The following is a 112281-nucleotide window of genomic DNA, read 5'->3' on the forward strand; positions in this document are numbered from 1 at the left end:
GTTCGATGTATGGGCCCGGCTGCAAGTCGTGAGCCCGCACCTTCATCTATCGGGGAACAGCCACCTCCTGCGCTATCGCTGATCGAGGTAACTCGCTCCCGCCATTACCCCATGTTCGGTAACGCCGGAGCGTGGTTGCGGCCGGGTGGTAGCGATAGGACAAATTTATGTCCGGCGAAGGCAGCGCAACTACCGCTAACGCGCCTGCTGCAAAGATAGCAGCCACTGCCAAAGATCGACGTTTGGATATCATAATCCGCCCCCCGTTGCCCTGACCGAACTTGATAGAGGCTCGATGGCTACCGCAGCTACGGCGCCGACGACCTGCGGATCGTCAGGCTGATCAGCGAGGCTCGTGCGCTCGGCTTCACGCTGGGCGACGTCGAACAGTTCATGAGCCGCCCGTCGGCCGAACGGCGCGACAAACGGAGGCTGTTACCGGTGCTGGAAGCGAGGCTTGCACTTCTCGATCAGCACGAGGTTGCCATTCAGGAGCAGCGCGCGGCGGTCATTGCCTTCATGGATCGTAGTGGACGGGCCGACCCCATCACGGACGATGGTTGATCGCCCCAGCGCGTCGATCAGGGCGGTCACGTCGTCGGTGGGCCGATGCGAAGAGAGGCTGATGCGCAAGGCCATTCCACTGGGGCGTCCCGAACCAGCCGGCGGTGGAGTCCTACTTCCACCCTAGTCCCGGACATTCCCGAAATCCGATCCTTTTCGGGAAAGGCTGCAAGCCGCCTTACCGTTCCATCACGGAAAGCAGATCGTCGACGGTGCCGGTTGCGAAGGCGGTATACTCGTCGCCGATCGCGTAGGGCAGGAGGATGCGGCGCTTGTGAAGCAGCGCGCCGCAACTGTAGGTTACGTTGGGGACATAGCCGCCGCGCTGCTCGTTCGACGGGAACAGTAGCGGCGAGGGAGTCCGGCCGAGCACCTTCGCGGGGTTCTCCTTGTCGAGCAGGCAGGCACCGACACAATAGCCGCGCACCATGCCGACGCCGTGGGTGAACACCAGCCAGCCCTCGTCGATCTCGATCGGCGAGCCGCAATTACCGATCTGGACGAACTCCCAGGGGTATTTCGGGCCTAAGATCCGCATGCCCTCGTCCCAGGTATAGAGGTCGTCGGAATAGAGGAGCCAGAGGTTCACGCTGTCCTGCCGCCCGATCATCGCGAAGCGTCCGTCGAGGCGGCGCGGGAACAGTGCCATGCCCTTGTAGCCCGCGAACGCGCCGGCCAGCGCCCGCATCTCGAAGCTCTGCTGGTTGATGCCGCGCAGCATCTCGCACCGCGCGACGTTGCCGTCGAACGCGGTGTAGGTGCCGATCACGCTTTCCACGCCGTCGTGATCGGTGAAGCGGGTCAGCCGGAGATCTTCGACCCCGTGCCGCTGGCTCGGCAGGATCGGGAAGATCACCGTTTCCGACACGTCCTCGCTGTCGTCCGCGCGCATCCTGACCCAGCCTTCGTTGTCGCTGTCGATCCGCGGCGGGACACCCTGCGAACTCGCCGGGTCGACGACGAGCCCGGTGCCCGCATCCCAGGTGCCGGTACGGAACGTCACCGACGAGATGTGCCCCTCGCCGACGCCGCGCAACGAGAGGAGGAAGCGGATAGTGTCGTCGTCAGGATCCTGGTCGGGAAGAGTGACGATGCTCGGATTGAACAGCGCCGCGGATTCAAAGGCGTATTCCTGGCTGAAATAGGCGCCGAGCAGCAACCGATCGCGCTCGTCCGCGACCTCGACGCCCAGCTCGCCCTTGACCTCCTCGAAGCGGCGCAGGAATACGCCGTCAACGTTGCGGTGCCGCTCCTTCATTGCGGCCTGGAGCAGTTTGAGCATCCGGTCGCGCGTCGCCGTATCGAGTTCCATGACCCGCCTTGCGACGTCCTGGCTCCGGGTCGGCTTGCGGTCGAAGGCGGACGGATAGCCGAAGCTGAAGGGGCGGATAACGGTGCGCGACGGATCGGGCTTCAACTCGACATCGAGCTTGGTGAACACATCGGCCGCTAGCATCCAGCTTTCTCCATTTTGGAAGCGTTACAACGTCTTGAGTTGCCAACTGGAGGCTTGGCAAGCCCGATCGTCCAGAAGGTCGGCATTGGCGTCAGGTTGTCGTCGAAGCGCGCCCGACTGCGGCCACCACTCACGGTACTGCAACGACGGCAATCGTCGTCCCAGCGTCTACGATCAAGCCAAGACATGCATCGATCGAACGTCCCTTTGGTTTGGATCGGGCGGGCTCCTCCACCTACCAAGGCGCGACGACTGGGCATGCGGGAATCGCGTTGCGCCGTGCGGTTGGCCTTGGCGACGCTCGACGGTGTCCCGGCGGCCGAGCTCGCCGCCTTCATCGGCTCACTCAGTTTCCGCGACCGCGGCCGGACGGTGTGGGTCGACGCGCTGCGTGGGCGGATCTGCAGCCCGGCGGCGTCCGCGGTCGACGCGCGAGCAGGTCATCGCGTACGGCTTCCTCTGCGCATTCGGCCACACCCTGCCGGACGGATCCGCACACTGAGCGGGGCGGGCCAGCGGGGCTTCGAGGGTCGCGAGCTGCGCGACCCCAGCCGGCCGGCACCGGTGACCCGTGCCTGCGGTGCCGTAAGCCCTCCCCGTCGGCGGGAGCCGGCAACCGGATGGACGCGCCGTGCTAGGCGCGGTCTTCCGATTTGAGTCCGTACGCGGTGTGAACCGATCGCTGGCAACCCATAAGTTGAGGCCTTACCTTCTCTGATCAACAGGCGAGGGGCTGAAGCCCAGCAAAGTAAGGAAAGGAAGACGAAGGGCGCTTGGTTGCTTGCTCAATCGAAAAGTCTAGACAGCTACTCAGGTGTTGGCGTGGCTCGATTGGAGAATGTGTCGTACTCTGGGAAGATCAGTCGACTTTACAACTTGTTGCGTCGGTACACCGACGACGCGAACACGGTACCATCTCGAAGCAGGCGGTGGCCAATGCCTGCCAATTGAACGGTATCGACATTCGACTCGGCAGGTTGGCCTCCATGTGATTAAGGACGCGGGACGCATCGACGTCACCAATGATGGCTTGCCGTTGCCCCGAGAGGCTCACTTGCCGGGGAATGGGCCGCTAAGTCATTGAAACGATGGTGCACCCGACTGGATTCGAACCAGTGGCCTCTGCCTTCGGAGGGCAGCGCTCTATCCAGCTGAGCTACGGGTGCCTGGGATGACCGCCTAGCAAAGCGCGCGGGCGGGCGCCAGCCGTTTTACGAGCGGGGCTTGCCGGCTTTTGCCGCAGGCGGCGGGGTCTTGGGCTTGTATGCGCACAGGTCGGCGACGATGCAGCGCCAGCATTCGGGCGTGCGCGCCTTGCAGACATAGCGGCCGTGCAGGATCAGCCAGTGATGCGCGTGCAGGCGGAACGGCTGAGGAGTCGCCTTGTCGAGTTTCAGTTCGACCGCCAGCGGCGTCTTGCCGCGCGCCAGGCCGGTGCGGTTGCCGACGCGGAAGATATGCGTGTCGACCGCGAACGTCTCCTGCCCGAAGGCGACGTTCATTACCACATTGGCGGTCTTGCGACCCACCCCCGGCAGGCGTTCGAGCGCCTCGCGGCTTGGCGGAACCTCGCCGCCGAAGTCGTCGATCAGCATCTGCGACAGCGCGATGACGTTCTTCGCCTTGGTGTTGAACAGCCCGATCGTGCGGATATGCGCCTTCAGCCCGTCGAGCCCGAGCGCGAGCATCTTGGCCGGAGTGTCGACCTCCGCGAACAGCGCGCGCGTCGCCTTGTTGACGCCGATATCGGTCGCCTGCGCCGACAGCGCGACCGCGACGACCAGCGTGTATGGATTGACGAATTCGAGCTCGGTCTCCGGATGCGGGTCGGCCTCGGCCAGCCGCGCGTAGAAATCGACGACGTCGGCCTTCTTCACAGCCCCAGCACGTCGCCCATTCGGTAGCGCCCGGCCGGCTGGCTCGCGAGCCACACCGCCGCGCGTACCGCACCGCGGGCGAAGATCGAGCGATCGTCGCCGCGGTGGTTGAGCTCGATGCGTTCGCCTTCGCCCGCGAAGATCACGCTGTGATCGCCGATCACCGATCCGCCGCGCAGGCTCGCAAAGCCAATCGTGCCTTCGCTGCGGCGGCCGATCAGCCCGGCGCGGCTGTCGACCCGCAGTTCGGCAAGCGATGATCCACGCCCTTGGGCAGCGGCTTCGCCCAGCAACAGCGCGGTGCCCGAGGGCGCGTCGACCTTGTGACGGTGGTGCATCTCGACGATCTCGACGTCCCAGTCAGGGCCGAGCCGTGCGGCGGCTTCGCGCACGAGGATGCCGAGCAGCGTCACGCCGAGCGAGGTGTTGCCGGTCTGCAGCACCGCGATGTCCACCGCAGCCTCGTCGATCAACGACTGGTGGCGCGGCGACAGGCCGGTGGTGCCGATGACGATCGCGGTCCCGGCCGCACGCGCCGCGGCCAGGTGGGCTTCGAGCGCGCTGGGGGTCGAGAAGTCGACAAGCACGTCGGCGCTGTGCGCGAGCGGTGCGGGATCGTCGCCCGCGTCGACCCCGCCGGCACGCTGCGCCCCCGCTGCCTCGATCGCCTCGGTAATGGCGCGGCCCATACGGCCTGCGCTGCCATAGATGCCGATCGCGGTCATGCGTCGCCCTGCGGTGGGAACGGTCGATATGTCTGAGTTGGCATGGCCGCTTCATCGCACAAATCGGGGGGCAGGGGACAGGAGATTTTCGAGGCCATTGCGACGGTGGCGGGTCAGGGCTAGGCGATCGGGCAATGCACGAATCCTATCTGAACCGGTCGGATTCGACACGTCGCCGCCGGATCGTCGCGTTCGCGCTTACCGTGCTCGCGCATATCCTGATCATCCTGGTGCTGTTGAATCTGCCGCCGAGCCTAACGCCGCGGGTGATCGAGCGGACGTTGAGCACCTTCTCGGTCACGCCCCCGCCGCCGCCGAAGGTCGCGCAGGCGATCACCGACAAGCCGACTCCCAAAAAAACCGGCGGGTCGCAGGCGAGTGCCAAGAATCCCGTGCCCAAGGCGCCTGCGTCCCCCGCTGCTCAGGCACCGGTGGCACTGACCGGACTGCTGCCGGGCGGCATGGAGTTGTTCAACGCCGCCGATATCGGCAAGCTGCCGCAGCATCCCGAAGACCGTGAGACCGGCGGCGCGGGAGATGGCGCGGGCAAGGGCAAGGACAGCGGATCGGTCTATGGCCCGGGCGAGGGGCCCGGCGGCGAGCGGCTCTACGATGTCGACTGGGTCAAGCGCCCGACCGATGCCGAGCTGTCGCCGTTCCTGCCCGCCACCGTACCGCCCGGCAGCTGGGCGATCATCGCCTGCCGGATGGTGGAGAATTACCGGGTCGAGAATTGCCGGTCGCTCGGCGAATCGCCGCCGGGGGCGGGGTTGGCGCGCGGACTGAGGCTGGCATCGTGGCAGTTCCGGGTGTTTCCGCCGCGGGTTGGCGCCAAGAAGATCATCGGCGGATGGGTGCGGATCCGGATGGACTTTACGCGGAGTGCGGCGCGGTAGGTTACGGTGTGGGGGCGAACAACTGGCGCACCAGATCGAGATCGTCGGGCTTGTCGACATCGACCGCGGCCAGCCCGAACGGGCTTGCGACCGCGGCGGCGTCGAGCCCGGCGAGGCGGCCAAGATGCGCGACGGCCTGCACCAGCGTCAGCCGCCCGAACAGGTAGCGCAGCAGCGTGCCGGCCCCCAGTCGCCGAACGATCCGCCAAGGCCGTTTGCGGTCCGTCTCGACCTGCGCCCACAGGTCGAGCGCGGCGACCGAGTGGGGCGTGGTGAACTGGAACAGGTTGCAGCCCGACCATGCCCCGTCGGCGAAGCGCAGATAGGTACGCCGCGTGCCGGGCGCGGCCGCCTCGATCGCATCCTGCCGTGCCAGCAGTGCGGCGACGTCGGCGCCGTGCGGCGTATCGGCACGAAACCGGGTAACCCAATCGGGCTCTAGCAACGCATGGTCGGCGGTGGTGACGAGCAGGGGCGTGCCTAGCGCCTCGATCCCTTGGCGCACGCTGAGGCTGGGCCCCGCGGCGGCGTCGAGCACGCGCAGTCCGAGCGATCGTGCGTGCGCGGCGACCGCGTCGTCCGATACCGATACCGCGATCTCGCTAGCGCCGGCTTCGGTCAGCGCGTGGGCGACGCGCGTTAGCAGGGTCTGCCCGTCGAGCAGGATCAGCGCCTTGTGCGCGACGCCGGCATAGGCCGCGACCGGATCGACGCCGCCGCGCGAGCCGGCGAGGATCAAGGACTTGAACCCGGTCATGCCTGGCGTCGCGCGCGATAGAGCCGCCAGAACACGCCCGGCGCGGCGAGCAGGGGGTGCGCCTCGCGCCACGGCGTCAGCGGCACGGGGATGCCGGTATGCCGCTCGATCTTCCACGCGCCATACTTCGCGGCGCCGTCGAAGGTGAAGGCGGCGCGAACCAGCCGGGCGATGTTGATCGGTTTGCCCATCCGGCGTCGTGCGGCCCAGGCCTTGAGCAGCGACTGCCGGCGCGCCGGGGGCAGGTCCGGACGCAGGACGCCTGCATCCTCCCCATAGGGAATGCCGGCGGCGGTCCAGGCGAGCGGTAGCAGGGTCGTGTAGCGGTCGGGGTCGAACGCCAGGATCTGCGCCTCGCGGCCGCTCTTCTCGACACGGAACTCGGCGGCGTAGGTCTGGCGGAACAACGCGCGCCAGAAATCGCGAGCCATACCCGCGTTGGGGCCAAGCGCCGCCGCAAACCGCGCCGCGGACATCGCCGCATTGGCCACCGCATCAGCAACTTCAGCAGCGATCGCATCGTCCCGCACCCATACCAAGGCGGAGGGCTGCACGAACCGCGTCCAGATCGTCGTGTCGAGCGTCCGCGCCGCGGCGGCATCGGCGAAGGTCGCAAGCCGCATCGTCGCGATTTTCGCGCGCAGGCGGTCAGGATGGTGATCGAACTCACGGTAGCTGACGGTGGGCCAAAGCCCGCGTTCGCGCGGGCCCGCGGTCAGCACGTAGAAGTCGAGCACGCCTTCGCTGGAGCCGGTGCGCAGGTTCGATCCGTAGAACAACACCGCGACTGTGCCATCGGCCTGGGCCAGTTCGCGCGCGACCGCGCGGACTGCATCGGTCGTCGGTGCCTGCAGCTGGTGCCGGACGACGTCGTCCAGCCGGCTCACGGGACGACGAAGCGGATCGCTGGCCCTTGCCGAACGGTCAGGTCGCCGCCCGGATAGACTTCACCGTCGAGGATGAAGTCGGCAGCCATACGCAGGTCGAACGACGGGGTGTCGATCCGGTGGTAGCCGGCACGGTCGAGCCAGGCGGGGGAGGCGCCGCCGATGACGAAAGGCGCGGCCAAGGCAAGACGCCGTGGCGGTGCGTCGACGAGCAGCGTCTTCATCCCGTCGCGCGGCGTGCCGAACGGCCGCACGCCGACCGGCATGCGGACCATGGTCGATGCGAGCAGGATGTAGCGCGCGCGATCGGTGTCCGCGTTCGCGCCGGCGTTGCTGCCCGCGGCGTAGCGGACATGCATCCGCTCGCCGCGGCGCCATTCGCTCGACGCACGCCCGACCAGGGTCTGCAGGATCCCCCAGCCGGTCGCGAGCGCAACCGCGACGCCCTTGAACGCGCCGGCATGATGCGTGCGCTGCGCCAGTGCCGTCGCGCTGACGAACGCCCCCGCGCCGAACAGGAAGCCGCACAGCGGCGCGGCGCCGGCGCGCGACACCTCGATGGGGCTGCGCGTCACCACGCCGCCGTCGCGTGCGGCATTCAGCGCGCGGCCCAATGACCAGTCGTCGGGAATGCCGAGATCGAGCGCGAGCGCGTTGGTCTTGCCCGATGGTACGATCGCGACCTTGGGCCAGACGCTCTTCCAGATCGTCGCGCCGCAGGTCAGCACGTCGCGGATCGTGCCGTCGCCGCCGTCGATGACCAATAATTCGATGTTCAACCGCGCGAAGTCGGTCAGCACTTCGGCGAGTTCGGCCTGGGTACGGGGCGTCGCGGCCAGAACGGTGCCCGACACGAACGGCCGAGTCGCCTCGACGCTGCTCCGATTGCGGTGGCTCTTGGGATTGCAGATGATCCCGGTGCGGATGCGCGAGGCAGCCGAGCGCGCTTCGCCAAACGCGCTGCCCGGCACCCGCGAGGGCTGGGCAAATGCGGCGTCATGAAACGCCTGGAAGTTGGAAACAGCGTTGCGCACAGGGTTCGCTACTCGTACGTGCGCGTTACCGCTACACTTTTATGGCAATTTCTTTGCGGATTTACGGCTAGCGCCCGTAGCGCATCTTCATTCGCACGACACGGCCATTGGCCGGCAACTGAAATCGTGTCGCGGCGAACGATGGCAGCCCGACCGCGGTCGGGGCGTCATTGGAGAAGCCATAGCCTTCCTTGGGCAGGAACAGCGTCCGGTTGAACTTATGATCGCCGTTCTCGTCATGGTATTGCGCGATCGCGTAATAGCCTGGCGCAAGCCAGAAACACGCGCGCGGGTCGGTCGCCGAGACCCGGGCGCGCGTGAGCTTGCCGCCCTTCGACAGGAAGCGGCCTTTGTCGTCCGGGTAGATGGTGAAGGCGACTTCTCCGGTGCGGTTTTGCAGCGTGGTCGCCTCGACCGCCAGCTTCACCGCGCCGTTGCGCGGCGTGCCGACGCAGGTCTGCGCCACGGCCACGCCGGGCGACAGGATCAAGGCGCCGGCAAGCAGCGTTCGCGCAAAGTTCGAATAGGGCATGCGGTCGCATAGCCCGATCGTCCTGAACGCAGGATGAGCGTAAGTCAGCGCGCGATCACGCCTGGCAGTCGGATCATGAGCATCACCCCCGCACTGATCGAACCGATTAGCACCGCGAGGGCCATACCGAGCGAACTGAAGACCGGGATCAGGAACCAGGCGGCGACCGCGATGATCGCGACGCTGACGCCCCGCGCGACGAACACGTCGTGCGCGCCGCGGCCGTTGGCGGTCATCACGGTTTCCAGCCCGACGATCGTCAGTTCGACGCAGCCTGCCGCCGACAGTGCGATGAGCACCGGATACCCGGCTCCGAAGCCGGGCCCGCCGATCGTTTCGAGCGCCTGTCGGCCGATCGCGACGACCACCGCCATGATGATCAAGCTGCCGAGCGCGCTGCCCAGTGCCATCCGGCGGATCAGGCGCATGATGCTGTTGCGCTCGACCATCCGCACGACTTCGGCGAAGGCGGCGCGCGAGAGCATCTGCGACAGTTTGGCGAGCGCCTGTGCCAGCTGCGCGGTCAGGCGGAAGATACCGGCCGACGAGGTGCCGACGAACGCGCCGATCACCAGCAGCGGGACCTGCTTGCTCGACAAATTGAGCGTCGAATTGGCGTTGATGCTGAGCGCGAACCGAACGACGCCCGGATTTTCGGCCACGACGCGCCGCCAGTCGAACCAGCCGCGTGTGGCGAACAGCCGCCAGTCGCCGCCGCGGATGACCAGCGCCCAATAGGTCAGCGCGGTGGCGAGTTCGGCGAGGCCCCAGGCGAACAGGAACCCCTGTACGGTCGGGTGGAACCACATCACCAGCGCGGCGCCGACGAAGCGCATCACCGGCGTCACGCTGTCGGCGATCGCGGCGGACGAGAATCGATCGCGCAGCCGCAGTACGCCGGTGGGCGTTGATCGGATCGTCAGCAGCTGGATGACCGTGAAGATCAGCGTCGCGCGCAGCAGCGTCGGGCCGATCCCGAACGCCTCTCCCCAGAGTTCGAGGATCGTCACCGCCAGCACGACGCCGACCAGCGCGCTGGCCAGGTCCAGCGCGGCGCAGGCCCGGAACAGCCGACCCAGCCGGGCCATGTCACCTTCGGCATGCGCCTCGATCCCGTAGCGGACGATGATCTGCCAGGTCTGGAACGCGACGAGGGTCGCGAGCGCCTGCGATGCGCCCGAGATCAGTGCGAACCGGCCGAAATCCTTCACCCCCAGCCCGCGCGTCGCAAAGCCGATATAGAAGAGCGATAGGATGGCGACCACGCCGCGGCTGGCGAGCAGCCAGCCGAGATTGCGCGCGACCGCGCCCATGGCGCCCTGCAGGCGGAACCTGCGCCAGGGCGCGGGCTCGCGGAAACGGGCCAACAGGCGGGCGGCGATGCTCATCGTGTGGCTGCCCCTAGTCGCCTGTCGTGCGTCAGGCCAGCCAGCTCGTGATCGTCGCGCCGCGCGCGCGTGCCGCAATCGCCTGGATCAGGCGGACGACGTGGGCGATCAGCGAGATCACGGTCCAGACCGCAACGCCGATGATCCCCCAGTCGGGACGCGCGATGACGAGGCAGGCGAACAGGATGACCATGTTCGGGTTGCGCCGCGCGGTAATCAGCCGGAACCAGCTGTCGAACCGTTCCCAGACATGGATGTGCATCCCGAACCGGACGATGAACGCGCCTTCGATCAGCCGCTGCGCGACATAGCCGAACGCCATCGCGCCGATCACCCACCAGAAGGTCGTGTCGTCGAGCGGCCGGCCATAGGGCGCGCAGCCCGCCGCCCAGGCCCACCACCAGAAGGGCGGGTGGACCAGGTCGACGCCGTGGTCCCAGGCGTTGCCGAGCTTCGACGCGGTGATCGTGCAGCGCGCGAGCTTCCCGTCGACGGTGTCGAGTACCATGAAGACCAGCCCGGTCGCGAGCCCGGTCCAGAACCAGCCATGCCAGAACGCGATCGTCGCGACGATGCACAGCACCGAGCCGAGCGCGGTCACTTGGTTGGGGGTAATCCCGGCGCGCGCGCACAGCCGGGTGATGGCGAGCGCCCATTCGGGCCAGAGATACTTGGTGAGGAGGTCGGTGACGCCCTTGTACGCGCCGACATAGCTCGCGCGTTCGATCCCGGGGACTGCGGCGGGAACGAGGCGTTCGGCGAAGGGCTTTTCGCGTTTGCGTAGTGCTTCGTTAAGGATGCCTTCGTCGGCTTCGGCGGCGATCACGGTCAAGCCCGCCGAGATCGGCAGCCCGCTTTCGTCCTGCATCGCCCGAATGACTGTTTCGCGGGCCGCGTTGCTGCCGACATGCGCCAGTACCGGAACGCCGCCCCGGGTGACGACGGTATCGGGCCGCGTCTTCAGATGCGCGGTCCAGACCGGATCGAACGCGAACGCCATGTTGGCGAGGATCGCGGGCCCGCCGGTGTCGGCGCCGGTGTCGGCGGGCGCAAACCCCTGGGACGCTGCGATACGGCGCGTGCGCTCGGCATTGGTCATGCCCCAGAGCAGGGTGGGGTTGGTGCCGATGGGTACGATGGCGAGGGTTGCGTCCATTCAGTGCCGATAGCCGATTATGCGGTGATTGCGAGGTTCATTCCCGTGACGTGGCGCCCCGGGCCTGTTCCTGCTGTACCGAATCTTCCGTTCGTCCTGAGTGGCGACCGAGTAGCCCGCAGGGCGCATCGAGGGCGTATCGAAGGACAGGTGGTCGCGCGGAACCTGTGCTTCGATACGGGCCCTTGATTCGGCTTTGCCTACTCGGTCTCTACTCAGCACGAACGGGGAAAAGTCAGAAAGTTGTAGTCTAGCGGTCCAGCGCCGCCAGCACCTGCGCGGCCGCCCGCGCTGGTGCGCCGCCGCCGATGTCGCCGAGCGCGTCCGCGACGAAGCGCGTCTGGAATGCCGTGAACCCTGCGTGCGCGAGGGGCGCGCGGTCGAGTGCGGGGATCAGCGCGTCGAGTGACTCCACGACCTCTCCGGCGCCCCACATCGCGTAGGATTCGTCGCCCCGCCAATCCGCCCCCAGCGCGTTGAGGAACACGCACGGGCGCGGGCGGATCATATATTCGACCACCTGGCTCGATGTGTCGCCCAGATAGAGATCCGCCGCTGCGGTGTAGCTGCCGTCGACCATCGCGAAACTGTCGAGATCGACATGCACGCCCGGCCGCCCCGCCAGCCCCGCTGCGAACGTCCGGACTTCGGACGCACGCTCCACCAGCCGCTGGTGCGGCGCGAAGATCAAATTGTAGCGCCCGTCGGCCAGCACGCGCTCGACCACCTGCGGTCCCCAGCGCCACCAGGACGAGCGATGCGCCTGCCAGTGCGGGGTGTAGAGGATGACGGATTTCGTATCGGCGAACAGTTGCGCCGCGGGGGTGCGTTGCCGAAATGCGGCTTTCACATAGCCGGTGGTGACGACGCGGTCGGGTTTGTCGCCGCCGGCGATCAGCGCGCGGCGATCGCGTTCGGCGGCGACCAAGGTCCGCCACCCTGCGCGGCGCCGCCAATGCCCGCGCGCCATCATCGACCCCGCGCCGTGGAAGGTATCGATGAACCGCGTCTTCAGCGGCAGCACTGCCGGCAGCCACAGGCTGGTCTGTTCGGCGCATACGACGACAGGGGTGCGCGCGAGATACGGCAGCAGGCGAGCCAGCATCGGCAGCTTTGCGGGCAATTCCGGGTTGCGTCCTTCGGCATCGTCGACGGCCCGGAACCCGGGTGCCCTGAGGATGCGGACGTTCGGCAGATCCGCGGTCCAGCGCCCGAGCAACGCTTCGTGCATTGACGTGCTGACCCAGAGCTCGATCGGCAGCGCCGGATCGGCTGCCGCCACCGCCTCGACGATCGGGTAGAGGTGCGGGATCAGCAGAGTCTCGCCGAGGAACAGGAAGGCGATTTTTCGCTGCATCACGCGGGGTCGCCGTGCTGGTTGCGCTGCCACTGGTCGATGTCTTCGGGCCGATCGACCTCCTGCCAGCGCGCGCCGGGCGCGATCCGCACCGCCGTGACGCCGGGTCCCTCGGCGACGCGGCGCACGACCGCGTGGTGATAGGATTGGATACCGCTCTCTTCGCCGATCACGGCGCGCAGCGCGTCGGCATAGGCGCTGCCGCCGGTCGACACGATCAGCCCGAGCGAGCGGTCGGTGGCCACATGGCCGGGGATCTGCTTGCCGACCGCGACCACGCGGTCGTCGTCGGTTTCGACCAGCATGTCGTCCAGCCCCGGCTGCGACAGCTGCTCGACGACCAGCTTCACGCCCGTGCCCGGGCTGTCGATCGCGAGACGCAGGATCGAGGTTTCGAACAGCGTATCGCCGTTCATCAGCGCGAATGGCGCTTCGAGCGCGCCGAGCGCCGCCCAGACACTGCCGATGCTGTTCGCGGCCGCCCAGAACGGATTGAAAACGAGCTCGGTCGGCAGCGCATCGTCGCGCGCCATGAGATGCGCGGCGACTTGATCGATCCGATAGCCGCCGACGATCACCGCGCCGTCGAACCCCGCCGCCGCCACCGCGTCGAGCTGATGGTCGAGGATCGCGCGCCCGCCGACCGCGACCAGGCATTTCGGCGTGGTCAGCGTCAGCGGCAACAGGCGCGAGCCGTGCCCGGCCGCAAGGATGATCGCCTTCATGTGCGCGCCCCTAATGGCGAACTGTGGCAGGAAAAAGCGTCAGCGTCGCGTCGCCGCGACGTCGGCGGGCGACCAGCCGCCACCCATCGCCTGATACAGCGTGACATAGGCGTTCAGGCGGTCGGCGCGCGCCTGCACCAGCGACAGTTCGGCGTTGAGCAGGCCGCGCTGCGCGTCGAGCTGGTCGATATAGGCCGAATAGCCCGCACGGTAGCGGTTCGAGGCGTTGCGCAGCGCCCCCGCCAGTGCGTCGCGCTGCCCGGCGAGCGCGACCGCCTGCTCGCCCGATCGTTGCACGCCCGCTAGGCTGTCGTCGACCTCGCGGAACGCCTGCAGCGCGGCGCGGCGATAGGCGAAGGCGGCCTGGTCGCGGCGGGCGGTCGCGACATCGGTCTGCGCGCGCAGCCGTCCGCCGTCGAAGATCGGGCTGAGGATGCTCGCGCCGACCGAGAACACGCCGATCGGGTTGGCGAGCGCGGTCGACAGCGCGACTCCCGCCGACCCGGTGAGCGCGACATTGGGCAGCATCGCTGCGCGCGCGCTGTCGAGATTGCGGTCGGTGGCGACCAATGTCTGTTCGGCCTGGAAGATGTCCGGGCGGCGGCGGAGCAGGTCGGCGGGTAGGCCCTCGGGGATCGCGGGCGTCGCGAGCCGGTCTAGCGGCACGCCGCGCGGGATCGCGCCGGGATTGTCCCCGAGCAACAGGCTGAGGGCATTCTCCTGGCGGCTGATCGCGAGCTGGGCGGCGGGAACGAGCTGTTCGGTCGCGCCATATTCGGCCTCGGACTGGCGGAGCTCGAGGTTCGAGGTGTAGCCGGTCTCGGCGCGGCGGCGGGCGATGCGGAGGCCTTCCGCGCGCGCCGCGAGCGTTTCGCGCGCTACCGACAGGCGCAAATCGAGCGCGCGCAGCGTGATATAGCCGGTCGCAATGCTGCTCGCGATGGCCAGCCGCACGGTGTCGCGCGCGGCCTCGCTGGCCAATAGCTGCGCCTGCGCGGCGCGGTTGGCTTGGCGCAGGCGGCCGAACAGGTCGAGATCGTAGCTGATCGAGATTCCGGGCTGCGCGCCGATCGCATCGGACGGCGTGCCGAGCGGGCTGACGGTCTGGCCCGTGGTGCCGGGTAGCGAGCCGCCGAGCGATGGCGTCCGTTGCGCGCGCGCCAGCCGCTCGGTCGCGCGGGCCTCGTCGATCCGCGCCGCGGCCGAGCCGAGATCAGGGTTGTTGGCGAGCCCGCGGGCGACGAGGTCGGTCAGGACGGGATCACCGAACGCGCTCCACCAGTCCGCGCGGATCGCGCCGCCGGCGGGGAGCGCGGTGCGCCAGGCGGGCGGGGGGGCGACGGCGGTCGCGGCGGGGGCGGACGGGCGGGGACCGATACAGCCGGCCAGGGTGAGCGCAAGCGTCAGGCCGGCGAGCGGCACCCTGCGCAAACTCCCCCCCGGCGAAGGCCGGGGTCCAATCGGGAAGGCCGTTGTGGCGACGGCCGGTCCTTCGTCACGCCGGTCCCCCAACTGGGCCCCGGCCTCCGCCGGGGTGGTGGAGGGAGCAGGGATGCGCTTGAACCGCACGCGCCCCATCACCGGGCCCCCGGCCCGCCGGCGGTATCGACCCGCGCCTGCACCGACATCCCCGGGCGCAGCCGCTGCGCGAGCGGCTGGCCGGGATCCACCCGGATCCGCACCGCGATGCGCTGCGGCACCTTGGTGAAGTTGCCCGTCGCATTGTCGGCTTTGAGTACCGCGAATTCCGATCCCGCGGCGGGCGAGATTTGTTCGACCCGGCCCGTCAGTCGCGCGTTCGCGAGGCCGTCGACGGTGAACGAAGCCGGCTGGCCGACCGCCATCCGCGCGGTCTGCGCTTCCTTGAAATTGGCGATCACCCAGGTTTCGGGCGGCACCAGGAACATCAACTGCGAGCCCGCGGTGACATATTGCCCTAACCGCACGCCGACTTCGCTGAGGCGACCGCCCTCGGGGGCACGCACGACGGTGTTCGCCAGATCGATCCGTGCCAGTTCTCGCGCGGCTTCCGCGCCCGAGACGCCGGCCTGCTGCCCGCCGCGGCCGACCTGGACCGTACGAATGTCCTGCCGCGCGATCTCGCGAGCGGCCTTGGCCTGCTGGACCTGAGCCTGGGCCTGGCGCAACGCGGCCAGCGTCTGATCGCGCTCACGCAGCGACACCGATCCGTCGGTGACGAGGTCGTTGACACGGTTCATGTCGGCCTGCGCCCGCATCAGCTGGGCGCTGGCATTGGCGACGGCGGCATCCTGCGCGGCGAGGCTGGCGGCGCGCGACAGCGCGGTCTGCCGGCTGTTGGCCAGCGTGGCTTCCTGCGCGCCGATCTGCGCCTGCGCCTGCTCGACGCGCTGGCGGTAGATGCGGTCATCGATCAGCACCAGAGGCTGTCCGGCGGTCACGTCGGCAAAGTCGCGCACGAAGACCTTGGTGACATACCCGCTGACCTGCGGACTGATCACGGTGGTGCGGCCGCGGACATAGGCGTTGTCGGTCGATTCAGTGGCGGTCGTGAACGGCGGCAGGCGCCACGCCGCCAGCACCGCGCAGATTCCCGCGATCGCTAACAGCAGTATGACGATCGTCGCGGTCGCGCTGGGCCGCTGGGGTTTCCAGCCCGACCCGGCGGGCGCGGCCGGCGGGCTGCCGGCCGCGATCTCGGCAGCGCGCGCTTCGGTGACGGGCGCCGGTTCGGAGGGCGCTTCAGGCCCGCGCGGGTCGGTCATGCCGCGGCACTCGCCCGGGTCGCAGCCCGTGCACGGTAGGCGCGGAGTGCCAGCAGGCCGAACAGATAGACGGTGGTTATCGCCGCGAGGATCGCGACCAGCCGGAAGGTGTCGTTATAGGCCAGGATGTTCGCCTCTCGAGTTGCGGTCTGCCCCAAAATCGCTGCTCCCTCCGCAGAGCGCAACCCGGCATCGCCGATCACGCGCGCGACCGCCGCGCCGCCGGCCTGGATACGCTGCGCGACGATCGGGTCGGTGGCGACGATATCCTGAACGATCGCCGCGCTATGCGCCTTTTCACGGATCGTTTGATAGGTGCCGAGCACCGCGGTGCCGGCCAGCCCGCCGACCGAATTGACGATCCCGAACAGCGCGAAGAAGCTGATGATGTGCCCGCTGCCCGCTTTCAGCGCGCGCGTCATGCCGAACAACAGTGCAGGGCCCAGGAAGAAGGTGCCCGAAAACGCGATCATCGCCTGGGTCCAGTACATCTGCGGTGCGCGGGTCAGGTTGGTCGCGTGCGAATCGAGATAGGCCGCAACCGCGACGATGCCGATCGCCAGCATCACCGGATGAGTCAGCCGTTCGGGATCGAGCGTGACCGCGCTCAGCACCACGCCTGCGACCGATGCCAGGAAGATGATCGTGAAGAAGATGATGAGCTGGTCGTTGTTCTGGCCGAGCACGGTCAGCAGCCCAACCGAGGCGAAGGTCTGTTCCGACAGCACGATGCGCGCCATGATCGTGACGACCGTGAAGCGGACGATGTCCGCGCCGCCCAGCCAACGGGTGTTGATCAGCGGATTCGCGCGGTGGTGTTCAATCCAGAACGCTGCGGCGAGAATGGGGATCGCGGCGACCAGCGCCCACCCCAGCCACGCGCTCTGGGTCCACCAGACATAGCGCCCCTCGCCGAGCACCGCGGTGATCAGCCCCATGCCGACCGCGAACAGCACGAAGGTCACGAAGTCGAGTCGCTCGAACACCTTGATACGGGTCGTCGGCGGCAGCCGCAGATACGCCACCGCCGCCAAGCTGAGCAGCGCCATGCCGAGTTCGAACAGGTACAAGGTCCGCCACTGCGACATCGCCAGCAGATCGGGCGAGAACAGCCGAGCAAGCGGCGTCGCGCATTGCGGCACGCCGATGCCGATGACGATGCCCTTCAATCGCCACTTCGCCGGGAGACCCTGCATGACGTAATAGAGCCCGAGGCTCGACAAGGCCGCGCCCGCCATCCCGCTCGCGCCGCGGACCAGGATCGCCGACCAGAAGCCGTGCACGAATAGGTGTGCCAGCGTGAACAGCATGTAGAGCGCCAGAAAGATCAGCGCGAACGGCCGAAGCCCGAATTGCTGCCGGAACTTGATCAAGAGCAGGTTGATCGACACGTTGGTCATCACATAGACGGTCGGCAGCCAGGCGATCTCGGCCGGGTCGAGCGCAAGCGCGCCCTGTAGCGTCGTGGTGTTCGCCGAGATCAGCGCGTTGCCCAGCCCGCCGGTTAGCCCGAGCAGCACGCCGATCGCGGCATAGGCCACCTGGCGCCTGACCGGATGGTCGGGGTTGCCGGGCGATCCGGGGATCACCGGCAGTTCGTGCGCGGCGAACTGCCAGTCTTCCTCGCTCAGGAATGTACGCAGGCGGGTGGCGATCATCCCGCTCTATACGCACCAAGCGGCGGAAGGGTCACTCGCCGGGCGGGTCTTATGCTGCACTGCGGCGGAACATTTCGGATGCGAACCGGTTGCAGGTCGATGCGCCGCCTTTTCCGCTCCCTCCACGTGCCGTCCGACTGGGCCTGGATCGAGAGCGTCATCGCCGTCTCCGTCGCGGTGCTGGTCGCGCTGATCGCGCATTGGCTGACGATGCGGATTGCTGGGCATGCACAGCGGCGCAGCACCGCGAAGACCGACGGGCTCGTCCTCGCGCGCATCCGTCGGCCGTTGCGGGCGGTGTTCGTTTCGATCGCGGTCAGCTTCGTCGCGCGCTTTCTGCCGATGGACGGCGACGTGCAGGACATGTGGCACCAGGTGCTCGGCTTCGTCGTGCCCGCGTTGCTCGGCTGGCTCGCGGTCGCGGCGTTGCGCGCGTTCCAGGACATCGTCGAGATCCGCGCCGACATCACCGTCGAGGACAATCTGCGCGCGCGCCGCAAACGCACGCGTGCTGCGATCCTCGGGCGGATCGGGACGTTCTTCATCATCTTCATCAGCGTCTGCCTGATGCTGTTGAGCGTTCCCGGCATCCGCACGATCGGCGTGACGCTGATGGCATCCGCGGGGATCGCCGGTCTGGTCGTCGGCGCCGCCGCGCAGCCGGCGCTGAAGAACGTCATCGCCGGCATCCAGATGGCCTTCACCGAACCGATCCGCCTCGACGATGTCGTGATCGTCGCGGGCGAATGGGGGCGGGTGGAGCAGATCCACCTGACCTTCGTCGTCATCAAGATCTGGGACGAGCGCCGCCTGGTCGTGCCCGTGTCGAAGTTCCTCGAGGAAAGTTTCCAGAACTGGACGCGCGAGACGAGCCAGTTGCTGGGGTCGGTGTTCTGGTACCTCGATCCGGTCGCGGACATCCCGCGCTTCCGGGCGAAGCTGGCCGACGTCGTCACCGCCAATCCGCGGTGGGACAAGCGCTTCTTCAACGTCCAGGTGACTGACATGAAGGCCGACGCGATCGAGGTGAGGGCGCTGATGACCGCGAAGGATGCGACGGTCGCGTTCGACCTGCGCTGCGACGTGCGCGAGGCTATGTTGGCGTTCATCCGCGACGAAATGCCCGAAGCGATGCCGCGCGGGCGCCTGCTGATGGCGCCCGATCCGGTGTCCGCAGGGCGTATAAGCGGGCAGGGTGCCGGCGGAACCGATCAGCAGGCCGCGACGCCGTTCGCGTGAACCGCGATGGCGCGCGGCGCCGCATCGGGCCGCCCTTCATAAATCCGGCCAACGCCGTTATGCCGCACGCATCCTCCCTGTCGAAGGCGCCGCATGACCGTCATCACCGAAGCCGACCTGATTGAAAGCGTCGCCGACGCGCTCCAGTTCATCAGCTACTATCACCCGATGGACTATATCCGCGCGCTGGGCGTTGCGTACGAGGCCGAGCAGAGCCCCGCCGCCAAGGACGCGATCGCGCAGATCCTCACCAACAGCCGGATGTGCGCGGAGGGCCATCGTCCAATCTGCCAGGATACCGGCATCGTCACGATCTTCGTCAAATGGGGCCAGGATTGCCGCCTGGAGTCGACCCGTTCCTTGCAAGAGGTGATCGATGAGGGCGTGCGAAAGGCGTATCTCAACCCCGAGAACAAGCTGCGCGCCTCGATCCTCGCCGATCCCGCCTTCACGCGCCGCAACACCAAGGACAACACGCCGAGCGTGATGCATGTCGAAATGGTGCCCGGCAACACCGTCTCGATCGACGTCGCGGCCAAGGGCGGCGGCAGCGAGAACAAGTCGAAGTTCAAGATGATGAACCCGAGCGACTCGATCGTCGACTGGGTGCTCGAGATGATTCCGCAGATGGGCGCCGGCTGGTGCCCGCCCGGCATGCTCGGCATCGGCATCGGCGGCACCGCGGAAAAGTCGATGCTGCTCGCCAAGGAAAGCCTGATGGGCGCGATCGACATGGCGCAGCTGAAGGCGCGCGGGCCGAGGAACGACATCGAGGCGCTACGGATCGAGATCTACGACAAGGTCAACGCGCTCGGCATTGGCGCGCAGGGGCTGGGTGGGCTCTCGACCATCCTCGACGTGAAGATCTTCGACTGGCCGACGCACGCCGCGTCGAAGCCCGTTGCGATGATCCCGAACTGTGCCGCAACGCGCCACGCGCATTTCACGCTCGACGGTTCCGGCCCGGTCTACCTCGAAGCGCCGAAGCTGGAGGAATGGCCTGACGTCAACTGGACGCCCGACAAGGCTGCGATCCGCGTCGATCTCGACACGCTGACGCCCGAGGTCGTGCAGACCTGGAAGCATGGCGACCGCCTGCTGCTCAACGGCAAGATGCTCACCGGGCGCGACGCCGCGCACAAGCGGATCGCCGACATGCTTGCCAAGGGCGAGGAACTGCCCGTCGATTTCCGCGGTCGCGTGATCTATTATGTGGGGCCAGTCGATCCGGTCGGCGAAGAGGTGGTGGGGCCCGCTGGCCCCACCACCGCGACGCGGATGGACAAGTTCACGCGGATGATGCTCGACCAGGGCCTGCTCGCGATGGTCGGCAAGGCAGAACGCGGCGCCGACGCGACCAAGGCGATCGCGGAAGCGAAATCCGCCTATCTGATGGCGGTCGGCGGTGCTGCCTATCTGGTCGCGCGCGCGATCAAGGGGAGCAAGGTCGTCGGCTTCGCGGACCTGGGGATGGAGGCGATCTACGAGTTCGAGGTCGCGGATTTCCCGGTGACGGTCGCGGTTGATGCGGCGGGGGAGAATGTCCACCAGCTCGCCCCGCTGGTATGGCGCGAGAAGATCGCGCGCGAGGGGTTGCTGGTCGGGGCGTAAAGCCGATCCCCGTCACCCTAGCGAAGGCTGGGGTCTCTCGCGGCTGCTGCTGCGTGCTTACCTCGGGAGATCCCAGCCTTCGCTGGGATGACGAGTTTGATTGAAAGGCGGCAAGGGACAAGCAGCGCAACTACCGTGCCGCCAACGCCCACCGCAGCACGGTTCCCGCGCCGATCGCCCCCGCGCGCAACGCCACCTTCTCGCGCAGCGGCACGCGCAACCCGTGCATCGTCCGCGCCCAGTCCGGCAACAGGTCGACCCCTGACTGCAACAGGATCTGCTGCAACGGCCGCGACGCCAGGTTCGGCGCGGGTTGCTCCAGCAATACCCGCGCAACGTCGCGCGTCCGGTCGTCCACGGCGAGCGCGCGCCGCATTGGACGCAAATAGGCTTCGACCGCGGCACGGCTCTCGGGCACGTCGGTCGCGCCGAGCCGGCGCGCGATGTCAGCCATCTCGACCAGATACTGGTCCTGCCGCGCGCCCGAGAAGCCGGGGTCGCGGTACCGGACATAGGCTGCGAGGAAACTGCGCGCCTCGGCGACATGCACCCAGGTCAACAGTCTTGGATCGTCCGCACTGTATGGCGTACCGTCGGGCAGGATACCGCGGACGAACCCGTGAACGTGCCGAACCCGCGCGATCATCGCCTCGGCGGTGTCGGTCGATCCGTAAGTGGTCGCGGTGATAAACCGCGCGGTGCGCTTGAGCCGGCCCGCCATGTCGTCGCGGAACCCCGAATGGTCCCAGACGCCGGCCAGCACCGCGGGGTGCAGCATCTGCAGCAACAGCGCGGAAATCCCGCCGATCATCATCGCGGTGAAGTCGCCATGGACCTGCCAGCTGGCGGAGTGCGGCCCGAACAGCCCGTCGTCGCCGGCAGGGCGCGTCAGGTCGACCGCGGCGGCCTCGTCGGATCCCATCACGGTCCGGATCTGATCTCGAATGGCGTCGCGCAGCATGACGCCTGATTTGGGGTGCGACGTACCGCGCACCACCCCGCGCGAAAAATAAGCCATAAATGAAAAGAGGTTGCCGGGGCGCATCCCTGCGACCCGACAACCTCCAGACATGGTCAGCGGCCGGAGAGCTCCAGCCCAGAGGACCATGCGTACCGCGTTGCCTGTGAATCACGCCGTTGACTGGGGGAGGATACCCCCCGGCGCGACATTTCGGCGTTTAGCGGTGCGTCCCCCGAACGAACCGAACCGAACTCACTGCTGAACCATGAGACATCGGATCACCTCCTTTCGCTTGTTGAAACAACGCGGCCAAGCCCGACCGCAACCGCAATGTGTGCGGCGCCGCGGTGCGATACAAGTCTTGTTTTCGAAAAGCTTTTGCGCGAATCTCGCCCGCTGTTCATTCGCGGCCGAACGCCTTGCGCAGCTCGTCCTTGGCATCCTCCAGCACCGCCTTCTGCTTCGCGTCGAGCCCGTGCCCGGCGCGGTTGATGTAGAAGGTCAGCATCGACATCGCCGACTGGAACGGCGTGCCCTTGCGGCGATGGCTCTGCTCGGCCGAGTGTTTGAGCGACGCGGCGATCGCCTTGGGGTCATGTTGTGCGAAGACCCCGTCGTCGAGGTCCATCGCATCGGAATGCTCGGTCACGTCCTGCGACCATTTCTCGTCCTTATGCTCGGTCATCGTGCGGCTCCTGGCTGTGATCAACAGCCAACGCAGCAGCGTGTCGAACTATACCCGGCAATCCTCGGTCACGCGTCCGATCTCCGCCCAGGCGGGCACGACCAGCGTCGGCCGGCCGCCGTGCGCGATGACGAAGCGGCCGCGGCTGAACGCCATCGCCTCGAGGATCGGGTCGCTGACCGCGAGCGCGGCCGCGACATAGGCGGGGGTGGCGCCGGTCGGCTGCACGGTCAGTGCGCGCGTCGTGCTCGAGGTGCGGATCGTCAGCGGCGTCGGTGTTGCGCCGGCGCGCGACAGATAGATCTGCCGTGCGGACAGGTCGCAGCGCAGCGTCAGCGCGGCAATGCTGCCGGCGGGCCCGAACATCGCGATCGATCCGCGCGGGTCGCGGCGATAGGTCCAGGTGCCGGGACTGTAGGGCAGGTCGCGCCAGTCGGCGGCGACCGGCGCCGGCGCGGGGGGCTGGACGGGCTGCGGTAGCGCGCGGGGCGGCGGTGGTGCGCTGGGACGCGGGGCGACGCAGCCGCCGATGATGGCCAACAGGGCGAGGGGGGCGAGTACGCGCATGCCGCATGCTATGGCGGATGCGTCGAGTGCGCTCAACCCGCGGTAGCCGCGTCGTTTGGGGGAACCGTCGCACTCTGCTACCGGTTCAACGTCGCGAACGCTTTGGAGAATGCCCGTGTCCGATACCCCCGCCACCCCGACCCAGCTGCTCGTGCAGGCCAACATCTCGGGCACGATGAAGGTCGAGAGCCGCGATGGCGATTCAGTCGGTTCGGTCCATGCGTTCATGGTCCACAAGGGTACGGGCCGGGTCACGCACGCGGTGCTGAGCCTCGGCGGCTTCTTGGGCATGGGCAAGAGCTTCTACCCGCTGCCGTTCGCGCTGCTCCAGTTCGACGCGGTTCGCGACCTGTACATGGTCACGATCGACAAGCGCGTGCTGGAAGGCGGCCCGAGCTGGGCGAACCACGCGCCGGTGTTCGATCAGGCCTATGCCGACCGTGTCGCGAGCTATTATGGGTCGGGTAGCGAGAATCTGACGGTCGGTTAGGCCGCGCGCTTGGTAACGCGATTGAGTTCGTCGGCCCTAGCGAGCCAAGCTTCTTCCAAATCATAGTCATTCTGTAGACCGAGGAAGAAGCCCTCGCTCATCCCGAGATAGCGGGCGAGCCTGATGTCCGTATCCGCATTTATCGCTCCACGTGCCTCCAGCAGTTCGTTGATTCGGTCGATCGACAGGCCGGTACCAACGGACACGTCAGCGGTCGAGATTTCAGTGCCAATCAGAAAATCTTCGCGCAGAATGTCGCCGGGATGGACGTTGTCCAGCCGATCTTCACCCGCGATGATAGTCCTCGATCCGGACATCGTCCGCGCCTCCGTCACTCCAGCGGAAAGTGATCCGCCACTGGTCGTTGATGCGGACACTATATGTCCCTTTGCGGTTACCCTTCAACTCCTCGAACTGATTACCGCGGGGTTCTCGCAGTTCGCCGGGTTTAGAGATGCGGTTCACCTGACGAAGCTTTCGCAGGGCCGTCTGCTGGATGTCTGAAGGCAGCTTTTGGCTTCGCTAACCATGTCAAATGCGTTCGGTTTCTGGATCGTAGAAACTGTGTATCACGACGCGCTCCGTTCAATAGCGCGTCCTATGGATCGCAGAATTGGATCAATGTCACCCGGAAAATCTCGATAAAATTCCGCGTGACAACACAGTTACCTCGACCGCGATCCCCCCATCCGCATCTTCTGACTCTTCCCGTAGCGCGTCTTGCGCGTCCCCGGCTTGCCCTCGTTGCTGCGGCCCATCATTGGCGCCTTCTGCTCGTCGACGGGCAGGCCCAGTTCCTCGCTCTCCAGCTGGCGGATCTCGTCACGCAAACGCCCCGCGGTCTCGAATTCGAGGTCGCTGGCGGCTTTGCGCATCTGTTTTTCGAGGTCTTCAATATAGGCGCGCAGATTGTGGCCGACCATGTGCGGGCGGTCCTCGTCGATCGGGATCGTGACCTGGTCGCCGCTCGCGACGTGCGCGATGATGTCGCCGATGTTGCGCTTGATCGTGGTCGGCGTGATGCCGTGTTCGGTGTTGTACGCGACCTGCTTCTCGCGGCGCCTGCCGGTCTCGTTCATCGCGCGCTCCATCGAGCCGGTGATGCGGTCGGCATAGAGGATCACGCGCCCGTCGACGTTGCGCGCGGCACGGCCGATCGTCTGGATCAGCGAGGTTTCGCTGCGCAGGAAGCCTTCCTTGTCCGCATCGAGGATCGCGACCAGCCCGCACTCCGGGATATCGAGACCCTCGCGCAGCAGGTTGATGCCGATCAGCACGTCGTACACTCCGAGCCGCAGGTCGCGGATCAGCTCGATACGCTCCAGCGTCTCGACGTCGCTGTGCATGTAGCGGACCTTGATCCCCGCCTCGTGCATATATTCGGTGAGATCCTCGGCCATCCGTTTGGTGAGCGTGGTCACCAGCGTGCGATACCCCGCTTCGGTCGTCTTGCGCGCCTCGACGATCAGGTCCTGGACCTGTTCCTCGACCGGCTTGATCTCGACGGGCGGGTCGATCAGCCCGGTCGGGCGGATGACCTGTTCGGCGAAGACGCCGCCAGTCTGCTCCATCTCCCACGATCCCGGCGTCGCCGAGACATAGGTGGTCTGTGGGCGCATCGCGTCCCATTCGTTGAAGCGCAATGGCCGGTTGTCGATCGCGCTCGGCAGGCGGAAGCCATATTCGGCGAGCGTCAGTTTGCGCCGGTGATCGCCGCGCGACATGCCGTTGATCTGGCCGATCGTGACGTGGCTCTCGTCGACGAACAGCAACGCATTGTCGGGAAGGTATTCGAACAGTGTGGGCGGCGGCTCGCCCGGCATGCGGCCGGTCAGGAAGCGGCTATAATTCTCGATCCCCGCGCAACTGCCGGTCGCGGCGATCATCTCCAGATCGAAATTGGTGCGCTGCTCGAGCCGCTGCGCCTCCAGCAGCTTGCCCTCGATCATCAGTTCCTTCAGCCGCTCGGTGAGCTCGTGCTTGATCGCCTCACCCGCCTGTTTCAGCGTCGGCCCCGGCGTCACATAATGCGAATTCGCATAGATGCGGATCGAGTTGAGGCTGGCGATCTTGCTGCCGGTCAGCGGATCGAACTCGGTGATCTCCTCGATATCGTCGCCAAAGAAAGACACCCGCCACGCGCTGTCCTCGTAATGCGACGGGAAGATTTCGAGCGTGTCGCCCTTCACGCGGAAATTGCCGCGTTGGAACGCGGCGTCGTTGCGCTTGTATTGCAGCGCGACGAGCTTCCGGACGATCTCGCGCTGGTCGACGGTCGTGCCCTTCTTCAGGTCGAAGATCATCGCCGAATAGGTCTCGACCGATCCGATGCCGTACAGGCACGACACTGAGGCGACGATGATCACGTCGTCGCGCTCTAGCAATGCACGTGTCGCCGAATGGCGCATCCGGTCGATCGACTCGTTGGTCGAGCTTTCCTTCTCGATGTACGTGTCCGACCGCGCGACATAGGCCTCGGGCTGGTAATAGTCGTAGTAGGAAACGAAATATTCGACCGCGTTGTTCGGAAAGAACGACTTCATCTCGCCGTACAACTGCGCCGCCAGGATCTTGTTGGGCGCGAGGATGAGCGCGGGGCGCTGAACCGCCTCGATCACCTTGGCGACGGTGAACGTCTTGCCCGAGCCGGTGACGCCCAGCAGCACCTGATCCTTTTCAGCGTCGTTAACGCCCGCGACGAGTTCAGCAATCGCACCAGGCTGGTCGCCGCTCGGGGTGTATTCGCTGACGAGTTCGAACCGCTTGCCGCCTTCCACCTTGTCGGGGCGTGCGGAGGGGCGATGGGGGACGAAGGTCTCGCCGGTTTCGGGCTCGGCGAGGCTGGTGCGAATCTGGATGGCCATAGCGCTGGAATATGGGTGGAGTGGAACGAAGGCGCAACGCGTGGCGAACGATCGAAACTGTACGCTTGGCGGAGAACGCGATCATCGATAGCGTAAACCTATAAAAACGAAGGGGACCCTATGCGCCGTCTGATGCTCGCGATGCTGTTCGCCACCGCAGTGCCCGTGGCGGCAAAGACGGTGCCGGTCGAGGAACGCTCGATCGATCAGCTCCAGGCGGACATGGCCGCGGGAAAAGCGTCGAGCGTGGACCTGACCCGCGCCTATCTGGCGCGGATCGCCGCTATGGATCGCAAGGGACCAAGCTTGCGCAGCGTGATCGCGCTCAACCCCGATGCGCTGGCGCAGGCCAAGGCACTCGATGTTGAGCGCAAGGCCGGGCGGGTGCGCGGGCCGCTTCACGGCGTGCCGGTGCTGATCAAGGACAATATCGAGACGTTGGACGCGATGCCGACGACCGCGGGCAGCTTGGCGCTGAAATCCAATATCACCCGCCGCGACGCGCCGGTTGTGGCGCAACTCCGTGCGGCGGGTGCGGTGATCCTCGGTAAGACCAACCTCAGCGAATGGGCGAACATCCGCTCGACCCGGTCGATGAGCGGGTGGAGCGCGGTCGGCGGGCTGGTCCGCAACCCCTATGCGCTCGATCGTACCGCGTGCGGATCTTCGAGCGGGTCGGGCGCGGCGATCGCGGCAAGCTTCGCCGCTGCGGCGGTTGGGACCGAGACCGACGGCTCGGTCGTCTGCCCGGCGTCGATCAACGGGCTGGTCGGGCTGAAGCCGTCGATCGGGCTCGTCAGCCGCACGCATGTCGTGCCGATCAGCCACAGTCAGGACACGCCTGGGCCAATGGCGCGCAGCGTCCGCGACGTCGCGACGATGCTGTCGGCGATGGTCGGCGCCGATCCGGCGGATGCGGCGACCGCGGGGGCGGTGAAGCGCGACTACACCGCCGGCCTGTCGGCGAGCGCGCTGTCCGGCCTGCGGATCGGCGTGATCCGGCCGGAGATGACCGCGGACGTCGCCGCGCGCTACCAGGTGGCGCTCGACACGCTGAAGGCGGCGGGCGCGGTTCTGGTCGAGGTCAAGCAGCCCAAGCTCGAGGGCATCGGCGAGGCCGAACTTCTGGTACTACAGACCGAGCTCAAGGCCGATCTCGACACCTATCTCCGGAGCAGCCCTGCGCCGATCGCGACACGGACGCTCGATCAGGTGATCGCGTTCAACACCGCCAATGCGACGACCGAAATGCCGTTCTTCGCGCAGGAAACCTTCGAGGCAGCCGCGAAGACCAAGGGGCTTGGTGACCCGGCGTATCTGGCCGCGCGGGCGAAGTCGCTGCGACTGGCAGGCGCCGAGGGGATCGACGCGATGCTCAGGGCGGCGGGGGCGAGCGTGCTGGTCGAGCCGACCTATGGTCCGGCGTGGCTCAGCGAACCGGTGTATGGCGACCAATATGGCGGTCCGAGTTCGAGCGAATTGCCGGCGATCGCGGGCTATCCGAACCTCACCGTGCCGATGGGGCTGGTGCGCGGGCTGCCGGTCGGGCTGTCGTTCATCGCGACCAAGTTCGGCGAGGGCGTCGTGCTGGGCGCGGGCTATGCGTACGAGCAGCGGGCAAAGGCGCGCGTGGCGCCGCGGTATCTGCCGACTGCGGACGTCGGCCCAGGAGTTGACGCGGTGCGGTAAGCCAACCAACCCCGACCGTCACCCCAGCCTTCGCTGGGATGACGAATAGGCGCAGCCGGCGTTACACCGCCGGCGTCCGCCTCGCAAAATTCCACTGCCATAGCATCAGCAACGGCACGACCACCGTCTCCATCCCCAAGCCCAGTACATGCCCCTTCGACGGCACCCCCACCGCCAGTAGCGACACCAACCGCGACAGGCCGCCGACGACGATCAAACCGCCGAGCAATCGAAACCGCGAACCTTTGCGTTCGATATCCGGAATGCAGCTAACGAACCCGAGGCCGGTGGCAAAGAAGATCCCCGAGATATAGCGGAAATGGCTATCCAGATCGCGCGGCACGTCCGTCAGATGGCCGAACGGCGCGGGGCCGTGCAGCACGCCTTGGCCGCCGACGATCAGCGGCAAGAGGCAGGCCACCGCGATCACCGCCTGCAACAGACGCTTCTCCGCGATAGTGCTTGTCGGCGTCACTTCATCTTCTCCAGCAGTTCCGGGCGGATCCGGAATGCGCGCAGCGAGATGCGCACCTCGACCATGAACGCGACCAATGCGGCGATCAGCAGCAGCATCGCGCCGATGAACGCGATCGCGACGTAGCGGCCGAGGTGCAGCTTGGCCAAGCTGCCGACGAACAGCAACGCGATCAGCAGGCAGGTCATGATCGCGCTGGTCACCGACAGGAACAGCGCGGCGTTGATGATCGTCATCCGCCGGTCGAGCAGCCGCAACTCGCTGACATGACGGTCGTGCTCGGGCCCCGAACTGCTCGGATGAAGCTGTTCGAGTTGTCGCGCGCGGTCGATCACGCGCGAGAGGCGGCCGGCGAGGACGTTGAGCAACTGGCCGATGCCCGCCAGCATGAATACCGGCGCCAGCGACAGCTGGATGGTCTGCGCGATCGATGAGATGGCCGGGATTTGAAGCATGTAATCCATCATGTCGCCAAACGCCGCGCGAAGGAAGTCAGGCGCGCGACGGATCTGCAGCCACGACTTGGTAACCCGGCATAGGCTATGCAGCGGGCGTGACGAAACCCATGCTCCTCGCCGACTTCGTGCGCCTGCCGCCGGCGATCCAGGCCGAGGTCGTCGTCGGCCTGTCCGCGGCGATCGACACCGTCGCGGCCAGCGCGTCGGCAAGCCATGCCTTCCTGCGCTATGGCTGGTACGCCGCCGCGCTCGCCGCTTATGGCGGGCAGGCGCGGACGCTGGTGGTGAGCGAGGACGACGCCCCCGTGCTGGCGATGCCGTTCGTGCCCATGGGACCGTCCTGGCTAGGCATGGCGACGGTGCCGGGCTGCTACTGGCCGTTCCGCAGCTTCGGGCTGGTGCTGGGGACGAGCGACGCCGCGCTGAAGCGCGCGCTCGCGACGCTCGGGACCCAGGTGAACGGCATCCGCATCGGCCCCGTCTATGACGGCGATCCGGCGGTGACGCCGCTGATCGCGGCGGCGCGCGCGAGCGGCTGGATCGCGGTCGATCGGTATATCGGCGAAAGCTGGTCGCTCGATCTCGCACCCATCGTCGACGGCCAGCCCTGGCCGCGCAACTCGACGCTGCGCAAGAACCGCTTCCACGAAAAGCATCTGGCCGAACACGGCGCTCCCGATTGGCGCTTCCTGCGCGGGGCCGACTGGCCCGCCGGGTTCGAGGCATTGGCCGCGATCGAGGACAAGAGCTGGATCGCGTCGGCCACCGACCGCAGCGACATGAAGTTCACGCAGAGCGGCCACATCGCCTTTTGGCAGGCCGCGGTCGCCGATCCCGTGCTGGCCGACATGTTCCGCGCCGCATTGCTCAGCGTCGGCGGCGCGCCGGCGGCCTTTTCGTTCGACATTGACACCGGCGCAATGCTCTACGCGATCGCGAACAGCTACGACCCCGCCTATGCGAAGCATTCCCCCGGTAAGCTGCTCTATTGGCGCAACCTGGTCGCGGCGATGGGCCGCGGCGTGGGTCGCGTCGATTGGGGTGCGGGCGACAGCGGCTACAAGCAGGTCATCGGCGCGCGCGAGGACGCGATGATCCGCGACTGGCTATTGTTCCGCCCCGGCCTACCCGCGGTCGCCGCACGCGTGTTCGGCGGGCTGTGGCGCCGCAGCGGGCATCAGCGCCGCACCTAGCGGAACAGGGTGCACGGCGATCAGCGCTGCTTCTTCGTCGTGGTCGCGGTGAAATCGGCATCCTTGTTCGCCACCCAGTCGACGAACTTGCGCACGGCGGGGTTGGCCAGCAGCCCCTCGACGTCCAGCCCGTGGCGCTGCAGTTCCGAATTGGTGAAATTGGCCGTCAGCGTCTGCTGACAGATCGGGTGCATGGGCACGACGTCACGGCCGCCACGACTTTTGGGCACGGGGTGGTGCCACACCATGATCTTGCCGACAGGCCGTCCGCACAGCCAGCAACGCACCACCTCGGCCGGCGGTTCGTCGTCGCGCTCCTGGTCTTCGTACGGGCCGTGTTTCGAATGCTTGCGGGCCATGGGTCGAACTTCCCCGATCGTGCCGGCGTCCCGGTCGTGAGCGTTTCAAGGCGGATCTGCAGGCGATGCGTGCCGGGTTCAGATCCGCAGGTAGCGGAAGTACCACACCTCATGCCCGTGCCGGCGCGCTTTCCGCTCGTAGCGCGTCTCTGGCCAGTCGTCGGGGCGCACCAGAAAGTCCTGCGGGGTCTTGGCCTGCCAGGCGAAATCGCGGCGCGCGTTCATCACCATCATCGCCCAGCGGCAATAGGTCGGGTCGTCGGTGCCCAGTCGGAATTCGGCACCGGGTTGCAGCTTGGCGGCGATCGCGTCGAGCGGGCCGTGGTTGACCATCCGCCGCTTGGCGTGGCGCGCCTTGGGCCAGGGATCGGGATGCAGCAGATAGACGCGCGACAGGCTTGCATCGGGCATCCGCTCGATCACCTCAAGCGCGTCGCCCATGTGCAGCCGGACATTGTTCAGCCCGCCGTCGCGGATATGGCCGAGCGCGCCGACCACGCCGTTGAGGAACGGCTCGCACCCGATGAAACCGGTGTCGGGATGCGCCGCAGCCTGTCCGGCCAGATGTTCGCCCGCGCCGAACCCGATCTCGAGTTGCAGCGGCCGGTCATCGCCGAACAGCGTCTGCGCATCCAGCGCGCCGGTCTCGGGCACCGACAGGTCGGCGAGCGTCGTTTCGACGAGGGCGGATTGGCCGGCGCGCAGCTTGTGGCCCTGGCGACGGCCATAGAGGCGGCGAATGGTGGCGGGATCGTTCATCGCCGGGCGCCTTAACGGCAACCCGCGACGGAGCAAAGCGCCCTGCCGTCCGTTGCAAGGCCTGATGGCCGATCAATCCACTCCAAGCCCACCCAAAGACGATGTCGATGCGCTCAAGTCCGCCGACGCCAAGACGCTGCATCAGGCGGTGCGCGAGGCGGGCGAGGACGAGCTCGACCGGCCGACGAGCTCATTGTTCTTTTCCGGCCTTGCCGCCGGGCTGGCGATATCGAGCTCGCTGATCGCGGAAGGCGCGCTTCACGCCGCTCTGCCCGATGCGTCATGGCGCGAGGTGGTGGTGGCGATCGGCTATCCGATCGGGTTCCTGATCGTCATTCTCGGCCGGATGCAGCTGTTCACCGAAAGCACGATCAGCGCGATGCTGCCGCTGATCACCAAACCGTCGGGCCGGGCGCTGCGACGCACGCTGCGGCTGTGGGGCGTGGTGATCGCGGCCAACCTGATCGGCACCGCGATCGCCGCCGGTGCGATCGCCGCGGGGCTGCTGGGCGGCAACGCATTGCGCGCGGCGATGCTGGACGTGTCGATGGCGCTGACCGAACATTCGGCTGGGGGCACGCTGGTCAACGCGATCCCCGCGGGGTTCCTGATCGCGATTCTCGCCTGGTCGCTGCCCAATGCGCGCAGCCAAGCGTTCCAGGTGATCTTCGCGATCGCCTATGTCGTGGCGATCGGCGGGTTCAGCCATTCGATCGTCGGATCGGCCGAAGCGTTCCTGCTATTGTTCGCCGGCAAGATCGGACTGGCCCAGGCCGTCGGGGGGATCGTGTTGCCGGCGATCGTCGGCAATTTGGTAGGCGGCGCCGGCGTGTTCGCGCTGCTGGCGCATGCCCAGGTCCGCGGCGAAATGAAGGAAGGCCAGGAATGACCACGGGAAAGACGACGGCGAAGCAGGCCGTGAAGACGGTCGTCGACGCGGACGAACGCGCCACGCACAAGGCCGCCCGCCATCGCGACGCGCCGCTGATCAAGGCTGGTGGCCTGCTAGCCGAGCTCGGCGATCAACCGCAAATGATCGCCACGTCGGTGGGCACCGCGCTGGTCGGGTTGGCGATGAAGCGCTCGGATCTGGTCCGCGGCGGCCTGCGCATGTTGACGGCGCATATCGTCGCGACCGCAGTCAAGAACGCCATTAAGCACTCGGTCGACCGGGCGCGGCCCGAAAAGGCGATCGACGACGGCGAGACCGTATTCGCACCGGGCGAAAGCCGCGACCACGACCTGACCTCGTTCCCGTCGGGTCACACCGCGGGCGCGGTCGCCGTCGCCCGCGCGGTTTCGCGCGATGTCGACGGCGCCGCGGTCCCAGCGGCGCTGATCGCCACCGGCATCGCCGCCGCGCAGCCGCTCAACGGCAAGCATTACCTGACCGATCTGGTCGCTGGCGCCGCGGTGGGATGGGTTGCGGAAGCTCTGGTCAGCACGGTGTTCGACCGCGTTGCGCCGCCGATCGAGGACGCTGCGCAAACCGTCGGAGTCGGCCCGACCCAGGCTTCAACGTCGGAGTGCGTGGCATGAAAAGTCGAGAGATTCTAGGCTGGGGGGCGCTCGGATTGGGTCTCGCGACCGCGGTAACGGGAGGGCTGGGCTTGTACGAACGGAACCTCGAACAGCCTGTCTATTCGGTGATCGAGCAGGACGGCGCGTTCGAACTACGTGACTACGCCGCGGTGCTCGTCGCGGAAACCGCCGTCACGGGCCAGCGAAGCTCCGCACTCAGCGCCGGGTTCAACCGGCTGGCAGGCTATATCTTCGGCAACAAACAGGAAAAGATCGCGATGACCGCGCCGGTGTTTTCGGACGGCGCGAACGGCGTTTGGCGGACCCGCTTCGTCATGCCCGGACGTTTCACCGCCGCGACGCTGCCCGACATGCCGGACGGGGTCACCGCCGCCGAGCTCCCCGCGCGCCGTATGGCAGCGCTCCGCTTCAGCGGCTTGGGTGGCGACGCGAAGCTTGCCGAACAGGAGGCACGCCTGCGCACGTGGCTGACCGGGCGGGGCCTGGACGCGACCGGTGATGCGGTGGTCGCCTTCTACAACTCGCCGTTCGTGGCCCCGCCGTTTCGACGCAATGAGGTGATGATTATGGTGAAGTGACGGCGTCAGTCACGCATCAGAGACCTCGTTGGATCGCGTGGATAGTTAAGCGAATTGTTAAACCGATCGGCGTTCCCAGATCATCTGGCAGCAAAAGGCCCCCACCGGACGTCCGGCGGGGGCTCTTGTATCATAGCAATCTAGCCGAAGACCAGGCCACCGCGGCCTTCAGCTTGTCGATCAGGTCGGTCTTTTCCCAAGTGAAGAAATCACCTTCAGGCTCGCGACCGAAATGGCCGTACGCTGCCGACTTCTTGTAGATCGGGGCGTTGAGCTTCAGGTGCTCGCGGATGCCCTTCGGCGTCAGGCGGACCAGCTTGGGGAGGACCGCCTCGAGTGCGGATTCCTCGACGGTGCCGGTGCCGTGCAGGTCGACATAGACCGACAGCGGCTCGGCGATGCCGATCGCGTAGCTCAGCTGGATCGTGCAGCGGCGCGCGAGGCCGGCGGCGACGACGTTCTTGGCGAGGTAGCGCGCGACATAGGCCGCCGAACGGTCGACCTTGGTCGGATCCTTGCCGCTGAACGCGCCGCCGCCATGCGGGGCGGCACCGCCGTACGTGTCGACGATGATCTTACGGCCGGTGACGCCGGCGTCGCCATCGGGACCGCCGATCTCGAACGCGCCGGTTGGATTGATGTAGATCGCGGTGTCATCCGAGATGAAGCCCGCGGGCAGCACGTCGTTGAACACGCCCATGACATAGTCGCGCAGCACGGCGTATTTCGCCGGATCGGGGTTCTGGCCCTTTTCGGAATAGCCCGGTGCGTGCTGAGTCGAAACCACCAGCGCGGTTGCGCGAACCGGCTTCTCGTCCTCATATTCCAGCGTGACCTGGCTCTTGGCGTCGGGCTCGAGGAACGGCGCGGCGCCCGAATGGCGGTCGGCGGCCATCCGCTCGAGGATCTTGTGGCTGTAGTAGAGCGTGGCCGGCATCAAACCGGGGGTCTCGTCGGTCGCATAGCCGAACATGATGCCCTGATCGCCGGCGCCCTCGTCCTTGTTGCCGCTCTCGTCGACGCCCATCGCGATCTCCGCGGACTGGCCGTGGAGGTTGTTGTGGAACGCGAACGTCTCCCAGTGGAAGCCGGTCTGGGCGTAGCCGATGTCCTTGACCGTCTGCCGCACCGCCGACTCGATCTCGTCGAGCACGCCGGGCGCCCACTCGCCATCCTCATAGATGCCCTTGCCGCGAATTTCACCGGCCAGGACGACGAGCTGCGTGGTGGTCAGCGTCTCGCAGGCGATGCGCGCCTGCGGGTCCTTGGCGAGGAACAGATCGACGATGGTGTCGGAAATCTGGTCGGCGACCTTGTCGGGATGGCCTTCGGAAACCGATTCGGAGGTGAAGAGAAAGGACTTGCGCATAGGACCTCGCGGCTAGGGCTCCGGCCCGGCCAGCGGGTTCGGAGCGACATATAAGGAAAGCTTTATATGATCTCTAGCGCTGCCGACGGCGCAGGGCAACGGCCATCGCGAGCAGCAGCCCGGCGACGATCGCGGCCATCGCGTTGCCGACGCGGCTGAACAGCGTGGGAACGAGCGCGGGGGGGATGGGCAGTTCTACCGCGCCAGCGGTTTCGTGCGGCACGGTCGCGAGCAGGCGGCCGTCGGCGGCGATGATCGCGGAAATGCCGGTGGGGGTCGCGCGGACGATCGGCAACCCTTCCTCGATCGCGCGCATCCGCGCCTGCGCCAGATGCTGCGGTGGCCCCCAGCTGCCGAACCAGGCGTCGTTCGACGGGTTGAACAACAGCCGCGGACGGTGCGCGCGGTCGACCACCTGGCCCGAAAAGATGATCTCGTAGCAAATCTGCATCCCGATCGTGCCAAAGCCGGGCAGTACGAGGTTGCCGGCGCCTGCGCCCGAGGTGAAGTCGATGTCGCCGGGGACGAGTCGCGCGAGGCCGAGCGGCTTCAGCAGCCACGGCATCGGGAGATACTCGCCGTAGGGCACAAGGTGCGCCTTGTCGTAGCGGCCGCGCAGCCGCGCCTGCGCGTCGAGCGCGAACACCGAGTTGGCCGCGCCCGAAATCCGGTCCTCGCGGTCGAATTCCAGCGCGGTGCCGCCGGTCAGCAGGATGTCGTTCGGCCCCAGCAGTCGTGCGATGCGGCGGCGCAGGTAGAGCGGGCTCGACCATTCATAGGCGTAGAAGGGGTAGCCGTCCTCGAGATAGTCGCGGACGACGCCTTCGGGCCAGACGATCAGGCGCGGCTGGGGGCCGGGCTTGCCGGAAATCTTCTCCAGTGCGGAGAGGACGCGTTCGCCGTCGGAGTCGCTGCGGTCCTCCTGGCCGATATCGGGCTGCACGACGCGGACCAGCGGGGTGCCGGGCGCGGCGGCGGGTGCGTCGGTCCACAGCGCCGACAGCGCGGAGAGCCCGAGCACGGGAAAGACGATCGCGGAGAGCGCGAAGCGGCGGCGGACGACCAACAGGAGCGCACCGGCGGCAAGGATCGTGACGCCGGACAGCGCGTAGGTGCCGACCCAGGCGGAGAGTCGCGCGACGCCGATCACGGGGAGCCAGGCGACGCTCAGCGGATCCCAGGCGTAGCCGGTGAACAGCGTCGCGCGCAGCCATTCGGTTGCGATCCAGGCCGCGGCGAAGACGAGGACGAAGGCCGGGTCGAGATCGCCCCGGCGCGCGATCCGCCAGGCGAGCGTCGCGGCGAGCATCGGGAAGATGGCCAAGTACAGCGCCAGCCCGACCGCGGCGAAATAGCCGAGCACCGGCGGCATCGCATCCTGGAAGTCGAAGGCGTGCTGGAACCAGTTGTTGTTGACGGTGAAATGGCCGAGCCCGAACAGCCACCCGCGCGCTGCGGCGCCGCGCCAGCTTGGGGCCGCGTGGACCAGGCCGATCCACGCGGCGAAGGCGGCGAGCGTCAGCGGCCACAGATCGAGCGGCGCGAAACCGGTCGCGGCGATCGCGCCGAGGAGGACGCTGGCTAGGGCTGGGCCGACGGCGGGGGAGGCGAGCAGGGAGCGGGTCACGGGGGTGCTATGGGGATGGGAAGGGATTCGGGCAATGTTAGTGGCTCTCCCAGGCGCCGTTCGTCATCCCAGCGAAGGCTGGGATCTCCCGGTTCGGGCCGCGGTGCTTTCCACGGGGAGACCCCAGCCTTCGCTGGGGTGACGGAATGGGGATAACGGCGGGGGAGGGGAGTGACGCCCCCCACCCTTCACGGTATCACCACCTCATGACCCTGCGCCCGTTCCATCTCGCCTTTCCCGTCCACGATCTCGCCGCGGCGCGTGCATTTTATTGCGGCACGCTGGGGTGCGCCGAGGGGCGCAGCAGCGAGGCGTGGATCGACTTCGACCTGTTCGGGCATCAGATCGTCGCGCATCTCGATCCGTCGGCGAAGGCGGTCGTGGTTTCGAACCCGGTCGATGGGCACAGCGTCCCGGTGCCGCATTTCGGCGTCGTGCTGACGATGTCCGACTGGGAGATGCTGTCCGAACGCGTTGCCGCGGCGGGCGTGACGTTCGGCATTGCGCCGCATATCCGCTTCAAGGGGCAGGTCGGCGAGCAGGCGACGATGTTCTTTTGCGACCCCTCCGGCAACGCTCTCGAGTTCAAGGCGTTTGCTGACGACGCGCAGATTTTCGCGCAGTAAGGATTCTTATGGCCAACCCGATCTCACTCGATATCCCGCACAGCCTCGGCAAGCAGGCGGTCCGCCAGCGGCTTGAAGGCGGCGTCGGCCAGATCGCGTCGAAGATTCCCGGCGGCGGGCATGTCGATCACCGCTGGGAGGGTGACACAATGCATTTCTCCGTCCAGGCGATGGGGCAGACGATCGCGAGCACCGCGACGGTGTTCGAGGACAAGGTCCACGCGGTTGTCGACCTGCCCGGCATCCTCGGGCTGTTCGCGAGCAAGATCAAGGGCGCGATCGAGCGCGAAGCGCCGAAGTTGTTGAAATAGCCCGTTTCAAATACCCTCGTCACCCCGGGCTCTACCCGGGGTCCCGCTTATTTTTTCGACCGGACAAAAAGCGGGACCCCGGGTCAAGCCCGGGGTGACGGGCCTTGAGGCGGGACTACCGCGCGCTGACGCGCCAGATGCGGTTGCCGACGTCGTCGGCGACCAGCAGCGCACCGGTCTTGTCGGTGATCACGCCCACCGGCCGCCCCTGCGCCTTGCCGTCCTTGTCGAGGAAGCCGCCCAGCACGTCGACGGGCTTGGTGTTCGGGGTCGGGAAACCGCTGGCGGCGAACGGGATGTAGACGACCTTGTAGCCCGACACCGGCTTTCGGTTCCACGAACCATGCTCGCCGACGAAAGCGCCGTTGGCGAAGCGCGCGCCCAGCTTAGCGTCGGCCGAGAAGGTCAGGCCCAACGCGGCCACATGGGGTCCGAGCGCGTAGTCGGGACGCTTCGAATATTCCTGAAGCGCCGGGTTCTTGGGCTCAACGCGGGCATCGGGGTAGCCGCCCCAATAATACCAGGGCCAGCCGAAATGATCGCCGAACTCGATCTGCGTCAGGTAATCGGGCGCGAGATCGGAGCCGAGCTGGTCGCGTTCGTTGACGACGGTCCAGAGCTGCTTCGACGTCGGGTTAATCGCCATGCCGTTGGGGTTGCGAAGGCCGGCGGCGTAGATCCGCCAGTTCTTGTCGGCAGGCCAGACTTGCAGAATGTTGGCGCGATACTTTTCGGCCTCCATGCCGTTCTCGGCGATGTTCGATGACGAACCCACCGAGACGTACAGCGTCTTGCCGTCCGCTGCGGTGATGACGTTGCGCGCCCAATGGTTGCCGCCGGGGTTGAGCTTGATGACGAGCTCGGGCTTGGCGGTGATCTTCGTTGCGCCTTCGGTATAGGGCACACGGACCAGCGCGTCGGTGTTGGCGATATAGAGCTGACCGTCGAGCAGCGTCATCCCGAACGGCGAGTTGAGCCCGGTCATGAACGCGGTCTTGGTCTCTGCAGTGCCGTCGCCGTCGGCGTCGCGGAGCAGCGTGATGCGGTTGGCGGACGGCGAGCCGGCGCCCGCGCGGCCCATCAGGATCTTCATCACGAAGCCGGTGATCCCGCCACCCTCGCGCGGCGGCGAGTTGGTCTCGGCGACCAGCACGTCGCCGTTGGGCAAGCGGTACATCCAGCGGGGGTGATCGAGGCCGATGGCAAACGGCTGCACCTTCAGCCCGGCGGCGGGGGTTGGAGCGGCGTTGCCCTGCCAGCCGACCACCTTGGCGACATCGACGGTCGGGATGGACTGGATGCGCGGGGCGCTGATGTCGGGGCGCTTGCCGGTGACGGCGTCGAGCGGCAGCTGCGCCGTGTCGGGCCAGGCGAGGTACGTGACGCCCGCGGCGATCACGAGCAGGATCAAGCCGAGGACGATGAGGATGTGTTTGCGCATCGTATTGAGATAGGGCCCTGCGTGGCGGCGCGGAAGGGCTTATTCTTATGCTGTTCTCCCGCGAAAGCGGGAGCCCAGGGTTGCACGCGCTGCTGCCCGTGGCCCTGGGCTCCTGCCTTCGCAGGAGCACGGTGGCTTACGCGACCGCGGGCGTGCCGCGAACGTGACCCGAGGACAGGTCGAAGCGATCGGCGTTCATCACCTTGGTCCAGGCCCAGACGAAGTCCTTGACGAACTTCGGGCCGGCGTCGGCCGAGGCATAGACCTCCGCCAGTGCGCGGAGCTGCGAGTTCGCGCCGAACACCAGATCGGTGCGCGAGGCGGTCCACTTCTGCTCACCGGTCTCGCGCAACGTGCCGAGATATTCCTCGTCGCTCTCGTCGCTGAGCTGCTTCCACGCGGTCTGCATGTCGAGCAGATTGACGAAGAAGTCGTTGGTCAGCTGACCCTTGCGATCGGTGAACACGCCGTGATTCTCGGCCTTGGGGTGGTTCGCGCCGAGCACGCGAAGCCCGCCGACGAGAACCGCCATTTCCGGGCTGCTGAGCCCGAGCAGCTGCGCACGGTCGACCAGCAATTCTTCGGTCGGGACGCTGAACTTGACCGAGAGATAGTTGCGGAAGCCGTCGGCCTGCGGTTCGAGCACGTCGAAGCTCGCGGCATCGGTATGCTCGGCCGAGGCGTCGGTGCGACCGGGTTCGAACGGCACTTCGATTTCGGTGCCGGCCGCCCTGGCCGCCGCCTCGATCCCGACCGAACCGCCGAGCACGATCAGGTCCGCGATCGAGACCTTTTTCGCGCCCTTGCCGTCGAAGTCCGCCTTGATGGCTTCGTACGCCGACAGCACCTTGGCGAGCTGCTCGGGCTGGTTGACCTCCCAGTCCTTCTGCGGCGCAAGACGGATGCGCCCGCCATTGGCACCGCCGCGGTGATCCGACTGGCGATAGGTCGAGGCCGAAGCCCACGCAGTCGTGACCAGTTCCGCGATCGTCAGGCCAGACGCAGTGATCGCCTGCTTGAGCGCGGGCACATCGCTCGCGTCGATCTGCGGATAGTCGGCGGCGGGGATCGGATCCTGCCAGATCAAATCCTCGCTGGGCACCTCCGGCCCGAGATACCGGACGCGGGGACCCATGTCGCGGTGGGTCAGCTTGAACCACGCGCGGGCGAAGGCATCGGCGAATGCGGCTGGATCCTGCTGGAACCGGCGGCTGATCTCGAGATACTTCGGATCCTTCTTCAGCGCCATGTCCGCGGTGGTCATCATCGTGGGGACGCGCTTGCCCGCCGTGTGCGCCGCCGGGGCGAGCGTCTCGTCAGGGTTGCCGACCGGCTGCCACTGGTGCGCGCCGGCGGGGCTCTTCACGAGTTCGTACTCGTGGTCGAGCAGCATGTCCCAATAGGTGTTGTCCCAGGTGATCGGCGTCGGCGTCCATGCGCCCTCGATACCGCTGGTGATCGTCTCGTCGCCCATGCCGGTGCCGTGCGTCGACACCCAGCCAAGCCCCTGCGTAGCGATGTCCGCGCCTTCGGGTTCGACACCGACGAGCTTCGGATCACCCGCACCGTGCGCCTTGCCGAAGGTGTGGCCGCCAGCGGTCAGCGCGACGGTTTCCTCGTCGTTCATGCCCATCCGTGCGAACGTCTCGCGCATGTCGCGCGCCGAGCCGAGGGGGTTCGGGCAGCCGCCGGGACCTTCCGGATTGACGTAGATGAGCCCCATCTGGATCGCGGCGAGCGGATTTTCGAGCGCGCGGCCCGATTCTTCCTCGATCCGGGTGTCGCCGAGCCATTCCTGCTCGGTGCCCCAGTAAATGTCCTTCATCGGCTCGAACACGTCCTGACGACCGCCGCCGAAGCCGAAGGTCGGGCCGCCCATCGATTCGATCGCGACGTTGCCCGCCATGATGAAGAGATCGGCCCAGCTGAGCTTCTGGCCGTATTTGGACTTGATCGGCCACAACAGGCGACGCGCCTTGTCGAGGTTGCCGTTGTCGGGCCACGAGTTCAGCGGCGCGAACCGCTGAGAGCCCGACGACGAACCGCCGCGGCCGTCCCCGGTGCGATAGGTGCCGGCGCTGTGCCACGCCATACGGATGAAGAACGGGCCGTAATGTCCGTAGTCCGCCGGCCACCAGGGCTGGCTGTCGGTCATCAGCGCGGTGAGATCGGCCTTTACGGCGGCGTAATCGAGGCTGTTGAAGGCCGCGGCATAGTCGAAGTCGTCACCCATCGGGTTGCCCGACAGGCCGTTCTGCTGGAGAATTTCGAGACTGAGCTGGTTCGGCCACCAATCGCGGTTGGTGCGGCCGAGGAGCGATCGAAGCGCTGCGGGTTCCTTGTTCGGATCGCTCAGCGGGCTGCCTTCAGTGATTGCGTCCATGATCCTGTCTCCTGTTGGTCGTTCGCTGGTTGTCGTTGTGGGCCATCTTTCGTGACCTAGGAAACGACTTAATATTGTCGATGTAAGCGAGCCACTCGATCAGGCGTCCACATCCTCCGGTTCTGGACGAGGCGGATGGAGCCGTAGCCGGTTGACCCGGCGTTCGTCGGCATCGGTGACTTCGAGCTTCCAGCCGCTGGGGTGGTCGACGCATTCGCCGACCTGCGGGACGTGCCCGGCCAGCAGCGCGGCGAGACCGCCCAGCGTGTCGATGTCGCCGTCCACCTCGGCCAGGCGCGGGTCGATGAGTTCGGCGGCATCCTCCAGCTCGGCGCGCGCGTCGGCGTCCCAAGCGCCGCCGTCGAGCGGGGTCAGCAGCACCTGCGGCGCTTCGTCATGCTCGTCCTCGACCTCGCCGACGATCTCCTCGATCAAGTCCTCGAAGGTGACGAGGCCTTCGGTACCCGAATATTCGTCGAGCACGATGGTCAGGTGGACATGCTTCTGGCGCATGTCGGCCAGCAGATCGAGCGCGCCGCGCGACATGGGGGCGTAGAGCGGCTCGCGGATCAGACCGGCGATCGAAGCGGGGTGCTCGGCGCCGGTCGCCAGGATGTTGAAGACGTCCTTGATGTGCACCATCCCGATGATCGTATCGAGATTGTCGCGATAGACCGGCAGGCGGCTGTGCCCGGCATCGGCGAACAGCGCGACGAGATTGGCGAAGCTGGTACCTTCCTCGACCGCGACGATGTCCGCGCGGGGCACGCCGACGTCGCCCGCATCGCGCTCGCTGAAGTGGAGCAGGTTGCGGACCATCTGCCGTTCGAGCGGGGTGAGGTCACCCTTCGCATCGGGGGCGGGGTCGCCTTCGTGGCGGTCGATCGCGTCTTCAAGCTGGTCGCGCAACGATTCGTCCTGCGCGCCGAAGATCAGGCTCTTCAGCCCGCGCCAGATACTGTCGTTACTGTCGCCGGGCGCGGCGTTGGGGGCTTCGGCCATTGCGGTCGTTCAGTCCTCGCGAATGAGATACGGGTCGTGCAGACCGAGCGCGTGGAGCGCGTCGCGTTCGATCTGCTCCATGCCGTCGGCTTCGTCGTCGTCAATATGGTCGTATCCTAGCAGATGCAGCACGCCGTGCACCACCAGATGTGTGGCGTGATCCTCGACGGAGATGCCGCGTTCGGCCGCTTCGGCAACGCAGACGCCGTGGGCGAGGACGATGTCGCCGAGCAGGACTTCGCCGTCGTCCGAATTCTGGCTGATAGTCTCGAGCAGGTCGGCCTGAACCATCGGAAAGCTGAGGACGTTGGTCGGCTTGTCCTTCTGGCGATATTGCTTGTTGAGCGTGTGGACCTCGTCGTCAGAGGTCAGGCGGATCGAGATTTCCACCGTCGATGGCAGCGTCAGCAGCTGGCCGTGCGGTGTGCGTTCGAGTGCGGCGGTCGCGGCGCGGAGCGCGAGCGCGTCCCAGTCGGTGGTGTCTGACCAGGGCGGGTCGAAGGACAGTTCGATGGCGAGCATGGGGTTCCTTCAGGCCAGGTCGGTCAGGGCGAAATCGTCGCCCTTGTAGAGAAGTTCCGCGCCGTTGGTCCTGGCACAGGCGTAGGCGAAGCAATCGCCCATGTTGAGGCGGGCTGGGTGGCGGCCTTTCCCGTAACGTGCTGCCGCGATGACCGCTTCGCGGCCTTCGCTTTCGCCGATGGGGACGAGGCGAAGGCCGGCTTCGTATACAAAGCTTGCGACTGCGTCCGCGGCCTCCTGGAGACTGATGCCTCGTAACCGGGCAATAGCTTGTGCGGCTTCCCACGCGCCGACGGCGCAATAGCAACGGTCATTGTGCGATTCGATGATATCGGCGAACACGTCGGCCTCCGGTTCGCCGTACACGATCGCGACGATGGCGGATGCGTCGACGAGAATGGTCAATCGTCTTCTTCGTCGTTCAGCGAATCGTAGAACGCCTTGTCCGCTTCGAGTCCGGTCGGCTCGCCCAGTGGATGCGCCTCACGCCAGGCGCGGAGCCGTTCGCGCATAGGCACTACCGCAGCAGCCGGGGACAATTCCGCTTTGCGCTTCCGCAGAAGATCGCGGACGACTTCGGTTTTCGTGACGCCGAGTCGGGCCGCGAGTTCGGTTGCGAGCTCGGCGGTTTCATTGTCCTTGATATAGAGAGATGCCATTATCGGTCTCCGGGGATATCCCGAATATAATCCGGGATATCCTTCGCATCAAGACTCATTGCCTTCATACGCTTCGACGATCCGGCCGACGATCGGATGTCGGACCACGTCGCCCGCGGTGAAGCGGCAGATCGAGAGCGCCTCGACACCCTCCAGCCGGACCACCGCGTCGGCCAGGCCCGAGGCGCCGACGCCGCCGGGGATGTCGACCTGTTTCGGATCGCCGCAGATTACCATGCGGCTGTTCTCGCCGAAGCGGGTCAGGAACATCTTCATCTGCGCCGGCGTCGTATTCTGCGCCTCGTCGAGGATGATGAACGCATCCGCCAGCGTGCGGCCGCGCATGAAGGCGATCGGGGCGATCTCGATCTCGCCGCTGGCGATGCGGCGTTCGACCTGCTCGGCGGGCAGGCAGTCGTTGAGCGCGTCGTACAGCGGGCGGAGATAGGGATCGACCTTCTCCTTCATGTCGCCGGGCAGGAAGCCCAGTTTCTCGCCGGCTTCCACCGCAGGGCGCGAGAGGATCAGGCGCTGGATGCTGCCGGTGATGAGCTGCTGCACCGCCTGTGCGACGGCGATATAGGTCTTGCCGGTGCCCGCCGGTCCTAGCGCGAAGATGATGTCGTTGTTGACCAGCTCGCGCATGTAATGGGCCTGCGCTGGGGTGCGCGGGACGATCGTCTTTTTCCGCGTGCGGATCATGATCGGCGGGGCGCCACCGCCACCGGCGTCGGCGCGGATGATGCCGGTGAGCGTCGGTTCGGCGGCCATTGCGATCGAGGCGTCGACGAGGCCGGTGTCGATATCCTCGCCGCGCTGGATGCGGGCATAGAGATCGTGGAGCACGTCGCGCGCCATCGCGACCTGTTCGGCGGTGCCCTCCAGGCCGATCTTGTTGCCGCGGGCGGTGATGTAGACCCCGAGACGGTTTTCAAGCGCGACCAGATTCTGGTCGTACTGGCCGAAGAGACGGGAGAGCGCCTGCGGCTTGTCGAACAGAAGTTCGATGCGGCTGCGTTCACCGGGCTGGGCGGGGACGGGCTTGCGGCTCATGCGGTCCTTTCAGGACAGGGGAAAGCGCGAATGTTGTGAATGTTGAGACGATAACGCGGTTTCGGCACTGGAGATGAGGGGTGCGGAGGGCGCGTTCAACCGGTGCCGACCGGCGGGGCCAAAAAGGGTTGAGTCGCGCGGGCGCAGCTGCATCGGGAGTGAGTTTGGCAGGTTGGGCGGGTGTAGGACAGCTTCTTTTTTCGAAGCATCCGTCCCCGCGTCACCCCGTCCGCCTATTACCCTGCACCCCGTCACCCCGGCCCTGAGCCGGGGTCCCGCTTCTTCTTCGTCGCCGAGGTAGCGGGACCCCGGGTCAAGCCCGGGGTGACGAAAGGTTGGGGTAACGGCGTGACGGGTGACGGCGTGTTGGTCAGGCCGCCGCGCGCATTGCCAGCACGCCGGCCAGGCTGTTCGGATCCGCCCGGACCAGATCGACCGAGACCAGGTCGCCGATCGCCGCGTCGGTGATCAGATGCACCGATTGCAGCCAGGGCGACTTGCCGATCAGCTGGCCGGGCAGTTTGCCCGGGCGTTCGAGCAGCACGTCGCAGGTGCGGCCGACGCTGTTCGCGTTGAACGCCTGCTGGTCGCGGTTGAGCGCGGCCTGGAGGCGCTGGAGGCGGTCGTCCATCACCGCTTCCGTAATCTCGTCGGGCATGGCTGCGGCAGGCGTGCCCGGGCGTGCGCTGTATTTGAAGCTGTACGCCTGCGCATAGCCGACCGCATCGACCAGGCTCAGCGTGTCGGCGAAGTCGGCTTCGGTCTCGCCGGGGAAGCCGACGATGAAATCGCCCGACAGCGCGATGTCGGGGCGGACCGCGCGGAACCGGTCGAGCAGGCGCAGATAGTCGTCGCGGCCGTGGCTGCGGTTCATCGCCTTCAGGATGCGCGTGCTGCCGGATTGGACGGGCAGATGGAGGAACGGCATCAGGCTCTCGACGTCGCCGTGCGCGTCGATCAGGCCCTGGCGCATGTCGTTAGGGTGGCTGGTGGTGTAGCGGATGCGCGCGAGGCCGGGGATGCGGTCGAGCGCGCGGATCAGGTCATGGAGACCGCGTCCGTCGTCGTCCCAAGCGTTGACGTTCTGGCCGAGCAGCGTGATCTCGCGCGCGCCGGCATCGACCAGCGCCTTCGCCTCGTCGACGATCGCCGCGAACGGGCGGCTGACCTCGGCGCCGCGGGTGTAGGGGACGACGCAATAGGTGCAGAATTTGTCGCAGCCTTCCTGCACGGTCAGGAACGCCGACGGCGCGACTTTCCGCCGGGCCGGGAGCGCGCCGAATTTGGACAGGATCGGCATGTCGGTGTCGAGCGACGGCGTGCCCGCGGCGGCGCTGGCCACGAGCGCGGGGAGGTTGTGATAGGCCTGCGGGCCCACCACGACGTCGACCTTGGCGCGCGTGAAAATCTCGGGACCTTCGGCCTGCGCCACGCAGCCGGCGACCGCGATCATCGGGGTGCGGCCATGCTTTCGCCCCGCGTCCTTCCGCAGCCGGCCGATGTCCGAATAGACCTTTTCCGTGGCGCGTTCGCGGATGTGGCACGTGTTCAGCACGACGAGATCGGCATCGGCGGCATCGACTTGAGTCAGGCCGTCGGCGGCCATCAGTTCGGCCATGCGCTCGCCGTCATAGACGTTCATCTGGCAGCCGAAGGATTTGACGTGGAAGGTTTTGGGGGAGGACATGGGCGGCTCCTTACCAAATCCTCCCCTGCAAGGGGAGGTGCCATCGCGTAGCGATGACGGAGGGGGCCCTCCGCGAACGTAGCGTATGACGCACGCCCCCTCCACCAGCCTCGCTGGTCCCCCTCCCCGTGCCGGGGAGGATCTAGATCGACTCGATCCGGCGTCTCGCTTCGGCGGCGATGGCTTTGCGGCTGCCATAGTCTTCGGGGGCGAAGGCGTCGCAGAAGTGCAGCGTGGCCTGGAAAGTGCCTTTGCGCTTCAGCACCCGCGCCGCGTGATCCTTGCCGTGTTCGTCGCCGACCCAGGCGAGTTCGGTAGTCGCCGCGCCATAGTCGATCCGCACCGGCTGGACGCGGACTCCCGGCGGGGGTGGGTCCAGCGCAGCGAGGAGCGAAGCCTTGAACGGCGCGAGGACTATGCCGTCACCGGTGGTGCCCTCGGGAAACAGTGTCACCGGTCGGTCGGCGGCGAGCGTGTCGCGAATCTGCGCGATCTGGTCGGTGACGCCGAGCCGGTCGCCGCGGTGCACGAAGATCGTGTGGTTCAGGCGGCACAGCCAGCCGACCAGCGGCACGGTCTGGAGTTCCGATTTCGCGATGAACGCGGTGCCGGTCGCGCCCGACAGCAGCAGGATGTCGATCCAGCTGAGATGATTCGAAATCAGGACGACATCGTGGGTGAGCGGCGTACCGACGATCCGCGGCCGGGCGCCGACGATGCGCGCGACGAGGCCGAGGAAGCGGGGCGGCCAAGGCGAGCGGCGGCGGAACAGGCGCCAGATGCCGTGGAGGGGGAGCGCGATCGTCAGCGCCGCGATCAGCGCGGTGAGGCGGAGAGCGAAACGAAAACCGCCCACTCTACGTCACCCCAGCGAAGGCTGGGGTCTTCCGGTTCGGGCCGCATCGCTTCTTAACGGGGAGACCCCAGCCTTCGCTGGGGCGACGAGACCGGCGGGGTTGCAAAGCAGCGTCAGTCCTTACGGAGCAGGCTGACGCCGTACAATTCCATGCGGTGGTCGACCAGGCGGAAGCCCAATTTCTCGGCGATCGCCTTTTGCAGCTGCTCGAGCTCGGGATCGACGAATTCGATCACCTTGCCGCTCTCGACGTCGATCAGATGATCGTGGTGCGCCTCGGGTGCGGGTTCGTAGCGCGCGCGGCCGTCGCCGAAATCGTGGCGGTCGAGGATACCGGCCTCCTCGAACAGGCGGACGGTGCGATAGACGGTGGCGATCGAGATGCCGCGATCGATGGCGCTGGCGCGCTCGTACACCTTCTCGACATCGGGATGGTCCTCGGCTTCCGAAAGGACGCGCGCGATGACGCGGCGCTGCTCGGTGATGCGCAGCCCCTTCTGGTTGCAGAGCGCTTCGAGGTCGATTTTACGTGGCATGCCATGAGTTCCCTAATCGCCAAGTCCCCTACGCCCGAAGCGCTGTTGCGAAAAGGGATAGCGACTCGCAATAAGCCGATAACGTTGCGATCAGGGGATAAGTTTCCGCAAGTAGGTGTGCGCGTCGTGCGCTTCGCCGGTGCGGCTGCGATAATAGGCGCGGCGCTCGCCGACCTTCGCGAAGCCGTGGCCGGTGTAGAGTCGAACCGCGTCGTTGCTCGCGCGAACCTCCAGATGCAGCGTGGCGATGCCGGCGGCGCTGCACTCCGCCTCGACCGCGCGGAGCAGCGCGGCGCCGACGCCGCGGCGGCGGAACGCGGGCGCGACCGCGAGCAGAAGCAGTTCGGCTTCGTCGGCGACGCTGCGCGTCATCGCGAACCCCGCGGGGTCCTCGTCGACCATCGCCAGCGTCAGGCGGACGCCGGGCATCGCGAGCACGCCGATGCACTGGCTGCGCGTCCACGCTTCGCCGAAGCGCGGGTCGAACGCGGTCTGCATCAGCGCGTCGACGATCGTGATGTCGCGGGCGTCGCCGCTGCGCAGCAGGATCGTGCGGGTCGCCATCAGCGCGGGGTCTGCGGTTTGGCGTCGGGGGCGCGGCCGTAGATCGGGCGGGCGGGGAGGGTGGTCAGCGCGGGCGCCAACAGGATCGCGTCGGCGGCGTCGGGCAGCGCCTCGGTCAGGTCGAGCGATCCGTCGAGCGCGGCGAGCCAGCGGATGCCGTTGCCGACCGCGTGCAGGCCGCCGAGCGCCGCGAGCGCGGCGTCGGGCTTCAGCGACGCCAGATCGGCGTGCGGCGAGAGGTCGGCGGTGAAGGCCTGCATGAAGACCTCGCCATGCCCCCCTTCCATCACCACCGCAACGTCATCGGATGGACGCGCGGCGAAGGCGGCGGCGGCGACCAGCGACAGCGAGGAGAAGCCGGCGACCGAGGCGCCCCAGCCCAGCGCGAGCCCGCGCGCAGCCGCGATGCCGACGCGGACGCCGGTGAAGCTGCCCGGGCCGCAGTCGACCAGGATATGCGCGGCGCGGCCGCCGTCGGGAAGTGCGGCGATCATCGGGATCAGGCGCTCGGCATGGCCGCGGCCGACGACCTCGTGCGCGCGTGCGACAACGGTGCCCGATTCGATTAGGGCCACCGAGCAGGCGGCGGTGGCGGTTTCGATGACGAGCGTACGCATGGAGGTTTCCGTCACAGTAAAATCTGTCGACCGCAATGCTTCACGAACCAAACCATCGCTCGCCCCGCCAGCAATCCATTACCCCGCCAATCCGCCACCCCAGCGAAGGCTGGGGTCTCCAGGTTCGGGGCACACCGCTTCCCAACGGGGAGACCCCAGCCTTCGCTGGGGTGACGATGGGGGCGGGGGCGTCTTAGGTTGCGGCACTCGCGCGCGGCAACGAAGGACGGGCGATCAGACGATCGTGTTGAACTTGTCGAACGCCGGACGCGGCAGGCGCGGGTGGATGCTCGCAGGATCGCCGTGGCCGAGCGTCGCAATGAAGTTCGTCCGCACCGCCGGCGTATCGGAAAAGAACGCCGCGTCGACCAGTCCGGCGTCGAACCCCGACATCGGGCCGGTATCGAGCCCCAGCATCCGCGCGGCGATGATGAAATAGGCGCCCTGCAGGCTCGAATTGCGGAACGCCGAGGCGGCGCGCAGCTCGGCGTTGCCGTCGAACCACGCCTTCGCGTCGACGTGCGGGAACAGCTCGGGCAGGTGCTCGTGGAAATTGGTGTCCATCCCGATGATCACCGACACCGGCGCACCCAGCACCTTGGCCTTGTTGGTGTCGCTGCACGCGGCGGCGAGCGTCTGCTTGGCGTCGTCGCTCTTCACCCAGACCAGCCGCGCGGGCAGCTGGTTGGCGGAGGTCGGACCGAATTTCATCAGGTCCCAGATCGCGTGGAGCTCGGCATCCGCGACGGGCTGGTCGGTGTAATGGTAATAGCTGCGGGCGGTGCGGAAGACGGTGTCGAGCGCGGTGTCGTCGAGGATCATCAGACGGCCCTCACTTCGGTGACTTCGGGGACGTAGTATTTGAGCAGCTGTTCGATCCCGTTCTTGAGCGTCGCGCTCGACGACGGGCAGCCGGCGCAGGCGCCCTGCAGCTGCAGGAACACCTTGCCCTTGTCGAAGCCGCGATAGACGATGTCGCCGCCGTCGTTCGCGACCGCGGGGCGGACACGCGTCTCGATCAGCTCGCGGATCTGCGCGACGATGTCGGCGTCGGCGGGGTCGTCGGTCAGGACCTCGTCGCTGGGCACCGAGAAACCGGCGGCGGCGGGGCGGAACAACGGCATGCCCGCCGAGAAATGATCGAGCAGGATCGCGAGGATATCGGGTTTCAGGTCCGACCACGCCACGCCGGGTGCAGCAGTGACGGACACGAAGTCGCGGCCGAAGAACACGCCGGTGACGTCGCCCATGCGGAAGATCGCGTCGGCGAGCGAGCTCGCCTCGGCCTCTTCGGGGGTCGCGAAGTCGCGGGTCCCGGACTCCATGACGGTGCGTCCCGGCAGGAACTTCAGCGTCTGGGGATTGGGGGTGGGTTCTGTCTCGATCAGCATGGGGGACATGTGGCGCGGGGGGGCGCGGGGATCAAGCGCGGATGGGGAAACGGTTTCTTTCCCCCGACCACGTTTCCTGCGTTCGCAGGAACACCATATGTCAACCGTCCACGCGCCCGAGGCCGGCATTCCACCGCCCGATGTTGCGCACCGTATCCTGCACGAACGCCGAGCGCCGGACGACGCCGAGGAACAGTTCGGCGATCCACTTGCCGGGATTGCGGAGTGGCCGGGCGAACTGGATCAGCAGGACGACGCGGGTGCCGTCGGTGTCGTTCCAGACCTCGTGGTCATAGGTGTCGTCGAACACCAGAGTCTCGCCTTCGGCCCAGCGCACCACGCGACCGTCGAGGCGCATGCGGACATCACCGTCGCGCGGCACGATCAGCCCGAGATGACAGGTGATCAGCCCCTTGGTGACGCCGCGATGCGCGGGGATGTGCGTGCCGGGCGCGAGGATCGAGAAGAACGCGCTGGTGAGGCCCGGGATCTGCGCGACCAGCGCCGCGGTGCGCGGGCAGCGCGCGAGGTTGTCGGCGATCGGATAGCCGTAACCCCATAGGAAGAAAGAGCGCCATTTTCCGACTTCGGCAATCGACCGGTGGTCGGGCGAGATCGTCGCCAAGCTGGGCGAGGCGTCGCCGTCGAGCGCGACCAAGACCGCCTCGTCGCGGATCGCCCGCCACCCGTCGCGCAACGCTGCGGTCCAGGCGAAGTCGCGGACATCGAGGACGGGGGCGTTGGAGACCAGTGACGACGACGCGATCAACCGGTCGAAGCTGCCGCGCAGATGCTTGCCGACGCGGATGATCAGCGGGCGGTTCGGCTCGGCGACCATCGGCGTGACCGATTCCCGCAGCGTCGCGCGCTGTTCAAGCTCTGCCCCGACCGTCATGCCGTTCCCTGTTGCGTGGCCGCCTTCGCTGAAGCTGCCCGTGTGCGGCGGCTAGCGGCACTATGGGACCAAATGATGGCGCGGCGCAGGTGTTCGTGAACCCAAGCGCCGACGCTGGCGGTTGCGGCGCGCGACCGCTACAGAGGCGCCATGGTGTCTTTCCCGCGTGCGCTCGGCGCTCCCCTGCTGTTCCCCCTCCTCCTGGCGCTCGCGATCCCCGCGATCGGGCAATCCGTTGCCTCGCAGACCGCGCCGGGCAAGGAGACGCCGACGCTGCCGGAGCTGACGGGGATCGACACGACCGCGTGGCTCTACAAGGGCAGCGATCTGACGCGCGACGCCGACTGGAAGTTCGGGACGTTGCCGAACGGCCTGCGCTTCGCGGTGCGCAAGAATGGCGTGCCGCCGGGCCAGGTGTCGGTGCGCGTGCGGATCGACGCCGGCTCGCTGAACGAGACCGACGACGAACGCGGCTATGCGCATTTCATCGAGCATCTGTCGTTCCGCGGATCGCAATATGTCCCCGATGGCGAGGCCAAACGGGTGTGGCAGCGGTTCGGCGCGACCTTTGGCTCCGACACCAACGCGCAGACCACGCCGACCTCGACGACGTTCAAACTCGACCTGCCCTCGGCGACCGAAGCGGGGCTCGACGAGAGCCTGAAAATCATGTCGGGGATGATGGCCCAGCCGGTCATCACCGACGCCGCGGTCGCCGCCGAGCGCCCCGTCGTGCTCGCCGAACAGCGCGAGCAGCCGGGCCCGCAGGTTCGCTACGGCGATGCGATCCGCAAGGTGCTGTTCGCCGGGCAGCCGCTCGCCGACCGTTCGCCGATCGGCAACATCTCGACGCTGCAGGCCGCGACCGGCGCGACCGTGAAGGCGTTCCACGATCGCTGGTACCGGCCCGAAAACACCGTCGTGATCATTTCGGGCGACATGGACCCGGCGCTGTTCGCGCGGATGGTCGTCAAGAATTTCGCGGGCTGGAAGGGCATCGGCCCAAAGGTGCCCGCGCCCGATTTCGGCAAGCCCGATCCCAAGGCGCCGTCGTCGGGCACGATCGCCGAGCTGGCGATCCCCGCGGTGGTGACGATGGGCGTGGTGCGCCCCTGGGAATACAAGGACGACACCGTCAAGATGAACCAGGAGCGGCTGGTCGACACGATCGCGACGCGGCTGATCAGCCGGCGGCTCGAGACGCGTGCGCGCGCCGGGGGCAGCTTCCTGCAGGCGAGCGTCTCGATCGACGACGTGTCGCGCTCGGCGAACCTGACATCCGTCAACATCGTGCCGATCGGCGACGATTGGGAGGCGGCGTTGAAGGACGTCCGCGCGGTAATCGCCGACGCCGAGACGACCGCGCCGAGCCAGGCCGAGGTCGACCGCGAATATGCCGATTTCGACACGATCATGCGCACCTCGGTCGAGACCGCGCGGGTCGAGGCGGGCTCGAAACAGGCCGACGACATGGTCGGCGCGCTCGACATCCGCGAGACGGTGGCGAGCCCGCAGACCAGTTACGAGGTGCTGACCAGCGCCAAGGCGAAGGGGATGTTCACGCCCGCGACCTTGCTCGCCTCGACCAAGCGGATCTTCGACGAGGGCGTGACCCGCGTCATGGTCAACACGCGGACGCCCGACGACGGGGCGGCGGCGAAGCTCGCGGCGGCGCTCGCCGTCGACGTGAAGGGGCTGGCGGGCAAGCGCCGCACACAGGCCTCGGTCGATTTCTCGAAGCTGCCGTCGCTCGGCAAGCCCGGGACAGTCGCGTCGCGGACGAAAATCCCGCAGTTCGACATGGAGCAGGTGAATTTCGCCAACGGCACGCGGTTGCTGATGTTCCCCAACGCCGGCGAGACGGGGCGCGTCTATGTCCGCGTGCGGTTCGGGGGTGGCTATGCGGCGCTACCGGCGGATCGGCCGACGCCGGCCTGGGCGGGCGACCTCGCGCTGGTCGCGGGCGGGATCGGCAAGCTCGACCAGGGCGACCTCGACCAGCTGACCGCGGGGCGTCGGATCGGGCTCGATTTCGGGATCGACGACGATGCGTTCACGCTGGGCGCGCTGACGTCGCCGGCGGATTATGCCGACCAGCTGCGGCTGATGGCGGCGAAGCTGGCGTTCCCGGGTTGGGATCCGGCACCGGTGGCGCGCGCGCGGGCGGCGGCTTTGGCCGGGTTCGCAGGGTATGATTCGTCCCCCGACGGCGTGCTGTCGCGCGACTTGGAAGGCCTGCTGCGCGCCGGCGATCCGCGCTGGGGCACGCCGTCCAAGGCGACGGTCGAGGCGCTCAATGCCAAGGATTTCCGCAGCTTCTGGGAGCCGTTGCTCAAGACCGGGCCGATCGAGGTGTCGGTGTTCGGCGACGTCAAGGCGGACGACGTGATCGCCGCGGTGGCGAAGAGCTTCGGCGCGATGAAGCCGCGTCCCGCCACACCGGTGGTGGCGCCGGTGGTGCGCTTCCCCGCGCACAATACGAAACCGGTGATGCGCGCGCATACCGGCCCCGAGAACCAGGCCGCGGCGGTGATCGCGTGGCCGACCGCGGGCGGTATCGCCGACATCGCCGAAAGCCGTCGCCTCGACGTGCTGGCGCAGGTGTTCAGCGACCGGCTGTTCGAACGGCTGCGCCAGGCGGCTGGCGCGAGCTACAGCCCCAACGTGTCGAGCCAATGGCCTACCGGCATGACCAGCGGCGGGCGGCTGCTCGCGATCGGCCAGGTCGCGCCCGACAAGGTGCCGTTCTTCTTCGAGATCGCGCGGAAAATCGCGGCGGAGCTGGTGTCGACGCCGATCCCCGCGGACGAGCTCGAGCGGATCCGCAAGCCGATGGGGCAGTACATCATGCGCGCCTCGACCGGGAACCAGTTCTGGCTGCAGCAGCTGGGCGGCGCGACGTTCGACCCGCGCAAGATCGACGCGACTCAGCGCATCGCGAGCGATCTGGCGACGACGACCCCGGCGGAATTGCAGGCGACGGCTGCGCGGTGGCTGCGGCCGGACAAGGACTGGACGATGGCGGTGGTGCCGGCGGGGGCGGCGAAGAAGTAGACGTTTGGGGCAGCGTGTTGCGCCGTCTTGGGAGACCCCAGCCTGCGCTGGGGTGACGGGTTTAGCGTCACCGTCATGCCAGCGAAGGCTGGCATCTCTCGTTTGAGCCGGATAGCCTCGCCGCATGCCGTACGGCGGCTGGACCTACATCATGGCGAGCAAGCCGTACGGCATGCTTTACGTCGGTGTGACGAATCATCTCGCTGCCCGCGTTGACCAGCATCGGCGTGATGTCGGCTCTGCATTTTGTCGGCGGTACGGTATCAAGACACTCGTGTTCGCCGAGGCGCACGAGACGATCCAGGCCGCGATCTGGCGCGAGAAGGCCCTTAAAGCCTGGAACCGCGCGTGGAAGATACGACTGATCGAGGAATTGAATCCCGAATGGCGCGATCTGTACGAGACGCTGGCCTAGAACAGGTTGGTGACGAAGGGGGCGATGCCCTCTCCCAACTCGTCATGCCAGCGTAGGCTGGCATCTCTCGCTTGGGGCGGGTCGGTTGCCCCAAACGGGAGACCCCAGCCTAAGCTGGGGTGACGGGTGTGTGGGGAGGGGCGCCACGCCCCACTCCGTCATCCCCTACCCCGTCATCCCATACCCCGTCATGCCAGCGCAGGCTGGCATCTCCTGCTCGTGTCGGACCGGTTGCCCCAAACGGGGAGACCCCAGCCTTCGCTGGGGTGACGACCGGGGGAAGTGGCATGCCCCGCAGGTGCAAGCTTCACCCCTTGTACAACGCGTCCAGCCGGTCCCCATAGGCCTGCTTGATCACGTGCCGCCGGATCTTCAAACTCGGCGTCAGCTGTTCGTTCTCGATTCCAAACGGCGCATCCGCCAGCACGAACCGCCGGATGCGTTCCGTCACCGTCAGGTCCTTGTTCACGCGCTCGATCGCGGCCCCCAGCGCGGTGCGGTATTCGCTGTTCTCGGCCAACCGCGCGAAGCTGCAGGTGTCGCCGTTGGCAGCGCACCATTCCTGCGTCCATTCGGGATCGGGCACGATCAGCGCGACCATATAGGGGCGGCGGTCGCCAGCGATCATCGCCTGGACGATCTCGGGTTGCAGAGTCAGCATCCCTTCGACCTTCTGGGGCGCGATGTTGTCACCCTTGTCGTTGATGATCAGGTCCTTCTTGCGGTCGGTGATGCGGATCCGGCCGTTGGCGTCGATCTCGCCGATGTCGCCGGTGTGCAGCCAGCCGTCCTTCAGCACCCGCGCGGTTTCGGCCTCGTTGCGCCAATAGCCGTGCATCACGAGCTCGCCCTTGACGAGGATTTCGCCGTCCTCGGCGATGCGGACCTCGGTATCCTTCAGCGGCGGGCCGACCGAGTCCATGCGGACGCCGGCCTTGGGGCGGTTGCACGAGATCACCGGCGCGGCCTCGGTCTGGCCATAGCCCTGCAGGAAGGTGAGGCCGAGCGCCTCGAAGAACATGCCCACCTCGGGGTTGAGCGGCGCGCCGCCCGAGATCATCGCCTTCATCCGGCCGCCGAATTTCTTCGCGATCTTGGGCTTGAACAGCGTCGCGACCGCCGCCTGCATCGGCCGGTCGATCAGGCGCAACTGGCCGCGATAGCGCCGCGCGCCGACCTCGAGGGCCTGGCGCAGCAGATAGGCTGACGCGCCGCCCTGCTTCTCGATCGTCTTCGAGATCCGCGTGCGCAGCACCTCGAACAGCCGGGGCACGACGAACATGATCGTCGGGCGGGTCTCCTCGATGTTCGCGGCGAGCTTTTCGAGGCCCTCGGCGTAATAGATTTGGCCCCCGAGCGAGATCGGGAAATGCTGACCGCCGGTATGTTCATAGGCGTGGCTGAGCGGCAGGAACGACAGGAACACCTCGTTGTCCCAGCCGAAATCCTCCGAGATCACGTCCGCGCAGCCGGCGCAATTGTGCAGGATCGCGCCGTGATGCTGCATCACGCCGCGCGGCGATCCGCCGGTGCCGCTGGTGTAGATGATGCAGGCGAGGTCGCTGCGCGTGAAGTCGGCCTGCGCGGCGGCGACGTCGGGATCGGTCGGGTTGGCAGCGATCAGCGCGTGCCAGTCGTGGAAATCGACGCTGGCGGGCGAGATGCGCATCGAATCGATCCCGATCACGGTCTGCGCCAGGTTCGACTTGAGCACCGCGGGCATCAGCGTCTTGGCGAGCTTCGCGGTCGACACGATCACCGCACAGGCGCCCGAATTCTCGATCACGTGGATGTGATCGCGTTCGGTGTTGGTGACATAGGCGGGCACCGTCACGCACCCCGCGGCCATGATCGCCAGATCGCTAAGGCACCATTCGGGGCGGTTTTCGCTGACCAGCATCACGCGGTCGCCGCGTTTCAGCCCGCACGCCTTCAGCCCGGCGGCAAGGCTCGCGACCTGGCGCGCGGCATCGGCCCAGCTGGTCGCGACCCAGGCGCCGCTGGTCTTGGTCCACAGGAACGGCGCGTCGCCGCGCTCGCGCGCGCGCGTGAAGAACATCGTCACGAGGTTCGGGAAATATTCGAGCTGGCGGGCCATCGTCTCTCCTAACGCGCCCTGTGCGGGCGTCGTCCTTTATGCCGTCGGTGGTTTCGCGGCGTTATTCCGGTGCGCGTTGTAGCACACCGACGCGCTGGATCGGCGCGACTTTGCCATCCTCGTGCATCGCGACGCCTTCGCTGCGGGGATCGGCGGCACCGACCCAGCGATTGCCGACGCGCTCGATCGCGTTCGCCTTGAGGCCCAGCGCCGCGACCTGAACGGTCTCGCCGAGCGCCCGCAGCGCGGGGACCATCGCCTCGCGCTCGGTGCCCTTTTCGGCGGCGGCGACGGGGCCGGGCGCGTAGAGCAGCCCGAGCGCGATCGCATCCTGCGCCGACAGCCTCCAGTCGACCACGCCGACGATCGCTTTCGCGACCTGCGCGATGATCGTCGATCCGCCCGCCGCGCCGACCGCGAGGCGGACCTTGCCGTCGGGACCGTAGACGATCGTCGGCGACATCGAGCTGCGCGGCCGCTTGCCGCCCTCGACTCGGTTGGCGACCAGATAGCCGTTCTTGTCGGGCACGATGTCGAAATCGGTCAGCTGGTTGTTGAGCACGGTGCCGTCGACGGTCAGGCCCGATCCGAAATAGCCCTCGACCGTCGTCGTGACCTCGACGACGTTGCCGCGCGAATCGACCGCGGCGAGGCTGGTGGTGCCGGCGACCTCGCTGACCGGCGCGGGCTGGCGCTGCGGCGCGCCGGGGGGTGTGCCCGCCGACACGGTCGCCATCGTGGTGGTAGGCGAGATCAGCGCCGAGCGTGTGGTGAGATAGGCGGGGTCGAGCATGCCCTTGATCGGCACCGAGACATGATCCGGATCGCCGACATAGAGGTTGCGATCGGCATAGGCGAGCCGCGAGCTTTCAGCGAACAGGTGCCACGCCTGCGCGCTGTCCTTTCCCAGGCCGGTCATGTCGAAGCGTTCGAGCTGTTTGAGGATCATCAGCACGGTGACGCCGCCGGACGAGGGCGGGCCCATGCCGCACACCTTGTACACGCGGTATTTGATGCATACCGGATCGCGCCGCACGGCGTCGTAGGTGGCGAGGTCCCCGAGCGTCATCTTCGACGGATTGCGCGCGGCACCGTTGACGGTGGCGACGATCTTCTGCGCTTCGGGGCCGACATAGAAGCTGTCCGGGCCGCGGGTCGCGATGCGTTCGAGCAGCGCGGCCTGGGCGGGGTTCTTCACCGTATCGCCGATCGCGACAGGGCTGCCATCGGCTTTGGAGAACAGCGCGCGCGTCTCGGGCGTGACGTGCCCGCCGTACGCCGCCATGCCGTTGACGAGGCGCGGGGTGACCTGGAAGCCGCCCTTTGCGAGCCGAATGGCGGGCTGGAACAGCCGCGCCCAGGGCAGCTTGCCGCCGGCGCGATGCGCCATCGCCATGCCGCGCAGCGCGCCGGGCACGCCGACGCTGCGCCCGCCGGGGACCGCGTCGTCATGGCTCAAGGGCGTGCCGTCGGCGGCGTAGAACCAGCGCCCGTCGGCGGCGGCAGGCGCCTTTTCGCGGAAGTCGATCGTGCTGAGCGCGCCGTCGGCGCCTTGCGCGACCCAGAAGCCGCCGCCGCCGATCCCCGAGCTCTGCGGCTCGACGACGTTGAGCGCGAGCATCGTCGCGATCGCCGCATCGGTCGCGCTGCCGCCGGCGCGAAGCATCTCGACACCCGCGGCCGCGGCGCGCGGATCGGCGGCGCTGACCATGCCCTGGGGCTTTGCCGGCGCAGTCTGGCGCGCCTCCACGGCGACGGAGGGGAGGAGGAGGGCGAATGCTAGGAGCGAAGTCTTCATCGCCGGCGAGCCTAGCGCGGATCGGTCGCGAGGCAACCCGTCACGCCACCACGCCCGCCCCTACCACCCCGTCATCCCGGGCTCGACCCGGGATCCAGGGTTACGGGCCACAGCGCTCGTGGCTCTGGATCCTGACTTTCGTCAGGATGACGGCAATTAGGGGGTGCCTGTCCCGACCGCATCGGCGACGCTGGCGAAGCCGTCGCGGGCCAGGAGCGCCGACAGGTCGCGGAGAATGCGGGCGGGCAGGCCGGGGCCCTCATAGACCAAAGCGGTGTAGAGCTGGACCAGGCTGGCGCCGGCGCGGATACGGGCATAGGCCTCCGCGCCGCTGCCGATGCCGCCGACCGAGATCAGCGGCATGGCGGCACCGGTCGCCGCGCGGAAATCGGCGAGGCGCGCGCGGGCGAGGGAGGCGAGCGGTGCGCCGGACAGCCCGCCGCCTTGTGCGCCGTTGGCCGAGCGCAGGTTCGGGCGGGTGATCGTGGTGTTGTTGACGATCAGCGTGTCGATCCTGGCGTCCATGGCAGCGCGCGCGATGTCGTCGATCGCGGCGGGGGCGAGATCGGGCGCGACCTTCAGGAAGATCGGTGTCGCGCCCTTCGCCGCGGTGCAGGCGGCGAGCAGGTCGCGGAGCGCGGCGCCGTGCTGCAGGTCGCGCAGGCCGGGGGTGTTGGGCGAGCTGATGTTGATCGTGATATAGTCGGCCAGCGGCGCCGCATGGGTGATGCCGTGGACGTAATCGGCGATGCGGTCGGTGGCATCCTTGTTGGCGCCGACGTTGATGCCGAGCACGCCGGTGCGCTTCGCGGCCTTGGCGCGGGGCAGGGCGGCGTCGAGGCCGCCATTGTTGAATCCCAGCCGGTTGATGATCGCGCGGTCCTCGACGAGGCGGAAGATCCGCGGGCGCGGGTTGCCGGGTTGCGGCAACGGCGTGAGCGTGCCGATCTCGACGCTGCCGAAGCCGAGCCCGAAGAACCCGTCGATCGCGCGACCGTCCTTGTCGACGCCAGCGGCGAGGCCGAGCGGGTTGGGGAAGGTAATCCCGGCGACAGTTGTCGGGAGGTTCGGGAGGGCGGGCGCGGCGGGGGTGCCGGCCTTGCCCCAAGCCGCCAGCGCGGCGATCGTCAGGCCGTGCGCGCGTTCGGCGTCGAGGCGGAAGAGGAGCGGGTGGTAGAAGGCCATGTTCTGCCCCTAAGCGATATACTACGCCGTCGTCACCCCAGCGAAGGCTGGGGTCTCCCGGTTCAGGCCGCAGCATCTGCCACGCAGAGACCCCAGCCTTGGCTGGGGTGACGGAAAAGGCTGCGAGTCGTTCGCAGCCAAATCGGGTTGACGCCGCCCGTAGCCGGCACCATTTGCAATCGGACGAAATCGTTCCGATTGGATATCATGCGCCTTTCCAGCCTCGCCGACTATGCGGTCGTGATGATGAGCGCCGCGGCGCGTCATTGCGGTGGCGTGGCGCGGCTTAACGCGACGGTGCTGGCCGAGGAGACCGGTGTGCCGTTGCCGACCGTGCAGAAGCTGGTCAGCCGGCTGTCCGCCGCCGGGCTCATCGAGAGCACGCGTGGCACGGGTGGTGGGTTTCGCCTGTCGCGCCCGCCGGCATCGATCAACCTCGCCGAGATCATCGAAGCGGTCGAAGGGCCGATCGCGCTGACCTCCTGCGTCGACGGCGCGGCGCAGGACTGCTGCGTCGGCGACACCTGCCGGGTGAAGCCGCATTGGAACGTCGTCAACGGCGCGGTCCGCGGGGCGTTGGCAGGTGTGTCGCTCGCGAGCCTGTCCTCGTTCCCCGGCGAAGGCCGGGGCCCAGTTGGGGGACATTCCTTGGCTGAGGACCGTGCTCCCCTACTGCAACCTTCCCAACTGGACCCCGGCCTCCGCCGGGGAACGAAAGTGATCGCATAATGGCTACCCGCAACGCAGAGGCCTATGCGGCCGCGAACAAGACCTATGAGTGGGGCTTCTCGTCCGACATTGAGCAGGAGTTCGCGCCCAAGGGCCTGTCCGAGGACACGGTGCGCTTCATCTCCGCCAAGAAGGGCGAGCCGCAGTGGATGCTCGACTGGCGGCTGAAGGCGTTCGCCTTGTGGCAGACGATGGAGGCGCCCGACTGGTCGAAGCTCAACGTGCCCCCGATTGACTACCAGGACGCCTATTATTACGCCGAGCCCAAGGCCAAGCCGAAGCTCGGCAGCCTGGACGAGGTCGATCCCGAGATTCTCCGGGTCTACGAAAAGCTCGGCATCCCGATCGGCGAGCAGAAGATGCTGGCCGGCGTGGTCGAGGATCCGCTGAACGAGGACGGCACGCCCAAGCGCCGCGTCGCGGTGGATGCGGTGTTCGACAGCGTCTCGGTCGCGACGACCTTCCGCAAGGAGCTGGAGGCCGCGGGCGTGATCTTCCGGTCGATCTCCGAGGCGATCAAGGAATATCCGGAGCTCGTCCGGAAGTGGCTCGGCAAGGTCGTGCCGCAGCGCGACAACTATTTCGCGACGCTCAACTCGGCGGTCTTTTCCGACGGCACCTTCGTCTACATCCCCGAGGGCGTCCGCTGCCCGATGGAGCTGTCGACCTATTTCCGGATCAACGCCGAGAATACCGGGCAGTTCGAACGCACGCTGATCGTCGCCGACAAGGGCTCGTACGTCTCCTATCTCGAAGGCTGCACCGCGCCGATGCGCGACGAGAACCAGCTGCACGCGGCGGTCGTCGAACTCGTCGTGCTCGACGATGCCGAGATCAAATATTCGACCGTGCAGAACTGGTATCCGGGCGACGAGAACGGCGTTGGCGGGATCTATAATTTCGTCACGAAACGTGCGCTGTGCCAAGGCAAGAACTCGAAGGTGTCGTGGACGCAGGTCGAGACCGGCAGCGCGATCACGTGGAAATATCCGTCCTGCGTGCTGCTCGGCGACGGGTCGGTCGGCGAATTCTATTCGGTCGCGGTGACGAACAATCGCCAGCAGGCCGATACCGGCACGAAGATGATCCATCTCGGCAAGAATACCAGGTCGACGATTGTGTCGAAGGGGATTTCGGCGGGGCGGTCGGACAACACCTATCGCGGGCTGGTGCGCGTGGCGCCGACCGCGGAGGGCGTGCGGAATTTCACCCAGTGCGACAGCCTGCTGCTCGGCGACCAGTGCGGCGCGCATACCGTGCCGTATATCGAGGTCCGCAACCCCTCCGCGCAGATCGAGCATGAGGCGACGACGTCGAAGATCTCCGAAGACCAGCTGTTCTACGCGATGTCGCGCGGGCTGGACGCGGAGGCGGCGGTGGCGCTGATCGTCAACGGCTTCGCGCGCGAGGTGTTGCAGCAGCTGCCGATGGAGTTCGCGGTCGAGGCGCAGAAGCTGCTCGGGATTTCGCTGGAAGGGTCGGTCGGATGACCCCCATCCCCCGTCATTCCCGCGAAGGCGGGAATCCATGTCGCCTCTCGCGCAAGCGGATGGATGGATTCCCGCCTTCGCGGGAATGACGGGGTAGGGGTCGGCGTCTCGTATTTTAAGATTTGGAACTGGGCTGAATTCGATGCTGAAAATTGAAAACCTCCACGCCGAGATCGACGGCAAGGAAATCCTCAAGGGCCTGTCGCTCACCGTGAATGCGGGCGAAGTGCATGCGATCATGGGGCCGAACGGCGCGGGCAAGTCGACGCTGGGCTATGTGCTCGGCGGGCGGCCCGGCTATGAGGTGACTGCGGGATCGGTGACGTTCGATGGCCAGGACCTGCTCGAACTGGAGGCGCATGAGCGTGCGGCGGCGGGGGTGTTCCTCGGCTTCCAGTATCCGGTCGAGATTCCCGGCGTGTCGAACGTCCAGTTCCTGCGCGAGGCATTGAACGCCCAGCGCGCGACGCGGGACGAGAAGCCATTGTCGGGCGGCGAATTCCTGAAGCTCGCGCGTGGGCAGGCCGACCAGCTCGGCATGGACTACGACATGCTCAAGCGGCCGGTGAATGTCGGCTTTTCGGGCGGCGAGAAGAAGCGCAACGAGATGGTCCAGATGGGGATCATCGACCCGAAATTCGCGATTCTCGACGAGACCGACAGCGGCCTCGACATCGATGCGCTGCGGATCGTCGGCGACGGGATCAACCGGATCATGCGCCATCCCGACAAGGCGGTGCTGCTGATCACGCATTACCAGCGGCTGCTCGATTATGTTGAACCCGATTTCGTGCATGTGCTGGCCGATGGGCGGATCGTGCGGAGTGGCGGGGCGGAGCTTGCCAAGCAGCTCGAATCCGAGGGCTATGTGGGGATCGCGGCGTGATGTTCTCCCGCGCCGCAGGCGCTTTCAAGAGGAGGTTTCACGCGCAGGCGCGGAGACGCGGAGGTGTCGTCGCCGGGACGTCGCTCCCGCGGATCATCGCCGGCCGCGATTTGATAGCCCTGACGGGCCTTTCATCTTCTCTCCGCGTCTCCGCGCCTCCGCGTGAACCATCCTTCTTCTCGACGGAAATCGCACGATGAGCGACCTGCTCGACCTTCCCTCGACCCGCGAGGAATCGTGGCGCTGGGCGGACCTTTCGACACTCGTGGCCGCGACGCAGTTGCCGAAGACGGCTGCCGACGATGCGGATCATTTCCTCGATCTGCCCGGCGCGCGGCTGGTGTTCGTCGATGGCGTGCTCGACGATGCGCGGAGCGATCTGCAGGGCGTCATGCTGACAAGCATCGACGGCGGCGAGCATGTGCTCGGGCGCCGCGCGGGCGGCAAGGGCTGGGCGTTGCGGCTGGACGCGGATGCGGCGGCCGATCCGGTGCAGGTCGTGCATGTCGCGACCGGCGGCGCGAACCAGCTGCCGTGTGAGATCAGCCTCGCCGACGACGCGGTCGCGCAGGTCGTCGAGACCTATGTGGGCAGCGGCTGGAGCAACCGGCTGGCGCGGATCACGCTCGGCAAGGCGGCGCGGCTGATGCGCGCGGTGCGGATCCTGCAGGCCGACGGTTTCGTGTCGCTGCGCGAGGAGGTCGCGCTGGACGCGGGCGCGAGCCTGATCGCGACGTTCCTGGCGCTCGGCGGCGCGGGCGCGCGGATCGACGGCGCTGTGAGCGTCAACGGCGATGGCGGCTATGCGGAACTCGGCGGCGCGTTGCTGACGCGCGGGTCGGAGAACAAGGAATGCGCGGTGCGGCTGCGCCATGACGCGCTGAACGGGCAGAGCCACCAGCTATGGCGCGCGGTCGCGGCGGACCAGTCCACCGTCAGCCTGGCGGCTGCGGTCGAGGTCGCGCGGCATGCGCAGAAGACCGATGGCGAGCAGTCGCTGCGCGGGTTGCTGTTGCAGCGGACCGCGACGGTGAACCTGAAGCCCGAACTCGAGATCTTCGCGGACGACGTGAAGTGCGCGCATGGCGCGACGGTCGGGGAGCTGGATGCGAAGGCGCTGTTCTACATGGAGAGCCGCGGGATCCCGAAGCCGCGCGCGCAGGCGCTGTTGACGCGCGCGTTCGTCGGCGATGCGCTCGACCGGATCGGGAATGAGACGGTCCGCGAGGCCTTCGTCGCGGATGCGGATGCTTGGTTGGAGACCGCGTTGTGAGTGAGACCGCGCAAATCCTCCCCGGCACGGAGCGTCAGGTTGGATTGCCCCCGGCAATCCAAGATCGTGCTGGGAGCACGATCGACCTGACGCTGGGGACCAGCGAAGCTGGTGGAGGGGGTTCTCCCCTCGGTGCAGCGGCTGTGGCGAGCCCCCTCCACCACCAGCCTGCGGCTGGCGGTCCCCCTCCCCGTGCCGGGGAGGATTTGCCGCTCGACCGTGTCGCGGATTTCCCCGCGATTCCGGAGGGTTGGGCGTATCTCGATACCGCCGCCACCGCGCAGAAGCCGCAGGTGGTCATCGACGCGATCACCCGCGCCTACGACACCACCTACGCCACCGTGCACCGCGGCGTGTACCAGCGCTCCGCCGACATGACGGTCGCCTATGAGGCGGCACGCCGCACCGTCGCGCGGTTCATCGGCGCGGGGTCCGAGAATGAGATCGTGTTCGTCCGCGGCGCGACCGAGGCGATCAACCTCGTGGCGCGATGCTGGGCGGGGACGCAGCTCAAGAGCGGCGACCGCATCCTTTTGTCGATGCTCGAACATCATTCGAACATCGTGCCGTGGCAGATGGTCGCCGAACGGATCGGCGTCGCGATCGACGTGCTGCCGCTGACCGACGACCACCGCATCGATCTCGATGCGATGGAGCGGGTCATCACCCCGGCGCACAAGCTAGTCGCGCTCGGGCACGTCTCGAACGTGCTGGGCTCGGTGCTCGACGCCCGGCGCGCGACCGACATCGCGCATGCGGCCGGCGCCAAGATCCTGCTCGACGGCTGCCAGGCGGTGCCGCGGATCGCGGTCGACGTCGCAGCGATCGGGTGCGACTTCTACGTCTTTTCGGGGCACAAGCTCTACGGTCCGACCGGCATCGGCGTGCTGTGGGCGCGGCCCGAACTGCTCGACGCGATGCCGCCCTATCAGGGTGGCGGGTCGATGATAGACAAGGTGTCGTTCGCGAAGACCACCTACGCGCCGCCGCCGGGCCGGTTCGAGGCGGGGACGCCGCACATCGTCGGCGCGCTGGGGCTGGCGGCGGGGATCGACTATGTCGAGAGCATCGGCCTCGGCGCGATCCACGCGCATGAGACGGCGCTGGTGACCGCGACGCGCGAGGCGCTGTCGTCGATCAATTCGGTGCGGCTCTACGGCCCGGCGGACTCGGCCGGGATCGTCAGCTTCACGATCGAGGGGGTGCACCCGCACGACATCGGCACCATATTGGACGAGGAGCGGGTCGCGATCCGCGCCGGCCATCACTGCGCGCAGCCGCTGATGGAGGCGCTGGGCGTCGAGGCGACGGCGCGGGCGAGTTTCGGCGTGTATAACGGGCCGGCGGACGTCGAGGCGCTGGTCCGCGGCATAGAACGGGTTACGAGGATTTTCGGATGAGCGATCGGATCGAGATCGAGGAAGTGGACGCCGTGCAGGCACCGCCCAAGGCGCGTGTCGTCATGGAGACGGACTCCAACGCGGAGCGCAAGCGCGACTATCTCGAAGGGTTCCTGGCGCAGAAGCCGCAGGTCGACGCCGTCGGCGAGCCGGGCGGGGTGGTGTACGAGGCGATCATCGACGCGCTGAAGGATATCTACGACCCCGAGATCCCGGTGAACATCTATGACCTGGGGCTGATCTACGGTGTCGAGGTGACCGATGGCGGCCACGCGGTGGTGACGATGACGCTGACCACGCCGAACTGCCCGGTCGCAGAGACGATGCCGATGGAGGTCGAGATGCGCGTCGGTGCGGTGCCAGGCGTCGGCGTCGCCGAGGTCAATCTGGTGTGGGACCCGGCCTGGGACCCGCAGAAGATGTCGGACGATGCAAAGCTCGAGTTGGGCATGCTGTAACCGGAAAGCCCCCTCCCGCTGGCGGGAGGGGGTTGGGGGTGGGCTCGCGCTCCCCTCATGGCGTGCCGTTCGAGGCTGGCCGGGAGCCCACCCCCGGCCCCTCCCGCAGGCGGGAGGGGGGAAGAAGGAGGAAGATCATGGCGACCACACTTCGCGAACGCCCCGCGGCGCTGAACCTGACCGCCACAGCGCATGCGCGCATCGCGGACCTGATGGCCCGCGCGCCCGCCGACGCGATCGGCGTGAAGTTGTCGACGCCCAAGCGTGGCTGTTCGGGACTCGCCTATTCCGTAGATTACGTCACCGATGCCAAGCCGTTCGACGAGCGGATCGACACGCCGGGCGGCACGCTGTTCGTCGATGGTGGGTCGATCCTGTACCTGATCGGCTCGACGATGGACTGGGTCGAGGACGATTTCACCGCGGGCTTCGTGTTCCAGAACCCCAACGCCAAGGGTGCATGCGGGTGCGGCGAGAGCTTCACGGTCTGACTTCCACGCGTCACCCCGGGCTTGACCGGGGGTGACGGAGCCATTGATCGGCCGTCCCGTCCTGTGCCACTCACGCCCTGAGGAAAAGGGGACACGAGTGGCCGGCCTGTTACGCAAGAAGATCGTCACCGAGCAGCGACCCGAGCATCAGCTCGCGCGGACCTTGTCGTGGCCACACCTCGTCGCGATGGGCGTGGGCGGGATCGTCGGCACCGGCATCCTGACGCTGATCGGCGTCGGCGCGGGGCTTGCCGGGCCAGCCGTCATCCTCTCCTTCGTCATCGCCGGCGGCATCTGCGCCTGCGCAGCGCTCGCCTATGCCGAGATGGCGACAATGATCCCCGCGTCGGGCAGCGCCTATACCTATAGCTATGTCGTGCTCGGCGAGATCATCGCCTGGGTGGTCGGGTGGAGCCTGATCCTCGAATATTCGCTGGTGGTGTCGACCGTCGCGGTCGGCTGGTCGGGCTATGCCGCGCCGTTGCTGCGCGCGTCCGTCGGGTTCCCAGAGGCGCTGATGACTAGTCCCGAACTGGGCGGAATCCTCAATCTCCCGGCGATCGCGATCATCGCCGTCGTCGCGGCGTTGCTGTCGTTCGGCACGCGGGAGAGCGCGACGCTGAACGCACTGCTGGTGGGCGTGAAGATGATCGCGCTGACCGTGTTCGTCATCATCGCGCTGCAATATTTCGACGCGGCGAACCTGCACCCGTTCATGCCCTACGGCTTCCCCAAGGCGGTCGCCGGGGATGGCGCCGAGCGCGGGGTGATGGCGGCGGCGGCGATCATCTTCTTTGCCTTTTACGGTTTCGACGCGATCTCGACCGCGGCGGAGGAGACCAAGGATCCGTCGCGCGACCTGGCGATCGGCATCCTCGGGTCGATGGTCGCGTGCATCATCATCTACATCCTGGTCGCGGTCGCGGCGGTCGGCGCGTTGTCGTACACCCGCTTTTCGGGGTCCGCCGAGCCGCTCGCGCTGATCCTGCGCGAGATCGGACAACCGGGGTTCGCGACGTTCCTGGGCGCGAGCGCGGTGATCGCGCTGCCGACGGTGCTGCTCGCCTTCCTGTTCGGGCAGAGCCGCATCTTCTTCACGATGGCGCGTGACGGGTTGCTGCCGGTGAGCCTCGCAAAAGTGTCGCGGCGTGGTGCACCGGTGCGGATCACCTGGATCACCGCGGCGATCGTCGCGGTGATCGCCGGGCTGTTGCCGCTTGCCGAGATCGCCGCGCTGGCCAATGCGGGGACGCTCGCCGCGTTCATCGCGGTGTGCGCGTGTATGCTGGTGATGCGCCGGCGCGCGCCCGATGCCGAGCGGACGTTCCGCGCGCCCGCCGCGACCCTGGTCGGGACGACCGGCATCCTCGGCTGCCTGTACCTGTTCGTCAGCCTCCCGGCGAAGACGCAACTGTATTTCGGCGCGTGGAACCTGCTCGGGTTGCTGGTCTATTTCGCCTATGCGCGGCCGCGGGCACACGCGGTATGAGCGGCTGGACGATTGGCATCATCGGCGGCTCGGGCCTCTACGCGGTCGAGGGCATCGAAGACGGCCGCTGGCAGACCGTCGCGACGCCGTGGGGCGAACCGTCGGATGCGATCTTCACCGGACGGGTTGGCGATGTCGGCGTCGCGTTCCTGCCGCGGCATGGGCGCGGGCATCGGATTTCGCCGTCGGAGCTCAATGCTCGGGCGAATATCGATGCGTTGAAGCGGCTGGGGGTCACCGACGTGCTGGCGGTGTCGTCTGTCGGCTCGCTGGCAGAAGACCGGCCGCCGGGCAGTTTCACGGTCGTCGACCAGTTCATCGATCGCACCAAGGGGCGGCCGTCGAGCTTCTTTGGCACCGGGCTGGTCGCGCACGTCTCGATGGCGGACCCGGTCTGCCCGCGGCTGTCGGCGCTGGCGGTGGAGGCGGCGCGGGCGGCAGGCGCGCAGGTCGATTCCGGCGGCACCTATCTGGCGATGGAGGGCCCGCAATTCTCGACGCGCGCGGAAAGCCGGCTCTATCGCCAATGGGGCTGCGACATCATCGGCATGACCGCGATGCCCGAGGCGAAACTCGCACGCGAGGCCGAGCTGCCCTACGCGCTGGTCGGGATGGTGACCGATTATGATTGCTGGCGTGAGGACGAGGCCGGGGTCGATGTCGCGCAGGTGGTCGCACAGCTGGGCGCCAATGCGACCAAGGCGCGGGCGATGGTGATGCATCTGCTGCTGGCGTTGCCGGCGGAGCGGAGCGCGTCGCCGATCGACACGTGTCTGGATACGGCGCTGATCACGGCGACGGATGCGCGCGATGCGGGGTTGGTGGCGAAGCTGGATGCGGTGTTGGCGCGGGTGCTGGAGTGACCTGCATCCTCCCCTCCCTGGAAGGGAGGGGCCGGGGGTGGGTTGGCCTGGGGCGGGGCGTTCCCTCGATACCGACCCACCCCCAACCCCTCCCTTCCAGGGAGGGGGGCAAGAAGTTCGATCCTACCGCGCCGCCACCAGCGCCAGCAACCGCGTCATCAGCCCCAGGAACCGCAACTCGCTGACCTGATCGTCGCCGCGATGCCAGTTCCCCGTGGCGGCATACCAGCGGCCATCCTTGGCCTGGACGACGAAGTTCATCGCGATCACGCCCGGCTCGGATCCGCCCTTGTACCCGACATAGCGGAATCGCCCCGCGGTCGCGGCATCGACACCCGGGTTGATCGCCAGCATCGCGCGCACCGGATCGTCGACGCGGCGCAACCGGTCGAGCAGGCCCGCCATCGCCTGCGGGCTGGCGAACCATTCGACGGTGTCGATCGCGACCGGCTTGCCGCTGAACACGCTGGCGTCGAGCGGCTTGGCGGCGATGGCCGTCGCGCGGGTGTCGAGCAGCGCGCGCCGCGCCGCGGGCGTCGCGGCGTTCCAGGCGGCGAGCAGGGCAGGGTCCCCCTTCAACGCGAACGCCTCGCGCGTCGTCAGCACCGGCGTGCTGCCGCCGTTCGCCGCCGCGCGCGCGTCGACCGCGGTGCGCCCGAGCGTCGTCATCAGCGTGTCGGTCGCGGTGTTGTCGCTGATCGAGATCATCATAGTCGCCAGCGTCTGCACCGTTACCGGCGTGGCGGCGGGCCAGCTCTGGAGCACGCCCGAGGGCAGCGAGCGCGGGCCGACGCGCACCACGTCCGCCCAGCTGCGCGTGCCCGCTGCGACCTGACGCGCGGTTTCGTCAAGGACCCACAGCTTGAACGCCGACCCGATCGGCGCGGCGATATCGGCGCGGTAGGCGGCGATCGGCACGGGGGCGGCGTCGCCGAGTTCGTAGAGCCCGAACCCGCTGGCACCGGGAAGCGCGCGGAATTCGGCAGTCACCTTGGCGAGCGTGTCGTCGCGCGCACCGGTACCGGTGATGAACAACCCGGTCGCGAGATGCGGCGCCGCGGGGTCGAGTACCAGAGTCACATTCGCGGTGCCGCGCTGATAGCCGATGACGAGGGTGGCGGACCACGCCGTCGTCGCGGTCAGCGACTCCACTTTGACGGGCGTGCCCAACGTCGCCTTGAGCTGCGTCGCGATTGCCGCGAGCCGTTCGCGCGGCACCTTGGCGCGGAAGCTTTCGGCGAAATAGCGTTCATAGCCTTCGCCCTCGGTCAGTATGCCGACCAGCGCGGCGGCACGCGTGTGCAGGATCGGATCGGCGGCGACGCTAGGCGCCTGCGCTGCTGCCGCGATCGGCAGCAGCGCCAGCAGCAGCGCGACCAGCCGTCCGATCAACTCTTGAGCTTCCAGCCGCTGCGCAGCAGCGAATAGCAGAGCGCGGCGAGTGCGATGTCGATTACGAGGATCACGATCCCCCCCGTCAGCACCGGCGAATCGGCGACGCCGAGGAAACCGTAGCGGAACCCCGAGATGATGTAGAAGAACGGGTTGGCGTGGCTGAACGTGCGGAACGCAGGCGCGAGGCGATCGACCGAATAGAAGGTGCCCGACAGCAGCGATAGCGGCGCGATGACGAAATTGGTCACCGCCGCGGCGTGATCGAACTTGTCTGCCCAGATCGAGGTCATGACGCCGAGCAGCGCGAGGAAGATCGCACCGAGCAGCCCGAACCACAGGATCGCGAGCGGCGCGTGCGGCGTGACGTGGACGCCCGGATACAGCGCCATCGCCGCCCAGACGACCGTTCCGACGATCAGCGCGCGCGTGACCGCGCCGCCGACCAGCGCCGCGAGCAGTTCGGCCGACGACAGCGGTGGCTGCAGGTAATCGACGATCGTGCCCTGCATCTTGCCGACCAGCAGCGAGAAGCTCGCGTTCGCGAACGCAGGCCCCATCATCCCCTGGCTGATGATCAGCCCGGGGGCGATGAAATCGGCGAACGCGATGATCGTGCCGTCGACATGGACCGGGCTTTTCGCGCCCGTCGCGATCGTAAAGACGATCAGGAACAGCAGCGTGGTCATCGCCGGCGCCCATACCGTCTGCAGCTGCACCTTGAAGAACCGGCGCACCTCCTTGATATAGAGGGTTGCAAGGCCGCCCCAGTTCACGTTCCGGATCACCGGGACGCCGGGGGCTGCCCTGATTGCTGGATGGATTTCACCGATTGGGGGCTGGCTGCTCATGCGGGTTGCGGGTAATCGCTGCCGCTGCCGCCCGCAACCCGGCTGACGACTAAGGAACGACTATGTCCTGGACCGACGAGCGCATCGAAACGCTCAAGACCATGTGGGAGGCGGGACAGACCGCCAGCCAGATCGCCGAGGCGCTGGGTGGCGTCAGCCGCAACGCCGTGATCGGCAAGGCGCACCGACTCGAGCTGCAGGCGCGTCCGTCGCCGGTGCGGCCGAACGACCCCGAGGCGAAGTCGGTCGCGGCCGAATCGATCGATATCCCCGATGAGCCGTCGGTCGATCCCGTCGTGACGGCTCCGGCGACGACCCCTGCTGCGGCGCCCGTCGCCAAGGTCCAGCCGGTCGCTCCACCTGTGGTGGAGTCGGTCGAAGACGACGAGGACGAGGACGAAGAGGACGCCGTCCCGATCGTCGCGACGCCGCGCCCCGCCCCGCCGATCATGCGCTCGGTCGGCCCCGGCGGCTTCCTGCGCCAGGCGCCGGGCGAGCAGCAGCCGCCGAGCACCCCGGCGCCGCCGCGGCGTCTGGTCCCGGCCAAGCCGTCGGCCGAGATGGCGGGCAAGACCAGCCTGCTCGATCTCAACGATCGCATCTGCAAATGGCCGCTCGGGCATCCGGGTGAGCCTGACTTCCATTTCTGCGGCAAGACCGTGAACCCGGGATTCCCGTATTGCGTCGATCATTGCGGGCATGCGTACCAGGCGCAGCTGCCGCGGCGCGATCGCCGGCCGACTCCGCCGCTGCCGTTTGGCGGGCCGCGGGCTAGGTAAGGCGCAGCGCGGCCGGCGCCGTGCCGGCGCAGGTCTCGCGCAAGCCCGGCCGGCGCGGCCAGCCGCGACCGACGTCATGGGCTTCGCCCATGACGGGCCGAGACGAAAAATGGGGGCCGCTTCCGGTGTGGAAGCGGCCCCCATTTTTGTGTCCCGCCGCGGCTAAGCCGCGTCGTCGGACGCTACGTGCGTGGCGCCGGCCGGGCTTGCGAGGTTCGATCGTTTACCACCGAACCTCGCTGCGCCTTAGAACCGGAACGCCGCGACGGCGCGGACGCTGTGCCAGCGGAAATAATCGAAGCCGCGACGGAAATCTGTCCCCGCCGCGTTGCCGCGCGTGAACGGGCCGCCGGCCGGGCCGCCCGCTGCGCGCACGCGGTAGTCGGTGTCCTCGTAGCGGTGGAACAGATATTCCAGGCCGACCGAGAAGTTGCGGCCGATCTTCTGTTCGATGCCGCCGCCGGCAGTGATGCCCCACTGCTTCTTGTTGCCGTTGCTGGTGAACGTGTTGGCGGTGTTGCCGGTCGTGAAGCTGTTGTCGATATCGGCATAGCCGACGCCGCCGGTCGCGTAGAACAACGTCGTGTTGGCCGCATAGCCGGCGCGACCGCGGACCGAGGCTTCCCAGTTCAGCTGGCGCGTCATGGTGTAGAAGGCGGGCGTGGTCGAGAATGCGGTGACGCTGTCGCTGATCTCGGACTTGCCGAACTCGCCGACGACGCCGACGACGAAATTGTCACGCTGCACGTCGGCACCGACACGGCCATAATAGGCGATGCCGTTGTCGTCGTTGGCGCAGCCACGACCGCCGACCGCGGGCGCGGTGTTGCCGGTCGCGGCGCCGTTGCAGAAGCCGGGCGAGAACGCGTTGGGCGCTGTCGCGGTCGAAATCGTGTCACCGAACGATCCGTTGAGATCGCGATCGAAGCTGATGCTCTCACCGATATCGTTGGGCTGGACGTCGTAGCCGAACGAGCCGCCGACATAGACGCCGTTGAACGGTGCGTCCGCAGTGGTTTCCTGAGCGAACGCGGGAGTGGCCGTGAGCGCGGTGGCGCTGGCGAGGCCGGCGAGCAAAAGCTTGTTCATTGAAAGGATCCCCGATTGTACGAATGACACCCCAGAAACGCACGCAAGCGATCGAAATATGCATGAGATGACAAATCGTTCATGCAGTGTGGCTTTGCGGCATCACTCGGCGAGCGCGGGGTCTTTGGTCGGGGTCTCCGATCGCATGGCTTTGTCGCGCGCGGCGTTCTATATCGATCTGGCATGTCAGACGATCTCTTCGCGTCCCCCACCACGCCCGGCGGCAAAGCCGCTCCCACCTACGACGCATCGTCGATCGAAGTGCTGGAGGGGCTCGAACCGGTTCGCCGCCGCCCCGGCATGTATGTCGGCGGCACCGACGAACGCGCTTTGCATCACCTTGCCGCCGAAGTCCTCGACAACGCGATGGACGAGGCGGTCGCGGGGCATGCGACGCGGATCGAGATCTATCTCGAGACCGGCAACCGGCTGACGATCGTCGACAATGGTCGCGGCATGCCGATCGACCCGCACCCGAAGTTTCCGGACAAGTCGGCGCTCGAAGTGATCCTGACGATGCTCCATTCGGGCGGCAAATTCTCGGGCAAGGCCTATGCGACCAGCGGCGGGCTGCACGGCGTCGGCATCAGCGTGGTCAACGCACTGTCGTCGGACACCGTGGTCGAGGTCGCGCGCGACCGGCAGCTCTATCGCCAGCGTTTTGCGCGCGGGCTGGTGCTGGGGCCGATCGAGGCGCTGGGCGCGACGCCCAACCGGCGCGGGACCAGCGTCGCCTTCACGCCCGATACCGAGATTTTCGGGCCCGAACTGAACTTCAAACCGGCGCGGCTCTACAAGCTGGCGCGGTCCAAGGCGTATCTGTTCGCGGGCGTTGAGATCCGCTGGAAATGCGCGCCCGAGCTGATCGGCGACGACACCCCCGCCGAGGCGGTGTTCCAGTTTCCGGGCGGTCTTTCAGACCATTTGCGCGACCAGATCGCGGGTCGCGAATGCGCAACTTCCGATTTCTTCGCCGGGTCTCAGGCGTTTCCGGGCGAGGACCAGGGCCGCGTCGAATGGGCGGTCGCCTGGCCGCTGTGGAGCGACGGGTCGTACAGCTGGTATTGCAACACCATCCCGACCCCCGACGGCGGCACGCACGAGCAGGGGCTGCGCCAGGCGCTGGTCCGCGGCATCCGCGCGTTCGGTGACCTAGTGGGGCAGAAAAAGGCCAAGGACATCACCGCCGACGACGTGATGGTCGGCAGCGAGCTGATGCTGTCGGTGTTCATCCGCGAACCACAGTTCCAGAGCCAGACCAAGGACCGGCTCACCAGCCCGGAGGCCGCCGCGCTCGTCGACAAGGCGATGCGCGACCATTTCGACCATTATCTCAGCCACAATATGGAGCGCGGCAAGGCGCTGCTGAACTATGTGCTCGAGCGGATGGACGAGCGGCTGCGCCGGAAACAGGAGCGCGACGTCAAGCGCAAGACCGCGACCTCCGCGCGGAAATTGCGGCTGCCGGGCAAGCTGACCGATTGTTCGGCCAACTCGCCCGAGGGGACCGAGCTGTTCATCGTCGAGGGCGATTCGGCCGGCGGCTCGGCAAAACAGGCGCGTGATCGGAAAACGCAGGCGATCCTGCCGATCCGCGGCAAGATCCTCAACGTCGCGTCGGCGACCAGCGCGAAGATTTTCGCCAACCAGGAGATCGCCGACCTGACGCTCGCGCTCGGCTGCGGGACGCGCAAGGACTGCAATGTCGAGACGCTGCGCTACGAACGCGTCGTCATCATGACCGACGCCGACGTCGACGGCGCGCATATCGCGACCCTGCTGATGACGTTCTTCTTCCAGGAGATGCCCGACCTGGTCCGCCGCGGGCACCTCTACCTCGCGCAGCCGCCGCTCTATCGCCTGACCGCGGGCACCAAGAGCCTGTACGCGCGCGACGACGCGCACCGTGCCGAACTCGAACGCACCGCGTTCAAGGGTAAGAAGGTCGACGTCGCGCGCTTCAAGGGGCTCGGCGAGATGAATCCGATGCAGCTGCGCGAGACCACGATGGACCCGGCGACGCGCGGCATGCTGCGCATCACGCTGCCGCAGGAATATGAGGAGCGGGCGGGGGTGAAGGATCTGGTCGACCGCCTGATGGGCAACAACCCGGCGCACCGTTTCGCCTTCATCCAGGAAAATGCCGGGCGGCTGGACGAGGAAGCGATCGACGCGTGACGCGGTGTTCCTGCGAAAGCAGGAACCCAGGGTAACGAGGCGCGACACCCGCGATCCTGGGCTCCTGCCTTCGCGGGAGCACTCGCTATTGCCGGGTCGCGATCAGCGTCGACGTCTTGCCGAACTTGATGTCGTTGACCTTGGTGGTCATCGTCTTGCCGTCCGGCGAGACCGTCATCGTGTAGGTCGCGAGCGTCTTGCCGACGTGGAAATCGGTTTCGACCAGCGTGTCCTTGCCAAGCTGCTTCACCGAGACGGAGGTCCAGCCGGGATCGCCGGTGACGGGTGCCGCCGGACCGCCGATCGTCGCGGTATAGGCGACGCCGGTGGGGGTGGTGTATTTCAGCACCTTGCCGTCCAGCGCGATGCTGAAGACCAGGCCGCTGTCGGACACCTGCCCGGTATTGGTCGCGCGCCACGATCCGGACACCGCGTGCGAACCGGCGGGCCCTGCGGCGATGCGTTCGTTGGTCATGGTGCCGGTGACGGGTACGCCGTTGGCCGCGGTCAGATCGCTATAGGCGATCGAACTGGTCTTGCCGTCCGGCGCGACCGTGACGGTCGATTCGCCGACCAGCTTGCCGGCCTTGCGCGACGACCGCTTGATCGTCGTCGGATCGACGATCACGACCGACATTTCGTCATAATAGGGGTTGCCGACCACGGGATGGAACGCGCCGTCGGCCACGACGGTCACGGCGGGCTTGCACGTCGAACAGGTGTATTTTCCAGCCACCAGCGCAATGATCGAAGGTTTCGCAGAGAGTTGGCTCGCCGCGATGTCGCCCTTCCATGTGCCGGTAAAGAGATTCTGGGCCGCAGCCGGCGACGCCGATACGATTGCGGCGATCAGGCATGGCAGAAACGTATTCATATGTCGCTCTCCCCCTTTGCCGTGGCGCGACTCGAGTCCAGGAATACGCGCGATCTTGCCCCCACGTCGGCGCGAATGATGGCGCAATTTCGACTATAGTGGCAAGCGAAACGTCCGTGGCGCGACGGCAGGCCGGGTGGCCCGGTGTTGACCGCACCGGACGCGCGCCCGTATTAGGCCCTCCGGGCGGTCCATCGGGGCCGCCCTTCTCGTTTCGAAGAGGAAGCGCCCGTGACCATCACCCCGCTCATGCCCGTCTACCCGCGGTGTGGCGTGCGTCCGGTCCGAGGCGAGGGCGCCTATCTGATCGGCGAGGACGGCCAGCGCTATCTCGATTTCGCCAGCGGCATCGCGGTCAACGCGCTCGGCCATGGCCATCCGGGCCTGTCCAAGGCCATCGCCGATCAGGCCGCGACGCTGATGCACGTGTCGAACCTGTACGGCAGCCCGCAGGGCGAGCATTTCGCGCAGCGGCTGATCGACCACAGCTTTGCCGACACGGTGTTCTTCACCAATTCGGGCGCCGAGGCGGTCGAGTGCGCGATCAAGACCGCACGGCGCTATCATTTCGCCAACGGCAATCCGCAGCGGCATACGCTGATCACGTTCGACACGGCGTTCCACGGCCGCACGCTCGGCGCGATCTCGGCGACCAACCAGGCGAAGATGCGCGACGGGTTCGAGCCGCTGCTACCGGGGTTCGCGTACGCCAAGTTCAACGATCTCGACGGTGCGCTGGCGCTCATCGACGACAACACCGCGGGCTTCCTGGTCGAGCCGATCCAGGGCGAGGGCGGCATCCGCCAGGCGAGCCACGAGTTCCTGACCGGGCTGCGCAAGGCATGCGACGAGCACGGCCGGTTGCTCGTACTCGACGAGGTCCAGTGCGGCTATGGCCGGACCGGCAAGTTCTTCGCGCACGAGCTGTACGGGATCACCCCGGACATCATGGCGGTGGCCAAGGGCATCGGCGGCGGCTTTCCGTTCGGCGCGTGCATGGCGACCGAGGAGGCCGCCAAGGGCATGGTCGCGGGGACGCACGGATCGACCTATGGCGGCAACCCGCTGGCGATGGCGGCGGGCGAGGCGGTGCTCGACGTGATCATGGCGGACGGGTTCCTCGACCACGTCACGACGATGGGCGACCGGTTGCGGCAGGGGCTCGAACAGATGATCCCCAACCACGATCACCTGTTCGACAGCGTCCGCGGTACCGGGCTGATGCTGGGTCTCAAGCTCAAGAGCGATGCGCGAGCGTTCGTGGCGTTCGCGCGCGACGAGCATAACCTGCTACTGGTGTCGGCGGGCGAGAACGTCGTCCGCATCCTGCCCCCGCTGGTGATCGACGAGAGCCATATCGCCGAATGCATCGAGAAGCTGTCCGCGGCGGCACGCGTGTATGTGCCGGCGAGCGACGATTGAGCTAATCCTCCCCGGTACGGGGAGGGGGACCATGCGAAGCATGGTGGAGGGGGGCCGCCCCGAATGCAGCGCTGGTGGATAGCCCCCTCCACCATTCGCTTCGCGAACGGTCCCCCTCCCCGTGCCGGGGAGGAATTACGATGCGCCATTTCCTGAATCTCACCGACGCCGGCCCTGACGGCATCGCCGCGATGCTGGCCGATGCGATCGACCGCAAGGCGGCACGCGCGGGCTTTACCAAGGGCCGCGTCGACAGCGACGCGCCGCTCGCCGGCCACACGTTGGCGATGATCTTCGAGAAGAACTCGACGCGGACCCGGTTCAGCTTCGACATGGCGATCCGCCAGCTCGGCGGAACGTCGATCGTCGCGGACTCGGGCTCGATGCAGCTCGGCCGCGGCGAGAGCATTGCCGACACCGCGCGGATCCTGTCGGGCTATGTCGACGCGATCATGATCCGTACCGACGACCACGCGAAGATCGAGGAAATGGCGCACTACGCCAGCGTCCCCGTGATCAACGGCCTGACCGACGCGTCGCACCCGTGCCAGATCATGGCCGACCTGCTGACGATCATCGAAAGCGGCAAGGTGTTACCCGGCCTGAAGGTCGCGTGGCTCGGCGATGGCAACAACGTGCTGGCGTCGATTGTCGAGGCGGCGGGGCTGATGCAGTTCGACGTCGTCGCGGCGTGCCCGCAGGGGTTCCAGCCCGAGGAAGAGGCGATCGTCCGCGCCTCGGGTCGCGCCCGCGTCGTCGCCGATCCGCGCGAGGCGGTGGACGGTGCGGACATCGTCGTCACCGACACCTGGATCTCGATGGGGCAGGCGGAAGCCGAGACCAAGCTGGCAGCACTGGCGCCATACCAGGTCGACGACGCGCTGATGCTGCTCGCCAAGCCCGACGCGAAGTTCCTCCACTGCCTGCCCGCGCACCGCGGCGAGGAGGTGACCGCGGACGTCATCGACGGGCCGCAGTCGCTGATCTGGGCGGAGGCGGAGAACCGCCTGCACGCGCAGAAATCGGTGCTGCGCTGGTGCTTCGGGCAGATTGGTTGATCGCCGAACTACGAAACCTTATCTTCGGCAACCCACCCGCACACGTCATCCCAGCGCAGGCTGGGATCTCCCGTTATCGAGCGCGCGTTTGCCGCACAAGACCCCAGCCTTCGCTGGGGTGACGAAGTTGGTGGTACATACGAGGAGCCAGCGTGACCGACCCCAACACCCACGACCTCGACCGCGCGCTGGCGTTCGCCATTCCCCCGCGCAGCGCCCGTGGGCGCATCGTCCGGCTCGGGCCGACGCTCGACCGCGTGCTCTCGGCGCACGCCTATCCGCCCGCGATCGAGGCGCTGCTCGCCGAGGCGCTGACGCTCGCCGCGTTGATCGGCTCGACGCTGAAGGATGCAAGCGGGCAGCTGACGATGCAGACCCGAACCGACACCGGCGTCGTCCAGCTGCTCGTCTGCGACTATCGCGGTGGCGAGGTGCGCGGGTACGTCCAGTACGACGCCGAGAAGCTCGCCGAGGCGCCCGCGCAGCCCAGCTTGTTCGCGCTGTTCGGCAAGGGCTATCTGGCAATCACCTTCGACATGGCGACCTCGGGCGAACGCTATCAGGGGATCGTGCCGCTCGACGGCGAGACGCTGGCGGAGGCGGCGCAGAGCTATTTCATGCAGTCGGAGCAGATCCCGACGATGATCCGCGTCGGGATGCGCAAGGATGCCGACGGGCATTGCGTCGCGGGCGGGCTGTTCCTGCAGCATCTGCCCGAGGGCGAGGACGGCCGCGAACGGCTGCATACCAAGCTCGACCATCCCGAATGGGAGCATGTCGCGACGCTCGGCACGACGATCGGCGCTGACGAGCTGACTGACGCGACACTGCCACTCGAGACCTTGGTGTGGCGGCTGTTCAACGAGGAAAGCGACGTCCGCCTGCATGCCGACATCCCGATCGTGCGCGGATGCCGCTGCGACGCGGATTACATCGCCGGGGTGATCGCTAAATTCCCGGTCGAGGAACGCCGCGAGATGGCCGACGAGCACGGCATGATCGTGGTCGACTGCGCCTTCTGTGCGCAGAAATTTCCGGTGGCGGTCGAAGCGGTGGCGTGAACCACAGCCCCGTCACCCCAGCGAAGGCTGGGGTCCCCCGGTTCGGGCCACAGCATCCGCCAACGGGGAGACCCCAGCCTTCGCTGGGGTGACGGCGTACCAGGCGCACCCTTAACGCGATCTTCACACCTGCCGCGCTATCCCACGCAGGTGCTTTTTCTTCAGCACGTTTTCTCCCTTGAGGCGCCGTGGGCGCCAACCTGGGGCCGCTCGCAGGGGCGGCCCTTTCTTTTTGCCCGCCGCTGGCCTAGCGGGGCCGCATTATGACATCCTCCCCTATTGCGGTCGTGCTGGTTTCCGGCGGGCTGGACTCGATGGTATCCGCCGCGTCGGCGCGCGAGGCCGGGTATCGGCTGCTCGCGCTGTCGATCGACTATAACCAGCGGCACCGCGTCGAACTCGCCGCCGCGCGCCGGATCGCCGACGCGCTGGGGGCCGAGCGGCATATCGTCCTGCCGCTCGACCTCTCGGCATTTGGTGGCTCCGCGCTGACCGCCGACATCGACGTGCCCAAGGACGGCGTGGGCGCCCAGGGTGATGGGGGGATCCCCGTCACCTATGTGCCGGCGCGCAACACCATCTTTCTGAGCCTCGCGCTCGGCTGGGCCGAGGCGGCTGGCGCGCGCGACCTCTTCATCGGCGTCAACGCGCTCGATTATTCGGGCTATCCCGATTGCCGCCCCGAATTCATTGCCGCGTTCGAGAGGCTGGCCGAGATCGCCACCAAGGCCGGCGTCGAGGGCGAACCCTTTCGTATCCGCGCGCCGCTGCAGCACATGACCAAGGCCGATATCGTCCGCGAGGGCGCGCGACTGGGGCTCGACATGGGGATGAGCTGGTCGTGCTATGATCCGGCGCCCGGCGGCGTGCATTGCGGCGCGTGCGATAGCTGCCGGCTGCGCTCGAAAGGGTTCGAGGAAGCCGGGATCGCCGATCCGACGGTCTACGCGGTTCGGCCCGCCTGATTATGAGCTACGCGGTCAAGGAGATGTTCCTGACGCTGCAGGGCGAGGGCGTGAATGCCGGCCGGCGCGCGGTGTTCGTGCGCTTCGCGGGCTGCAACCTGTGGTCGGGGCGCGAACAGGATCGCGCTACCGCGGTGTGCCGGTTCTGTGACACCGATTTCGTCGGCACCGACGGGCTGGGTGGCGGCAAGTTCGCCGATGCGCAGGCGCTGGCGGCGGCGGTCGCGGGGTTCTGGGGCGACGGCGCGGCGGACCGCTTCGTCGTGCTGACCGGGGGCGAGCCGATGCTGCAGATCGACGACGCGATCGTCGATGCGCTGCATGCCGCCGGTTTCACGATCGCGATCGAGACCAACGGGACCCTGCCGGTGCATCCGGGGATCGACTGGGTATGCGTCAGTCCCAAGGCGGGCAGTGTCGTCGTGCAGCGCGCCGGCGACGAGCTGAAGCTGGTCTGGCCGCAGCTGGGGACGGATATCGTCGAGGTCGAGAGTTGGAATTTTGCACACCGGCTGCTGCAGCCGCTCGACGATCCGCAGGCGGACGCGAACCGCGATGCCTGCGTCGCGATGGTGATGCGGCGGCCGGCCTGGCGGCTGTCGCTGCAGACGCACAAGCTGCTGGGGCTGCGGTAAATCCTCCTCGCTTGCGGGGAGGGGGACCATCCGCAGGATGGTGGAGGGGGCGGGAGGCAAGCGTTGCGTTGGTGGTGAGCCCCCTCCACCCCGCTCTTCGAGCGCGGTCCCCCTCCCTGTGCCGGGGAGGAATCAGCGCTGCGCGATCCCCACGCCTGCGGGCGGCCAATTCTGCACGCCGCACTTCTTGGCGACCCATTCGCCCTTCTTGTTCCAGCAGATCGCATCGAGCCGCGGTTTGTACACGGTGTCGCGGCCGATGTAGCGCGGGAAGCGCTGTTCGCCGCGCGGGATCAGGCTGTTCCGCAGCTCGCGCGAGCGAGTCATCGCCAGGTCGCCAAAGTTGCCGCGTGGCGTGAACAGCGCGTCGCGCCCTATCGACGCCGCGGTCTGGCAAAAGCCATATTGCGCCGCGACCGTCGCGAAGCTCGAATAGGTCCGCGTGCCGAACTGGTCGAGCGCGGTCTGGCCGGCCTTGGGCGTCTTGTTGACGCGCGTGAAATATTTGGCGAGCGTGTCGAACGCGCCCTTCAGCTCGGTCTCGTGATCCTGCAGGATGCCGTTATAGTTGTCGACGGTCAGCAAGGTCGGCTCGAACTGGCACTGCAGCGCGGCGACGTTGAGCGCGGCGCGCATGTGCCAGACCAATGCGGCACGCTGTTCGGCCTTGGTCGCGCCCGGCATCGCCTGGCCCAGCCCGTCCTCGGTGCCGTCGACCGCGGCGGCGGAGAAATCATGCGACTGCATGAAGAATTGTGCCGATGCGGGGGCCGCCAGGGCCAGCGCGCCCGACCCGGCACAGACCGCAAGCGCGATACGCAACACCTTCATTCCAACAAACCTCCCCGGGGCATTCCGACCGCGCAAATCTAAAGCGTTTTCTGCGTGGTGCGATACCCATTTAACCACAATCGGCGGTGGGCGGAAGTGGCGGCACGCCGAACCGGGTACGCATTTGGTCGCAGGCGTAACGAGTTGGGCGGCCGTTTGACAACCCTCGCAAACGAAAAAGGCCGCCCGGTAGCCCGGGCGGCCCTTCCGCATCGTAATTCCCGGGTGGGAAATTACATGGCGTTGGTGGTGGTGGTGTCGTTCGACATCATCGTGTCGTTCGCCATCATCGTGTCGTTGGCCATCATGCCACCGTTCATGCTGCCGTCGACGGCGGTCATGTTGTCGGTCATGGTGTCCATGCCCTCGGTGGCGTTCATGTCGGTGACCATCGTGTTGTCGGTGGTCGTCTCGGTCTTCGGACCGCAAGCCGAAACAGCAAGTGCTGCGGCGGCGATCATCGAACCGGTCAGAACCTTGGAAAGTGCGCGCATGTGGAAGCTCCCTAGATAGAGGATCTGGTAGGGTCTGATTGACCTTAATACCCAAATCACAGTGGACATTAATCCGATAACGCCTTGGTCTCAAGCGCCGTTTTCGGACGCCAAAGAAAGTGTTTCAGCGAATGCTCCTGCCGTCAACGCCAGCGCGGCGTCAAAGGTTGCAAGGTCCGCCGAAATCTCCAGCGCTTTGAGGCTGGTAACAGGGTCGGATAAACCGCACGGCACGATCCCGCCGAAGTGCGACAGGTCCGGATCGACGTTCACCGCGAAGCCGTGAAGCGTCACCCAGCGCCGTACGCGCACCCCGATCGCGCCGATTTTCGCCTCCCGGCCGCGATCCAACGTCCAGATGCCGACGCGGCCGTCGATCGCGAATGCCTCGACGCCGATCTCTCCCAGGGCGGCGATAACCCAGCTTTCGAGTGCGTGGACGTAGCGGCGGACGTCGCGGCCGCGTTTGGTCAGGTCGAACACGACATAGCCGATCCGCTGGCCCGGCCCGTGATAGGTGTATTTGCCCCCGCGTCCGGTCTCGACCACCGGGAAGCGCGCGTCGATCAGGTCGACCGGGTCCGCGCTGGTGCCCGCGGTGTAGACCGGCGGGTGCTCGAGCAGCCAGACCAGCTCGCGTGCGCTGCCGTCGGTGACGGCGGCGGCGCGCGCCTCCATCTCGGCGAGCGCGGCATCATAGGGGGTGAGGCCGGCGCTCATGCGCCATTCGACGTTGTCGATCGGGGAGTGGGGAGAAGTCACGCATCCCAATTGCGCACTTGGCCCGGCGGTTGCAACCATGTGGCCAAGCGGCGGGGGTTGGGCTACGCCGCCGCCGTCCGGAACGGGAGCGTCGCGCATGGTGAAGATGGGGAACGTCTGGGATCGCACCGTCGAGGTGATGAACGGTCGTACCGGCATGATCGGGGGGATCGCGGCGCTTGGGCTGTTCCTGCCAGGCGTCGTGCGCGACGCCTATGTCGCGGCCGCGACGCCCGGCACCGCGGCGTTCGCGCTGATCGGGTCGGCGCTCAGCCTCGTCGCGCTGCTCGCGATGGTCTGGGCGCAGCTGGCGATCATCGCGATCGCGACGCACCCGGCGACGACGCAAAGCGATGCGGCACGCCAGGCGCGCGCACGGCTGGCGCCGGCATTCGGTATCACGTTGATCCTGGGGGTGATCGCGTGCGCGTTGATTCTGCCGCCGATCGTCGCGTTGGTCCTGTCGGGGTTCGACTTCGCCGCGGCGGCGCGCGGTGTTCCGGTCACGCCCGGAGCGTTCTCGCGCGGCACGGCGGTGTTCATAGCGGTGTATCTGCTGGCCCTCGGTCTTGTTGCGATCTGGTTGGCGGCGCGGCTGGTGTTGCTGAACGCGGTGATCCTCAACGAGCGGCTTGGGGTTGGCGCGATCCGCCGATCGTTCGCGCTGACCCGCGGGCTGACCTGGCGGATTTTCGGGATGATCATCCTGTTCGGGATCGTGCTGCTGGTCGCCGTCGGGGCCGCGCAGGCGGTCGTCGGCGTGATCTTCCGCCTGGTGCTGGGCGCGGACGGCGTCGGGCTCGCCGCGTTCCTCGCCGGTGTTGCCGGCACGGTCGTCAGCACCGGCTTCACCGCGCTCGCCACCGTTTTCACCGCGCAACTCTACGTCGCTACCGCCGGGGCACCGACATCCGAATGAAACTCGACTTTTCGACCGTGCTGACCGACGCCTGGGCGCTGTTCCGGCGCGACCGCGACCTGTTGCTGCGGATCGCCGCGCCGTTCCTGTTCTTGCCGGCCTTCGCGCTCGCGCTGGTCGTGCCCGATCCGCCGATGCCCGATCCGGCGGCGGGCAACAGCGAGGCGCAGGCTTTGGTCTGGGCGGATCAGGTCACCTCTTGGGCCAGCACCAATGGTGGTTGGTACGGGCTCGCCTATGCGATCAGTTTCTTCGGGACGTCGTTGCTCTACGCCTTGTATCTCGATCGGAGGGAGGGCGAACTGGACGTCGGGACTGCGATGACGCGGTCTGGCGCGCTGTTTCCGCGCTACCTGCTGGCGATGGTGCTGGTGTCGCTGCCCGCGGGCGCGGGGCTGCTGCTCTACGCGATTCCAGGCCTCTATATCCTGGGCCGGACGATGCTGACCGGTCCCGCGTTGTTCGCAGAAGCACCGGTCGGCGCGCTGGCAGCGATTCGGCGGAGTCTCACGCTGACGCGCGGGTCGGGGCTGCCGCTGATGGGGCTGGCGGCGTTCAGCTATATCGGCGGCTGGCTGATCGGCGAGCCGTTCATGATGGTCGACCGCTGGATGCGAACCAATGCGCAGGAAAATCCGGTCGTGCTCGCGATCGTCGATGCCGGCGCGGCCGCGGCGGCGATGGCGGCGGGGCTGGCGATGGCCCTGATCGCGATCAGCGCCTATCGGCGGCTCGCCAGATAGGGAATTTGCGGCGCGGCGTCGGGCGGTAGCAGCCCGGTCGCGCGTGGGTCGGGGAAGGTCTCGATCGTTCTCCCTATCGCTGCGAACCCCTGAGCACGGTAGAAGCCGAGCGCACCCGGATGGTCGAGCGTGCAGGTGTGCAGCCAGACGCGGTCCACCCCCTTCGCCCAGGCGCGCGCCAGCGTCTCGGCCATCAGCCAGCGGCCATGGCCTTGCCCGGCGAGCTCGGGGACGAGCCCGAAATAGGAAATCTCGCACACGCCCGCGGTGCGGAAGTCGAGTTCGACCATGCCGATCTCGATCCCCACCGCGTCGACAACCGCGTGCACCGCAATCGCGGCATCCTGGACGATCGCCGCCAGTGCCGCATCGGTCATCGTCAGTCGCGAGAACCACAGCCACGGCGCGCCGACCCGCGCGAACAGCGCGCGGTAGCGGTCGAGCGCCGGGCTCTCCCACCGCACCAGCCGGAACCGCGACGGTGGCATCGGGCGGAGCGGGGGGCGGCTACGCATTTCCAGCGTGGTGACGATCGTTGCCAGCTGGTCGTCCGCGACCGGGATCAGCGCCATCCGCTCACGCCCAGGTGGCGACGGGGGGCAGGCTCATCAGGATCGCATCGACGTTGCCCCCGGTCCGCAACCCGAACGACGTGCCGCGGTCATAGACCAGGTTGAACTCGGCGTAGCGGCCGCGCCATTCGCGCATCTGGGCGATGTCGGCGTCGTCGAACGGGGTGTCCATCCGCCGCCGCACGATCGCGGGATAGGCAGCGAGGAATGCTTCGCCGACGTCGCGGGTCAGCGCGAAATCGGCCTCGAAATCGCCGTCGAGATGATCGTAGAAGATCCCGCCCACGCCGCGGTGCACCTGGCGGTGCGGGATATAGAAATAGGTGTCGGCCCAGTCCTTGAAGCGGGGGTAATAGCTCGGGTCGTGCGCGTCGCACGCCGCCTTCATGACCGCGTGGAAGCTTTCGGTATCCTCGGCGATCGGCAGCGGCGGGTTGAGATCGGCGCCGCCGCCGAACCAGCGTCGCGTGGTGACCAGGAACCGCGTGTTCATGTGCACCGCGGGGACATGCGGGTTGGCCATGTGCGCGACCAGGCTGATCCCCGTCGCGAAGAAGCGCGGATCCTCGCCCGCGCCGTGGATCGACTTGGCGAACTCGCCCTCGAAGGTCCCGCCGACGGTCGAGACGTTGACGCCGACCTTTTCGAACACCTTGCCCTTCATCACCCCGCGCACGCCGCCGCCGCCGGGTTCGCCCGAAGGATCGATCCGGTCCCAGGGGGTATAGGTGAAGCTGGCGTCCGATCCCGCCTCGCGCTCGATCGCCTCGAACTCGGCGCAGATGCGGTCGCGGAGGGATTCGAACCAGGTTCGGGCGGCGGTTTGCTGGGCGTCGAGCGGTGTCATGGCGAGTGTACTATCAAATCCTCACCGGCACGGGGAGGGGGACCGTGCGAAGCATGGTGGAGGGGGCTCTCCACCAACGCGGCGCTCGTGGAGAGCCCCCTCCACCACGCCGCTACGCGTCGCGGTCCCCCTCCCCGTGCCGGGGAGGATTTACCACCGCGTCTGCCGCATCGCCTCGCCCAGCACCATCGCCGCCGACACGCCGATATTGAGCGATCGGAACCCCGGTCGCATCGGGATCACCACGCGAACGTCTGCGCGCGCATGCACGGGCTCGGGCACGCCGCGCCCCTCGGACCCGAGCAGCAGCACGTCGTCGTCGCGGAACTGCGCGTCCCACAATGGCACCGCGCCCTTGGTCGTCAGCAGCACGATGCGCCCGCCCGCGCTCGCCTCGAACGCGGCCCAGTCGACGTGCCGCGTGACCTCGGCCGCGTCGGCATAGTCCATGCCGGATCGCGCCATCGCCTGGCGACTCCACGGGAATCCCATCGGTTCGATCAGGTCGACGGGCACGCCGAAACAGGTCGCGGTCCGCAGGATCGCGCCGACGTTGGCGGCGATATCGGGTTCGTACAGGGCGATACGCATGGCGTTCCCCTAACCCGCGACGGTGCCGAAACAAAATGCTGTTGGCAAAGCGTGGATGCGCCGTCTATCAGAGGATAGCCTCCGTGGGGACGGTTGGGCATGGCGGGCGCCAGGACATTGGACTGCACGCTGCCATGTCACGATAAGAATACGTGCAAGGGCGAGATTGATGGCGACTGTCGACGACATGGTTCCTCCCGGCGAACTGCCAGAACCGTTCCGCGAAGAGACCCATGATCCGCGCCGACGCGATTTCATCAACATCGCCGCGGTGTCGTTCGCAGGGGTCGGCGCGGTCGCGATCGTGCTGCCGCTGATCAACCAGATGAACCCGAGCGCCGACGTGCTCGCGCAGTCGACCACCGAGATCGATCTCTCGAAGATCCTGCCCGGTCAGGCGATCAAGACCAGCTTCCGCAAGCAGCCGTTGTTCGTGCGCAACCTGACGCCGAAGGAAATCCAGGAAGCGGACGGTGTCGACGTCAGCACGCTGCGCGATCCGCAGACGCTGGAGCAGCGCACCAAGGCGGGCAAGAAGAACTGGCTGATCACGCTGGGCGTCTGCACCCATCTCGGCTGCGTGCCGCTGGGCGCGGGCGAGGGCGAGAACAAGGGGCCGTTCGGCGGCTATTTCTGCCCGTGCCATGGCTCGGCCTACGACACCGCGGCGCGCATCCGCAAAGGTCCGGCGCCGAAAAACCTGGCGGTCCCCGACTATGCCTTCAACTCCGACACCGTCGTCACGGTAGGCTGAGGAACAGACCATGAGCTTTCCCTGGGCCAAGCAATATCAACCCAAAGCGCCGCTGATGCGGTGGCTGGACGAGAAGCTGCCGCTTCCGCGCCTCGTCTACAGCGCGGTCGGCGCCGGCTATCCGGTGCCGCGCAACCTCAACTATTTCTGGAATTTCGGCGTGCTCGCCGGCGCGGCGCTGGCGATCCAGATCATCACCGGCGTGACGCTGGCGATGCATTATGCCGCCAACGGCGCGGTCGCGTTCGATTCGGTCGAGCACATCATGCGCGACGTCAACGCCGGCTGGTTCCTGCGCTATGCGCACGCCAACGGCGCGTCGATGTTCTTCATCGTCGTCTACATCCACATCTTCCGCGGGCTCTATTACGGATCGTACAAGGCGCCGCGCGAGATGGTGTGGCTGCTCGGCGTGACGATCTTCCTGCTGATGATGGCGACCGCGTTCATGGGCTATGTGCTCCCCTGGGGGCAGATGAGCTTCTGGGGTGCGCAGGTCATCACCGGCTTCTTCTCGGCGATCCCGGTGGTCGGCGAGACCATCCGCATCTGGCTGCTGGGCGGGTTCGCGCCCGACGATGCCGCGCTCAACCGGTTCTTCTCGCTCCACTATCTGCTGCCGTTCGTGATCGCGGGCGTGATCGTCCTGCACATCTGGGCGCTGCACATCCCGGGCTCGAACAACCCGACCGGGGTCGAGGTGAAGGGCGAACAGGATACCGTGCCGTTCCATCCTTATTATACCGCGAAGGACGGCTTCGGGCTCGGCATCTTCCTGCTGGTGTTCGCGGCGCTGCTGTTCTTCTTCCCCAATTATCTGGGGCATGCTGACAATTACATCCCGGCGAACCCGCTCTCGACGCCCGCGCACATCGTCCCCGAATGGTATTTCTGGCCGTTCTACGCGATCCTGCGCGCGTTCACCGCGGACTTCATCCTGCCCGCCAAGCTGTGGGGCGTGCTGGCGATGTTCGGGTCGATCCTGCTGCTGTTCTTTCTGCCGTGGCTGGACAGCTCGCCGGTGCGCTCGAACAATTTCCGGCCCAAGGCGCGGATTGCGTTCTGGGTGCTGGTCGCGGACATCTTCGTGCTTGGCTATTGCGGCGGTGCACCTGCGACGGCGACGTACGTCATCCTCAGCCAGGTCTGTGCGGCCTATTATTTCGCACACTTCCTGATCATCCTGCCGATCATCTCGCGGCTGGAGCGGCCACGCCCGCTGCCCAATTCGATCACCGAGGCGGTGCTGGGCAAGCATGGCGGCACGAGCCCCGCCAAAACCGCGCTCGCGCACTGATACGAACTCGAGGACACACACATGGTTCGTCTCATCGCATCCCTGGTCGGCGCCGCGTTCGTGCTGGTGCTGGGCATCGCGCTCTTCGGCAGCGTCTACGGGGCCATCACCGACCCCGCAGCGCCGACCGCAGAGAGCGAGTATCATCTGCATCCCAAGGAACTGGCGCTCGCGTCGAACGGGGTGTTCGGCAAGTTCGACCGGCGCCAGCTGCAGCGCGGCTTCCAGGTCTACAAGGAAGTCTGCTCGGCCTGCCACTCGCTGCGTCTGGTCGCGTTCCGCGACCTGCAGAAGATCGGCTATAGCGAGGCCGAGGTTAAGGCGATCGCCGGCCAATGGTCCGCCGAGCAGCCCTCGATCAATCCCGAGACCGGCGAGCCCGCGACTCGCAAGAACATCCCGAGCGATCATTTCCCGTCGCCGTTCGCGAATGAGGTCGCCGCGCGCGCCGCGAACAACAACGCGCTGCCGCCCGACCTGTCGCTGATCACCAAGGCCCGCGAGGACGGCACCGCCTATGTCCATTCGCTGATCACCGGCTACCAGGCGCAGTCGCCGGAGATGCTGAAGAAATTCCCCGACGCGAAGACACCCGAGGGGCTGTACTACAACCCGTATTTCGCGAACCTCAACATCGCGATGCCGCCGCCGCTCGGCCAGGATGGTCAGGTGACCTATGCCGACGGGACCAAGGCGACCGTCGATCAGATGTCGACCGACGTCGCGGCGTTCCTGACGTGGACCGCCGAGCCGAACCTCGAAGCGCGGCATGCTGCCGGGTTCGCGTCGATCCTGTTCATCCTGATCTTCTGCGGTCTTGCCTGGGGCGCGTATCAGAATGTCTGGCGCGATGTTAAGCACTGAGACAGCTTGCAAAGACTAAACGAAACGCCGGGCCAAGTGCCCGGCGTTTTGCGTTTGGGCCAAGACTCGGCCGATCCGGAACCGGGACCGCAGGTGGTCGTTTCTACACGCACGGCGGCGCGTATTGTCCGCTCTCCAGTATGGAAACTGTCAGATGAAGCTGAATCGCATGGGCGTAGTGGCGCTCCTCGGGCTCGGGATCGGCGTGGCCGGCTGCACCGACGGCTATGGATATGGCGGCGCTGGCGTCGGCTATGCGAGCGACCCCTATTATGGCGGCGGCAGCTATTATGGCGCGGGCTACGGCAACGGCCTCGGCTTCGGCGGGCTCGGTTACGGTGGCTTCGGATCCTATTACGGATGGTACGGCGACTATTATTATCCGGGCTCGGGCGCGTTCGTGTACGACCGCTATCGCCGCCCGCATCGCTGGAACGGCAACCAGCAGCGCTATTGGCAGGGGCGTCAGCAGTATCGCGGCAACGATCGCCCGAACGGCGGCAATTGGGGCGGGTTCGATCGCGGCGGCCGTGATGGCATTCGCGGCAACGGCATCCCGCGCGCACCCGGCGGCTATCAGGGCCATCGCGGTGGGCCACGCGGCCAGTATCAGGGCCAGCGCCCGGATGGTACGCAGGCTACCCCCGGGACAACGCAGCAGCGGTCCTATCAGGGCGGCCAGCCGACCGTGCGCGGGACGTATAACGGCACGCGCCCAAGCGGTGCGACGCAGGGCTATCGCGGTGGCGGCCCACGCTCCGGCGGCGGTGGCTATCGCGGCGGACGCCGCGGCACGCAGTAACGCGGTCGGTGACCGTCACCCCGGGTCGCTCCCGGGGTGACGGTCAACCTCAGGGCCGCGTCGCGATCATCACGCTCGACACGAACGTCATCACCAGCACGTCGTCTTGGTTGAACACCGCCATCCGGCTCTTGAAGATCCCCATTTCGGGCCGCGACGCCGATGCGCGCTTTTCGAGGATCTCGGTCTCGCAGCGCAGCGTGTCGCCCGGATAGACCGGCTTCACCCAGCGCAGATCGTCGATCCCCGGCGAGCCGAGCCCGGCTTGCGGTTCGACCTGCAGATAGTCGACCAGCATCCGCATCGTCATCGCCCCGGTGTGCCAGCCGCTTGCGGCCAGCCGTCCGAAATGCGTCCGCGCCGCCGCCGCGTCGGAGAGGTGGAACGGTTGCGGATCATAGGCCTCGGCGAACGCGATCACCTCGTCCCGCGTCACCGCATACGCGCCGAACGACGCGGTCGCGCCAACCTCTATGTCCTCGAAATACTTCACGCCGTGCTCCTTATCTGCGGAGCGCAGTCTTGAACGGCGCGTCGTCGCCGTCCAGCCCTGTCGCGGGCGGCAGCCCGATCAGGTCGCGCAGCAACGGCGTCACGTCGACATTGTCGAACGGCTTGAGCCGCTTGCCGGGCGCGAAGGCCGGACCGCTGGCGATGAACAGCGCGCGCATCTCTGGCGCCATATTGTCATAGCCGTGCGTGCCGCCGGTCTTCGGCTCCTTGGGTGCGGTCGGCACCACCAGCCAGCCGACATCGGCAAGGCAGAGATAGGCGGGGACGCGCGCATTGTGGCCGTAATGGAAGCGCGCGGGGACATCGGCCTTGGGCCAGCATTGCAGATGGTCGTGGCGCCGCAGCAGCGCGGCTTTCACCACCGCTTCGCGCCCCGGCATGGGGGTCAGCGTCGCATAGGCGCCGGCCTCGACCAGATGATAGTCCTTCGCGTCGATCATCGTATCGAGCGCGATCGTCCGCGCGCTGCTGGTCGCCGCCATGCCGTGATCGGCGACGATGACGAGGTTCGCGCTCTGCCCGATCGCCGCCAGGCCGTCGACGAGCATGCCGATCTTCGCATCGACGTCCGCCACCGCCGCGGTGGTCCGCGCGTCGTCGGGGCCGTTGGCGTGGCCGGCGCTGTCGACCGTGTCGAAATACAGCGTCACCAGCCGCGGCCGGATCGCGGCTGGACGCCGCATCCAGTCGAGCACCGCGTTGACGCGCTGCGTACCCGTGACCTGCTGGTTGAACTGTTCCCAATCCGACGGCCGCGTGCCGCCCTCGATCCGCCCGTGCGAATTGGGCACCGGCGTGCCACCGATCGCCACGTTGGCGCCCGGCCAGAACATCGTCGCGGTGCGGATCCCGGCACGCTCGGCATCCACCCAGATCGGAATGCTCTCGCTCCACCAGAACGGATCGTCGTTCGCCATCGTGAACTTCTCGCCCGGCCGCCGCGCATCCTCCATCGTGTTGCCGACGATCCCGCTGCGATCGGGGCGCAGGCCGGTGACGATCGTCCAGTGATTGGGGAAGGTGACGCTGGGGAAGGACGGCCGCATCGCCGCCTGCACGCCGCCCGCCGCCAGCCGCGACAGGTTCGGCGTGACGCCGCGATCGAGATAGTCGGAGCGGAACCCGTCGATTGACACGAGGATGGTGACGGGTGCGCGCGTTTCCTGCGCGGGCGCCGATACTGCATTGGACGCGGGGGCGGGGGCGGTGATGGGTGCCAGCGCGGGGGGCGTGTAGGGGTAGGCGCAGCCGGCCAGCAGCAGCGCCAGCAGCCCGGTCATCGTCGTCTTCATGGCAGTCGTCTCACATCGGTTTCGGCCGCCCTACGCCGCTGCGATGACAAGGAAAAGGCACTCCATTTTCCCCGTCATCCCGCCGCCTCGTCATCCCAGCGCAGGCTGGGATCTCCCGAGGCAGGCGCGCGCGCACCGCGAGAGACCCCAGCCTGCGCTGGGGTGACGGAGGTATTGGGCATTCGCCCCGCTACAGCCCCAGCGCGAACTTCGTGAACAGCGTCCAGCTCACGGGCGCCTTCCCATACGCCGCATCGAGCGCGTCGGGTTTCGCATAGGCAGCGACCGTACCGCCGAGCGCGATACCGAACGGCCCCGAGATCGGTATCCGGTACGCATAGCCCGCCTCCGCCTTGGTCACGCGAAAGGTCCGGTCGTGCAGCGGATCGTCATGGTCGGGGAAGAGCTCGTCATTGGCGACATTCTCGACCCGGCCGAAAATGGCGTGATGCCGGTCGATCTCCCATGTCGCCTCGGCCAGGAACGCGCTGAGCTTGGGGCCGGGTACGCGGTCCTTGAGCGCGTAGGCGAACGTCGTGGTCAGCCCGCCGCGGGCATATTGCACGCTGGCGGTGGTGCGGTTCTCGTCCTCGCCCGGATGGCTCTGCTCGGGGCTCTCCAGCCGGCCGTGACTCAGCTGTACCGCCCAGTTCGCGGTCGGCGTCCACGTCCCCCGCACGCTCCACGAATCGAGCCTTGGGCTCTCGATCCCCCAGCGGAACTCGTCGGGCTCGCGCCCCTTGAACGCCGATCCTTCCAGCTGGAACGCGCCGGTCTGGTACCCCGCAGTGACCACGCCATAAGTGATGTGCGTCGAATCGAACCAGTGATGCGTGATCGGCGACAGCGGCTGGTAGCGCGCCGAGCCGCGGTGCATGAACGCGCTCGGGCCCAGTGCGGGTTCGCCGACCGGCGCGGCGTACAGGAACACGCTGCCGTCACCGATTCGGTAGTCGACGCGCGCCGACAGCTCCATGAACAAGTCGTGCGGATGCTGGCGATCGACCAGCGGTTGGCCGTTCGCGACTTCGCCGGTGGCGAACAGATTGGGATAGCCGCGCGCACCCATCGCTGGCTCCAGGCTGCCCATCCCACGCAGCTGAAGATGCACGCGGTCGCGGAGATCGCGGTCCGCCATCAGCATCGCCATCGACGCAACAAACGCCTTGTCCGACCCGCGCGGCCCCCCCTGGTCGGTATAGGCGCCCCAGGCATAGCCATGCGCCATCAGCATCCAGTCGCCGGCATGAAACATCCGTCCGCGCATCATCCCCTCGGCGGCTGGCAGCCGGGCGGTACCGCTGCCCATCTGGTAGGACGTGCCGCCCATGCCCATCGTCATGGGGGGCATCGTCATGGGCATGGGCTGGCCGGGTGTGTCTGGCATGTCCGCCATGTCGTGATGGGCCATCGGCGGCGTGACGGGATCGGGCATGATCCGGTCGGATTTGGCCTGGTCCTTGACCGCATGGCCCATCTTGGAATGGTCCATCTGGGAATGGTCCATCTGGGAATGGTCCATCGGCATGGTCATGGTGGGGGCAGGGGACGGCGTGGTCTGCGCCGCCGCGGGATACGGCAGCGCGCTCGCGGCAAGGCCGGCGAGCAGGATCGGTCGATACATCGAGAAACTCCGGTGAAAGGCATGAACGGCAGGGCGGGTGCCCCGGTCGGTCACGCCAATCGCGGAGGCCTGCGCTCGGGTGCGATGGCGCCGCGTATATCGAGCATGGCAGCCGCCTCGATCAGCATCGCCGGCGCGCGGACGGGCGCATCGAGGCTCCGCGCCGCGATCCAGTTCGACGGCGGCACGCACCCGATACAGCCGTGCGGCGGGGTCGCCTTCTGCTCCGGTGCGTGATCCATCGGCATGCTGTGCGTCGCCGGCGCGTCATGGCACGCAGCCGGCGCCGACGCCGGAAACGCGAACGCGGCTAGAAGCAGGGCCAGGATCAGGCGGGCGAGCATGGTCCTAGAATAGGAGGTGCGACCTCCCCGAACAATCCTCCCACTGCAAGGGAGGATTCGCGCATGCGTAACCGTTCATCAATCAACGCCGCCGATACTCACCCGATGAGCCGTGCCTTCACCCTTCTCACCGCCATCGGTTCGGCCGCGACCTTTGCCGGCGTCTGGGTAGCAACCGCGCCCGCCCCGCCGCCGGTCGCGCTGGCGACGTCGGAGCCCGTCCTCCCGAACGCCGCGGTCCCAGCCCCGCGAAAGCCCATCGCGGCGGTGGTCCAGCAGCCGGAGTCGCACGTCGTCCGGGATTCGATCGGTTCCACGTCCGCGCCACAGGTTCGGCGCGTGGTATCGGCAGGCGCCGGATATTATTCCAACTGCAACGAAGCACGCGCCGCGGGGGTCGCGCCGATCTATCGCGGCCAGTCCGGCTACCGCGAAGGGATGGACGGCGACGGTGACGGCATCGCCTGCGAACCGATCCGTAACTGAACCGTTCTCTCGCGAAGGCGGGAGGCCAGGGTCACGAACGCCAGCGCCTGCGATTCCTGGACTCCCACCTTCGTGGGAGAACCGCGATCAGCTGTGCAGGAAGTGCATCACGTCGCCGTCCTGGACGACATAAGTCTTGCCCTCGGCGCGCAGCTTGCCCGCCTCGCGCGCCTTCGATTCGCCGCCCAGCGTGACGTAATCGTCGAACGCGATCGTCTCGGCGCGGATGAAGCCCTTTTCGAAATCGCCGTGGATTTCGCCCGCCGCCTGAGGCGCGGCGGCGCCCGCGTGGACTGTCCACGCGCGCGCCTCTTTCGGCCCGACGGTAAAGAAGGTCAGCAGGTGCAGCAGGCTGTAGCCCGCGGTGATGACGCGCGTCAGGCCCGTCTCGGTCAGCCCCAGCTCGCCGAGGAACTCGCCGCGCTCGTCGGGTGCCATCGTCGCGATCTCGGCCTCGATCGCGGCGGAGACGACCACCGCCTCGGCGCCCTCGGCCTTGGCCTTCTCGAACACTTTCGCCGACAGCGCATTGCCGTTCGCGGCATCCTCCTCGTTGACGTTGCAGACGTACAGCACCGGCTTGGCGGTGATCAGCTGCGCCTGCGCGAACACCCGCGCCTCGTCCTCGTCCTTCGGCACCGTCAGACGCGCGGGCTTGCCCTCGCGCAGCAGTTCGAGCGCCTGGCCGAGCACCGCGGCACCGATCTTGGCTTCCTTGTCGCCCTGCATGCCCTTCTTGGTGAGGTTGGGGACGCGCTTTTCCAGGCTTTCGAGGTCGCTCAGCATCAGCTCGGTCTCGACCGTCTCGGCGTCGGCGATCGGATCGACCTTGTTGTCGACATGCTGGATGTCGTCATTCTCGAAACAGCGGAGGACATGGACGATCGCGTCCACTTCGCGGATGTTGCCGAGGAACTGGTTGCCGAGCCCTTCGCCCTTCGACGCGCCGCGCACCAGCCCTGCAATGTCGACGAAGCCGAGCTGCGTCTCGATGATCTTCTGCGAGCCGGCGATCTTCGCCAGCTGGTCGAGCCGCTTGTCGGGCACGCCGACATTGCCGACGTTCGGCTCGATCGTGCAAAACGGATAGTTCGCCGCCTGCGCCGCCGCGGTCTGCGTCAGCGCGTTGAAGAGGGTGGACTTGCCGACGTTCGGAAGCCCAACGATGCCGCAGCGGAAACCCATGATATGCCCTTGGTACGGTGAAGCGCGCGCTTTAGGCGAGCGGAGAGGGGAAGGCTAGCGGGAGCCTACCAGCGATAGTTGAAGCTGATGCTGATCCGTTCGCCCTTGGCGGCGTTCGGCACGACTTCGTGGCGCAGCCAGCTTTCCCACAGGAACACGCTGCCGGGGTGCGGCACCGCGTAGACGAAGGTGGTCAGGTCCTCGGGCGCGTCGGCGGTGCGGGGCGGGGCGGCCATCAGCATCGGCAGGCGCGGGTCCTCCAGCTTCAGCGCGCCGGCGCCTTCGGGGATGCTGACGTACATCGTGCCCGAGACGACGCTGTGCGGATGGATATGCCCCGAATGCGCACCGCCCGGTTTCAGGACGTTGACCCACAGGCTGTCGAGTTTCAGCTTCCTGCCCGCAAGGTCGAAGGCGCAGTCCTTCGCGAACGTCGCGACGTGCTTGTTCAGCAATTTGACCAGATCGCCGAACCGCGGATCGCGCAGCGGCAGGTCGTTGAGCGAGGCGTAGGAGGTGTAGCCGCGATAGCCGTGCGCCTTCGACCAAGCGATGCCGGCGCGGTCGGCCTTGGCCAGCTCCAGCGCGGCGTCCTCCAGTTCCTCGACCAGATCGGCATCGCCCAGATCGGCCTCGTAGAAGCGCGTCGCGAACAAGGACCGCGTGCTCATGCCGCGAGCCTCAGCGCGACATCGTTCATGAAGCGCACGTCGTCGCCCTCCGCCAGCCATTTCGCCTCCGCCGCGACCGCGCCGAGCATGTCGCTCAAGGGATCGATCTCCGCCTTGGCATAGTTACCGAGCACATAGCCGGTCACCCGATCCTTGTGGCCCGGATGGCCGATGCCGAGCCGTACGCGGCGGAAATCGGGGCCGAGATGCGCGTCGGTCGAGCGCAGCCCGTTATGCCCCGCGGTGCCGCCGCCGGTCTTCACCTTCACGCGGAACGGCGCGATGTCGAGCTCGTCGTGGAACACCGTCAGCGCCTCGACGCCGAGCTTGTAGAAGCGCAACGCCTCGCCGATCGCGCGGCCGCTCTCGTTCATGAAGGTCGCGGGCTTCAGCAACAGGATCTTGTGCGTGCCGATCCGGCCCTCCTGGGTCCAGCCCTGGAACTGCTTCTTCGGGCTCGCGAAGCCATAGACCTCGGCGATCGAATCGACCGCCATGAAGCCGACATTGTGCCGCTGCATGGCATATTGTGCGCCCGGATTGCCCAGGCCGGCCCAGATCTGCATGTTGACTCCAGTACCAAACGACTCCGTCACCCCGGACGTGTTCCGGGGTCCATCGTGCCGCGTACTCACTGGCCGATGGCTATGCGGAACGATGGATGCCGGAACAAGTCCGGCATGACGATGGGGGCAGAACGAAAACGGGCGGGACAGCGTGTCGCCATCCCGCCCGCCAGATCATCCGAAGACGAAAAGGGAAACCCTTAGTCGTGCTTCTGAGTGGTGATCTTGTCGTCGTCGTTGTGGTCGTCGTTGGGCTCGACCGGGGTCTCTTCCTCGGCAGCGGCTTCTGCAGCCTGCGCCTCGGCGACTTCGGCCTCGAGAGCCTCGTCCTCGACGGTCGGCACGGTCGGCGGCACGATCGTGGCGATCGCGAAGTCGCGGTCGTCGATCGCCGGCGTCGCGCCCTTGGGCAGCTCCACGTCGCTGATGTGGATCGAGTCGCCGATTTCCTTGCCGGCGAGCGAAATCACGATCTCGCTCGGGATGTCCGACGCGTCGACGATCAGCTCGATCTCGTGGCGGGTGATGTTCAGCACGCCGTTGCCGCGCTTGATGCCGGGCGCCTCTTCCTCGTCGGTGAACACGATCGGCACCGCGACGGTGACGGTCGAATGCTCGCTGATCCGCAGGAAGTCGACATGGATCGGGCGATCCGTGACCGGGTGGAAGCTGACGTCCTTCGGCAGCGTGCGCACGCCGTTGACCATCACGACCGAATTCATGAAGTGGCCGGTCATCAGCGCCTTCATCAGCGCCTTTTCTTCGAGGTGAACCGAATCCGGCTCCTTGTTCAGGCCGTAGATCACGGCAGGCACGCGGCCATCACGACGCAGCGCCCGGGAGGCTCCCTTGCCAACCCGGTCACGCGTCTCGGCTGCGAGCGTCAATTGGTCGCTCATCGATAGTCTCCGAAACTCGTTTGTTGTCTTTCCCGCCCACGCCTCCAGGGATGACCATGGACCGGAAGCGGGCGCGCATAGCGGATCGGGGCGGGATTTGCAACGCATCCCGCCCATACCCGTCACCCCAGCGAAGGCTGGGGTCTCCCGGTAATGGACCGCGCGCGTGCCGCACGAGACCCCAGCCTGCGCTGGGGTGACGAGATGGGCAGGTGTTAATACTTAACCCGCGTCGCGTTCACCCCCAGTTTCGCCAGCTGCGCCTGCACGCTGTCGTTCCCCGCCAGATGTCCCGCACCCACCGCGACGAACACCGTCCCCGGCGTCTTCATCCGCTCGGCGACCCAGTTCGCCCAATGCTTGTTGCGATCGACCAGCAGCACTTTCGCCACCTCGGGCGAGTCCTTCAAACTGTCGTTCATCTCCCTGGCCAGTGCCTCTGGGTCGCCCTTCGCCCATTCGTCGACCATCGTCGCCATCGTCGTCTCGAGCTTGGGCAGTTCGTCGATCGTGCTGCTCAGGAACTCGATCTGCGCCTTTTGCGACAGCCCGCTGAAATAGCCGAGCTGCTGCTCCGCGGTCTCCAGGCCCGTGACCGGCTTGCCCGCCGCCTTCGCCGCCGCGGTGATCACCTGCTCGGGTCCGTTCGCGGCGTCGTAGCCGAGCTTCGACAGCGGTGCGATCGACAGGTTGGTCGCCGCCAGCCACGGCTTGAACCGGTCGAACGCGTTGGCGGGCAGGCCCAGGTCGGTCACCGCCTTCCCAAAGGCCGCGCGCTTGTCGGCGGGGACCTGCTCGGTCAGCGTCGGGCCGCTCGGCGACACGCCGGTCGCCATCACCAGGCTCTGCATCTTGGCGGTGTCCGGCATCACCAGTTCGAGCACCACCTGTTGCGAGCGATCGAACGCGGTCTTCACCGCTTCGTCGAACCAGGTCATGCCGGGTTTCAGCACGTGGATCGTCCCGAACAGGTAGACCGTGGTGTCCTTGTCCTTGACCACCCACAGCGCGGGATCGGCGTCGTTGGCGGCACGCGCCTGCTTCGGGGCCTGCGCGCAGGCGGGCAGCGCGAGAGTCATCGCGAACGCGGAGAGCGCGGCGCGGAAGGTTTTGAACGTCAAGTCCGGCATCCTTACCAGTCGGTGTCGGCCCCCATGTAGGATGCCGCCGCGCAACGCACCACTTGCCTGAAATCGCCTCATCCGCCAAAGCCGCCCACGTGACCGGCCTCTCTTTCCAGCGAATGATCCTGACGCTCCATGACTATTGGAGCGATCGCGGATGCCTGATCCTCCAGCCCTACGACATGGAAATGGGCGCGGGGACGTTCCACACCGCGACGACGCTGCGCGCGCTCGGGCCCAAGCCCTGGAACGCCGCCTTCGTCCAGCCGTGCCGCCGCCCCACGGATGGCCGCTACGGCGAGAATCCCAACCGCCTGCAGCATTATTACCAGTATCAGGTGATCCTGAAGCCATCGCCCGCCGACCTGCAGGAGCTGTATCTGGGGTCGCTCGCCGCGATCGGCATCGACATGCTGAAGCACGACATCCGCTTCGTCGAGGACGACTGGGAGTCGCCGACGCTCGGCGCCTGGGGCCTCGGCTGGGAAGTCTGGTGCGACGGCATGGAGGTGACTCAGTTCACCTATTTCCAGCAGATGGGCGGCTTCGACATGAAGCCCGTCGCGGGCGAGCTCACCTACGGGTTGGAGCGGCTGGCGATGTACATCCAGGACAAGGATTCGGTGTACGACCTCGCGTTCAACGACGCCGGCGTGACGTATGGCGAGGTCTTTCTGGAGAACGAGCAGGAGATGTCGAAGTGGAACTTCGAGATCGCCGACACCGACAGCCTGTTCGACCAGTTCCGCAAGCATGTCGCCGAGTGCGAGAACTCGCTGGCGGCAAAGCTCCCGATCCCGGCGTACGAGCAGGCGATCAAGGCAAGCCACATCTTCAACCTGTTGCAGGCGCGCGGGGTGATCTCGGTCGCCGAACGCCAGGCCTATATGGGCCGCGTCCGCGACCTCGCCAAAGGCGCCTGCGCCGCCTGGATGGACAAGCACGGATGGGCGGCGTGACCTACGGTCGCTCTCGTTCCCCGGCGAAGGCCGGGGCCCAGCCCCAAACCAACAACGCGCGCGGTAGCGCGCTTGAGAAGAAGGTTTTTTTCACGCGGAGGCGCGGAGACGCGGAGAAGAAGAGAGGAGGCGGCTTGTCGCCCGCATCGCGATTCTCCTTCGCAACTCCACCTCGGCATGATGATAGACGCCTGCGGGGTCGGCCAGCCGCGCGCAGCGCAATCCCTCTCTCTTCTCCTCTTCTGCTCCGCGTCTCCGCGCTTCCGCGTGAACCCCATTCTTCCTTCTTCCCCCGCGGAAAAAAATGACCGATTTCCTCCTAGAACTCCGCTCCGAAGAAATCCCCGCCCGCATGCAGGCGAAGGCGCGCGACGATCTCGCGCGTCTCTTCACCGCCGAGCTCGCCAAGGCCGGCATCGCCACCAATGAGATCGTCACCTACGCCACCCCGCGCCGCCTGACGCTGATCGCGCGCGACCTGCCGGTCGAGACCGACGCGGTGTCCGAGGAGATCAAGGGCCCCAAGGCCTCCGCCCCCCCGCAGGCGCTCGAAGGCTTCCTCCGCAAAACCGGCCTCGCCCGCGAGCAGCTGGTCGAACGCGACGGCGTGCTCTTCGCCGTCACCGAAAAGCCCGGTCGCGCCACCGCGGCGGTGCTGGCCGACGCGATCCCCGCGATCATCCGCGGCTTCCCCTGGCCAAAGTCGATGCGCTGGGGCGATGCGTCGGCCACCACCGAGAGCCTGCGCTGGGTCCGCCCGCTGCAGGGCATCGTCGCGCTGTTCGGCGAGATGATCGTGCCGTGCGAAATCGCGGGCATCGAAAGCGGCGCCGGGACGCTCGGCCACCGCTTCCACCATGCCGGCCCGATCACGATCGGCGGCGCGCACGACTATGTCGAGAAGCTGCGCATGGCCCATGTCCTGGTCGACCAGGACGAACGCGCCGACCTGATCCGCGACCGCGCACGCGAAGCCGCGGCGCAGGCCGGGCTCGAACTGGTCGATGACGAGGGGTTGGTCGCCGAGAATGCCGGCCTCACCGAATGGCCGGTGCCGCTGCTCGGGCAGTTCGACCCGGCGTTCCTCGACGTCCCGCCCGAAGTGATCCAGCTGACCGCGCGCGTGAACCAGAAATATTTCGTCTGCCGCTCGGCCGACGGCAAACTTGCGAACGCCTTCGTCTGCACCGCGAACATCGACGCGGCGGACGGCGGCGCGAAGATCGTCGAGGGCAATCGGAAAGTCCTCGCGGCGCGGCTGTCGGATGCGAAATTCTTCTACGACACCGATCTGAAGGTGCCGCTCGAGGAGCAGGCGGAGAAGCTGTCGAAGATCGTGTTCCACGAGAAGCTCGGTACGGTGGCCGACAAGGTCGACCGGGTGGCGAAGCTCGCGCGGTGGCTGGTGGAGGAGAGGATTGTCTGCGAAAAGCCCCTCCCCTTCAGGGGAGGGGTTGGGGGTGGGGGCTCTCCACAAACCCCCACGCCGGTATCTGAGGACAGCCCCCACCCCAACCCCTCCCCTGAAGGGGAGGGGCTAGCAGACCTCGCCGACCGCGCCGCCCGCCTCGCCAAGGCGGACCTCGTCACCGGCATGGTCGGCGAGTTCCCCGAGCTGCAGGGCCTGATGGGCGGCTATTACGCCGCCGCGCAGGGCGAAGACCCCCAGGTCGCCGCCGCGATCCGCGACCATTACAAGCCGGTCGGGCAGGGCGACGACGTCCCCACCGATCCGGTGACGGTGGCGGTGAGCTTGGCGGACAAGCTGGATACGATTGCTGGCTTTTTTGTCGAAGAGATGCCGCCGAGCGGATCGCGTGACCCTTTCGCGTTGAGACGCGCTGCCTTGGGTATCGTGCGGACAATATTGATTAATGATTTACGTGTTCCGCTCTTGCTGGCTACGTTCTTCGCTGCGTCGAATGTGACATTTCGTCAGCAGGTTAGCCCGATCGCGCGGATTATGCCCACAATAGACGAACTGTCGAGACTCAAGTCCAGCCTGGGCTGGATGCAAGTTTTCGACCCTCTCATCGAGGCGGCAACGAAGCAAGCTAACGCCGACGCTGCGATGTTTACGATCCGGGCCAAGGCAACAGCTATTGATTTGCTCGACTTCTTCGCCGACCGCCTCAAAGTCCAGCAACGCGAAGCCGGCGTCCGCCACGACCTGATCGACGCGGTGTTCGCGCTCGGGGGAGAGGATGATCTCGTCCGCCTCCTCGCGCGCGTCCATGCGCTGCAGGCGTTCGTCGCGACCGAGGACGGCGCGAACCTGCTCGCCGGGTACAAGCGCGCGGCGAATATCCTGAAGAAGGAGGGCGGGGCTCCCCTCCCTGCAAGGGAGGGGCCGGGGGTGGGTGCTGAGACTCGCGACGCCCGCGCCAAGATCGAACCCACCCCCGACCCCTCCCTTCCAGGGAGGGGAGCAGAAAAAACGCTGTCCTACACGCCCGAACCAGCAGAAGCTGCGCTCATCGCCGCGCTCGATTCGGCGGAACCCCGCGCGGCAACCGCCATCGTCGCGGAGGATTTCGCCGGGGCGATGGCGGCGCTCGCGTCGCTGCGCGCGCCGATCGATGCGTTCTTTGACAGCGTGATCGTGAACGACCCCGACCCCGCCAAACGCACGGCGCGGCTCGCACTGCTTGAACGGGTCCGTGCTGCAGTGCACAACGTGGCAGATTTCTCGAAGGTTGAGGGCTGACGCGAACACCGCGCCATCGTCTCAACATTCTCAACATTCGTTTCCGATTGTCCACAAGGACAACGACTTAAGAGGATAGGCGATGACGCAGTACGTATATCGATTTGGCGGCGGCGTTTCGGACGGCGGCAAGGGTGATCGCAACCTGCTGGGCGGCAAGGGCGCCAACCTCGCGGAAATGGCGTCGATCGGCCTGCCGGTGCCCCCGGGCTTCACCATCTCGACCGAATTCTGCGCGGTCTATTATGACGAGGGCGGCAGCTTCCCGCAGGGCCTGCGCGACGAGGTCGCCGCCGGGCTAAGGCATATCGAGGGCGTGACGGGGAAGACCTTCGGCAACCCCGCCGACCCGCTGCTCGTCTCGGTCCGCTCGGGCGCCCGCGCGTCGATGCCGGGAATGATGGACACCGTCCTCAACCTCGGCCTCAACGACGAAACCGTCGAGGGACTCGCCAGGACCTCGGGCGACGCGCGCTTCGCCTGGGACAGCTATCGCCGCTTCATCCAGATGTACGCCGACGTCGTGCTCGAACTCGATCACGGCGCGTTCGAGGAAGCGCTGGAGATCGCCAAGGAAGACCAGGGCTTCACGCTCGACACCGAACTCAGCGCCGACGACCTCCGCGCGCTGGTGACCGAGTACAAGGCGCTGGTCGAGAAGCAGTGGAACAAGCCGTTCCCGCAGGACGTCCACGACCAGCTCTGGGGCGCGGTCGGCGCCGTCTTCGGCTCGTGGCAGTCGGAGCGTGCGAAGGTCTATCGTCGCCTGAACGACATCCCCGCCGCCTGGGGCACCGCGGTCAACATCCAGGCGATGGTGTTCGGCAACATGGGCGACACCTCGGCAACCGGCGTCGCCTTCACGCGCGACCCGTCGAAGGGCGACCGCGCCTATTACGGCGAATTCCTGATCAACGCTCAAGGGGAAGACGTCGTCGCCGGCATCCGCACCCCGCAATATCTCACCAAGACCGCGCGCGAAGAGGCCAACGCCAAGCCCGCGTCGATGGAAGAGGCGATGCCCGAGGTCTACGCCCAGCTCGCCGGGGTGTTCGACACGCTCGAGACCCATTACCGCGACATGCAGGACATCGAGTTCACGGTCGAGAAGACCAAGCTCTGGATGCTCCAGACGCGCGCCGGCAAGCGCACCGCCAAGGCCGCGCTGAAGATCGCCGTCGACATGGCGAACGAAGGCCTGATCACCCGCGAGGAAGCGATCATGCGCGTCGAACCCGCCGCGCTCGACCAACTCCTCCACCCGACGCTCGACCCGACCGCGCACCGCGACGTGCTGACCAAGGGCCTGCCCGCCTCGCCGGGCGCCGCGTCCGGCACCGTCGTATTCGACGCCGACACCGCGGAGAAGAAGGCCGCCGACAACATCGCGGTCATCCTGGTCCGCACCGAAACCAGCCCTGAGGACATTCACGGCATGCACGCGGCGCGCGGCATCCTGACCGCACGCGGCGGGATGACCAGCCACGCCGCCGTGGTCGCACGCGGCATGGGGCGCCCCTGCGTCTCGGGCGCCGGCACGCTGTCGATCGATGCGAAGGCAAAGATCATGCGCTGCGGCGGCCGCGAGGTGAAGGAGGGCGACCTGCTCACCATCGACGGCACCACCGGTGAGGTCATGATCGGCGCGGTCGCGACCGTGCAGCCCGAATTGTCGGGCGATTTCGGCACGCTGATGGAATGGGCCGACGGCGTCCGCCGCCTCAAGGTCCGCGCCAACGCCGAGACCCCCGAGGATTGCCGCGTCGCGCGCGAGTTCGGCGCCGAGGGCGTTGGGCTGTGCCGCACCGAACACATGTTCTTCGAGAGCAGCCGCATCACCAACGTGCGGCAGATGATCCTGGCGACCGACGAGAAGGGGCGCCGTGAGGCGCTCGCCAAGTTGCTCCCGGAACAGCGCAAGGATTTCACCGAGATCCTCGAGGTCATGGCCGGCCTGCCCGTGACGATCCGCCTGCTCGATCCGCCGCTGCACGAATTCCTGCCGACCGAGGAAGCCGATTTCGCCGATGTCGCCACCGCGGCCGGTGTGTCGATCGACGTGCTCAAGCGCCGCGCGGCCGAGCTGCACGAGTTCAACCCGATGCTCGGCCATCGCGGCTGCCGCCTCGGCGTGACCTATCCGGAGATCTACGAGATTCAGGCACGCGCGATCTTCGAGGCGGCGTGCGACGTCGCCGACAAGACCGGCCCAGATGGTATTGGGGCCCCGATCCCCGAGGTGATGATCCCGCTGGTCGGCACCGCGCGCGAGCTCGACCTGATGAAGGCGGTCGTCGATAAGGCGGCCAAGGCGGTGTTCGCCGAAAAGGGCCGGACGCTCGACTATCTCGTCGGCACGATGATCGAACTGCCGCGCGCGGCACTGCGGGCCGGCGACATCGCCGAGGGCGCGGAGTTCTTCAGCTTCGGCACCAACGACCTGACCCAGACCACGCTCGGCGTCAGCCGCGACGACGCGGCGCGGTTCCTGGGCGTCTATGTCGAAAAGGGCATCTACGCGAAGGACCCGTTCGTCAGCATCGACGTCGAGGGCGTCGGCGAACTGATCCAGATCGCCACCGACCGCGGCCGCGCGACGCGGCCCGACATCAAGCTCGGCATCTGCGGCGAACATGGCGGCGACCCGGCGAGCATCGCGTTCTGCGAGCGTGTCGGGTTGGACTACGTGTCGGCCAGCCCGTACCGCGTGCCGATTGCGCGTCTGGCAGCGGCGCAAGCGGCGCTTGAGAAAAAGTAGGGACGACGAAACTGGGGCAGCCAAGTAGGCGCGGCGACACCGCCACCCCAGATTCGTCATGCCAGCGCAGGCTGGCATCTCCCCGTTCGGGCCGCGGCGCCCGCCTCGGAGAGACCTTAGCCTGCGCTGGGGTGACGGCTCTTGGGGGGCTACCGGTTAGGCTGCTCTACCGGTTGAACTGTCTTACCGGTTGAACTCGAACCACCCGCGGCGCTGCCCCGCCGGATACGCCACGCGCTCAACCCCCGTCCGGCCCACCACGGGCCGCGTCGCTACCGGCGCTGTGGTCGTCGTCACCGGAGCGACCACGGTCCGCGTCTCGGCCAGCCGGGCGTTGTCATGCTCCAGTTCCGCGACGCGCTTCTCGGCCGCGGTGGCACGGACGTCGCCGTCGCGGCGCGCGGCGGCATTGGCGTCGCGCTCGGCCAGATAGCGCGTCTTCCACTTGCGGCCGCCGGGATGGCTGGCGAGCCCGAACAGCCAGCCGGCGATGAAGAGCAGCGCGAGCACCGCGAACTGCGTGGGGGTGGAAAACAACGGCATCGAAGAACCCTCCTGTTACGGAAGGACAACGATCGATCGGGGTTACGGTTGCGAAGGGGGGGCGCGACGGCTCACCCCGTGTGCCTTTACCCCTTCAGCAGAGCATCCGAGATCGAGCATGCTGCAGGCCCCAGGATGACCACGAACAGCACCGGCAGGATGAACAGGATCAGCGGCACGGTCATGATCGCGGGCAGGCGCGCGGCCTTCTCCTCGGCACGCATCATGCGTTCGTTGCGGAATTCGCCCGACAGCACGCGGAGCGCCGACGCCAGCGGCGTGCCGTATTTTTCGGTCTGGATCATCGTCGTGACCACGTTCTTGACCGCGTCCAGCTTCACCCGCGCCGCCAGGTTCTCGAACGCGTGGCGCCGTTCGGTCAGGAAGCCGAGCTCGATCCCGGTCAGCGTAAATTCCTCGCCCAGCTCGGGATAGGCGCGCCCCAGCTCGCGCGCGACGCGGTGGAACGCGGCATCGACGGTCAGGCCGGCCTCGGCGCAGATCACCAGCAGGTCGAGCGCGTCGGGAAGCCCCTTGCGGATCGCATCCGTGCGCTTGTTGATCTTGTTGTCGAGATAGAGGTCGGGCGCCTTGTAGCTGAGGATGAAGCCCATCGCGACGAGCCCGTATTTCTTGAGCGGTCCCCAAGTCGCAAAGCCATCGGTGCCATAGACCCAATAGGCCATCGCGCCGCCGATCACGATCGGCATCACCAGCCGGCCGAAGATGACCGCGGGCGCCCATTCCTTCGAGCGTATGCCGGCCTGCAGCAGCTTGACCTGGACCACCTTCAGCTGGCTGTCCTGCAGCACCTTCAGCGACGACAGGATCGAGCGCATGCGGTCGGCGGTGTCGTTGCGCTGGACCAGCTTGGCGCGGCGCTTGGTCGAGGCGGTGATGCCCGCCTTCAGCTGTTCGCGCCGGTCGTTGAGCGCCTTGACGCGCTTCGTCATCGGATCGCGCACGGTCATCACCGCATAGATCGCCAGCATCACGGCGAAGGCGGCGACGCCCGACAACAGCGTCGCGACCCACAGGACGTCGATTCCCATGATGGTAGGTCCGGGGGTCTCGCCCATCGATTGCGTCCTAGATCTCGAAGTTGATCATCTTCGACATGATGAAGGCGCCGATCGCCATCCAGATCATGCCGCCGCCGCCGATCATCATCAGCCGCTCGTCGGTGAAGAATCGCTGCATGTACGTGCCGTTGATGAACCAGATCAGCGTGAACACGATGAACGGCAGCGCGCCGATGATATAGGCCGACGCCTTCGATTCGGACGACATCGCCTTGATCTTCAGGCGCATCTGCCCGCGCAGACGCAGCACGGTGGCGAGGTTGGCCAGCGTCTCGGCCAGATTGCCGCCGGTCTCGCGCTGGATCGCGATGGTGATGACGAAGAACTGGAATTCGGGCGTGCCGAGCCGATCCGCGGTTTCCTGCAGCGCGGCATCCATTGTCCGGCCGATCTTCATCTTGTCGCCGACCGCACGGAATTCCTCGCCGATCGGGCCATCGAGCTCCTGGCCGACGACCCCGATCGTCTCGGTGATCGGCAGGCCCGAGCGCAAGCCGCGTACGAGCAGCTCGATCGCGTCGGGGAATTTGGCGGTGAATTTCGTGATGCGCTTCTTGATCGCGCGGCCCACCACATAATGCGGCAACCCGACACCCAGGAACAGGCCGACGAACAACGCGAGCAGCAGCGGCATGCCCTTGATCAGCAACGCGCCCGCGACGACGACCGCGACGATGCCGGTCGCCATGCCATATTGGCCGACGGTCCAGGTCTTGCCCGTCATCGCGAGCCGCTTGGCGAGCAGCGCGGGATTGGGCAGGATGCGGCCGACCGCGACATCCATCTTGGTATCGCGCTTGTTGGCGATGCGGCGTGCCTGCGCCTCGGCGACGACCAGCGCGTCACCGTGGCGCTCGCGCAGCGACGTTACGCGCCGGGTCTGCGCCCGCGCGGTCGACGGGCCCGCGAACGCGAAGGCGATCATCCCCACGACGACGCAGGCACCGATCAGGACGAACAGCAGCGGCATCATGTCCATTACGGCGTCTTCACTTCTTGGCCGGGCGCTTCGGGATCAACCCTTTCAGGTCACCGAACTTGCCGATCAGCGAGATTCCCTTGCGCCGTTTGGGCGCGTCGTCGTTCGCGGCGTCGTCGACCGAGGCTGCGATCTCGGTGGCGAGCGCGACGATCGGCGCGACGGTCTTCGAATTCTTTCCCGCCTCGACCAGCGGTTTGCCGAGCTTGGCGGCCTGCGCCGCGAGCTTCTGGTCGAACGGTATGATGTAATCGAGCTTACGTTCGATCGAGCCTTCGAAATCCTTGCGACTGATCTCGAGCTGGGCACCGGCGTGCACCCGGTTGGCGATCACGAACACGGTGGTCTGCTGCGCGTTCGACCGCATCCACGACAGCAACCGGATCGTATCGCGCGCCGAGGCGAGCGTCAGTTCGGTCACGATCACCGCGATCTGCACGTCGGCCACCAGTTGCGGATGCTGCACCAGCATGCCGCGCGGCATGTCGACCACGGTGCATTCGAACGCCGCGCGCATTTCCTCCTGCAGCTGTTGGAAGGCGGCACCGTCGGTCATCAGCGGCGCGTTGATTGGCGCCTCGGCACTCAGCACCGACAGCTTTTCCGACGCCTTGACCATGGCGCGTTCGATGAACAGCCCGTCGATCCGGCTCGGATTGTCGATCGCGTCGATCAGGCCACGCCCGGGCTCGAGATCGAGGCCGAGCGCGCCGGTGCCGAAATGCACGTCGAGGTCGAGCAATGCCGTCGACCGCTTCTCCCGGTCGGCGAGCAGCCACGCGACCGAGGTCGCGATCGTCGACGCGCCGACCCCGCCGCGGGTGCCGATCACCACGACCGCGCAATGCGGGCGATCGACCGCGGCCTCGACGTGTTTGGGCGCATTCAGCATCGTCTGCGCGTGGACGAATGCCTCGCGCAGCATATCGGCATGCAGCGGCTTGAGCAGATAATCCTGGATGCCGCTGGCGACGAGGTCGCGGTACAGCCGGACGTCGTTGACCTGCCCCGCCGCGATCACGACGGTGCCCGGCTCGCACACCTCGGCCAGCGCGTTGATGTCGTTCAGCGGATCCCCCGATTCGGCGAGATCGACGAACAGGATCTGTGGGCTCGCCGACACCGACAGCGACTGGATCGCGTTGCGCAGCCCGCCCTTGTGGATCTTTTCGACCGGCCAGCCCAGTTCGCTCGCGATCGGACGCAGCGCCTCGGCGGTGGTCTCGTCGCAGACATAGGCGTTGAACGGTTCGCGGTGGGCGAGACCTGCGGGTTTCCAGGGTGCGTTCATTACTTTGCTCCCGAGCCTGCGGCTTCCAGGCCACCAGCGCCGCTCGGCGCCTTCTTGCGATAGGTGTCGATCGCCTTGTACGAGGTGGCCGCGTCGTTGGTCTCGTTGCCCACCGTGCCGCGAACCAGGTCGGCCGGGTTGGCGACCATTGCGGCCAAGTTGCTGTTGATCGCGCAACCGTAATTCGACGACGTATTGGCACTCGGATCATTGCCTGAATCGAGCGACCAGTCCGGGCATCCGGGCACGGTAGCGCGCATCCGGGTGACGACGATGCGGATTGTGCCCGGCGCTACCGGTGCCTGCGTCACCGGGGCGTCGGGGGACAGCAACAGCCCATATCCGCCCACCAGCCCGGCGACCTGAGCGCGCGCATAGCTGCCGTAAGGCGACGGATCGTCGATCGCGACGCGGTCGCCGTAACCGAGGTGCATCGCGTTCATCCACCCAGCGAGGCGGCGGTCTTCGCCCGGCGCCAGCGCATTGCCCGACGTCGCGACGTCGAAGGCATAGTCGCTGCGGTCGACGACCGGCTGATGAACCGATTCGAGTCCGTGGTTCTGCGTACCCGTGCAGGCACCGAGCAGAAGCGCGGGCGCGAGCGAGGCGAGGATGATGGTCTTGGTGATCATCGCGAAGGGATCCTTGGGTTGAACGCGCGGGCTCAATTCGAGAAGCCGGGGGCGGGCACGGTGCCCTTGTTCGATTTGGTCGATCGCGCATCGGCCCGCGCATCGGCCTTGTCGCGGCGCGTGTCGGGCTGCGGCAGGGGCTGGACGGGCGCGCTGGCGCCCACCGACGGCGCGGCGTAGCGCGGCGGCGTGATCGTCGGCACCGGCCGTGGCCCGCTCGACGGGCCGCTGAGCGTTCCCATCAAAACGCGCTCGATATCGCCCGGCGCCCGCGCGCCGTCTGTCGGCAGCGCGATGTCGCGCGCGTTGTTGACCGGCTTGACCAGATACGGCGTGACGATCACGACCAGTTCGGTCTCGTTGCGCTGGAACGCGTTGGAGCGGAACAGCGCGCCGATGATCGGCAGGTTGGACAGCCCCGGAGTCTTGTCGAACGAGTTGTTATGGCTGTTCGACAACAGGCCGCTGATCATCATGCTCTGGCCCGAACCGAGCTCGACCGTCGTCTCGGTGCGCCGTGTGGTGAGACCCGGAACGCGCGTGCCGTTCAGCGTCACCGCGTTCGAATAATCGAGCTGCGACACTTCGGGGCGGACGCGTAGCGAGATGCGGCCGTCCGACAGCACCGTGGGCGTATAGGCGAGGCCGACACCGTATTGCTTGTAGTCGACCGAAATCGAGCCGAGGCCCTGCGCGAGCGGGATCGGAATCTCGCCGCCCGCCAGGAAGGTGGCGGTTTCACCCGACAACGCGGTCAGGTTCGGGTTGGCCAGCGTGGTGACCTGTCCGGTCTGTTCGCCGAGGTCGATTGCGCCCAGCAGGTCGAGTCCCAGCAGCTTGCCGGCAATGCCCCCCGTTGCGCCGCTTGCCGCTTGGGTCAGCAGGCTGCTCCCGGTAGTTGCGGTGTTGAACCCGGTGAACAGGCCGCCGCCCGGAGCGAATTGCGTGCTCGGCGCACGGCCTTGGGCCAGGCCGAACTTGAAACCGCCGGTACCGTCGAACGACTGGATGTTCACGCCGATATTCTTGACGAAGCTCCGCGTGACCTCCGCGATGCGGACCTGCAGGTTGACCTGCAATGGTGTCGCGGTCTTCAGTCGTGACAGCACCTTGGTGGCGTCGCCGACATAGGCTTGGACCAGCCGCTCCGCCTCGGCCGCGTCTTCGGGAGCGGCGACCGTGCCGGTCAACAGCACGAGGCCGTTCATCGGCGTCGCGATGACGTTGGCCTCGGGCATCGCCAGGCTCAGCATCCGCGCGATCGAATCGAGGTTGTTGCCCACCCGGACCGTGCTGCCATAAACAACCGCGCCCGACTTGGTGGTCGCAGAGATCGTCGTTTCGCCGGTCTTCTTGCCGAAGATATAGAGCTGTGTCGGCGAGCGGACCTGGACGTCGGCGATCGAATCGTCGGCGACGAACAGGTCGCTCATCGGCCGCGCCAACGTGATCAGCCGTCCGCGTCCGATGTTGATCTCCACCACGCTTGCGGCAGCGACCGAGGTCCGCTGCGCGGTTGCGGGGACGTTCGGGACCGTGCCGGCCACGGCCAGGGCGGCGGCCAGCGGCCAGCCGATCGGCGTCATCGAGATGCGCATGTTACTTCTTCCCCCCGACCGGAACGACGGTGATTGCATTGCCGCGCGCCACCCGCACGCTGGGCCCCTCGACGATCGCGACGGGCGCGATCCCCTGCGCCTGGGCAGCCGGCATGCCGGCCATCGCGCTGCCTGCGGTCATTTCCGAGCGCGGCTTCCCGGGCACCGTGCTGCGCTGATAACGCGAAACGTCGGCGCCGGTCTGATAGCTCGATTTCCCTGTCGAAGGCTGGGTTGCCAGCTGGACCATCATTGCCTTTTCGGCCCGTGGATCGTTGCTGTTCGGCACCTTCACGGCGCCGGACGCGATCGCCTCTTCGAGTTCCTGCGAATTATCCGCGATCGATCGCAGCGACAGCGACAACGACCCCAGCGTCTGCGCGACCGCGATCTGCTCCGCCATCTTCGGCGTCGCCTCGACGGTGACGTTCGAGAAGGTCCGCACCTCCGTCTTGCCATCCTCGCCGACCAGATTGTCGGTGCGCTGGTCGGTGGCGAGCACGCGGACGTTGCGCATGATCGTTTCGGATACCTTGAGCGGATCGCCGTCGCCGCCGCCGGCCACTGCCTGCGTCAGCACCAGGTCGATCCGGTCACCTGGAAACACGAACCCTGCGACCGCTGCCTGCGCCGAGACCGGGACGGTGACGGCGCGCATGCCGGGTCCGAGTGCTGCAGCGAGGAAGCCGCGGTCGCCGGGCTTGACCAGAGCACCCTGCGTGACCGGCTGGCCCGCGGTGATCTCGCTGCGGACGACGGTGCCCTGCAGCGACTGCAGGTTGGTCTTGTCCTTGAGGTAATAGGCGTTGTCCACCAGTTCCTTGGGCCAGGGCTGATACTTCAGCGCGGTGGCG

110 protein-coding genes and 1 tRNA gene (1 of these 111 only partly in view) are annotated in these 112281 nt (G+C 67.1%); 40 read left to right on the forward strand and 71 right to left on the reverse strand.

The genetic code is table 11. From position 1 onward, the window contains the following. The first annotated feature begins 372 nt into the window (after positions 1–372). Positions 373–564 carry a hypothetical protein gene (locus tag U1701_RS18750; RefSeq protein WP_443026071.1) on the forward strand — a complete coding sequence of 64 codons (192 nt, stop codon included), beginning with the start codon at positions 373–375 and terminating at the stop codon, positions 562–564. Between the two features lie 178 nt (positions 565–742). Here U1701_RS18750 and U1701_RS14495 read toward each other — a convergent pair whose 3' ends face one another. The 4 genes from U1701_RS14495 to dapB form a co-directional block, all read right to left on the reverse strand. Next, complete coding sequence (locus U1701_RS14495) at positions 743–2020, reverse strand: glycoside hydrolase family 130 protein (protein WP_332783288.1); 1278 nt, start codon at positions 2018–2020, stop codon at positions 743–745. Between the two features lie 1089 nt (positions 2021–3109). Continuing rightward, positions 3110–3186, reverse strand: a tRNA-Arg gene (locus U1701_RS14500). 45 nt (positions 3187–3231) lie between these two features. Further along, on the reverse strand, positions 3232–3897 hold the full coding sequence (gene nth / locus U1701_RS14505) for an endonuclease III (protein ID WP_332783289.1): 666 nt from the start codon (positions 3895–3897) through the stop codon (positions 3232–3234). Next, a complete protein-coding gene (dapB, locus tag U1701_RS14510) occupies positions 3894–4622 on the reverse strand; it encodes a 4-hydroxy-tetrahydrodipicolinate reductase (protein ID WP_332783290.1) in 729 nt (242 codons plus the stop codon). Before dapB ends, nth begins: the two co-directional genes overlap by 4 nt. A gap of 134 nt (positions 4623–4756) precedes the next feature. Here dapB and U1701_RS14515 point away from each other — a divergent pair, with 134 nt between their 5' ends. After that, positions 4757–5518 (forward strand): hypothetical protein, encoded by a 762-nt coding sequence (locus tag U1701_RS14515; RefSeq protein WP_332783291.1) that lies wholly within the window; start codon positions 4757–4759, stop codon positions 5516–5518. Position 5519: 1 nt separating this feature from the next. On the opposite strand, the gene U1701_RS14520 is transcribed toward U1701_RS14515, so the two are convergent. The 11 genes from U1701_RS14520 to U1701_RS14570 all read right to left on the reverse strand — a co-directional run bounded on the left by U1701_RS14520 (position 5520) and on the right by U1701_RS14570 (position 17756). Next, entirely contained in the window at positions 5520–6275 is a 756-nt protein-coding gene (locus tag U1701_RS14520; RefSeq protein WP_332783292.1) for a nucleotidyltransferase family protein, read from the reverse strand. Beyond that, on the reverse strand, positions 6272–7162 hold the full coding sequence (locus U1701_RS14525; RefSeq protein ID WP_332783293.1) for a hypothetical protein: 891 nt from the start codon (positions 7160–7162) through the stop codon (positions 6272–6274). Before U1701_RS14525 ends, U1701_RS14520 begins: the two co-directional genes overlap by 4 nt. Beyond that, positions 7159–8196 (reverse strand): diacylglycerol/lipid kinase family protein, encoded by a 1038-nt coding sequence (locus U1701_RS14530; RefSeq protein WP_332783294.1) that lies wholly within the window; start codon positions 8194–8196, stop codon positions 7159–7161. Before U1701_RS14530 ends, U1701_RS14525 begins: the two co-directional genes overlap by 4 nt. A 67-nt stretch (positions 8197–8263) precedes the next feature. Further along, complete coding sequence (locus U1701_RS14535) at positions 8264–8728, reverse strand: DUF2141 domain-containing protein (protein ID WP_332783295.1); 465 nt, start codon at positions 8726–8728, stop codon at positions 8264–8266. Positions 8729–8772: 44 nt separating this feature from the next. After that, positions 8773–10116 (reverse strand): lipopolysaccharide biosynthesis protein, encoded by a 1344-nt coding sequence (locus U1701_RS14540; RefSeq protein ID WP_332783296.1) that lies wholly within the window; start codon positions 10114–10116, stop codon positions 8773–8775. 31 nt (positions 10117–10147) lie between these two features. Next, positions 10148–11272, reverse strand: a complete 1125-nt coding sequence (locus U1701_RS14545) for a CDP-alcohol phosphatidyltransferase family protein (RefSeq protein ID WP_332783297.1) — start codon at positions 11270–11272, stop codon at positions 10148–10150. 250 nt (positions 11273–11522) lie between these two features. Next, positions 11523–12629, reverse strand: coding sequence for a CDP-glycerol glycerophosphotransferase family protein (locus tag U1701_RS14550; protein ID WP_332783470.1), 1107 nt, complete (start codon positions 12627–12629; stop codon positions 11523–11525). Further along, entirely contained in the window at positions 12629–13354 is a 726-nt protein-coding gene (locus U1701_RS14555; protein ID WP_332783298.1) for a phosphocholine cytidylyltransferase family protein, read from the reverse strand. The genes U1701_RS14550 and U1701_RS14555 overlap by 1 nt, the downstream gene beginning before the upstream one ends. Positions 13355–13393: 39 nt before the next feature. Continuing rightward, positions 13394–14776, reverse strand: a complete 1383-nt coding sequence (locus U1701_RS14560) for an efflux transporter outer membrane subunit (protein ID WP_443026064.1) — start codon at positions 14774–14776, stop codon at positions 13394–13396. Between the two features lie 155 nt (positions 14777–14931). Then, positions 14932–16098 carry an HlyD family secretion protein gene (locus U1701_RS14565; RefSeq protein ID WP_332783300.1) on the reverse strand — a complete coding sequence of 389 codons (1167 nt, stop codon included), beginning with the start codon at positions 16096–16098 and terminating at the stop codon, positions 14932–14934. After that, a complete protein-coding gene (locus tag U1701_RS14570) occupies positions 16095–17756 on the reverse strand; it encodes an efflux MFS transporter permease (protein WP_332783301.1) in 1662 nt (553 codons plus the stop codon). Before U1701_RS14570 ends, U1701_RS14565 begins: the two co-directional genes overlap by 4 nt. A gap of 99 nt (positions 17757–17855) precedes the next feature. On the opposite strand from U1701_RS14570, the gene U1701_RS14575 reads away from it, so the two are divergent. Then, a complete protein-coding gene (locus tag U1701_RS14575; RefSeq protein ID WP_332783302.1) occupies positions 17856–18995 on the forward strand; it encodes a mechanosensitive ion channel family protein in 1140 nt (379 codons plus the stop codon). Between the two features lie 93 nt (positions 18996–19088). Continuing rightward, on the forward strand, positions 19089–20606 hold the full coding sequence (locus U1701_RS14580) for a fumarate hydratase (RefSeq protein WP_332783303.1): 1518 nt from the start codon (positions 19089–19091) through the stop codon (positions 20604–20606). 130 nt (positions 20607–20736) lie between these two features. On the opposite strand, the gene U1701_RS14585 is transcribed toward U1701_RS14580, so the two are convergent. From U1701_RS14585 to U1701_RS14595, 3 genes are all read right to left on the reverse strand, one after another. Continuing rightward, positions 20737–21624 (reverse strand): oxygenase MpaB family protein, encoded by an 888-nt coding sequence (locus U1701_RS14585; protein WP_332783304.1) that lies wholly within the window; start codon positions 21622–21624, stop codon positions 20737–20739. 343 nt (positions 21625–21967) lie between these two features. Then, positions 21968–22252 (reverse strand): DUF3175 domain-containing protein, encoded by a 285-nt coding sequence (locus U1701_RS14590; RefSeq protein WP_332783305.1) that lies wholly within the window; start codon positions 22250–22252, stop codon positions 21968–21970. A 48-nt stretch (positions 22253–22300) separates the two neighbouring features. Next, positions 22301–22819 carry a hypothetical protein gene (locus U1701_RS14595; protein ID WP_332783306.1) on the reverse strand — a complete coding sequence of 173 codons (519 nt, stop codon included), beginning with the start codon at positions 22817–22819 and terminating at the stop codon, positions 22301–22303. 175 nt (positions 22820–22994) lie between these two features. Here U1701_RS14595 and U1701_RS14600 point away from each other — a divergent pair, with 175 nt between their 5' ends. Next, positions 22995–23309 carry a PRC-barrel domain-containing protein gene (locus U1701_RS14600; RefSeq protein ID WP_443026072.1) on the forward strand — a complete coding sequence of 105 codons (315 nt, stop codon included), beginning with the start codon at positions 22995–22997 and terminating at the stop codon, positions 23307–23309. Here U1701_RS14600 and U1701_RS14605 read toward each other — a convergent pair. The 3 genes from U1701_RS14605 to uvrB form a co-directional block, all read right to left on the reverse strand. Next, positions 23306–23626 carry a HigA family addiction module antitoxin gene (locus tag U1701_RS14605; protein WP_332783308.1) on the reverse strand — a complete coding sequence of 107 codons (321 nt, stop codon included), beginning with the start codon at positions 23624–23626 and terminating at the stop codon, positions 23306–23308. The two genes, U1701_RS14600 and U1701_RS14605, sit on opposite strands and share 4 nt — an antisense overlap. Then, a complete protein-coding gene (locus U1701_RS14610) occupies positions 23595–23774 on the reverse strand; it encodes a type II toxin-antitoxin system RelE/ParE family toxin (RefSeq protein WP_332783309.1) in 180 nt (59 codons plus the stop codon). Before U1701_RS14610 ends, U1701_RS14605 begins: the two co-directional genes overlap by 32 nt. Positions 23775–23974: 200 nt before the next feature. Continuing rightward, positions 23975–26173 (reverse strand): excinuclease ABC subunit UvrB, encoded by a 2199-nt coding sequence (gene uvrB / locus U1701_RS14615; RefSeq protein WP_332783310.1) that lies wholly within the window; start codon positions 26171–26173, stop codon positions 23975–23977. A 141-nt stretch (positions 26174–26314) separates the two neighbouring features. On the opposite strand from uvrB, the gene U1701_RS14620 reads away from it, so the two are divergent. After that, the gene (locus U1701_RS14620) at positions 26315–27862 is read left to right on the forward strand and encodes an amidase (protein WP_443026073.1); all 1548 of its coding nucleotides are present in this window, start codon (positions 26315–26317) and stop codon (positions 27860–27862) included. Positions 27863–27923: 61 nt separating this feature from the next. On the opposite strand, the gene U1701_RS14625 is transcribed toward U1701_RS14620, so the two are convergent. Continuing rightward, positions 27924–28337, reverse strand: coding sequence for a DUF4345 domain-containing protein (locus tag U1701_RS14625; RefSeq protein ID WP_332783311.1), 414 nt, complete (start codon positions 28335–28337; stop codon positions 27924–27926). Continuing rightward, on the reverse strand, positions 28334–28792 hold the full coding sequence (locus tag U1701_RS14630; protein WP_332783472.1) for a DUF2721 domain-containing protein: 459 nt from the start codon (positions 28790–28792) through the stop codon (positions 28334–28336). Before U1701_RS14630 ends, U1701_RS14625 begins: the two co-directional genes overlap by 4 nt. A 98-nt stretch (positions 28793–28890) precedes the next feature. Between U1701_RS14630 and U1701_RS14635 the strand changes: the two genes are divergently transcribed. Next, positions 28891–29988, forward strand: coding sequence for a GNAT family N-acetyltransferase (locus U1701_RS14635; protein ID WP_332783312.1), 1098 nt, complete (start codon positions 28891–28893; stop codon positions 29986–29988). Between the two features lie 20 nt (positions 29989–30008). Here U1701_RS14635 and U1701_RS14640 read toward each other — a convergent pair whose 3' ends face one another. Both U1701_RS14640 and trmB read right to left on the reverse strand, forming a co-directional pair. After that, the gene (locus U1701_RS14640) at positions 30009–30347 is read right to left on the reverse strand and encodes a hypothetical protein (RefSeq protein ID WP_332783313.1); all 339 of its coding nucleotides are present in this window, start codon (positions 30345–30347) and stop codon (positions 30009–30011) included. Positions 30348–30425: 78 nt separating this feature from the next. Next, on the reverse strand, positions 30426–31106 hold the full coding sequence (trmB, locus tag U1701_RS14645) for a tRNA (guanosine(46)-N7)-methyltransferase TrmB (RefSeq protein WP_332783314.1): 681 nt from the start codon (positions 31104–31106) through the stop codon (positions 30426–30428). A 64-nt stretch (positions 31107–31170) separates the two neighbouring features. Here trmB and U1701_RS14650 point away from each other — a divergent pair, with 64 nt between their 5' ends. From U1701_RS14650 to U1701_RS14660, 3 genes are read left to right on the forward strand one after another with little or no spacing between them, the layout of a single operon-like run. Further along, entirely contained in the window at positions 31171–31995 is an 825-nt protein-coding gene (locus tag U1701_RS14650) for a formate/nitrite transporter family protein (RefSeq protein ID WP_332783315.1), read from the forward strand. Then, a complete protein-coding gene (locus U1701_RS14655) occupies positions 31992–32645 on the forward strand; it encodes a phosphatase PAP2 family protein (protein WP_332783316.1) in 654 nt (217 codons plus the stop codon). The genes U1701_RS14650 and U1701_RS14655 overlap by 4 nt, the downstream gene beginning before the upstream one ends. Then, positions 32642–33226 carry an SOUL family heme-binding protein gene (locus U1701_RS14660; RefSeq protein WP_332783317.1) on the forward strand — a complete coding sequence of 195 codons (585 nt, stop codon included), beginning with the start codon at positions 32642–32644 and terminating at the stop codon, positions 33224–33226. The genes U1701_RS14655 and U1701_RS14660 overlap by 4 nt, the downstream gene beginning before the upstream one ends. Positions 33227–33356: 130 nt before the next feature. On the opposite strand, the gene metK is transcribed toward U1701_RS14660, so the two are convergent. Both metK and lnt read right to left on the reverse strand, forming a co-directional pair. Continuing rightward, positions 33357–34595, reverse strand: a complete 1239-nt coding sequence (metK, locus tag U1701_RS14665; RefSeq protein WP_332783318.1) for a methionine adenosyltransferase — start codon at positions 34593–34595, stop codon at positions 33357–33359. 73 nt (positions 34596–34668) lie between these two features. Continuing rightward, on the reverse strand, positions 34669–36222 hold the full coding sequence (gene lnt, locus U1701_RS14670; protein WP_332783319.1) for an apolipoprotein N-acyltransferase: 1554 nt from the start codon (positions 36220–36222) through the stop codon (positions 34669–34671). A gap of 206 nt (positions 36223–36428) precedes the next feature. Between lnt and U1701_RS14675 the strand changes: the two genes are divergently transcribed. Both U1701_RS14675 and U1701_RS14680 read left to right on the forward strand, forming a co-directional pair. Next, on the forward strand, positions 36429–36848 hold the full coding sequence (locus U1701_RS14675; protein WP_332783320.1) for a VOC family protein: 420 nt from the start codon (positions 36429–36431) through the stop codon (positions 36846–36848). An 8-nt stretch (positions 36849–36856) separates the two neighbouring features. Next, positions 36857–37159, forward strand: a complete 303-nt coding sequence (locus U1701_RS14680; protein ID WP_332783321.1) for a polyhydroxyalkanoic acid system family protein — start codon at positions 36857–36859, stop codon at positions 37157–37159. Positions 37160–37274: 115 nt separating this feature from the next. On the opposite strand, the gene U1701_RS14685 is transcribed toward U1701_RS14680, so the two are convergent. From U1701_RS14685 to U1701_RS14755, 15 genes are all read right to left on the reverse strand, one after another. Further along, on the reverse strand, positions 37275–38600 hold the full coding sequence (locus tag U1701_RS14685) for a PQQ-dependent sugar dehydrogenase (RefSeq protein ID WP_332783322.1): 1326 nt from the start codon (positions 38598–38600) through the stop codon (positions 37275–37277). Positions 38601–38736: 136 nt separating this feature from the next. Then, complete coding sequence (gene katG, locus U1701_RS14690) at positions 38737–40983, reverse strand: catalase/peroxidase HPI (protein WP_332783323.1); 2247 nt, start codon at positions 40981–40983, stop codon at positions 38737–38739. Between the two features lie 99 nt (positions 40984–41082). Then, a complete protein-coding gene (locus U1701_RS14695; RefSeq protein ID WP_332783324.1) occupies positions 41083–41985 on the reverse strand; it encodes a hemolysin family protein in 903 nt (300 codons plus the stop codon). Between the two features lie 9 nt (positions 41986–41994). Beyond that, a complete protein-coding gene (gene ybeY / locus U1701_RS14700; RefSeq protein WP_332783325.1) occupies positions 41995–42507 on the reverse strand; it encodes an rRNA maturation RNase YbeY in 513 nt (170 codons plus the stop codon). A 9-nt stretch (positions 42508–42516) separates the two neighbouring features. Next, entirely contained in the window at positions 42517–42912 is a 396-nt protein-coding gene (locus tag U1701_RS14705; RefSeq protein WP_332783326.1) for a type II toxin-antitoxin system VapC family toxin, read from the reverse strand. Further along, entirely contained in the window at positions 42909–43166 is a 258-nt protein-coding gene (locus tag U1701_RS14710; RefSeq protein ID WP_332783327.1) for a type II toxin-antitoxin system VapB family antitoxin, read from the reverse strand. The genes U1701_RS14705 and U1701_RS14710 overlap by 4 nt, the downstream gene beginning before the upstream one ends. Before the next feature lie 48 nt (positions 43167–43214). Then, complete coding sequence (locus tag U1701_RS14715) at positions 43215–44219, reverse strand: PhoH family protein (protein ID WP_332783328.1); 1005 nt, start codon at positions 44217–44219, stop codon at positions 43215–43217. A gap of 370 nt (positions 44220–44589) precedes the next feature. Beyond that, positions 44590–45906, reverse strand: coding sequence for a tRNA (N6-isopentenyl adenosine(37)-C2)-methylthiotransferase MiaB (gene miaB, locus U1701_RS14720; protein ID WP_332783329.1), 1317 nt, complete (start codon positions 45904–45906; stop codon positions 44590–44592). 142 nt (positions 45907–46048) lie between these two features. Further along, positions 46049–46762, reverse strand: coding sequence for a lysophospholipid acyltransferase family protein (locus U1701_RS14725; protein WP_332783330.1), 714 nt, complete (start codon positions 46760–46762; stop codon positions 46049–46051). A gap of 113 nt (positions 46763–46875) precedes the next feature. Further along, a complete protein-coding gene (locus U1701_RS14730) occupies positions 46876–47298 on the reverse strand; it encodes a Fur family transcriptional regulator (protein ID WP_332783331.1) in 423 nt (140 codons plus the stop codon). A 90-nt stretch (positions 47299–47388) separates the two neighbouring features. Beyond that, positions 47389–47862: a GNAT family N-acetyltransferase gene (locus U1701_RS14735; protein ID WP_332783332.1), complete on the reverse strand. Its 474-nt coding sequence runs from the start codon at positions 47860–47862 to the stop codon at positions 47389–47391. After that, positions 47862–48479, reverse strand: a complete 618-nt coding sequence (tsaB, locus tag U1701_RS14740) for a tRNA (adenosine(37)-N6)-threonylcarbamoyltransferase complex dimerization subunit type 1 TsaB (RefSeq protein ID WP_332783333.1) — start codon at positions 48477–48479, stop codon at positions 47862–47864. Before tsaB ends, U1701_RS14735 begins: the two co-directional genes overlap by 1 nt. Before the next feature lie 234 nt (positions 48480–48713). Next, the gene (locus U1701_RS14745) at positions 48714–49301 is read right to left on the reverse strand and encodes a malonic semialdehyde reductase (protein ID WP_332783334.1); all 588 of its coding nucleotides are present in this window, start codon (positions 49299–49301) and stop codon (positions 48714–48716) included. Further along, positions 49301–49870, reverse strand: a complete 570-nt coding sequence (locus U1701_RS14750; RefSeq protein WP_332783335.1) for a NifU family protein — start codon at positions 49868–49870, stop codon at positions 49301–49303. The genes U1701_RS14745 and U1701_RS14750 overlap by 1 nt, the downstream gene beginning before the upstream one ends. Before the next feature lie 100 nt (positions 49871–49970). Next, on the reverse strand, positions 49971–50765 hold the full coding sequence (locus tag U1701_RS14755; protein WP_332783336.1) for an aspartyl/asparaginyl beta-hydroxylase domain-containing protein: 795 nt from the start codon (positions 50763–50765) through the stop codon (positions 49971–49973). Positions 50766–50915: 150 nt separating this feature from the next. On the opposite strand from U1701_RS14755, the gene U1701_RS14760 reads away from it, so the two are divergent. Both U1701_RS14760 and U1701_RS14765 read left to right on the forward strand, forming a co-directional pair. Continuing rightward, the gene (locus U1701_RS14760) at positions 50916–53819 is read left to right on the forward strand and encodes a M16 family metallopeptidase (RefSeq protein ID WP_332783337.1); all 2904 of its coding nucleotides are present in this window, start codon (positions 50916–50918) and stop codon (positions 53817–53819) included. A 124-nt stretch (positions 53820–53943) separates the two neighbouring features. Next, a complete protein-coding gene (locus U1701_RS14765) occupies positions 53944–54234 on the forward strand; it encodes a GIY-YIG nuclease family protein (RefSeq protein ID WP_332783338.1) in 291 nt (96 codons plus the stop codon). Positions 54235–54541: 307 nt separating this feature from the next. Here the strand turns inward: U1701_RS14765 and U1701_RS14770 are convergent, their stop codons facing one another. From U1701_RS14770 to U1701_RS14780, 3 genes are all read right to left on the reverse strand, one after another. Further along, the gene (locus tag U1701_RS14770) at positions 54542–56332 is read right to left on the reverse strand and encodes an AMP-dependent synthetase/ligase (protein ID WP_332783339.1); all 1791 of its coding nucleotides are present in this window, start codon (positions 56330–56332) and stop codon (positions 54542–54544) included. Between the two features lie 61 nt (positions 56333–56393). After that, complete coding sequence (gene ggt, locus U1701_RS14775; protein ID WP_332783340.1) at positions 56394–58130, reverse strand: gamma-glutamyltransferase; 1737 nt, start codon at positions 58128–58130, stop codon at positions 56394–56396. Between the two features lie 156 nt (positions 58131–58286). Continuing rightward, positions 58287–59315 (reverse strand): quinone-dependent dihydroorotate dehydrogenase, encoded by a 1029-nt coding sequence (locus U1701_RS14780; protein WP_332783341.1) that lies wholly within the window; start codon positions 59313–59315, stop codon positions 58287–58289. A gap of 207 nt (positions 59316–59522) precedes the next feature. Here U1701_RS14780 and U1701_RS14785 point away from each other — a divergent pair, with 207 nt between their 5' ends. The 9 genes from U1701_RS14785 to mtnP all read left to right on the forward strand — a co-directional run bounded on the left by U1701_RS14785 (position 59523) and on the right by mtnP (position 68394). Further along, entirely contained in the window at positions 59523–60044 is a 522-nt protein-coding gene (locus U1701_RS14785) for an SUF system Fe-S cluster assembly regulator (protein WP_332783473.1), read from the forward strand. Continuing rightward, positions 60044–61534 (forward strand): Fe-S cluster assembly protein SufB, encoded by a 1491-nt coding sequence (gene sufB / locus U1701_RS14790; RefSeq protein ID WP_332783342.1) that lies wholly within the window; start codon positions 60044–60046, stop codon positions 61532–61534. Before U1701_RS14785 ends, sufB begins: the two co-directional genes overlap by 1 nt. Before the next feature lie 142 nt (positions 61535–61676). Then, positions 61677–62420 carry a Fe-S cluster assembly ATPase SufC gene (sufC, locus tag U1701_RS14795; RefSeq protein WP_332783343.1) on the forward strand — a complete coding sequence of 248 codons (744 nt, stop codon included), beginning with the start codon at positions 61677–61679 and terminating at the stop codon, positions 62418–62420. Between the two features lie 196 nt (positions 62421–62616). After that, complete coding sequence (locus U1701_RS14800) at positions 62617–63693, forward strand: SufD family Fe-S cluster assembly protein (protein WP_332783344.1); 1077 nt, start codon at positions 62617–62619, stop codon at positions 63691–63693. Between the two features lie 206 nt (positions 63694–63899). Continuing rightward, positions 63900–65093 (forward strand): cysteine desulfurase, encoded by a 1194-nt coding sequence (locus tag U1701_RS14805; RefSeq protein ID WP_332783474.1) that lies wholly within the window; start codon positions 63900–63902, stop codon positions 65091–65093. After that, complete coding sequence (locus tag U1701_RS14810; RefSeq protein ID WP_332783345.1) at positions 65090–65551, forward strand: SUF system Fe-S cluster assembly protein; 462 nt, start codon at positions 65090–65092, stop codon at positions 65549–65551. Before U1701_RS14805 ends, U1701_RS14810 begins: the two co-directional genes overlap by 4 nt. 137 nt (positions 65552–65688) lie before the next feature. After that, the gene (locus tag U1701_RS14815) at positions 65689–66042 is read left to right on the forward strand and encodes a HesB/IscA family protein (protein ID WP_332783346.1); all 354 of its coding nucleotides are present in this window, start codon (positions 65689–65691) and stop codon (positions 66040–66042) included. A 97-nt stretch (positions 66043–66139) separates the two neighbouring features. Then, a complete protein-coding gene (locus U1701_RS14820; RefSeq protein WP_443026066.1) occupies positions 66140–67531 on the forward strand; it encodes an amino acid permease in 1392 nt (463 codons plus the stop codon). Then, positions 67528–68394: an S-methyl-5'-thioadenosine phosphorylase gene (mtnP, locus tag U1701_RS14825; RefSeq protein ID WP_332783347.1), complete on the forward strand. Its 867-nt coding sequence runs from the start codon at positions 67528–67530 to the stop codon at positions 68392–68394. Before U1701_RS14820 ends, mtnP begins: the two co-directional genes overlap by 4 nt. A gap of 123 nt (positions 68395–68517) precedes the next feature. Here the strand turns inward: mtnP and U1701_RS14830 are convergent, their stop codons facing one another. Both U1701_RS14830 and U1701_RS14835 read right to left on the reverse strand, forming a co-directional pair. After that, positions 68518–69786: a serine hydrolase gene (locus tag U1701_RS14830; RefSeq protein WP_332783348.1), complete on the reverse strand. Its 1269-nt coding sequence runs from the start codon at positions 69784–69786 to the stop codon at positions 68518–68520. Beyond that, complete coding sequence (locus tag U1701_RS14835) at positions 69783–70637, reverse strand: ABC transporter permease (protein WP_332783349.1); 855 nt, start codon at positions 70635–70637, stop codon at positions 69783–69785. The genes U1701_RS14830 and U1701_RS14835 overlap by 4 nt, the downstream gene beginning before the upstream one ends. Before the next feature lie 62 nt (positions 70638–70699). On the opposite strand from U1701_RS14835, the gene U1701_RS14840 reads away from it, so the two are divergent. Next, entirely contained in the window at positions 70700–71416 is a 717-nt protein-coding gene (locus U1701_RS14840; protein ID WP_332783350.1) for a GcrA family cell cycle regulator, read from the forward strand. Between the two features lie 246 nt (positions 71417–71662). On the opposite strand, the gene U1701_RS14845 is transcribed toward U1701_RS14840, so the two are convergent. Then, positions 71663–72505 (reverse strand): outer membrane protein, encoded by an 843-nt coding sequence (locus U1701_RS14845; protein ID WP_332783351.1) that lies wholly within the window; start codon positions 72503–72505, stop codon positions 71663–71665. A gap of 183 nt (positions 72506–72688) precedes the next feature. Between U1701_RS14845 and parE the strand changes: the two genes are divergently transcribed. After that, entirely contained in the window at positions 72689–74683 is a 1995-nt protein-coding gene (gene parE, locus U1701_RS14850; protein ID WP_332783352.1) for a DNA topoisomerase IV subunit B, read from the forward strand. An 85-nt stretch (positions 74684–74768) separates the two neighbouring features. Here the strand turns inward: parE and U1701_RS14855 are convergent, their stop codons facing one another. Further along, positions 74769–75557, reverse strand: a complete 789-nt coding sequence (locus U1701_RS14855) for a hypothetical protein (RefSeq protein ID WP_332783353.1) — start codon at positions 75555–75557, stop codon at positions 74769–74771. A gap of 231 nt (positions 75558–75788) precedes the next feature. Between U1701_RS14855 and U1701_RS14860 the strand changes: the two genes are divergently transcribed. The 5 genes from U1701_RS14860 (at position 75789) to queE (ending at position 80698) form a co-directional block, all read left to right on the forward strand. Beyond that, a complete protein-coding gene (locus U1701_RS14860; protein WP_332783354.1) occupies positions 75789–76979 on the forward strand; it encodes an aspartate aminotransferase family protein in 1191 nt (396 codons plus the stop codon). 140 nt (positions 76980–77119) lie between these two features. Beyond that, positions 77120–78037: an ornithine carbamoyltransferase gene (argF, locus tag U1701_RS14865; RefSeq protein ID WP_332783355.1), complete on the forward strand. Its 918-nt coding sequence runs from the start codon at positions 77120–77122 to the stop codon at positions 78035–78037. A 152-nt stretch (positions 78038–78189) separates the two neighbouring features. Beyond that, positions 78190–79098: an Hsp33 family molecular chaperone HslO gene (hslO, locus tag U1701_RS14870; protein WP_332783356.1), complete on the forward strand. Its 909-nt coding sequence runs from the start codon at positions 78190–78192 to the stop codon at positions 79096–79098. Between the two features lie 263 nt (positions 79099–79361). Continuing rightward, entirely contained in the window at positions 79362–80063 is a 702-nt protein-coding gene (gene queC / locus U1701_RS14875) for a 7-cyano-7-deazaguanine synthase QueC (protein ID WP_332783357.1), read from the forward strand. Positions 80064–80065: 2 nt separating this feature from the next. Next, complete coding sequence (gene queE, locus U1701_RS14880; protein WP_332783358.1) at positions 80066–80698, forward strand: 7-carboxy-7-deazaguanine synthase; 633 nt, start codon at positions 80066–80068, stop codon at positions 80696–80698. A 132-nt stretch (positions 80699–80830) separates the two neighbouring features. On the opposite strand, the gene U1701_RS14885 is transcribed toward queE, so the two are convergent. From U1701_RS14885 to lipB, 3 genes are all read right to left on the reverse strand, one after another. Next, positions 80831–81529 carry a hypothetical protein gene (locus U1701_RS14885; protein WP_332783359.1) on the reverse strand — a complete coding sequence of 233 codons (699 nt, stop codon included), beginning with the start codon at positions 81527–81529 and terminating at the stop codon, positions 80831–80833. A gap of 233 nt (positions 81530–81762) precedes the next feature. After that, entirely contained in the window at positions 81763–82023 is a 261-nt protein-coding gene (locus U1701_RS14890; RefSeq protein ID WP_332783360.1) for a hypothetical protein, read from the reverse strand. A 90-nt stretch (positions 82024–82113) separates the two neighbouring features. After that, a complete protein-coding gene (gene lipB, locus U1701_RS14895; protein WP_332783476.1) occupies positions 82114–82824 on the reverse strand; it encodes a lipoyl(octanoyl) transferase LipB in 711 nt (236 codons plus the stop codon). 58 nt (positions 82825–82882) lie between these two features. On the opposite strand from lipB, the gene U1701_RS14900 reads away from it, so the two are divergent. Both U1701_RS14900 and U1701_RS14905 read left to right on the forward strand, forming a co-directional pair. After that, positions 82883–83704: a hypothetical protein gene (locus tag U1701_RS14900; RefSeq protein WP_332783361.1), complete on the forward strand. Its 822-nt coding sequence runs from the start codon at positions 82883–82885 to the stop codon at positions 83702–83704. After that, positions 83701–84447 (forward strand): hypothetical protein, encoded by a 747-nt coding sequence (locus U1701_RS14905; protein WP_332783362.1) that lies wholly within the window; start codon positions 83701–83703, stop codon positions 84445–84447. Before U1701_RS14900 ends, U1701_RS14905 begins: the two co-directional genes overlap by 4 nt. Here the strand turns inward: U1701_RS14905 and U1701_RS14910 are convergent. The 3 genes from U1701_RS14910 to U1701_RS14920 all read right to left on the reverse strand — a co-directional run bounded on the left by U1701_RS14910 (position 84426) and on the right by U1701_RS14920 (position 86457). Then, positions 84426–85019, reverse strand: coding sequence for a GNAT family N-acetyltransferase (locus tag U1701_RS14910; protein WP_332783363.1), 594 nt, complete (start codon positions 85017–85019; stop codon positions 84426–84428). The two genes, U1701_RS14905 and U1701_RS14910, sit on opposite strands and share 22 nt — an antisense overlap. A gap of 4 nt (positions 85020–85023) precedes the next feature. Continuing rightward, a complete protein-coding gene (hemF, locus tag U1701_RS14915) occupies positions 85024–85866 on the reverse strand; it encodes an oxygen-dependent coproporphyrinogen oxidase (protein WP_332783364.1) in 843 nt (280 codons plus the stop codon). 150 nt (positions 85867–86016) lie between these two features. After that, positions 86017–86457, reverse strand: a complete 441-nt coding sequence (locus U1701_RS14920; protein WP_332783365.1) for a tRNA (cytidine(34)-2'-O)-methyltransferase — start codon at positions 86455–86457, stop codon at positions 86017–86019. 187 nt (positions 86458–86644) lie between these two features. On the opposite strand from U1701_RS14920, the gene petA reads away from it, so the two are divergent. The 4 genes from petA (at position 86645) to U1701_RS14940 (ending at position 90174) form a co-directional block, all read left to right on the forward strand. After that, complete coding sequence (gene petA / locus U1701_RS14925; protein ID WP_332783477.1) at positions 86645–87211, forward strand: ubiquinol-cytochrome c reductase iron-sulfur subunit; 567 nt, start codon at positions 86645–86647, stop codon at positions 87209–87211. Positions 87212–87221: 10 nt separating this feature from the next. Next, positions 87222–88508 (forward strand): cytochrome b, encoded by a 1287-nt coding sequence (locus tag U1701_RS14930; protein ID WP_332783366.1) that lies wholly within the window; start codon positions 87222–87224, stop codon positions 88506–88508. 21 nt (positions 88509–88529) lie between these two features. Next, the gene (locus tag U1701_RS14935; protein WP_332783367.1) at positions 88530–89372 is read left to right on the forward strand and encodes a cytochrome c1; all 843 of its coding nucleotides are present in this window, start codon (positions 88530–88532) and stop codon (positions 89370–89372) included. 154 nt (positions 89373–89526) lie between these two features. Beyond that, the gene (locus U1701_RS14940) at positions 89527–90174 is read left to right on the forward strand and encodes a hypothetical protein (protein WP_332783368.1); all 648 of its coding nucleotides are present in this window, start codon (positions 89527–89529) and stop codon (positions 90172–90174) included. Positions 90175–90223: 49 nt separating this feature from the next. Here the strand turns inward: U1701_RS14940 and U1701_RS14945 are convergent, their stop codons facing one another. The 4 genes from U1701_RS14945 to U1701_RS14960 form a co-directional block, all read right to left on the reverse strand. Next, positions 90224–90667 carry a MaoC family dehydratase gene (locus U1701_RS14945; RefSeq protein WP_332783369.1) on the reverse strand — a complete coding sequence of 148 codons (444 nt, stop codon included), beginning with the start codon at positions 90665–90667 and terminating at the stop codon, positions 90224–90226. Between the two features lie 10 nt (positions 90668–90677). Further along, positions 90678–91979, reverse strand: a complete 1302-nt coding sequence (locus tag U1701_RS14950; RefSeq protein WP_332783370.1) for an alkaline phosphatase family protein — start codon at positions 91977–91979, stop codon at positions 90678–90680. A gap of 190 nt (positions 91980–92169) precedes the next feature. Beyond that, the gene (locus U1701_RS14955; protein WP_332783371.1) at positions 92170–93603 is read right to left on the reverse strand and encodes a hypothetical protein; all 1434 of its coding nucleotides are present in this window, start codon (positions 93601–93603) and stop codon (positions 92170–92172) included. A 50-nt stretch (positions 93604–93653) separates the two neighbouring features. After that, positions 93654–93947, reverse strand: coding sequence for a hypothetical protein (locus U1701_RS14960; protein ID WP_332783372.1), 294 nt, complete (start codon positions 93945–93947; stop codon positions 93654–93656). 63 nt (positions 93948–94010) lie between these two features. Between U1701_RS14960 and U1701_RS14965 the strand changes: the two genes are divergently transcribed. Further along, a complete protein-coding gene (locus U1701_RS14965) occupies positions 94011–94433 on the forward strand; it encodes an excalibur calcium-binding domain-containing protein (RefSeq protein ID WP_332783373.1) in 423 nt (140 codons plus the stop codon). 87 nt (positions 94434–94520) lie between these two features. Here U1701_RS14965 and ychF read toward each other — a convergent pair whose 3' ends face one another. From ychF to U1701_RS14990, 5 genes are all read right to left on the reverse strand, one after another. Continuing rightward, positions 94521–95618, reverse strand: a complete 1098-nt coding sequence (ychF, locus tag U1701_RS14970) for a redox-regulated ATPase YchF (RefSeq protein WP_332783374.1) — start codon at positions 95616–95618, stop codon at positions 94521–94523. 65 nt (positions 95619–95683) lie between these two features. Beyond that, positions 95684–96289 (reverse strand): TIGR02466 family protein, encoded by a 606-nt coding sequence (locus U1701_RS14975; protein WP_332783375.1) that lies wholly within the window; start codon positions 96287–96289, stop codon positions 95684–95686. Continuing rightward, positions 96286–96855, reverse strand: coding sequence for an aminoacyl-tRNA hydrolase (pth, locus tag U1701_RS14980; protein WP_332783376.1), 570 nt, complete (start codon positions 96853–96855; stop codon positions 96286–96288). The genes U1701_RS14975 and pth overlap by 4 nt, the downstream gene beginning before the upstream one ends. Before the next feature lie 200 nt (positions 96856–97055). Next, the gene (locus U1701_RS14985) at positions 97056–97754 is read right to left on the reverse strand and encodes a 50S ribosomal protein L25/general stress protein Ctc (RefSeq protein WP_332783377.1); all 699 of its coding nucleotides are present in this window, start codon (positions 97752–97754) and stop codon (positions 97056–97058) included. 215 nt (positions 97755–97969) lie between these two features. After that, positions 97970–98833 carry a TraB/GumN family protein gene (locus U1701_RS14990; protein WP_443026074.1) on the reverse strand — a complete coding sequence of 288 codons (864 nt, stop codon included), beginning with the start codon at positions 98831–98833 and terminating at the stop codon, positions 97970–97972. Positions 98834–98997: 164 nt separating this feature from the next. On the opposite strand from U1701_RS14990, the gene U1701_RS14995 reads away from it, so the two are divergent. The 3 genes from U1701_RS14995 (at position 98998) to ppdK (ending at position 105302) form a co-directional block, all read left to right on the forward strand. Next, on the forward strand, positions 98998–99837 hold the full coding sequence (locus U1701_RS14995; RefSeq protein WP_332783478.1) for a glycine--tRNA ligase subunit alpha: 840 nt from the start codon (positions 98998–99000) through the stop codon (positions 99835–99837). Positions 99838–100141: 304 nt separating this feature from the next. Further along, entirely contained in the window at positions 100142–102544 is a 2403-nt protein-coding gene (gene glyS / locus U1701_RS15000) for a glycine--tRNA ligase subunit beta (RefSeq protein ID WP_332783379.1), read from the forward strand. A gap of 82 nt (positions 102545–102626) precedes the next feature. Beyond that, positions 102627–105302, forward strand: a complete 2676-nt coding sequence (gene ppdK, locus U1701_RS15005) for a pyruvate, phosphate dikinase (RefSeq protein ID WP_332783380.1) — start codon at positions 102627–102629, stop codon at positions 105300–105302. Positions 105303–105485: 183 nt separating this feature from the next. Here ppdK and U1701_RS15010 read toward each other — a convergent pair whose 3' ends face one another. The 7 genes from U1701_RS15010 to cpaB form a co-directional block, all read right to left on the reverse strand. Next, the gene (locus U1701_RS15010) at positions 105486–105845 is read right to left on the reverse strand and encodes a hypothetical protein (protein ID WP_332783381.1); all 360 of its coding nucleotides are present in this window, start codon (positions 105843–105845) and stop codon (positions 105486–105488) included. An 86-nt stretch (positions 105846–105931) separates the two neighbouring features. Beyond that, entirely contained in the window at positions 105932–106924 is a 993-nt protein-coding gene (locus U1701_RS15015) for a type II secretion system F family protein (protein ID WP_332783382.1), read from the reverse strand. A 10-nt stretch (positions 106925–106934) separates the two neighbouring features. Continuing rightward, entirely contained in the window at positions 106935–107906 is a 972-nt protein-coding gene (locus U1701_RS15020; protein WP_332783383.1) for a type II secretion system F family protein, read from the reverse strand. A gap of 10 nt (positions 107907–107916) precedes the next feature. Beyond that, the gene (locus U1701_RS15025) at positions 107917–109197 is read right to left on the reverse strand and encodes a CpaE/TadZ family protein (RefSeq protein ID WP_332783384.1); all 1281 of its coding nucleotides are present in this window, start codon (positions 109195–109197) and stop codon (positions 107917–107919) included. Beyond that, positions 109197–109829: a CpaD family pilus assembly protein gene (locus U1701_RS15030; protein ID WP_332783385.1), complete on the reverse strand. Its 633-nt coding sequence runs from the start codon at positions 109827–109829 to the stop codon at positions 109197–109199. Before U1701_RS15030 ends, U1701_RS15025 begins: the two co-directional genes overlap by 1 nt. A 32-nt stretch (positions 109830–109861) precedes the next feature. Beyond that, positions 109862–111427, reverse strand: coding sequence for a type II and III secretion system protein family protein (locus tag U1701_RS15035; protein WP_332783386.1), 1566 nt, complete (start codon positions 111425–111427; stop codon positions 109862–109864). Position 111428: 1 nt separating this feature from the next. After that, positions 111429–112281, reverse strand: the 3' portion of a protein-coding gene (gene cpaB / locus U1701_RS15040; protein WP_332783387.1) for a Flp pilus assembly protein CpaB. The gene runs 188 nt beyond the window's last position; 853 of the gene's 1041 nt are visible here — the last part of the coding sequence; the start codon falls outside the window, past its right edge; its stop codon occupies positions 111429–111431.

This window comes from Sphingomonas rhamnosi (genome assembly GCF_036663615.1).
In the GTDB taxonomy this organism is placed as follows: domain Bacteria; phylum Pseudomonadota; class Alphaproteobacteria; order Sphingomonadales; family Sphingomonadaceae; genus Sphingomonas.

Bases quoted from the DNA above. Each gene is read 5' to 3' on its own strand.
- U1701_RS14495 (WP_332783288.1), bottom strand. From the start codon at position 2,020: ATGCTAGCGGCCGATGTGTTCACCAAGCTCGATGTCGAGTTGAAGCCC.
- dapB (WP_332783290.1), bottom strand. From the start codon at position 4,622: ATGACCGCGATCGGCATCTATGGCAGCGCAGGCCGTATGGGCCGCGCC.
- U1701_RS14515 (WP_332783291.1), top strand. From the start codon at position 4,757: ATGCACGAATCCTATCTGAACCGGTCGGATTCGACACGTCGCCGCCGG.
- U1701_RS14520 (WP_332783292.1), bottom strand. From the start codon at position 6,275: ATGACCGGGTTCAAGTCCTTGATCCTCGCCGGCTCGCGCGGCGGCGTC.
- U1701_RS14535 (WP_332783295.1), bottom strand. From the start codon at position 8,728: ATGCCCTATTCGAACTTTGCGCGAACGCTGCTTGCCGGCGCCTTGATC.
- U1701_RS14540 (WP_332783296.1), bottom strand. From the start codon at position 10,116: ATGAGCATCGCCGCCCGCCTGTTGGCCCGTTTCCGCGAGCCCGCGCCC.
- U1701_RS14545 (WP_332783297.1), bottom strand. From the start codon at position 11,272: ATGGACGCAACCCTCGCCATCGTACCCATCGGCACCAACCCCACCCTG.
- U1701_RS14550 (WP_332783470.1), bottom strand. From the start codon at position 12,629: ATGCAGCGAAAAATCGCCTTCCTGTTCCTCGGCGAGACTCTGCTGATC.
- U1701_RS14555 (WP_332783298.1), bottom strand. From the start codon at position 13,354: ATGAAGGCGATCATCCTTGCGGCCGGGCACGGCTCGCGCCTGTTGCCG.
- U1701_RS14565 (WP_332783300.1), bottom strand. From the start codon at position 16,098: ATGACCGACCCGCGCGGGCCTGAAGCGCCCTCCGAACCGGCGCCCGTC.
- U1701_RS14570 (WP_332783301.1), bottom strand. From the start codon at position 17,756: ATGATCGCCACCCGCCTGCGTACATTCCTGAGCGAGGAAGACTGGCAG.
- U1701_RS14575 (WP_332783302.1), top strand. From the start codon at position 17,856: ATGCGCCGCCTTTTCCGCTCCCTCCACGTGCCGTCCGACTGGGCCTGG.
- U1701_RS14580 (WP_332783303.1), top strand. From the start codon at position 19,089: ATGACCGTCATCACCGAAGCCGACCTGATTGAAAGCGTCGCCGACGCG.
- U1701_RS14585 (WP_332783304.1), bottom strand. From the start codon at position 21,624: ATGGCTTATTTTTCGCGCGGGGTGGTGCGCGGTACGTCGCACCCCAAA.
- U1701_RS14590 (WP_332783305.1), bottom strand. From the start codon at position 22,252: ATGACCGAGCATAAGGACGAGAAATGGTCGCAGGACGTGACCGAGCAT.
- U1701_RS14595 (WP_332783306.1), bottom strand. From the start codon at position 22,819: ATGCGCGTACTCGCCCCCCTCGCCCTGTTGGCCATCATCGGCGGCTGC.
- U1701_RS14600 (WP_443026072.1), top strand. From the start codon at position 22,995: ATGAAGGTCGAGAGCCGCGATGGCGATTCAGTCGGTTCGGTCCATGCG.
- U1701_RS14605 (WP_332783308.1), bottom strand. From the start codon at position 23,626: ATGTCCGGATCGAGGACTATCATCGCGGGTGAAGATCGGCTGGACAAC.
- uvrB (WP_332783310.1), bottom strand. From the start codon at position 26,173: ATGGCCATCCAGATTCGCACCAGCCTCGCCGAGCCCGAAACCGGCGAG.
- U1701_RS14620 (WP_443026073.1), top strand. From the start codon at position 26,315: ATGCTGTTCGCCACCGCAGTGCCCGTGGCGGCAAAGACGGTGCCGGTC.
- U1701_RS14630 (WP_332783472.1), bottom strand. From the start codon at position 28,792: ATGCTTCAAATCCCGGCCATCTCATCGATCGCGCAGACCATCCAGCTG.
- U1701_RS14640 (WP_332783313.1), bottom strand. From the start codon at position 30,347: ATGGCCCGCAAGCATTCGAAACACGGCCCGTACGAAGACCAGGAGCGC.
- trmB (WP_332783314.1), bottom strand. From the start codon at position 31,106: ATGAACGATCCCGCCACCATTCGCCGCCTCTATGGCCGTCGCCAGGGC.
- U1701_RS14650 (WP_332783315.1), top strand. From the start codon at position 31,171: ATGGCCGATCAATCCACTCCAAGCCCACCCAAAGACGATGTCGATGCG.
- U1701_RS14655 (WP_332783316.1), top strand. From the start codon at position 31,992: ATGACCACGGGAAAGACGACGGCGAAGCAGGCCGTGAAGACGGTCGTC.
- U1701_RS14660 (WP_332783317.1), top strand. From the start codon at position 32,642: ATGAAAAGTCGAGAGATTCTAGGCTGGGGGGCGCTCGGATTGGGTCTC.
- metK (WP_332783318.1), bottom strand. From the start codon at position 34,595: ATGCGCAAGTCCTTTCTCTTCACCTCCGAATCGGTTTCCGAAGGCCAT.
- U1701_RS14675 (WP_332783320.1), top strand. From the start codon at position 36,429: ATGACCCTGCGCCCGTTCCATCTCGCCTTTCCCGTCCACGATCTCGCC.
- U1701_RS14680 (WP_332783321.1), top strand. From the start codon at position 36,857: ATGGCCAACCCGATCTCACTCGATATCCCGCACAGCCTCGGCAAGCAG.
- U1701_RS14685 (WP_332783322.1), bottom strand. From the start codon at position 38,600: ATGCGCAAACACATCCTCATCGTCCTCGGCTTGATCCTGCTCGTGATC.
- katG (WP_332783323.1), bottom strand. From the start codon at position 40,983: ATGGACGCAATCACTGAAGGCAGCCCGCTGAGCGATCCGAACAAGGAA.
- U1701_RS14695 (WP_332783324.1), bottom strand. From the start codon at position 41,985: ATGGCCGAAGCCCCCAACGCCGCGCCCGGCGACAGTAACGACAGTATC.
- ybeY (WP_332783325.1), bottom strand. From the start codon at position 42,507: ATGCTCGCCATCGAACTGTCCTTCGACCCGCCCTGGTCAGACACCACC.
- U1701_RS14710 (WP_332783327.1), bottom strand. From the start codon at position 43,166: ATGGCATCTCTCTATATCAAGGACAATGAAACCGCCGAGCTCGCAACC.
- U1701_RS14715 (WP_332783328.1), bottom strand. From the start codon at position 44,219: ATGAGCCGCAAGCCCGTCCCCGCCCAGCCCGGTGAACGCAGCCGCATC.
- miaB (WP_332783329.1), bottom strand. From the start codon at position 45,906: ATGTCCTCCCCCAAAACCTTCCACGTCAAATCCTTCGGCTGCCAGATG.
- U1701_RS14730 (WP_332783331.1), bottom strand. From the start codon at position 47,298: ATGCCACGTAAAATCGACCTCGAAGCGCTCTGCAACCAGAAGGGGCTG.
- U1701_RS14735 (WP_332783332.1), bottom strand. From the start codon at position 47,862: ATGGCGACCCGCACGATCCTGCTGCGCAGCGGCGACGCCCGCGACATC.
- tsaB (WP_332783333.1), bottom strand. From the start codon at position 48,479: ATGCGTACGCTCGTCATCGAAACCGCCACCGCCGCCTGCTCGGTGGCC.
- U1701_RS14745 (WP_332783334.1), bottom strand. From the start codon at position 49,301: ATGATCCTCGACGACACCGCGCTCGACACCGTCTTCCGCACCGCCCGC.
- U1701_RS14750 (WP_332783335.1), bottom strand. From the start codon at position 49,870: ATGCTGATCGAGACAGAACCCACCCCCAATCCCCAGACGCTGAAGTTC.
- U1701_RS14755 (WP_332783336.1), bottom strand. From the start codon at position 50,765: ATGACGGTCGGGGCAGAGCTTGAACAGCGCGCGACGCTGCGGGAATCG.
- U1701_RS14760 (WP_332783337.1), top strand. From the start codon at position 50,916: ATGGTGTCTTTCCCGCGTGCGCTCGGCGCTCCCCTGCTGTTCCCCCTC.
- U1701_RS14765 (WP_332783338.1), top strand. From the start codon at position 53,944: ATGCCGTACGGCGGCTGGACCTACATCATGGCGAGCAAGCCGTACGGC.
- U1701_RS14770 (WP_332783339.1), bottom strand. From the start codon at position 56,332: ATGGCCCGCCAGCTCGAATATTTCCCGAACCTCGTGACGATGTTCTTC.
- ggt (WP_332783340.1), bottom strand. From the start codon at position 58,130: ATGAAGACTTCGCTCCTAGCATTCGCCCTCCTCCTCCCCTCCGTCGCC.
- U1701_RS14780 (WP_332783341.1), bottom strand. From the start codon at position 59,315: ATGGCCTTCTACCACCCGCTCCTCTTCCGCCTCGACGCCGAACGCGCG.
- U1701_RS14785 (WP_332783473.1), top strand. From the start codon at position 59,523: ATGCGCCTTTCCAGCCTCGCCGACTATGCGGTCGTGATGATGAGCGCC.
- sufB (WP_332783342.1), top strand. From the start codon at position 60,044: ATGGCTACCCGCAACGCAGAGGCCTATGCGGCCGCGAACAAGACCTAT.
- sufC (WP_332783343.1), top strand. From the start codon at position 61,677: ATGCTGAAAATTGAAAACCTCCACGCCGAGATCGACGGCAAGGAAATC.
- U1701_RS14800 (WP_332783344.1), top strand. From the start codon at position 62,617: ATGAGCGACCTGCTCGACCTTCCCTCGACCCGCGAGGAATCGTGGCGC.
- U1701_RS14810 (WP_332783345.1), top strand. From the start codon at position 65,090: ATGAGCGATCGGATCGAGATCGAGGAAGTGGACGCCGTGCAGGCACCG.
- U1701_RS14815 (WP_332783346.1), top strand. From the start codon at position 65,689: ATGGCGACCACACTTCGCGAACGCCCCGCGGCGCTGAACCTGACCGCC.
- mtnP (WP_332783347.1), top strand. From the start codon at position 67,528: ATGAGCGGCTGGACGATTGGCATCATCGGCGGCTCGGGCCTCTACGCG.
- U1701_RS14835 (WP_332783349.1), bottom strand. From the start codon at position 70,637: ATGAGCAGCCAGCCCCCAATCGGTGAAATCCATCCAGCAATCAGGGCA.
- U1701_RS14840 (WP_332783350.1), top strand. From the start codon at position 70,700: ATGTCCTGGACCGACGAGCGCATCGAAACGCTCAAGACCATGTGGGAG.
- U1701_RS14845 (WP_332783351.1), bottom strand. From the start codon at position 72,505: ATGAACAAGCTTTTGCTCGCCGGCCTCGCCAGCGCCACCGCGCTCACG.
- parE (WP_332783352.1), top strand. From the start codon at position 72,689: ATGTCAGACGATCTCTTCGCGTCCCCCACCACGCCCGGCGGCAAAGCC.
- U1701_RS14855 (WP_332783353.1), bottom strand. From the start codon at position 75,557: ATGAATACGTTTCTGCCATGCCTGATCGCCGCAATCGTATCGGCGTCG.
- argF (WP_332783355.1), top strand. From the start codon at position 77,120: ATGCGCCATTTCCTGAATCTCACCGACGCCGGCCCTGACGGCATCGCC.
- queC (WP_332783357.1), top strand. From the start codon at position 79,362: ATGACATCCTCCCCTATTGCGGTCGTGCTGGTTTCCGGCGGGCTGGAC.
- queE (WP_332783358.1), top strand. From the start codon at position 80,066: ATGAGCTACGCGGTCAAGGAGATGTTCCTGACGCTGCAGGGCGAGGGC.
- U1701_RS14885 (WP_332783359.1), bottom strand. From the start codon at position 81,529: ATGAAGGTGTTGCGTATCGCGCTTGCGGTCTGTGCCGGGTCGGGCGCG.
- U1701_RS14890 (WP_332783360.1), bottom strand. From the start codon at position 82,023: ATGCGCGCACTTTCCAAGGTTCTGACCGGTTCGATGATCGCCGCCGCA.
- lipB (WP_332783476.1), bottom strand. From the start codon at position 82,824: ATGGTTGCAACCGCCGGGCCAAGTGCGCAATTGGGATGCGTGACTTCT.
- U1701_RS14900 (WP_332783361.1), top strand. From the start codon at position 82,883: ATGGTGAAGATGGGGAACGTCTGGGATCGCACCGTCGAGGTGATGAAC.
- U1701_RS14905 (WP_332783362.1), top strand. From the start codon at position 83,701: ATGAAACTCGACTTTTCGACCGTGCTGACCGACGCCTGGGCGCTGTTC.
- U1701_RS14910 (WP_332783363.1), bottom strand. From the start codon at position 85,019: ATGGCGCTGATCCCGGTCGCGGACGACCAGCTGGCAACGATCGTCACC.
- hemF (WP_332783364.1), bottom strand. From the start codon at position 85,866: ATGACACCGCTCGACGCCCAGCAAACCGCCGCCCGAACCTGGTTCGAA.
- U1701_RS14920 (WP_332783365.1), bottom strand. From the start codon at position 86,457: ATGCGTATCGCCCTGTACGAACCCGATATCGCCGCCAACGTCGGCGCG.
- petA (WP_332783477.1), top strand. From the start codon at position 86,645: ATGGTTCCTCCCGGCGAACTGCCAGAACCGTTCCGCGAAGAGACCCAT.
- U1701_RS14930 (WP_332783366.1), top strand. From the start codon at position 87,222: ATGAGCTTTCCCTGGGCCAAGCAATATCAACCCAAAGCGCCGCTGATG.
- U1701_RS14935 (WP_332783367.1), top strand. From the start codon at position 88,530: ATGGTTCGTCTCATCGCATCCCTGGTCGGCGCCGCGTTCGTGCTGGTG.
- U1701_RS14940 (WP_332783368.1), top strand. From the start codon at position 89,527: ATGAAGCTGAATCGCATGGGCGTAGTGGCGCTCCTCGGGCTCGGGATC.
- U1701_RS14950 (WP_332783370.1), bottom strand. From the start codon at position 91,979: ATGAAGACGACGATGACCGGGCTGCTGGCGCTGCTGCTGGCCGGCTGC.
- U1701_RS14955 (WP_332783371.1), bottom strand. From the start codon at position 93,603: ATGTATCGACCGATCCTGCTCGCCGGCCTTGCCGCGAGCGCGCTGCCG.
- U1701_RS14960 (WP_332783372.1), bottom strand. From the start codon at position 93,947: ATGCTCGCCCGCCTGATCCTGGCCCTGCTTCTAGCCGCGTTCGCGTTT.
- U1701_RS14965 (WP_332783373.1), top strand. From the start codon at position 94,011: ATGCGTAACCGTTCATCAATCAACGCCGCCGATACTCACCCGATGAGC.
- ychF (WP_332783374.1), bottom strand. From the start codon at position 95,618: ATGGGTTTCCGCTGCGGCATCGTTGGGCTTCCGAACGTCGGCAAGTCC.
- U1701_RS14975 (WP_332783375.1), bottom strand. From the start codon at position 96,289: ATGAGCACGCGGTCCTTGTTCGCGACGCGCTTCTACGAGGCCGATCTG.
- pth (WP_332783376.1), bottom strand. From the start codon at position 96,855: ATGCAGATCTGGGCCGGCCTGGGCAATCCGGGCGCACAATATGCCATG.
- U1701_RS14985 (WP_332783377.1), bottom strand. From the start codon at position 97,754: ATGAGCGACCAATTGACGCTCGCAGCCGAGACGCGTGACCGGGTTGGC.
- U1701_RS14990 (WP_443026074.1), bottom strand. From the start codon at position 98,833: ATGACTCTCGCGCTGCCCGCCTGCGCGCAGGCCCCGAAGCAGGCGCGT.
- U1701_RS14995 (WP_332783478.1), top strand. From the start codon at position 98,998: ATGATCCTGACGCTCCATGACTATTGGAGCGATCGCGGATGCCTGATC.
- glyS (WP_332783379.1), top strand. From the start codon at position 100,142: ATGACCGATTTCCTCCTAGAACTCCGCTCCGAAGAAATCCCCGCCCGC.
- ppdK (WP_332783380.1), top strand. From the start codon at position 102,627: ATGACGCAGTACGTATATCGATTTGGCGGCGGCGTTTCGGACGGCGGC.
- U1701_RS15010 (WP_332783381.1), bottom strand. From the start codon at position 105,845: ATGCCGTTGTTTTCCACCCCCACGCAGTTCGCGGTGCTCGCGCTGCTC.
- U1701_RS15015 (WP_332783382.1), bottom strand. From the start codon at position 106,924: ATGGGCGAGACCCCCGGACCTACCATCATGGGAATCGACGTCCTGTGG.
- U1701_RS15020 (WP_332783383.1), bottom strand. From the start codon at position 107,906: ATGGACATGATGCCGCTGCTGTTCGTCCTGATCGGTGCCTGCGTCGTC.
- U1701_RS15025 (WP_332783384.1), bottom strand. From the start codon at position 109,197: ATGAACGCACCCTGGAAACCCGCAGGTCTCGCCCACCGCGAACCGTTC.
- U1701_RS15030 (WP_332783385.1), bottom strand. From the start codon at position 109,829: ATGATCACCAAGACCATCATCCTCGCCTCGCTCGCGCCCGCGCTTCTG.
- U1701_RS15035 (WP_332783386.1), bottom strand. From the start codon at position 111,427: ATGCGCATCTCGATGACGCCGATCGGCTGGCCGCTGGCCGCCGCCCTG.